This is a genomic window from Saccharopolyspora shandongensis (assembly GCF_900106995.1).
GTDB classification, from domain to species: Bacteria; Actinomycetota; Actinomycetes; order Mycobacteriales; family Pseudonocardiaceae; genus Saccharopolyspora; species Saccharopolyspora shandongensis.
In genome coordinates this window covers 57255-172597 of the sequence record NZ_FNOK01000004.1, presented here as the reverse complement: position 1 = coordinate 172597, position 115343 = coordinate 57255, and the positions used below count along the sequence as shown (strand labels likewise).

The 115343-nt window shown below is 70.7% G+C and carries 102 protein-coding genes and 1 pseudogene (2 of these 103 cut by a window edge); 55 read left to right on the top strand and 48 right to left on the bottom strand.

What is annotated here, in order from left to right; translation table 11 throughout:
* Positions 1-1139, top strand: partial view of a hypothetical protein gene (locus BLW84_RS05710; protein WP_143060862.1) — the 3' portion only. The gene continues 265 nt to the left of window position 1, outside the view; the window shows 1139 of its 1404 coding nt (coding positions 266-1404); its start codon lies off the left edge, out of view; the stop codon is at positions 1137-1139.
* 25 nt (positions 1140-1164) lie between these two features.
* Here BLW84_RS05710 and BLW84_RS05705 read toward each other — a convergent pair whose 3' ends face one another.
* Positions 1165-1671: a DUF72 domain-containing protein gene (locus BLW84_RS05705; protein ID WP_342743104.1), complete on the bottom strand. Its 507-nt coding sequence runs from the start codon at positions 1669-1671 to the stop codon at positions 1165-1167.
* Positions 1672-1784: 113 nt separating this feature from the next.
* Between BLW84_RS05705 and BLW84_RS05695 the strand changes: the two genes are divergently transcribed.
* Positions 1785-2837, top strand: coding sequence for a hypothetical protein (locus tag BLW84_RS05695; protein ID WP_093262112.1), 1053 nt, complete (start codon positions 1785-1787; stop codon positions 2835-2837).
* A gap of 378 nt (positions 2838-3215) precedes the next feature.
* On the opposite strand, the gene BLW84_RS05690 is transcribed toward BLW84_RS05695, so the two are convergent.
* Together BLW84_RS05690 and BLW84_RS05685 are read right to left on the bottom strand one after the other, a co-directional pair.
* A complete protein-coding gene (locus BLW84_RS05690) occupies positions 3216-4103 on the bottom strand; it encodes a DUF72 domain-containing protein (RefSeq protein ID WP_093262110.1) in 888 nt (295 codons plus the stop codon).
* A gap of 256 nt (positions 4104-4359) precedes the next feature.
* The gene (locus BLW84_RS05685) at positions 4360-5523 is read right to left on the bottom strand and encodes a cytochrome P450 family protein (RefSeq protein WP_093262108.1); all 1164 of its coding nucleotides are present in this window, start codon (positions 5521-5523) and stop codon (positions 4360-4362) included.
* A 140-nt stretch (positions 5524-5663) separates the two neighbouring features.
* Here BLW84_RS05685 and BLW84_RS05680 point away from each other — a divergent pair, with 140 nt between their 5' ends.
* From BLW84_RS05680 to BLW84_RS05640, 9 genes are all read left to right on the top strand, one after another.
* A complete protein-coding gene (locus BLW84_RS05680; protein WP_093262106.1) occupies positions 5664-6605 on the top strand; it encodes a phosphate/phosphite/phosphonate ABC transporter substrate-binding protein in 942 nt (313 codons plus the stop codon).
* Between the two features lie 182 nt (positions 6606-6787).
* Positions 6788-7519 carry a GntR family transcriptional regulator gene (locus tag BLW84_RS05675; protein ID WP_245760952.1) on the top strand — a complete coding sequence of 244 codons (732 nt, stop codon included), beginning with the start codon at positions 6788-6790 and terminating at the stop codon, positions 7517-7519.
* Positions 7516-7932, top strand: coding sequence for a phosphonate C-P lyase system protein PhnG (locus BLW84_RS05670; protein WP_093262103.1), 417 nt, complete (start codon positions 7516-7518; stop codon positions 7930-7932). The genes BLW84_RS05675 and BLW84_RS05670 overlap by 4 nt, the downstream gene beginning before the upstream one ends.
* Entirely contained in the window at positions 7932-8480 is a 549-nt protein-coding gene (phnH, locus tag BLW84_RS05665; protein WP_093262101.1) for a phosphonate C-P lyase system protein PhnH, read from the top strand. Before BLW84_RS05670 ends, phnH begins: the two co-directional genes overlap by 1 nt.
* On the top strand, positions 8480-9598 hold the full coding sequence (locus BLW84_RS05660; protein ID WP_093262099.1) for a carbon-phosphorus lyase complex subunit PhnI: 1119 nt from the start codon (positions 8480-8482) through the stop codon (positions 9596-9598). Before phnH ends, BLW84_RS05660 begins: the two co-directional genes overlap by 1 nt.
* Complete coding sequence (locus BLW84_RS05655) at positions 9595-11373, top strand: alpha-D-ribose 1-methylphosphonate 5-phosphate C-P-lyase PhnJ (protein WP_093262097.1); 1779 nt, start codon at positions 9595-9597, stop codon at positions 11371-11373. Before BLW84_RS05660 ends, BLW84_RS05655 begins: the two co-directional genes overlap by 4 nt.
* Before the next feature lie 8 nt (positions 11374-11381).
* Entirely contained in the window at positions 11382-12116 is a 735-nt protein-coding gene (locus tag BLW84_RS05650) for an ATP-binding cassette domain-containing protein (protein ID WP_093262095.1), read from the top strand.
* A 285-nt stretch (positions 12117-12401) separates the two neighbouring features.
* A complete protein-coding gene (locus BLW84_RS05645; RefSeq protein WP_093262092.1) occupies positions 12402-13586 on the top strand; it encodes an alpha-D-ribose 1-methylphosphonate 5-triphosphate diphosphatase in 1185 nt (394 codons plus the stop codon).
* Complete coding sequence (locus tag BLW84_RS05640; protein ID WP_245760951.1) at positions 13583-14392, top strand: inositol monophosphatase family protein; 810 nt, start codon at positions 13583-13585, stop codon at positions 14390-14392. Before BLW84_RS05645 ends, BLW84_RS05640 begins: the two co-directional genes overlap by 4 nt.
* A gap of 276 nt (positions 14393-14668) precedes the next feature.
* Here BLW84_RS05640 and BLW84_RS05635 read toward each other — a convergent pair whose 3' ends face one another.
* From BLW84_RS05635 to BLW84_RS05620, 4 genes are all read right to left on the bottom strand, one after another.
* Entirely contained in the window at positions 14669-15490 is an 822-nt protein-coding gene (locus BLW84_RS05635; protein ID WP_093262088.1) for an FAD binding domain-containing protein, read from the bottom strand.
* Positions 15487-15960 (bottom strand): (2Fe-2S)-binding protein, encoded by a 474-nt coding sequence (locus BLW84_RS05630; RefSeq protein ID WP_093262086.1) that lies wholly within the window; start codon positions 15958-15960, stop codon positions 15487-15489. The genes BLW84_RS05635 and BLW84_RS05630 overlap by 4 nt, the downstream gene beginning before the upstream one ends.
* 247 nt (positions 15961-16207) lie before the next feature.
* On the bottom strand, positions 16208-18469 hold the full coding sequence (locus tag BLW84_RS05625) for a xanthine dehydrogenase family protein molybdopterin-binding subunit (RefSeq protein WP_093262084.1): 2262 nt from the start codon (positions 18467-18469) through the stop codon (positions 16208-16210).
* An 89-nt stretch (positions 18470-18558) separates the two neighbouring features.
* Positions 18559-19338, bottom strand: coding sequence for an HpcH/HpaI aldolase family protein (locus tag BLW84_RS05620; RefSeq protein ID WP_093262082.1), 780 nt, complete (start codon positions 19336-19338; stop codon positions 18559-18561).
* Positions 19339-19948: 610 nt separating this feature from the next.
* Here BLW84_RS05620 and BLW84_RS05615 point away from each other — a divergent pair.
* Entirely contained in the window at positions 19949-20653 is a 705-nt protein-coding gene (locus BLW84_RS05615) for a FadR/GntR family transcriptional regulator (RefSeq protein ID WP_093262081.1), read from the top strand.
* A 93-nt stretch (positions 20654-20746) separates the two neighbouring features.
* On the opposite strand, the gene BLW84_RS05610 is transcribed toward BLW84_RS05615, so the two are convergent.
* Positions 20747-21748: an LLM class flavin-dependent oxidoreductase gene (locus tag BLW84_RS05610; protein ID WP_093262006.1), complete on the bottom strand. Its 1002-nt coding sequence runs from the start codon at positions 21746-21748 to the stop codon at positions 20747-20749.
* Positions 21749-21831: 83 nt separating this feature from the next.
* On the opposite strand from BLW84_RS05610, the gene BLW84_RS05605 reads away from it, so the two are divergent.
* Positions 21832-22476, top strand: a complete 645-nt coding sequence (locus tag BLW84_RS05605; protein ID WP_093262004.1) for a TetR/AcrR family transcriptional regulator — start codon at positions 21832-21834, stop codon at positions 22474-22476.
* A gap of 12 nt (positions 22477-22488) precedes the next feature.
* Here BLW84_RS05605 and BLW84_RS05600 read toward each other — a convergent pair whose 3' ends face one another.
* Positions 22489-23031, bottom strand: a complete 543-nt coding sequence (locus tag BLW84_RS05600) for a hypothetical protein (protein ID WP_177226302.1) — start codon at positions 23029-23031, stop codon at positions 22489-22491.
* Positions 23028-23408: a cupredoxin domain-containing protein gene (locus BLW84_RS05595; RefSeq protein ID WP_093262002.1), complete on the bottom strand. Its 381-nt coding sequence runs from the start codon at positions 23406-23408 to the stop codon at positions 23028-23030. Before BLW84_RS05595 ends, BLW84_RS05600 begins: the two co-directional genes overlap by 4 nt.
* A gap of 22 nt (positions 23409-23430) precedes the next feature.
* Between BLW84_RS05595 and BLW84_RS05590 the strand changes: the two genes are divergently transcribed.
* The 6 genes from BLW84_RS05590 (at position 23431) to BLW84_RS05570 (ending at position 28690) form a co-directional block, all read left to right on the top strand.
* Positions 23431-24309 (top strand): hypothetical protein, encoded by an 879-nt coding sequence (locus BLW84_RS05590; RefSeq protein ID WP_143060861.1) that lies wholly within the window; start codon positions 23431-23433, stop codon positions 24307-24309.
* Positions 24306-24461, top strand: a complete 156-nt coding sequence (locus tag BLW84_RS47250; RefSeq protein WP_177226301.1) for a hypothetical protein — start codon at positions 24306-24308, stop codon at positions 24459-24461. Before BLW84_RS05590 ends, BLW84_RS47250 begins: the two co-directional genes overlap by 4 nt.
* Positions 24462-24648: 187 nt before the next feature.
* Complete coding sequence (locus tag BLW84_RS05585; protein WP_093261998.1) at positions 24649-24939, top strand: hypothetical protein; 291 nt, start codon at positions 24649-24651, stop codon at positions 24937-24939.
* Positions 24940-25158: 219 nt separating this feature from the next.
* Positions 25159-25959 carry a hypothetical protein gene (locus BLW84_RS05580; protein ID WP_093261996.1) on the top strand — a complete coding sequence of 267 codons (801 nt, stop codon included), beginning with the start codon at positions 25159-25161 and terminating at the stop codon, positions 25957-25959.
* Between the two features lie 88 nt (positions 25960-26047).
* The gene (locus BLW84_RS05575) at positions 26048-27946 is read left to right on the top strand and encodes a fumarate reductase/succinate dehydrogenase flavoprotein subunit (RefSeq protein WP_093261994.1); all 1899 of its coding nucleotides are present in this window, start codon (positions 26048-26050) and stop codon (positions 27944-27946) included.
* Positions 27947-28690, top strand: coding sequence for a succinate dehydrogenase/fumarate reductase iron-sulfur subunit (locus BLW84_RS05570; protein ID WP_093261992.1), 744 nt, complete (start codon positions 27947-27949; stop codon positions 28688-28690).
* A gap of 69 nt (positions 28691-28759) precedes the next feature.
* Here the strand turns inward: BLW84_RS05570 and BLW84_RS50125 are convergent, their stop codons facing one another.
* Both BLW84_RS50125 and rsgA read right to left on the bottom strand, forming a co-directional pair.
* On the bottom strand, positions 28760-30040 hold the full coding sequence (locus BLW84_RS50125) for a GNAT family N-acetyltransferase (protein ID WP_342743103.1): 1281 nt from the start codon (positions 30038-30040) through the stop codon (positions 28760-28762).
* Positions 30041-30078: 38 nt separating this feature from the next.
* Positions 30079-31152, bottom strand: coding sequence for a ribosome small subunit-dependent GTPase A (gene rsgA / locus BLW84_RS05560; RefSeq protein WP_093261989.1), 1074 nt, complete (start codon positions 31150-31152; stop codon positions 30079-30081).
* Between the two features lie 951 nt (positions 31153-32103).
* On the opposite strand from rsgA, the gene BLW84_RS05555 reads away from it, so the two are divergent.
* Positions 32104-32748: a VanZ family protein gene (locus tag BLW84_RS05555; RefSeq protein ID WP_093262400.1), complete on the top strand. Its 645-nt coding sequence runs from the start codon at positions 32104-32106 to the stop codon at positions 32746-32748.
* A 112-nt stretch (positions 32749-32860) separates the two neighbouring features.
* Here BLW84_RS05555 and BLW84_RS05550 read toward each other — a convergent pair whose 3' ends face one another.
* Complete coding sequence (locus tag BLW84_RS05550; protein ID WP_093261987.1) at positions 32861-33733, bottom strand: SDR family oxidoreductase; 873 nt, start codon at positions 33731-33733, stop codon at positions 32861-32863.
* 155 nt (positions 33734-33888) lie between these two features.
* Here BLW84_RS05550 and BLW84_RS05545 point away from each other — a divergent pair, with 155 nt between their 5' ends.
* Positions 33889-35208 carry an acyl-CoA thioesterase/bile acid-CoA:amino acid N-acyltransferase family protein gene (locus BLW84_RS05545; protein WP_093262398.1) on the top strand — a complete coding sequence of 440 codons (1320 nt, stop codon included), beginning with the start codon at positions 33889-33891 and terminating at the stop codon, positions 35206-35208.
* Entirely contained in the window at positions 35208-35963 is a 756-nt protein-coding gene (locus BLW84_RS05540) for a hypothetical protein (protein WP_093261985.1), read from the top strand. Before BLW84_RS05545 ends, BLW84_RS05540 begins: the two co-directional genes overlap by 1 nt.
* A 114-nt stretch (positions 35964-36077) precedes the next feature.
* Here BLW84_RS05540 and BLW84_RS05535 read toward each other — a convergent pair whose 3' ends face one another.
* On the bottom strand, positions 36078-36692 hold the full coding sequence (locus tag BLW84_RS05535; protein WP_093261983.1) for a DUF305 domain-containing protein: 615 nt from the start codon (positions 36690-36692) through the stop codon (positions 36078-36080).
* A gap of 382 nt (positions 36693-37074) precedes the next feature.
* Between BLW84_RS05535 and ctaD the strand changes: the two genes are divergently transcribed.
* From ctaD to BLW84_RS05520, 3 genes are all read left to right on the top strand, one after another.
* On the top strand, positions 37075-38823 hold the full coding sequence (gene ctaD / locus BLW84_RS05530; protein WP_093261981.1) for an aa3-type cytochrome oxidase subunit I: 1749 nt from the start codon (positions 37075-37077) through the stop codon (positions 38821-38823).
* Positions 38824-38948: 125 nt separating this feature from the next.
* Entirely contained in the window at positions 38949-40175 is a 1227-nt protein-coding gene (gene serB, locus BLW84_RS05525; protein ID WP_093261980.1) for a phosphoserine phosphatase SerB, read from the top strand.
* A 50-nt stretch (positions 40176-40225) separates the two neighbouring features.
* Positions 40226-41008 (top strand): aminoacyl-tRNA hydrolase, encoded by a 783-nt coding sequence (locus tag BLW84_RS05520; protein ID WP_093261978.1) that lies wholly within the window; start codon positions 40226-40228, stop codon positions 41006-41008.
* Between the two features lie 278 nt (positions 41009-41286).
* On the opposite strand, the gene BLW84_RS05515 is transcribed toward BLW84_RS05520, so the two are convergent.
* Positions 41287-42123 carry a CPBP family intramembrane glutamic endopeptidase gene (locus BLW84_RS05515; RefSeq protein WP_093261976.1) on the bottom strand — a complete coding sequence of 279 codons (837 nt, stop codon included), beginning with the start codon at positions 42121-42123 and terminating at the stop codon, positions 41287-41289.
* Positions 42124-42394: 271 nt separating this feature from the next.
* Here BLW84_RS05515 and BLW84_RS05510 point away from each other — a divergent pair, with 271 nt between their 5' ends.
* Together BLW84_RS05510 and BLW84_RS05505 are read left to right on the top strand one after the other, a co-directional pair.
* Positions 42395-43573: a sensor histidine kinase gene (locus BLW84_RS05510; protein ID WP_245760950.1), complete on the top strand. Its 1179-nt coding sequence runs from the start codon at positions 42395-42397 to the stop codon at positions 43571-43573.
* Positions 43564-44205, top strand: a complete 642-nt coding sequence (locus BLW84_RS05505) for a response regulator transcription factor (protein ID WP_093262396.1) — start codon at positions 43564-43566, stop codon at positions 44203-44205. Before BLW84_RS05510 ends, BLW84_RS05505 begins: the two co-directional genes overlap by 10 nt.
* A 35-nt stretch (positions 44206-44240) precedes the next feature.
* Here BLW84_RS05505 and BLW84_RS05500 read toward each other — a convergent pair whose 3' ends face one another.
* A complete protein-coding gene (locus BLW84_RS05500) occupies positions 44241-45182 on the bottom strand; it encodes an AraC family transcriptional regulator (protein WP_093261974.1) in 942 nt (313 codons plus the stop codon).
* A 73-nt stretch (positions 45183-45255) separates the two neighbouring features.
* Between BLW84_RS05500 and BLW84_RS05495 the strand changes: the two genes are divergently transcribed.
* On the top strand, positions 45256-46080 hold the full coding sequence (locus tag BLW84_RS05495; protein WP_093261972.1) for an NAD(P)H-binding protein: 825 nt from the start codon (positions 45256-45258) through the stop codon (positions 46078-46080).
* Positions 46081-46155: 75 nt separating this feature from the next.
* Here BLW84_RS05495 and BLW84_RS05490 read toward each other — a convergent pair whose 3' ends face one another.
* Genes BLW84_RS05490 through BLW84_RS05470 form a run of 5 tightly spaced genes read right to left on the bottom strand, consistent with a single transcriptional unit; the run spans position 46156 to position 50780 of the window.
* Positions 46156-46761: an energy-coupling factor transporter transmembrane component T family protein gene (locus BLW84_RS05490; RefSeq protein ID WP_093261970.1), complete on the bottom strand. Its 606-nt coding sequence runs from the start codon at positions 46759-46761 to the stop codon at positions 46156-46158.
* Entirely contained in the window at positions 46758-47432 is a 675-nt protein-coding gene (locus tag BLW84_RS05485) for an energy-coupling factor ABC transporter ATP-binding protein (RefSeq protein WP_093261968.1), read from the bottom strand. Before BLW84_RS05485 ends, BLW84_RS05490 begins: the two co-directional genes overlap by 4 nt.
* Complete coding sequence (locus tag BLW84_RS05480) at positions 47429-48550, bottom strand: thiolase family protein (protein ID WP_093261967.1); 1122 nt, start codon at positions 48548-48550, stop codon at positions 47429-47431. Before BLW84_RS05480 ends, BLW84_RS05485 begins: the two co-directional genes overlap by 4 nt.
* Positions 48547-50190, bottom strand: a complete 1644-nt coding sequence (locus BLW84_RS05475; protein ID WP_177226300.1) for a class I adenylate-forming enzyme family protein — start codon at positions 50188-50190, stop codon at positions 48547-48549. Before BLW84_RS05475 ends, BLW84_RS05480 begins: the two co-directional genes overlap by 4 nt.
* Before the next feature lie 2 nt (positions 50191-50192).
* On the bottom strand, positions 50193-50780 hold the full coding sequence (locus BLW84_RS05470) for a biotin transporter BioY (RefSeq protein ID WP_093261965.1): 588 nt from the start codon (positions 50778-50780) through the stop codon (positions 50193-50195).
* Positions 50781-51147: 367 nt separating this feature from the next.
* Between BLW84_RS05470 and BLW84_RS05465 the strand changes: the two genes are divergently transcribed.
* Positions 51148-52017, top strand: coding sequence for an LLM class flavin-dependent oxidoreductase (locus BLW84_RS05465; protein ID WP_093261963.1), 870 nt, complete (start codon positions 51148-51150; stop codon positions 52015-52017).
* Between the two features lie 99 nt (positions 52018-52116).
* On the opposite strand, the gene BLW84_RS05460 is transcribed toward BLW84_RS05465, so the two are convergent.
* From BLW84_RS05460 to BLW84_RS05445, 4 genes are all read right to left on the bottom strand, one after another.
* The gene (locus tag BLW84_RS05460; RefSeq protein ID WP_093261961.1) at positions 52117-54279 is read right to left on the bottom strand and encodes an ATP-dependent DNA helicase; all 2163 of its coding nucleotides are present in this window, start codon (positions 54277-54279) and stop codon (positions 52117-52119) included.
* Between the two features lie 49 nt (positions 54280-54328).
* Positions 54329-55015 (bottom strand): hypothetical protein, encoded by a 687-nt coding sequence (locus BLW84_RS05455; protein ID WP_093261960.1) that lies wholly within the window; start codon positions 55013-55015, stop codon positions 54329-54331.
* A 162-nt stretch (positions 55016-55177) separates the two neighbouring features.
* Entirely contained in the window at positions 55178-55747 is a 570-nt protein-coding gene (locus BLW84_RS05450) for a nicotinamidase (protein ID WP_093261958.1), read from the bottom strand.
* A 57-nt stretch (positions 55748-55804) separates the two neighbouring features.
* Positions 55805-57109, bottom strand: a complete 1305-nt coding sequence (locus tag BLW84_RS05445) for a nicotinate phosphoribosyltransferase (protein WP_093261956.1) — start codon at positions 57107-57109, stop codon at positions 55805-55807.
* 111 nt (positions 57110-57220) lie between these two features.
* Here BLW84_RS05445 and clpS point away from each other — a divergent pair, with 111 nt between their 5' ends.
* From clpS to BLW84_RS05430, 3 genes are all read left to right on the top strand, one after another.
* On the top strand, positions 57221-57514 hold the full coding sequence (gene clpS / locus BLW84_RS05440) for an ATP-dependent Clp protease adapter ClpS (protein ID WP_010693751.1): 294 nt from the start codon (positions 57221-57223) through the stop codon (positions 57512-57514).
* Positions 57515-58078 (top strand): DUF2017 domain-containing protein, encoded by a 564-nt coding sequence (locus tag BLW84_RS05435; protein WP_093261955.1) that lies wholly within the window; start codon positions 57515-57517, stop codon positions 58076-58078.
* Between the two features lie 92 nt (positions 58079-58170).
* Entirely contained in the window at positions 58171-60174 is a 2004-nt protein-coding gene (locus BLW84_RS05430; protein ID WP_093261953.1) for a neutral/alkaline ceramidase, read from the top strand.
* Between the two features lie 169 nt (positions 60175-60343).
* On the opposite strand, the gene BLW84_RS05425 is transcribed toward BLW84_RS05430, so the two are convergent.
* The 4 genes from BLW84_RS05425 to BLW84_RS05410 form a co-directional block, all read right to left on the bottom strand.
* Positions 60344-61252, bottom strand: a complete 909-nt coding sequence (locus BLW84_RS05425) for a TAXI family TRAP transporter solute-binding subunit (protein WP_093262390.1) — start codon at positions 61250-61252, stop codon at positions 60344-60346.
* Positions 61252-62625 (bottom strand): sensor histidine kinase, encoded by a 1374-nt coding sequence (locus BLW84_RS05420; protein ID WP_093261951.1) that lies wholly within the window; start codon positions 62623-62625, stop codon positions 61252-61254. Before BLW84_RS05420 ends, BLW84_RS05425 begins: the two co-directional genes overlap by 1 nt.
* A gap of 176 nt (positions 62626-62801) precedes the next feature.
* Complete coding sequence (locus tag BLW84_RS05415) at positions 62802-63458, bottom strand: response regulator transcription factor (protein WP_093261950.1); 657 nt, start codon at positions 63456-63458, stop codon at positions 62802-62804.
* A 45-nt stretch (positions 63459-63503) separates the two neighbouring features.
* On the bottom strand, positions 63504-64814 hold the full coding sequence (locus BLW84_RS05410; RefSeq protein WP_093261948.1) for an MFS transporter: 1311 nt from the start codon (positions 64812-64814) through the stop codon (positions 63504-63506).
* Between the two features lie 154 nt (positions 64815-64968).
* Here BLW84_RS05410 and BLW84_RS05405 point away from each other — a divergent pair, with 154 nt between their 5' ends.
* From BLW84_RS05405 to BLW84_RS05390, 4 genes are all read left to right on the top strand, one after another.
* On the top strand, positions 64969-66000 hold the full coding sequence (locus BLW84_RS05405) for a P1 family peptidase (RefSeq protein WP_093261946.1): 1032 nt from the start codon (positions 64969-64971) through the stop codon (positions 65998-66000).
* A 98-nt stretch (positions 66001-66098) separates the two neighbouring features.
* Positions 66099-66554, top strand: coding sequence for a M67 family metallopeptidase (locus BLW84_RS05400; protein WP_093261944.1), 456 nt, complete (start codon positions 66099-66101; stop codon positions 66552-66554).
* Between the two features lie 69 nt (positions 66555-66623).
* Complete coding sequence (locus BLW84_RS05395) at positions 66624-66902, top strand: MoaD family protein (protein WP_093261942.1); 279 nt, start codon at positions 66624-66626, stop codon at positions 66900-66902.
* A 198-nt stretch (positions 66903-67100) separates the two neighbouring features.
* Positions 67101-68051: a PLP-dependent cysteine synthase family protein gene (locus tag BLW84_RS05390; RefSeq protein ID WP_093261941.1), complete on the top strand. Its 951-nt coding sequence runs from the start codon at positions 67101-67103 to the stop codon at positions 68049-68051.
* A 63-nt stretch (positions 68052-68114) separates the two neighbouring features.
* On the opposite strand, the gene BLW84_RS05385 is transcribed toward BLW84_RS05390, so the two are convergent.
* The 4 genes from BLW84_RS05385 to BLW84_RS05370 form a co-directional block, all read right to left on the bottom strand.
* Positions 68115-68777 carry a response regulator gene (locus BLW84_RS05385; RefSeq protein ID WP_093261939.1) on the bottom strand — a complete coding sequence of 221 codons (663 nt, stop codon included), beginning with the start codon at positions 68775-68777 and terminating at the stop codon, positions 68115-68117.
* Complete coding sequence (locus BLW84_RS05380; protein ID WP_093261937.1) at positions 68774-69934, bottom strand: sensor histidine kinase; 1161 nt, start codon at positions 69932-69934, stop codon at positions 68774-68776. Before BLW84_RS05380 ends, BLW84_RS05385 begins: the two co-directional genes overlap by 4 nt.
* A 9-nt stretch (positions 69935-69943) precedes the next feature.
* Positions 69944-70801: a hypothetical protein gene (locus BLW84_RS05375; RefSeq protein WP_093261935.1), complete on the bottom strand. Its 858-nt coding sequence runs from the start codon at positions 70799-70801 to the stop codon at positions 69944-69946.
* Between the two features lie 248 nt (positions 70802-71049).
* On the bottom strand, positions 71050-71880 hold the full coding sequence (locus BLW84_RS05370; RefSeq protein ID WP_093261933.1) for an SMP-30/gluconolactonase/LRE family protein: 831 nt from the start codon (positions 71878-71880) through the stop codon (positions 71050-71052).
* A 186-nt stretch (positions 71881-72066) separates the two neighbouring features.
* On the opposite strand from BLW84_RS05370, the gene BLW84_RS05365 reads away from it, so the two are divergent.
* The 5 genes from BLW84_RS05365 to rdgB are packed head-to-tail and all read left to right on the top strand — an operon-like array spanning position 72067 to position 75657.
* The gene (locus BLW84_RS05365; RefSeq protein WP_218157212.1) at positions 72067-72663 is read left to right on the top strand and encodes a rhomboid family intramembrane serine protease; all 597 of its coding nucleotides are present in this window, start codon (positions 72067-72069) and stop codon (positions 72661-72663) included.
* Entirely contained in the window at positions 72660-73475 is an 816-nt protein-coding gene (gene murI / locus BLW84_RS05360; RefSeq protein ID WP_093261931.1) for a glutamate racemase, read from the top strand. The genes BLW84_RS05365 and murI overlap by 4 nt, the downstream gene beginning before the upstream one ends.
* Entirely contained in the window at positions 73472-74242 is a 771-nt protein-coding gene (locus BLW84_RS05355; RefSeq protein ID WP_093261929.1) for an MBL fold metallo-hydrolase, read from the top strand. The genes murI and BLW84_RS05355 overlap by 4 nt, the downstream gene beginning before the upstream one ends.
* A gap of 57 nt (positions 74243-74299) precedes the next feature.
* A complete protein-coding gene (gene rph / locus BLW84_RS05350) occupies positions 74300-75055 on the top strand; it encodes a ribonuclease PH (protein WP_093261927.1) in 756 nt (251 codons plus the stop codon).
* The gene (gene rdgB / locus BLW84_RS05345) at positions 75052-75657 is read left to right on the top strand and encodes an RdgB/HAM1 family non-canonical purine NTP pyrophosphatase (protein ID WP_093261925.1); all 606 of its coding nucleotides are present in this window, start codon (positions 75052-75054) and stop codon (positions 75655-75657) included. The genes rph and rdgB overlap by 4 nt, the downstream gene beginning before the upstream one ends.
* Positions 75658-75856: 199 nt before the next feature.
* On the opposite strand, the gene BLW84_RS05340 is transcribed toward rdgB, so the two are convergent.
* The 7 genes and pseudogenes from BLW84_RS05340 to BLW84_RS05310 form a co-directional block, all read right to left on the bottom strand.
* Positions 75857-76654 (bottom strand): methyltransferase domain-containing protein, encoded by a 798-nt coding sequence (locus tag BLW84_RS05340; protein ID WP_177226298.1) that lies wholly within the window; start codon positions 76652-76654, stop codon positions 75857-75859.
* Complete coding sequence (locus tag BLW84_RS05335) at positions 76651-76890, bottom strand: ferredoxin (RefSeq protein ID WP_093261921.1); 240 nt, start codon at positions 76888-76890, stop codon at positions 76651-76653. Before BLW84_RS05335 ends, BLW84_RS05340 begins: the two co-directional genes overlap by 4 nt.
* Positions 76887-78140, bottom strand: a complete 1254-nt coding sequence (locus BLW84_RS05330; RefSeq protein WP_177226297.1) for a cytochrome P450 — start codon at positions 78138-78140, stop codon at positions 76887-76889. Before BLW84_RS05330 ends, BLW84_RS05335 begins: the two co-directional genes overlap by 4 nt.
* 67 nt (positions 78141-78207) lie before the next feature.
* Positions 78208-79794, bottom strand: a complete 1587-nt coding sequence (locus BLW84_RS05325; RefSeq protein ID WP_093261917.1) for a fatty acid--CoA ligase — start codon at positions 79792-79794, stop codon at positions 78208-78210.
* A complete protein-coding gene (locus BLW84_RS05320) occupies positions 79791-81605 on the bottom strand; it encodes a type I polyketide synthase (protein ID WP_093261915.1) in 1815 nt (604 codons plus the stop codon). Before BLW84_RS05320 ends, BLW84_RS05325 begins: the two co-directional genes overlap by 4 nt.
* A 56-nt stretch (positions 81606-81661) precedes the next feature.
* The gene (locus tag BLW84_RS05315; protein ID WP_093261912.1) at positions 81662-87169 is read right to left on the bottom strand and encodes a type I polyketide synthase; all 5508 of its coding nucleotides are present in this window, start codon (positions 87167-87169) and stop codon (positions 81662-81664) included.
* 25 nt (positions 87170-87194) lie between these two features.
* Positions 87195-92834: pseudogene (locus tag BLW84_RS05310) on the bottom strand (type I polyketide synthase); the annotation flags it as partial.
* Between the two features lie 333 nt (positions 92835-93167).
* Between BLW84_RS05310 and BLW84_RS05305 the strand changes: the two are divergent.
* The 5 genes from BLW84_RS05305 (at position 93168) to BLW84_RS05285 (ending at position 96957) form a co-directional block, all read left to right on the top strand.
* The gene (locus tag BLW84_RS05305; protein ID WP_093261907.1) at positions 93168-94238 is read left to right on the top strand and encodes a beta-ketoacyl-ACP synthase III; all 1071 of its coding nucleotides are present in this window, start codon (positions 93168-93170) and stop codon (positions 94236-94238) included.
* Positions 94235-94492 carry an acyl carrier protein gene (locus tag BLW84_RS05300; RefSeq protein WP_093261905.1) on the top strand — a complete coding sequence of 86 codons (258 nt, stop codon included), beginning with the start codon at positions 94235-94237 and terminating at the stop codon, positions 94490-94492. The genes BLW84_RS05305 and BLW84_RS05300 overlap by 4 nt, the downstream gene beginning before the upstream one ends.
* A 49-nt stretch (positions 94493-94541) precedes the next feature.
* Positions 94542-95426: a (3R)-3-[(carboxymethyl)amino]fatty acid oxygenase/decarboxylase gene (scoE, locus tag BLW84_RS05295; RefSeq protein WP_245760949.1), complete on the top strand. Its 885-nt coding sequence runs from the start codon at positions 94542-94544 to the stop codon at positions 95424-95426.
* 5 nt (positions 95427-95431) lie between these two features.
* Entirely contained in the window at positions 95432-95950 is a 519-nt protein-coding gene (scoD, locus tag BLW84_RS05290) for a (2E)-enoyl-ACP glycyltransferase (RefSeq protein ID WP_093261903.1), read from the top strand.
* 134 nt (positions 95951-96084) lie between these two features.
* On the top strand, positions 96085-96957 hold the full coding sequence (locus BLW84_RS05285) for a thioesterase II family protein (protein ID WP_093261901.1): 873 nt from the start codon (positions 96085-96087) through the stop codon (positions 96955-96957).
* A 53-nt stretch (positions 96958-97010) separates the two neighbouring features.
* Here BLW84_RS05285 and BLW84_RS05280 read toward each other — a convergent pair whose 3' ends face one another.
* On the bottom strand, positions 97011-97787 hold the full coding sequence (locus BLW84_RS05280; RefSeq protein WP_245760948.1) for an AfsR/SARP family transcriptional regulator: 777 nt from the start codon (positions 97785-97787) through the stop codon (positions 97011-97013).
* Positions 97788-98359: 572 nt separating this feature from the next.
* Between BLW84_RS05280 and BLW84_RS05275 the strand changes: the two genes are divergently transcribed.
* Both BLW84_RS05275 and BLW84_RS05270 read left to right on the top strand, forming a co-directional pair.
* Complete coding sequence (locus BLW84_RS05275; protein WP_093261897.1) at positions 98360-99481, top strand: L,D-transpeptidase; 1122 nt, start codon at positions 98360-98362, stop codon at positions 99479-99481.
* Positions 99482-99506: 25 nt separating this feature from the next.
* Positions 99507-100205 carry an MOSC domain-containing protein gene (locus BLW84_RS05270; protein WP_245760947.1) on the top strand — a complete coding sequence of 233 codons (699 nt, stop codon included), beginning with the start codon at positions 99507-99509 and terminating at the stop codon, positions 100203-100205.
* Between the two features lie 90 nt (positions 100206-100295).
* On the opposite strand, the gene BLW84_RS05265 is transcribed toward BLW84_RS05270, so the two are convergent.
* On the bottom strand, positions 100296-101723 hold the full coding sequence (locus BLW84_RS05265; protein WP_093261893.1) for a carotenoid oxygenase family protein: 1428 nt from the start codon (positions 101721-101723) through the stop codon (positions 100296-100298).
* A gap of 153 nt (positions 101724-101876) precedes the next feature.
* Here BLW84_RS05265 and BLW84_RS05260 point away from each other — a divergent pair, with 153 nt between their 5' ends.
* Positions 101877-102635, top strand: a complete 759-nt coding sequence (locus BLW84_RS05260) for a sulfite exporter TauE/SafE family protein (RefSeq protein ID WP_093261891.1) — start codon at positions 101877-101879, stop codon at positions 102633-102635.
* Between the two features lie 133 nt (positions 102636-102768).
* Here BLW84_RS05260 and bcp read toward each other — a convergent pair whose 3' ends face one another.
* On the bottom strand, positions 102769-103242 hold the full coding sequence (bcp, locus tag BLW84_RS05255) for a thioredoxin-dependent thiol peroxidase (protein WP_093261889.1): 474 nt from the start codon (positions 103240-103242) through the stop codon (positions 102769-102771).
* A 53-nt stretch (positions 103243-103295) separates the two neighbouring features.
* Positions 103296-103463, bottom strand: coding sequence for a hypothetical protein (locus BLW84_RS47245; protein ID WP_177226289.1), 168 nt, complete (start codon positions 103461-103463; stop codon positions 103296-103298).
* A 182-nt stretch (positions 103464-103645) separates the two neighbouring features.
* Here BLW84_RS47245 and BLW84_RS05250 point away from each other — a divergent pair, with 182 nt between their 5' ends.
* From BLW84_RS05250 to BLW84_RS05240, 3 genes are all read left to right on the top strand, one after another.
* Positions 103646-105379: a pyruvate dehydrogenase gene (locus BLW84_RS05250; RefSeq protein ID WP_093262384.1), complete on the top strand. Its 1734-nt coding sequence runs from the start codon at positions 103646-103648 to the stop codon at positions 105377-105379.
* 227 nt (positions 105380-105606) lie between these two features.
* A complete protein-coding gene (locus BLW84_RS05245) occupies positions 105607-106455 on the top strand; it encodes a helix-turn-helix domain-containing protein (RefSeq protein WP_245760946.1) in 849 nt (282 codons plus the stop codon).
* A complete protein-coding gene (locus BLW84_RS05240) occupies positions 106456-106647 on the top strand; it encodes a DUF397 domain-containing protein (RefSeq protein WP_093261885.1) in 192 nt (63 codons plus the stop codon).
* A 63-nt stretch (positions 106648-106710) separates the two neighbouring features.
* Here BLW84_RS05240 and BLW84_RS05235 read toward each other — a convergent pair whose 3' ends face one another.
* The 3 genes from BLW84_RS05235 to BLW84_RS05225 form a co-directional block, all read right to left on the bottom strand.
* Positions 106711-108273 (bottom strand): PH domain-containing protein, encoded by a 1563-nt coding sequence (locus BLW84_RS05235; RefSeq protein WP_093261883.1) that lies wholly within the window; start codon positions 108271-108273, stop codon positions 106711-106713.
* The gene (locus BLW84_RS05230; protein WP_093261881.1) at positions 108270-108821 is read right to left on the bottom strand and encodes a PH domain-containing protein; all 552 of its coding nucleotides are present in this window, start codon (positions 108819-108821) and stop codon (positions 108270-108272) included. The genes BLW84_RS05235 and BLW84_RS05230 overlap by 4 nt, the downstream gene beginning before the upstream one ends.
* An 89-nt stretch (positions 108822-108910) precedes the next feature.
* Positions 108911-110383 carry a glycosyltransferase family 39 protein gene (locus tag BLW84_RS05225; RefSeq protein ID WP_093261879.1) on the bottom strand — a complete coding sequence of 491 codons (1473 nt, stop codon included), beginning with the start codon at positions 110381-110383 and terminating at the stop codon, positions 108911-108913.
* A 196-nt stretch (positions 110384-110579) separates the two neighbouring features.
* Here BLW84_RS05225 and BLW84_RS05220 point away from each other — a divergent pair, with 196 nt between their 5' ends.
* From BLW84_RS05220 to BLW84_RS05210, 3 genes are all read left to right on the top strand, one after another.
* Entirely contained in the window at positions 110580-111842 is a 1263-nt protein-coding gene (locus tag BLW84_RS05220) for a sensor histidine kinase (RefSeq protein ID WP_093262382.1), read from the top strand.
* A complete protein-coding gene (locus tag BLW84_RS05215; protein ID WP_093261877.1) occupies positions 111835-112494 on the top strand; it encodes a response regulator in 660 nt (219 codons plus the stop codon). Before BLW84_RS05220 ends, BLW84_RS05215 begins: the two co-directional genes overlap by 8 nt.
* A gap of 844 nt (positions 112495-113338) precedes the next feature.
* Positions 113339-114127, top strand: coding sequence for a S1 family peptidase (locus tag BLW84_RS05210; RefSeq protein ID WP_093261875.1), 789 nt, complete (start codon positions 113339-113341; stop codon positions 114125-114127).
* Between the two features lie 96 nt (positions 114128-114223).
* Here the strand turns inward: BLW84_RS05210 and ileS are convergent, their stop codons facing one another.
* On the bottom strand, positions 114224-115343 hold the final stretch of the coding sequence (gene ileS / locus BLW84_RS05205) for an isoleucine--tRNA ligase (RefSeq protein WP_093261873.1). The gene runs 2018 nt beyond the window's last position; the window shows 1120 of its 3138 coding nt (coding positions 2019-3138); its start codon lies off the right edge, out of view; the stop codon is at positions 114224-114226.

Genomic DNA, 115343 nt, shown 5'->3' with positions numbered 1-115343 from the left:
ACGAGGTGCGGGATGTGTTGTTGCGCAGTGCCTACCAAGACTACCGATTTGCCTTTGCTTGCACAGTGTTCTGGCGTTTGTTGCCCCATGCGCCGGGCTTGCCGCATCCGAACCCCGCCGCGCTTGCAGCCGACCTGATCGTGGCCGAAGCAGCGAGCTTGGCGGCCTCGATTCCACCCGACGAAGATAGCCGTGCTCGTTATCGGATGATGAACGTGCTCGGTTCGGCAAGGGTGGATCAGACTGGCCGCGTCGAGGTATGGGCGGACGATATCGCCTTGTCGCTCTCGGAGAAGGATGCGGAGCGACTCATGCGTCTCGCTGAGGTGCGTAAGGACGAGGAAGTCTGGGAGCACGAGCGCAGCTACGAACGGAACGTGCGCGCATACCTCGGTGAAGACGTGCTGACCACTCCTGGTAGCGCCGTTGTGTGGTGGTTGGCTGGGCCGCGCACCGATGAGAAGCGGCGTGTGGACGAGGTCGTGGAGAAGATCTCGAGCCTGCAGAAGCTTACGGCCGCTGCTGCCATGACCGAGTTGCCCACCAGCACCGCAGGTCCCTTTGACTTCGGGACGTCGCTGAGCGCGAAATTGAGCCTGCTCGACGAGTGCTCCCCTCCACCTGCTGGCCTGTCGCAGCTTCCCTTCGTGCTTTCCGAGCGACCGGCCGTGAGCGATGGTGAACACCCCGACGAGTCACGGCTGGGTCTTGACGATTACGCGGTTGGGCTTGTGGAAGAGCTTCCCGAAGGACCGGAGCGAGCAATGTTCGCCCGTCGTCTGGCAGACCTTCTCGAAGTCCAGGGACATAGCGAGGCGGCTGAACAGGTGCGGCGACGCTTTGACGCACCACCTGTCATGGATGTGGAGCAGGGCGCTGATCAGTGGAATGAGGAGAAGTTCCCCTTCAGTTCTGCGGCAACAGGTTTCCCGGACGAAGGAGGCGTCGAACAGTCGAGTGTGAGTCGAGAGGCGATGGATTCGCAGGAGCCTGACGACATCGAGCCGAGAGAGGTAGACCGGAGGGAGGAGGCGAACGATTTGGCCCAGGAAGCTGATGAGAGCCCGAAGGCTTCGCCGCCGGCTGGTCAGTTACCGCCGCGTGACGAGAATCGGACCGACGGGGAGCGACCACTCTAGATGACCTTCTAGCGGATGGGACGCTTCAGGCCGTTCGGCTTGAAGCGTCCCGAATGCAGCCGGCGCAGCGCTTGGCGAGGGACATCGCGTCGTGGGGTGCGTGGGCCTTGACGTCGTTGTCGAAGTACGCGTAGACGTCTCGGCCCTTGGTCGTTCGCGCCGGAGTCGCCACCGTGTGCTCCGTCCTCGGGCACTTGCCCTCGTGCCACGACCTGATCAACTTCGCCCATCGGTCCAGGTCCTCGGCGCTGTAGCCGCTGACGTACAGCTCGTCGGCGGCGACGGCTTGGAGTACCTGGTGCTCGCCGACAGTCCGGTCGTGCTCGACGTGGCGGGCGAAGCCCGGCCGATCATCGACGACCGGATCGACCACCCGCCTGGCTACACTCTCGAAGTGGTCCGCGATCTGCGGAACCAACCGGGCGGATTCGGGGTCGCCAGCACGAAACCCGAAGCGGCGGAAACCCGCAGGCGAAGGGGAAAGCTCCACGACGACGCCACCGCCGTGCTCCTCCGGTTCTGAGCCTGCCACGATCCGGGAGCGGGTCTGCTCTGTTCGAGCGGAAAACCGCTTGAACGGGTCCGCCGCGCCGGACGCCCGGTACTGAATTGTGGGGTGCAGCCCAGTGGGTGGAGGACCGCCGGATGAATCGTGAGCAGCGTGGTGTCGTCAAGGCAGTGTCGGTGATCGCGGCGGCGCTCTGGATCGTGCTCGGATTGCGTTTCAGCTGGCCGGTGTGGCTGTGGCTGGCGCTGGTCGCCGCGACGTGCGTCGCTCCGTGGGTGATCTTCTGGCAATACCGGCGCCGGCAGGACCAGAAGCTTGCGGCGGAGCAGCCGGTGGCCGAAGCCGCCGAACCGCGGGAGCGGCCGCAATCGGCCGAACGGTCGTTATCGGGCCTGCCGATGCGCAGCGCACACCCGGACTACAAGTTCTTGTTCTCCGGCAAGGTTTTCTGGTACTCGAATCCGGACGCTCCAGGGCTGCCGCACGCCGATCCAGGCGGGCTGGCCATCGACCTGATCCTGGAGCAGGCCACCCACTTCGTGGCGGAGATCCCGCCGGACGAGGGCGAGCTCGCGCAGTACCGGCTGAACGCCGCGCTCGGCGTGAAACGCTCTGATTCGTCCGGGCACGTGGTGGCCTGGGCCGGCGACGTGCGGCTCGAACTGCCCGACTCCGACGCGGGCCGGCTGCACCGCCTCGCCGAGGCGCGCAAGCAGGAAGAGCTCTGGGAACGCGCGCGGAACCACGAGCGCGACAAGCGCGCCTACCTGGCCGACGACGTGCTGAAGAATCCCGGCAGCGCGCTGGTCTGGTGGTTGGCGCGGGAAGACGGCAACGTCGACGAAGCGGTCCGCCAGATCGGCAACCTGCGGAGGCTCACCGCGGCCGCGCACGACACCCGGATCCCGGACCCGGACCTCCACCCTCCACAGTGGATAACGGCGATGCCGGGCGACCAGCACACGATGCGCTCGTTCCGGCTGGAGGAATTCGAGGTGCAGGGCACCAGGCTGGGCGCGTCGCAGCACGTGCTGGCCGCGATCGAAAGCCTGGCGACGGGGGAGGAGCGCGCGGCGCTCGGCCGCCGGGTGGCGGAGGTGCTGGCGGCGCACGGCCACGACGAACTGGCGGAACTGGTCCGGAGCACCTTCGACGACCGCCCGGAACTCCCGGGCCCGGAAACAACCTGACGGGCGCGTCGTGAGTGCTTTGGATCGTGATAGCGATCCAAAGCACTCACGACCCCGAGGCTGCGAGCGCGACCTCGCCAGGCCAGGGGCCGTGCGAACTTCTGGCTGCCACAGAGGCTGTCCGAGATCTTGCGGCGTGCGGGTGCGGCAGGGCGGGAGGGACGGCGTTTTCACGCGAAAACGGCACCTGGCAGGCGTGGGGAACGCCGTTTTCGCGCGAAAACGGCGCGCAGAACAAGTTGCCGGACAGCCTTTATCGCGACACGAGGCACGCACGCCCCCCCGGAATTCCGGAAGCGTCGCTTCACCGGGGATCGGGTGCCATGCCGTGGGCAGGGCTGCTGCGCTCCACCGCCGAACGATGCCCAAGCCGACCGTTCAACAGCCGGCGCAGCGCTTGGCGAGGGACATCGCGTCGTGGGGCGCGTGGGCCTTCACGTCGTTGTCGAAGTACGCGTAGATGTCTCGGCCCTTGGTCGTTCGCGCCGGAGTCGCCACCGTGTGCTCCGTCCTCGGGCACTTGCCCTCGTGCCACGACCTGATCAACTTCGCCCAGCGGTCCAGGTCCTCGGCGCTGTAGCCGCTGGCGTACAGCTCCTCAGCGCCGTGGAAGCGGAGGTAGACGAAGTCGCTCGTGACGTCCTCCAGATGCGGCCAGGCCCCCGCCGCGTCCGCCACCACCAGGCCGATGTCGTGGCTGCGGAGCAGCTCGACCGCCTCGGCGGAGGCGAAGCCGGGATGGCGGACCTCCAGCGCGTGGCGCAGCGGCCGATCCGCGTCGGTCTCGGTGAGCGAGCGGCCCGCGAGCCGATCGTCGTGCCGAGCGGCCAGCGCAGCGGCCGCGGCGGTGCTCCGGGGGAGGAGGCGGAAGAACGCCGTCAGGCGTTCGACGTCGACGCCCAGCGACGGCGGGAGCTGCCAGAGCAGCGGGCCGAGCTTCGAGCCGAGGGCGAGAACGCCGGAGGCGAAGAAGTTCGCCAGCGGCGTTTCGGCGTCGTGGAGCCTTTTCATGTGGGTGATGTAGCGGCTTCCCTTGACCGCGAACAGGAAGTCGTCCGGGGTCTGCTCCACCCAGCGGCGGTAGGTGTCCGGGCGCTGCAGGGAGTAGAACGACGCGTTGATCTCCGCCGAGCCGAGGCGGCTCGAGAGGTACTCCAGCTCGGCGCCGCGGCGCAGATCGCGCGGGTAGAACGGACCGTGCCACGGGCCGTACACCCAGCCGGACGTGCCGATCCGGATCCTGCGCGATGCCGAACGAGCTCGCATGACCCTTCCCACGTGTCCGCCGGTTCGCCGACCGGCGGGTCTCCGAGCATCGGACTACCCACCCGGACGCGTCGTGGAACAGGAGTCTCCGGCTCCGCCCAAGACGTCGTTCCAAAACGGTTCCGCCCGGCCCATCCGATGCCTGGCACCGATGGCGTTTTCGCGCGAAATCGACGCCCTGCGCCCCAGGTGGCCACGGCTGGCACGGGTCTGAGCGTCGGGTGGATTCCCCGCGCCCCGATGCCTTCGTCCGGGGTCAGCGGAGCGTCACCGGGAGGGTGCGGAGGCCGCGGTTGCGGAAGGAGTTCCGCCACTGCAGCTCCTCCTCCGGCACCGCAGGCGCGAGGTCCGGGAACCGGCTCAGCAGTGCGCCGAAACCGATCTCCCCCTCCATCCGCGCCAGTGCCGCCCCGAGGCAGAAGTGCGGCCCGTGGCCGAACGCCAGGTGCGGGTTGTCGGCGCGGTCGAGGTCCAGGCGCTCCGGGTCGGCGTAGCGGTCCGGGTCGTGGTGCGCCGACACCAGCGAGAGCAGCACCGTCTCCCCGGCCGGGATGGTCACGCCGCCGATCTCGACGTCGGTGACCGGGAACCGGCGGATCGCCAGCTGCGGCGGCGGATCGAACCGCAGCAGTTCGTCCACAGTGGCCGGTGAGACTCCGCTGCGGGCGGCGGCGAGCGCCGACGGTCGCGTCAGCAGCGCGGCGAGCCCGTTGCCCAGCAGGTTCACGGTGTTCTCGTATCCGGCGAACAGCACGAGGAACGCCGCCGACGTCAGCTCCTCCTCGCTGAGCCGGTCCTCCTCGTCGCGGAGCTCGATCAGGCCGCTGAGGAAGTCCGCACCGGGATTCGCCCGCTTCGCCGCGATCAGTTCGAGCAGGTAGCCGTACAGCGCTCGGAGCGAGTCGCGGGCCTGGTCGGGCGTCTCGGGCGCGAGCATGCCGTCCGTCCACGACCGGAAGTCCGGCCGGTCGGCGGCGTCCACGCCGAGCAGCTCGCAGATCACCGTGATCGGCAGCGGCGCGCAGTAGGCCGGCATCAGGTCCGCTTCGCGCTGCCCGTCCAGGGCGTCCAGCAGCTCGTCGGCGATCTGCCGGACCCGCGGTCGCAGCGGCTCGATCCGGCGCGGGGCGAAGGCCTTGCCGATGATGCGGCGGAGCCTCGTGTGCTCCGGCGCATCCATGTTGAGCAGGTTCGCGTCCAGCGCGGGCGGCAGCGAGAAGCCGCGGTAGCCGCCGCCGGAGTGCTTCTTGTCCAGCGACAGCCGCGCATCGGCCAGCGCCGCGCGCACGTCCGCGTAGCGGGTGACCAGCCAGATCGATGTGCCGTCCGGGGCGGTCGCGCGGTGCACGGGCCCCTGCTCGCGGAGGCGGGCGTAGGTGGCGCGGGGAGCGGTGACGAAGGCGGAGTCGATCTCGATCACGGTCTCGAAGCTACGCGAGTTGTCAGGTCAGATGCGCCGGACCGTCCGCAGCCGTTCGGCTCGGCGTAACCGGGAACCGGTCGCCGCTCCACCTGGTGTCCGCACGCTGACCGCGCACCTCGGCAATGGAAGGACCTGCCATGTTCAAGATCTCCCGGCGGTTGCTCGCCGTCCTCGCCTGCGCGGCGCTGCCGCTGGGCCTGACCGCTTGCGGCCCGAGCGCGGCCACCGAGCAGGGCGGCGCGCGCAACCCCGATGAGCTGGTGTTCGCCTCGATCCCGTCGGAGGACTCCACCAGCCTGGAGCAGGAGTTCCGACCGCTGATCGACATGCTCGCGAAGGAGACCGGCAAGAAGATCCGCGTGGAGAAGGCCACCGACTACGCGGCGGTCATCGAGGGCCAGCGCACCGGCAAGATCGACATCGCGATGTACGGGCCGCTGTCGTACGTGGTCGCGAAGAACAGCGGGGTGCGGATCAGCCCGCTCGGCGCGCAGGTGGAGACCAAGGGCGGGGCGCCCGGCTACCGGTCCTACGGCGTGGTCAAGGCCGATTCGCCGATCCAGCGCATCGAGGACTTCCGGGGCAAGCAGGTCTGCTTCGTCGACCCCAACTCGACCTCCGGCTACCTCTACCCGAAGGCGGCGCTGCAGAAGGCCGGGATCGACGTCGAGCACGACGTCAAGCCGGTGCTGGCAGGCGGGCACGACGCGTCCGCGCTGGGCGTGGCCAGCGGCCAGTGCGACGCCGGGTTCGCCTACGACACCATGGTCGACAAGCTGCTGCCGGAGAAGGGCGGCATCAAGCCCGGTGACCTGCGGGTGGTGTGGCGCTCGGAGCTGATCCCGGGCTCGCCGGCCGCGATCTCCGACGACCTCGACCCGGCCCTGAAGGACAAGGTCGTGGAAGCGTTCAAGACCAAGGCCAACGCCGACTACTTCAAGGCGAACGGCTTCTGCACGGCGGACGACTGCGAGGTCGGCGGCTACTGGGGCTTCGTCCCGGCCGACGACGCGACGTTCAACAGCGTCCGCGACGTCTGCGGCATCACCCGTGACAAGCAGTGCACCGAAGGCAGCTGACACCCGACCGTCCGATGGGGACCGCAGTTTCAATTGAAACTGCGGTCCCCACTGCTTTCGGCGCCCGGCCGTCGGTCTTACCAGCGGGTACGCGACAAGTGTCCGGGCTGTTCACCTTCGCGGTTCTGCGCGTTGGGTTCGGCGAAGTTGTCCGGACAAGCTCTGCGCGCAGGCTTCCGGTCGTGGTCAGAAGCCGGTACGTGGAGATAGCCGACACACTCGCCGCCGAGCTCGTGCAGCTGCCGGCCGGCAGCCGGATCGCCGGCGAGCACGAGATCGCCGCCCGGTTCGCGGTGGGGCGGGCGGCGGCCCGCGCCGCGATGCAGGAGCTGGAACAGCGGCTGCTGGTTCGCCGGGTGCGGGGCGCCGGCACCTTCGTGAACCGGCGCATCGACTACGTGATTTCCCAGCGGCGGGCCCCGTCGTGGCACCAGACGGTGCGCGAGGCGGGTGCCGAGCCGCGCTCGGTCGTGCGCGACGTGCGGCGCGCTCCGCTGCCCGCGGCCGAGGCGGAGCTGCTGGAGCGGCCCACCGGCAGCCCGGCCAGCCTGCTGATCCGCCAGTACTACGTGGACGACCTGCTGCACGGCTGGTCGAACGAGTGGATCCCGGCCGACGTGCTGCCCGACGTCGAGATCGCGGTGCACAGCGTCGAATCGGTCGACTCGATCCTGCGCCAGATGGCCAGGGTCCGGCCGGTGCGCTCCTGGTGCCGGGTCAGCAACACGCTGCCGGAGCCGGAGGTCGTCGCGGGCCTGGAGATCGAGTCCGGCCGCCCCGTGTGGCTGGTGGAGAGCGTCAGCCGGGACTCGGGCACCGGACTTCCGGTGCTGTTCAGCCGCTCCTGGTCGCGCCCAGATTCCGCCCGGATCGTCGTCGAGATGGACGGGCCGTACCAACCGGAGGACGAGTGAACAGGGAACAGCGTGCCGCGCTGCTCGCCGTGGCCGAACCGGCCGAGGTGATCGAGCTGGCCGATGCCTGCCTGGAGGCGGCGCCGCCGCCGAAGGTACTGGTGGCGCCGGAGGTCGGGTGCGTGTCGGTGCAGGTGCGGGAACCGATCGTGCGGGACCGGTTCCTGCTCGGCGACGTGCTCGCCTGCCGCGCCGAGGTGGAGCTGGACGGGGCCCGCGGCTGGGCGATGCGGCTCGGCGACGACCGGGCCGCCGCGCTGGCCGCGGCGATCCTCGACGCCGCCGTGGAGTCCGGCCGGGCGCGGACCGAGGTCGACGAGCTCTGCGCGCGGGTCGCGGAGCGGCAGCGGCTGGCCGAGGACACCGAGTGGGCCGAGCTGGCCCCGACGATCGTCGAGTTCGAGGAATTGTGATGACTGCGACCGCTTCCTTGTCGCCCAAGCAGGCGCAACTGGTCTTCCGCGCCGTGCTGGACGCCCTGGCCAGGCCGGGCGAGGTGCTCGGCCTGCCCTCGATCGCGGCCCCAGGGGTTCCGGCGGCGTTGTTGCCGGTGCTGGCGCTGGCCGACCTGGACACCCCGGTGCACGTCGATGACTGCGCCGACGTCGTCCGCACCCAGACCTCAGCGCCGATCGTCGACCGCCCCGCCGCGCGCCTGGCGGCGCTGCTCAAGCCGCTCGACGGCCTGGCCGGGTTCAGCGTCGGAAGCGCCACCGCGCCCGAAGACGCCGCGCTGATTTCCCTTGCCGTGGAAGGTTTCGGCGGCGGTCGGCCGCTGCGGCTCGCCGGGCCCGGTGTGCCGGGCCGTCGTGAGCTGCGCGTCGCCGGTCTGCCCGCCGACTTCGTCGCGCGGCGGCGGGACCTGATCTCCTTCCCGGCCGGTTTCGACCTGCTGCTGGTCGGCCCCGGCGGGGAGCTGGTCGGGCTGCCGCGCTCCACCCGAGTCGAGGAAGGTGCCTGATGGGATATTCCGGAGTCCGCGGCGGGATGAACGCCATCCTCGCCGCCGAGGAACTGGTGCGCCGGTCGCGGGACCACGCGCCGGCGGAGTGGGCGAGCACCGAGCAGATCGTGCTGCGGTTCCGCCTGGCCGTCGACCGGATCATGGGCGAGGCGGGCCTGTACGACCCGCCGACCGCCGCCGACGCGTTCCGGCAGGCCGAGGGCGACGCGCTGGAGGCCGCGCACCTCGTGCGGGCGCACCGGTCGACGCTGCCGCGGCTGGCGGTCACCGAGCCCGTCGACCCGGACGAGATGGTGGTGCTGCGCCGCATCGTCCCGGCGAACCGCACCCCGGACGGCCCGCAGCTGCTGGGCCGCACCACCGACTACACCGGCCGCCTCCTGGAGCGCCCAGCCGAGAAGCCGGACGGCGATTTCGCGCGAAATCGCCATGACGCCGAGCCGGCCGAGCGGACCGCGGAGCAGCGGCGGCCGCGCCGGTTCTACCAGCTGCTCCGCGACCTGGACCTGGTCGTCGAGCACGGCGAGCCGGCCGAGGACCCCGAGCCCTTCGACATCACCCGGCGGGCCGCCCGCCCGCCGGCGCCGCGCTCGGCGGTGCTCTCCAGCATGGCCCGCGCGGAGACCGGCGCGCTGGTCGGGCTCTGGTACCGGTCGATCCTCGGGCCCGACGGCGACGTCCACGAGATCACCCTCGGCGACACCCGGCACGGCCGCGTGCCGCTGCGGGTCGTGCACCCGCACACCGGGAATCCGGTGGAGGTCGGGCAGATCCGGGTGACCGAGGTGGAGGGCATCGAGGACCTCGACGGCGCCGACGAGGACCGCACCCGCTTCGACGTCGGCTACGGGCTCTGCTTCGGGCACAACGAGCGCAAGGCGATCGCGATGGCCAACCTGGACATCGCCTGGCGCCGCGCCGCGCCGGACAGCCCGCTGGAGCAGCTGCTGCTGCTCACCACCGACGGGCTGGATTCGGGCGGCTTCCTGGAGCACCTCAAGCTGCCGCACTACGTGACGTTCCGGTCCATGGTGGACCGCAAGATCGCCCGGCGGACGGCGCGGAACTCGACCGAGCCGCGCGTGCCGGAGCCGTTCGGGGAGGAATGCCGATGACCACGGCCGTGCGGGATCTGCTGTCGGAGACCGACGACAGCGCGGGGATCCTCGACGAGGGAGCGAAGCGGGAGATCCGGCGGGCCGCGCTGGTCGCGGTGTGCGTGCCCGGCTACCAGGTGCCGTTCGGCTCCCGGGAGATGCCGGTGGCCCGCGGCTGGGGCTCCGGCGGGCTGCAGGTGACGCTGGCCGTGATCGGCGAGCAGGACGTCGTGAAGGTGATCGACCAGGGCGACGACGGCGGCGTCAACGCCGTCAACCTGCGGCGCATGATCGCGGGCACCACCGGCTGCGACGCCAGCACCGACACCCGCCGGGCGACGGTCATCCAGTCGCGGCACCGGATTCCGGAGGAGCGGCTGGGCCGGCAGCACGTCCTGGTGTACCAGGTGCCGGTGCCGGAGCCGCTGCGCGGCGTGCAGAAGTCGGTCGTCGAATGCGCCCGGATGCACGCCGAGAACGACTACTCGGCGATGTGGGTCAGCCTGTACGAGGACATGGTCCGCAACGGGGTGATCACCAAGTCGACCGGCTACCCGGTGCTGGTGGACGGCCGCTACGTGCTGGCGACCAGCCCGGTGCCGCGCTGGGACGTGCCGAAGCTGCACCAGTGCGAGCACCTGAACCTCTACGGCGCGGGCCGGGAGAAGCGGATCTACGCGATCCCGCCGCACACCGACGTGGTGCCGCTGACCTTCGACGACATCCCGTTCGAGGTCGAGCAGGTGCCGGGCGCCAGCTGCAAGTACTGCGGCTCGACGACCAGCTTCCTGGTCGAGGGCGGCGAGGGCACCTACGCGTGCAGCGACTCGGACTGGTGCTCGCGGGTGGAGTCCGGGGACGCCGACGTGGCGGGGCACCGGCTGCCGGTGGACATGCTGCCGGAGGTGGCGCCGCGGCCGGTCGAGGTCGTCGAGGCGCCGCGCCCGGTGGACGGTCCGGAGTGGACGCTGCGCGTCGACGGCATCGGCAAGGTGTACGGGCCGGGCGGCGCGGGCGCCGTCGCGGGCACCGGCCCCGAGCACGGGACCGCGGTCAGCCCGGCGACCGGGGCCGTGGTCGCGGCCTGGGACGTGTCGTTCGACGTCGCGCCCGGCGAGGCGCTCGGGATCATCGGCGAGTCTGGTTCCGGCAAGTCGACGGCCTTGCGCTGCGTGATCGGCGACGAGCCCGCCACCGGCGGCGGCGTCTTCCTGTCCAGTGTGGACGGTGGGCGGACGGATCTGCTGGGGCTGGATTCCGCGCAGCGCCGGCGGCTCCGGGTGGACACCATGGCCGTCGTCTACCAGGACCCGGCCGCCGGGCTGGACCTGCGGGTGACGGCCGGCGGCAACGTCGCGGAGCGGCTGACCGCCGCCGGGTGGCGCGGCTACCACGCGATCCGCAAGCGCGCGGCCGAACTGCTCGACCGCGTCGAGGTGCCGCTGTCGCGCATGGACGACCCGGTGAGCACCTTCTCCGGCGGTATGCGCCAGCGCGTACAGATCGCGAAGGCGCTGGCCACCGAGCCGCCGGTGCTGCTGCTCGACGAGCCGACCACCGGGCTCGACGCATCGGTCGCGGCGGGCGTGCTCGACCTGCTGCGCGGGCTGCTCAGCGAGCGCGACATCGCGGCCGTGTTGGTCAGCCACGACTTCGCGGTGATCGAGGCGCTGACCGATCGCAGCCTGGTCATGCAGCTCGGCCGCGTCGTCGAGCGCGGCCTGACCGACCAGCTGTTCGCCGACCCGCACCACCCCTACACCCAGCGGCTCGTCGCCGCCGCCCGGAGGTGAGGTCCACAATGGACGCCAAGCCCGTGCTGACCGTTCGCGGCCTGCACAAGACGTTCACCCTGCACACCGTGGACGGCCGGACGGTCGTCTCGCTGCGCGGCGTCGACCTCGACGTCTCCGCCGGCGAGCACGTCGCGATCGCCGGGCCCAGCGGCGCAGGCAAGTCCAGCCTGCTGCGCTGCACGCAGCGCAGCTACCTGCCGGATTCCGGCTCGGTCGTCCTGCACACCGACGACGGGCCGGTGGAGCTGACCGCGCTCCCGGATCGCGCCCTCGCCAGGCTGCGCGGCCGACAGCTCGGCTACGTCTCGCAGTTCCTCGCCACGCCACCGCGCACCGGGCCGCTGGAGGTCGTCGCGGCCGCGGCGCGGCGCCGTGGGCTGGACCGTGCGGAGGCGCGCGACGCTGCGGCGGAGTCGCTGCGGCGGTTGGCGCTGGACGAGGTGCTGTGGGACGTCGACTGCGGGGTCCTCTCCGGCGGTGAGCGGCAGCGGGTCAACCTCGCGGCCGGAACCGTGCGGCCGCCGCGACTGCTGCTGCTGGACGAGCCGGTGTCGGCGCTCGACCCGGCGAACCGGGAGCGCGCGCTGGAGCTGATCGCGTCGCTGACCGGCCAGGGCGTGGCGGTGCTGGCGGTGTTCCACGACCTCGACGCGATCCGGCGGCTGGCGACGCGGGTGGTGGAGATGGCCGACGGCCGGATCGTCCGCTCCGGCACGGCCGAGGAGGTGCTCGCCGCATGAGCAGCCCTTTGCCGACCTCAGTCCTCCTCAACCGCACCCCAGGCCAGCCACGAGAAACCGCGCAACGGGAGATTGGGCTGAACGCAACCACCACTGTGAATCGCGGAGAGGCGGAACGGGCATGAGTAGCCCTGTGTCAACCCCAGTCCTCCTCAACCGCACCCCAGGGGAACGTGACGCAAACCAGCCATAGGAAACCGCGAAACGCGAGTTTGACCTGGGACGTAACCACAACTGTGAAGCGCGGAGAGGCGGAACTGTGAAGCGCGGAGAGGCGGACCAGTCATGAGCAGCGCGGTCGAGGAGGTCAGCTGGCCGCTGGCGGCGGCGCCGAAGGACTACGTGCTGGGGCACGTGCGGGCCGTGCTGCCGGACCGGGTCACCGACGACAGCCGGATCGTGGTGCGCGCCGGGCGCATCGAGGCGATCGAGGACCACCCGGCGGGCTCGTCCTGCGATGTCGACGGCGGCGGCCTGCTGTGCATCCCGGGCCTGATCGACGTGCACAGCGACGCGCTGGAGCGGGAGCGCATGCCGCGCCCGTCGGCGGTGCTGCCGTGGGATTTCGCCTTGCTGTCCATGGAGGGCAAGCTCACTGCCGCCGCCGTCACGACGGTGTTCCACGGCGCGGCGTTCCAGCACAAGACCTCGCGCGGGACGCAGCGCTCCATCGTCGGCGCGAGCGAGTTGTGCGAGACGGTGCGCGCCAGGGGAGCGGGGCCGGTGGACCACCGGGTGCTGTACCGGCTCGACGTGCGCTCCGCCGAAGGCGCCGCCGCCCTGCGGGCGCAACTGGACACTGTGGACGATGGCGCGCTGGTCTCGCACGAGGACCACACGCCGGGCATCGGGCAGTACGCCGACCGGCGGCAGATGGAGCGCTACCTCATCGGCGCGGACGGGCTGACGCCGGAGGAGGCCGAGGAGCACGTCACGGAGATGATCACCGAGCGCGGCGAGCTGCTCGACGTGCGGGACGAGAACCTGGCCTGGCTGGGCGATCTCGCGCGGTCCGGGCGGATTCGGCTGCTCGGCCACGATCCCGAATCGGCCGAGGAGATCTCCGCGCTGTGCACCAGGGGCGGCGCGGTGGCGGAATTCCCGACCACGATGGCGGCGGCCGTCGCGGCCCGCGAGCACGGCCTGCCGGTCGTGGCGGGCGCGCCGAACGTCCTCCGCGGGCACTCGCACAACGGGAACGTGTCGGCCCGGGAGCTCGCCTCGCGCGGGCTGGTCACGGCGCTGGCCTCGGACTACCTGCCGTCCGGGCTGCTGGCCGCGGTGTTCGGGCTGGCCGGCGAGCTCGGGCTGCCCGCGGCGATCGCGCTGGTGACCTCCGGGCCCGCGGCGGTCGCCGGGATCGCCGACCGGGGGCGGCTGGAACCAGGACTGCGTGCGGACCTGGCGCTGGTGGAGCCGGGTCCGAAGTGGCCGCTGGTGCGGTCCGTGCTGCCGGGAGGTGCGGCGTGATCGGATGGCCGGTGCCGGACCCGCAGATCCCGTCCGCCGCGCACGCGGTGCTGGCCGAGGCCGCCAAGGCCGCGTCGGCGGCGTTCCGCGACGCCCGGGCCCGCTACGACCGGGCGCAGCTCGCCGAGACGTCCTCGATCGGCGCCGACGGCACCGCGTCGATGCGGCTGGACCTGCTGGTGGAGGGCGCGATCGCGGAGGTCGTCGAGGCGCACCGGATCAACCTGCTCAGCGAGGAGGTCGGGTTCGTCGACAACGGCTCGGCGGTGACGCTGGTGGCCGACCCGGTGGACGGCACGGCGAACGCCGCCGCCGGGGTGCCGCTGTCGGCGTTCTCCGGCGCGATCGTGCTGGACGAGACGCCGGTGGAGGCGCTGACCTGCTGGCTGGACACCGGGCGGTGCTGGCATGCGGTCGCCGGGCGGTCGCCGGAGTTCCGCACCAGCGGCCGGCGTTCGCTCGACGGCGCGGCGGTCAGCCTGCTGCGCCCGCACGAGCGCAGCGCGGACGCGTGGTGGCGGGTGGCGAAGCGGGCGGCGCGCGTGCGGATCCTGTCCACGACGTGCCTGGAGACGATGCTGGTGGCGGAGGGCTCGACGGATGCGTTCGCCGACGCGAACTCCGACACCCACCGCATCGTGGACCTCGTCGCGGCGATGGTGGCGCTGCCCGGGGCGGGCGGCGCGGTCCTGGACGTCCACGGCAGGCCCCTGGAGATCGACCCGGACCTCCGGCGCCGCTGGTCCGGAGTCGCGGCGGCAACGCCGGAGCTGGCGGACGAACTCGCCGCCACCATCCGCGGCTAGGACCTCCAGGTGACTCGACCTCGCAACAGCCGGATCCGCCCAGGTGAGCGCGTTTCACCACGCGTCGGAGCGGAGAAAGGGGCCCGATTTTGCCTAAAATCGGGGATCCCCGATCCGGGCGAGCCGGCTTCCAATTTTGCCTAAAATCGGGCCACCTCGGCGTGTTGGGAGCCGACGCGCCGAGGTGTGTCATGGCAGCAGTGAGTCCACAGTGGACTCCGCCGGAAGGCGAGGGCGCCCTTGACCGAGCGGTCAAGGGCGCCCTCGGCGTCTCCGCTACGCGCCGCGTGCCGCGGCGGCTTCCAGCGCCCGGCGCACCAGCACCTTCGCCAGGTGCCTCCGGTAGTCGGCGCTCGCGCTGGCCTGGTCCGGCGGCGACGTGTCCTCCGCCGCCCGCTCCGCGGCCTCGGCGGCGCTCGCTCCACTCGCCAGGGCCGCCTCCACGCCGTGCGCCCGCATCGGCGTCGGGCCCATGTTCACCAGCGCTACGCGCTGGCCGGCGACGGCCACGCCGACCACCGCCCAGTCGATCGCCCGCTTGGTGAACTTCTGGAAGTCCCAGCCCTGCGCGGGGTTCTTCGCCACCCGGATCTCCACCAGCAGCTCGTCCTCGCCGAGCGCGGTCTCGAAGAAGTCGGTGAAGAACTCCGTCGCCGGGATCTCCCGGGTGCCCGACGGGCCCTGCGCGACCAGCACCGCGTCCAGCGCGAGCGCCACGGCGGGCAGGTCGGAGGCCGGGTCGCCGTGCACCAGCGAGCCGCCGATGGTGCCGCGGTGGCGGACCTGCGGGTCGCCGATGGTGCCCGCGGCGTGCGCCAGCAGCGGCACCTCGCGGGCCAGCAGCTCGGAGTGCTCCAGGTCGTGGTGCCGGGTCAGCGCCCCGATCCGGATCTCCGAACCCTCCTCGCGGATGTAGGACAGGTCGCGCAGGCCGCCGACGTCGATCAGCACCTCCGGCACCGACAGCCGCAGCTTCATCAGCGGCAGCAGCGAGTGCCCGCCGGCGAGCAGCTTCGCGTCGTCGCCGTGCTCGGCGAGCAGGCTCAGCGCCTCCTCGACGGAGTTGGCCTTCTTGTAGGTGAACGTGGCAGGGATCATTCCGCGGCCCCCGACTTCTCCTTGGCCGCGGTCAGCACGGCTTCGACGATGTTGTGGTAGCCGGTGCACCGGCAGAGGTTGCCCTCCAGGCCGGACCGCACGTCGGCCTCGGTCGGGTTCGGGTTCTCCTCGACCAGGGACACCGAGGCCATCACCATGCCCGGCGTGCAGAAACCGCACTGCAGCCCGTGCTTCTGCTGGAAGGCGCGCTGCATCGGGTGCAGCTCCTCGCCGTCGGCGAGGCCCTCGATGGTGGTGACGTCGTGGCCGTCGGCCTGGGCCGCGAGCACGGTGCAGGACTTCACCGACTCGCCGTCGAGCAGCACCGTGCAGGCCCCGCACGACGTGGTGTCGCAGCCGATGTTGGTGCCCGTCAGGCCGCAGTCTTCCCGCAGGTACTGAACGAGCAGCGTGCGGTCCTCGACCTCGTGGCTGCGCTGCTCGCCGTTGACGTTGATCGAAACTTGCACGAAACGAACTCCTAAGCACTTGTCGGGTCAGCGTGATCCACTCACCCGAACCAACTCCGCGGCCTGTCTATGCCTCGTTATGTTGCCGTCTTTCAAGCGGCGCAGCCGCTTAGCCCACGCTCGCAGGTTGACCACCCGCGGGTTCTCAGATGTCGTCTCGGGAGGACAGCTGGACATACGTGATGTCGGGATCCCGGACCGAGGCGGCGTCTGAGGTTCCGCTACGGGGCCACCTCCGCACATTGCGTCATGAATGGGCTTGGATGGCCTTCCACACCCGTTCTGGGGTGGTGGGCATGTCGATGTGCCTGACCCCGAGGTGGGCCACTGCGTCGACCACTGCGTTCTGGACCGCCGGGGTGGCGCCGATGGTGCCCGCCTCGCCGATCCCCTTGACGCCCAACGGGTTGAGCGTGGTCGGGGTTTCCATCGTCAGCAGCTCGAAGCTGGGCAGCTCGGCCGCCGTGATGAAGGCGTAGTCGGCGAGGGTGGCGTTCTGCGGGTTTCCGTCGGCGTCGTAGGAGACCTCCTCCAGCAGGGCTTGGGCGGCGCCCTGCGCGATGCCGCCGTGCCGCTGGCCCTCGGTGAGGACCGGGTTGATGATCACGCCCGCGTCGTCAACGGTCACGTGCCGAAGATAGTTCACCTTGCCGGTTTCGGTGTCGACTTCGACGACCGCCAGGTGCGACCCGAACGGGAAGGTCGGCCGGTCCTCGGTGAAGTGCACGTCGGCGGCCAGCCCCTCGTCGGCGCGCTGGGCCAGCTCCGCCCAGGACAGCGCGACGCTCGGCGTGCCGCGCACCTGCCAGGTGCCGTCGGTGAGTTCGAGGTCGGCCTCGTCGATCTCGATCAGCTCCGCGGCCAGCTTGCGGGCCTTCTCCTTGACATCCACCGCGGCCCGGTGCACCGCGGACCCGCCCAGCTGCAGGGAGCGGGATCCCATGGTGCCCACGCCCTTCGGGATCAGGTCGGTGTCGCCGTGCACGACCTCGATCTTGTCCAGGTCGATGCCCAACTGGTCGGACACCAGCATCGCGTAGGAGGTCCAGTGGCCCTGCCCGTGCGGGGAGCTGCCGGTGAGCACCAGGACGCTGCCGTCCGGGCGGATCTCGACGTGCCCGGTCTCGCCCTCGGTGTTGTTCGGCGCGGTGATCTCCACGTAGCTGGCCAGCCCGATGCCCAGCTGGAGCGCGGCGCCCTCGGCGCGCCGCTTGGCCTGCTCCTCGCGCAAGGCCTGGTAGTCGGCGGCTTCCAGCACCGCGTCCAGGCCCTTGATGTACTCGCCGGTGTCGTAGGTCATGCCGCCCGGCGTGTCGAACGGGAACTGCTCGGGGCGCACCAGGTTGCGGCGGCGCACCTCGGCCGGGTCGACGCCGGTCTCGGCCGCGAAGAGGTCCATCGCGCGTTCCACGGCGGCGGTCGCCTCCGGCCGCCCCGCGCCCCGGTAGGCGCCGATCGGCGTGGTGTTGGTGACGACGCAGCGGGCGACGGAGTCGACCTTCGGGATGTCGTAGACGCCGCTGACCATGAACCGGGTGAACAGCGGCAGGAACGCGCCCATCCGCGGGTAGGCGCCGACGTCCTGGACGATCTCCAGCCGGTAGGCGAGCACGGTGCCGTCGCGGCGGCCGCCGATGGTCACCACCTGCCGCTGCGCGCGGCCGTGGGTCATCGCGACCAGGTTCTCGCTGCGGCTCTCCACCCACTTCACCGGGCGGCCGACGCGCTTGGCCAGGAACGCCAGCAGCGCGGCCTCCTGCTCGACGCCGATCTTGGCGCCGAAGCCGCCGCCGACGTCGGGCGTGATCACCCGGATCCGCTCCTGCGGCAGCCCCAGGTTCGCCATCAGCTCGTCGCGGCAGCTCTGCGCGTTCTGGTTGGACAGCCACAGGGTGACCTTGTCGCCGTCCCAGGCGCAGGCGGCGGTGCGGACCTCCAGCGGCGCGGCGGCGAGGCGCTGGTTCTCGATCTGCTTGGTGACGACGACCTCGCAGCCGTCGAACAGCGAGTCGTCCAGTTCGCCGCTGGTGCCGGTGACGTTGGTGCCCGCCGCCGGGAACAGCAGGATCTCGTCGCGCAACGCGTCTGCGACGTCGACCACCGGGTCCAGCGGGTCGTAGTCGACGGAGACGAGTTCGGCGGCGTCCTCGCCCTGCGCGCGGGTCTCGGTGAGCACCACGGCCACCGGTTCGCCGACGTAGCGGACGGTGTCGCGGGCCAGGTGCGGCCGTTCCATCGCGGCAGGTGGGGGGCCGCTGACGCCCATCTGCGAAACGAACGGCGGGAGGTCGACGTCCGCGCCGGTGAACACGCCGGCCACGCCGGGCAGCTCGCGGGCCGCCGAGGTGTCGATCTCGGTGATCTTGGCGTGCGCCAGCGGGCTGCGCACGAAGGTGACGTGCAGTGCCCCGGCGAGTGCGGGATCTCGCAGGTCGTCCACGTAGGTGCCGCCGGCGGTGAGTAGGCGCGGGTCCTCGCGGCGCTCGACCCGGGTGCCGAGAATGCTCAATGGTGCCTCGCAGTCAACAGGATCAGAATCGGGAACCGACCAGTGAGTCTGGTGCGACGCCCCGCGCCGCACAAGACTCGCGGCCGTTTTCAGGCGTAGTCGCCGACGCCTGCGGCTCGTCCGGTCACCTGGCGGACCGCCGCGGTGGCCGCCTCGCGGAGCAGGACCGCGTCGGAGCTCAGCGACGCCAGGTCGAAGCCCAGGTCATGCCAGCGTTGCACGGTTTGTGCGCTGTCACAATGGATGCCCGCCAGCACTCCGTTGCGGCGACAACTGTCCAAAATGGAGCGGACGAGCTGCTCGTGCTCGGCCTCACGGACCGCCAGGACGGGCGCCATTCCGTGGCCGAGGGCCAGATCGGACGGGCCGATGTAGGCCGCGTCGATGCCCGGCGTGGACAGGATCTCGTCCGCGTTCCGCACGCCTTCGGGGGTCTCGATCATCGCGGCGAGCACGGTGCGCCGGTTGCCGGCCTCCGGCGTGTAGTCGTCGAGCTCGAACGCCGCCCGGATCGGGCCCCAGCTGCGCGAACCCTCCGGCGGGTACTTCGCCGCCTCGACCGCGCGGCGGGCCTCCTCTGCGTTGTTGACCATCGGCACGATGATGCCGTGCGCGCCGGCGTCGAGGGCCTTCATGATCTGGTCCGGCCGGTTCCACGGCACCCGCACGAAGGTCGGCGTCCCGGTGATCGCCAGCGCCTGCAGCATGGGGACCATCTGGTCGTAGCCGACGAGCCCGTGCTGGGTGTCGATGCACACCCAGTCGTACCCGCAACGGCCCATCAGCTCGGCGGCGAACGGGCTGGGGATCGAGGCCCAGCCGCCGACCGTCGGGCGACCGGCCTCCAGGGTTTCACGCAGCGTTGCCATCATGCTCCTTCGAACTCGATCGCCGACCGCGGCGGCGTTCGGCGGGGTCGTGCCGGGCCGGCGACGCCCCGGCGTTGCGGGCGAAAACGGTTCTGGTCGAAGGGATTCGACGGTGCTCGGGACGCCCGCGACTCTAGGACACATCTGATGTTTCGAGCAATACGCCGAACATGCTTCCGCGTCCGCTGACCGGCCAATACCTTGTCGAACAACCGATTTCACCGTAGTTCCCCGATCGAACGATCAATGTTGACGGCTTGGAACATCTGATGTATCGGCTGCGGTGGCTCGTGAGTACTTTGGATCGCTATAGAAGCTGTTTGAGATGTCGTGGTGTGAGGTGTGGTAACGCGGGGTTGTTGTCTTTGAAGCGGCGCAGCCGCTTAGCCCACCCCCGCAGCTTGCACCGCCGCGGGTTCTCAGAGGTCTTCTCGCGAGGACAGCCCCGACGTGGTGAATTGGTCATTCATGAGTCGGGGATCCCACAGCGAGAAGGCCTCTGAGGTTCCGCCACCCGCACCGCCACGCAAGATGAGTTTGGAAACAGGCTCTATAGCGGACCAAAGTGCTCACGAGCAGCACGCGGGCCGACTGATGTGGAGGGCGCGGGATGGGGCGGAGCAACGACGCGATCGAGAAGATCCGCCAGCTCATCGCCGGCGGCGAGCTGAGCCCCGGCGCCCGGTTGCCGCGCGAACCGGACCTCGCCGCGCAGCTCGGGCTCTCCCGCAGCTCGATGCGGGAGGCCGTGACGGCATTGGTGCACGCGCAGGTGCTCGACGTCCGGCGCGGCGACGGCACGTACGTGACGAGCCTGGAGCCGCACCGGCTGCTGGAGGGCATCGCCCACGCGGTCGAGCTCATGCAGGACGACACGCTGCCGGAGATCTTCGAGCTCCGCCGCCTGCTGGAGCCGCAGGCGACGGCGCTCGCCGCGGAGCGGATCACGCCGGAGCAGCTGGCGCGGCTGCGCGGACACCTCGAAGCGATGCGCCGATCGGAGACGATCGAGGAGCTCATCACGCACGACGCCGAGTTCCACGCCTGCATCATGGCGGCCACCGGCAACCGGACGCTGACCTCGGTGGTCAACGGCCTGGCGGCACGAGCCTTGCGGGCCCGGACCTGGAACGCCCTGAACATCGCCGACGCTCGCGAGCGGATCATGTCCCAGCACCAGGCGATCTACGAGGCGCTCGAAGCCGGTGACGCTGCGCTGGCCCTGTCCTGGGCGACGATCCACGTCACGGCGTCGGAGAAGGACCTCCTCCGCACCATCCCGCCCGCCGACCGGCGAGGCCCCGGCTCCGCCTGAAAGCCGCGTCGTAGCGGTCGTTTCAGAATGCTCTCTTGCGCCGTGACGGCCTAGGCGCATACGCCCTCGGCCGAGCGTTCCCGGAGCAACTCCCTAGTCCGCGAAGACCTTCTCCGCTTCGCGGATCGTGCGCAGCGCGGCTTCGCGCGACCCGGCGCCTTCGGGCATCAGGAGGACGCGCCCGACGCCGAGGGTCGCGACGCGGTCGGCCAGCTGCCTGCGGCATTCCGCCACGTCGCCCGCGATGTGGCAGTCGGCCAGCGCGGCGGCCTCGTCGAACGCCTGCGCGGCCGTCGGCGCCGGACGTGAGACCAGCGGCACGGCCTCGCGGGAGATCTGCAGGTTCAGCTCGGCGATCCCGTTCGTCAGCAGCCGCCTCGCGGTCGGGGTTTCGTCGGCGATGGCGAAGTACGCCGAGTCGATGTTGTCCAGCGGGTCCAGCCGGTGACCGGATTCGGCCGCCGCCGCGGCGTGCGCGTCCAGCACCGCGCGCTTCGCGGCCACGTCGACGAATGGGCTGAGCAGCACCGGAAGCCCGTGGCGCGCGGCCAGTCGCGCGGATTCCGGCGATGACGAAGCCAGCACGAACGGCGCGCGGGACGTCTCCGGTGCGGGCACGATCTGCACCTCGTCGAAGTGGTACCGCTCGCCGCTGCCCTTTGCGTGCCCCTGCCGCAACGCCTCGTCGAGCAGGGCCACGGATTCGTCGATGTCGCGGAAGCCCGCCAGCCCGGTGCCGAATATCTCCAGGTCCACCAGCGGTTGTCCGCGCCCGACGCCGAGCGTGAACCGGTCGCCGGAGAGGTGCTGGAGCACCGCGGCCTGCTCCGCGAGGGCGAGCGGGTGGTGGTTGGGCAGCACGCAGACCGCGGTGCCGACGCCGAGGTTCGTGCGGCCCAGCAGGAACGCCGCCATCGCCAGGGCCGACGGGTTCTGGGCCCGGGAGTTGAAGTGGTGTTCGGTCGTCCAGGCCTCGTGCCAGCCGTGCCGCTCGGCCTCGCGGACGTACTCCAGTGACCACTCGAAGACCTCGCGGCCGCTCGCCCCGCTCCCGAACGAATCGGTGAACAGGACCAGTCCGTACTTGGTGCGCATGCGATCTCCTATTTTTCGTCGGCTAGACGAAAAAACTAGCAGCTGGTGTCGGACCGGTCGAGGAAGTGCGTTAGGTTGGGCTCGTGACCACGCCGGATGCCCCGAGGCGGCGCGGGCGGCCGCCGAAGCTGACCCGCGAAGCGGTCGTGGCGGGCGCGCTGGAAGTGCTCGACGAATCGGGCCACGACGGGCTGTCCATGCGAGCGGTCGCCGAGCGCCTCGGCGTCGGCAAGATGAGCCTGTACCACCACGTGGCGGACCGTTCGGAGCTCGAACGCCTGGTCATCGAGCGCCTGCTCGCCGCGGTCGAACTGCCGGACGCGGCGCTGCCCTGGCAGGAGCGGATCGCGGCGCTGGCGCACGGCATCCGCGCGCTGGTCTTCCGGCATCCGAACGCAACGCCGTTGCTTGCGCTGCGGGAGTACAGCGACCCGGTGGCGCTGCGCCTGCCGGACGCCGTCATGACCGCGTTGCGCGACGCGGGCCTGCGCGGGGCGGCGATGGTCGGAGGCTCGCGCCTGGTCTTCAGCTATGCCATCGGATTCGCCCAGCTCGACCTGGTCGGCAAGGTGGACTCGGCAGGGGACTCGCCGATGGCGGCCCTGCCGGAGGCCGAGTTCCCGCACGTGGTGGCGGCGGCGCGGGAAACCCGGAACCACGGCCTGGACGAGCAGTTCGACCTAGGCCTGAAACCCCTGCTCGCAGGCCTCGCCGCGATCGCGTCCTGAGCCGCGGTCCGCTCACCACCATTCCACGTCGCGGACCCCATCTTCCGGTTGCCGCAATTTCAATGGAAATCGGACCCGCAGTTTCAATTGAAATTGCGGCAGAACGCGGCGATCGGACACAGTGGACCGTTCGGTCGCCCGACGTGGAAATCCACAGTGGAACGTGCACGAATGCAGCGTGCGCAGCGGGTTCACGATCCGCCACACCGGGCCGAACAGCGCGCTGATCGGCGCCAGGCCGACCCAGTACGTCACGTACAGCGCCCAGGGCGCGAGGTTCCGCTCCGTCCCCGGCGGCCCGAGGAACGCCACCGCCACCACGAGAGCGGCCGGCGCGAGCGTGAGAATCCTTGCCACCCAACGAATTCCGGGCGAATCGACGAAGTGCAGGAACGGCAGCGGCCGCCCGGCGTCGGGATTCAGCCACGGCCGCGACCAGAGCTTCGCCAGCGCCGCGAACGAGATCGCCACCGCGATGCCGCCGTCGATGATCGCCGCGACGCCGTTGAGCGGCAGGTCGGTGCGGCCGCCGAGCCCGTGGGCCAGGAAGTTCACCGCACCACCAGGCTGGGCAGCGCCGGGCCGGAGTGGTGCAGCTCGATCTCGAACGCGCCGGGGATGTCCGCGCGGAACTCGACGGTCGCCGGCTCGCCGGGGCGGAGCGGCGCGGATTTGTCGTATCCGTGCACGTGCAGCCCGTCCGCTCCATCGCTTCGGACGGTGAACCGGACCAGGCTGCCGAGCGGTGCCTGGATCCGTTCCGGCCGGCCGTCCACCTGGCCGCCGACGACCTCGAAGTCCGCCGAGACCACGCCCGCCGCCGAGGAGTCGGCCTGCGGCGCGGGCGGTTCGGCGGCGGGAGGCGCCGTGCAGGCCGACAGCAGTGCGGCGCCGGCGAGCAGGGCGAATCCGAAGCCTCGCGCGGTCGTCATTAATCCTCCGTAGGCCACTCAGGTGAAGTCCGTGTGCGTGGAGGTCGCGGCGGTCGCCCTGCTGCGCAGGCCGCTGGTGCTGGGCACGGTGTCCGGCCTGCTCATCGGCACGATCGGGTTCGCCGGCGAGTACGTGTGGACGCAGTTCGCCTTCGTGATGCCGTGGACGCCCGACATGCTGCTGGAAGGCGTCCTCATGGCCGTCGTCGGCGGCGTCAGCGGCGGCCTGCTCGGGGCGTTGCTCGTGTGTGCCCTGCGCGGCGAGCTGCCGAGCCTGCCGGTTCGGCGAGCGGTGTTCGGCGGCGCTCTGCTGGCGATCGCGCTGGGCGTCACCAACGGACTGATCGGCACCGCGCCCGCAGGTGTGCGCGCGACGATGGCGCTGGACCAGCGGACCGGCCAGGCGGACGTGCGGCTCGACCTGCCCGCGATCGCCCAAGACCCGACGTGGCTCGCGGTGACCAGCTGGCAGGGCGGCACGCTGAAGGTCGACCACCTGCGCCGGATCGGCGACGGCCACTACCGGACCAATGCGTCGGTGCCGGTCGGTGGCGCGGGCAAGACCCTGCTGCGGCTGCACGACGGCCGCGCGATGCTCGCGTTCCCGATCCACATGCCGGCCGACGCGGCGCTGGGGCTGCCCGAACTGGCCGCGGAGCCGCTGTTCGCCCGCGACGGCCAACCGGAATGGCAGGTCCTGCGGCGCGAAACGAAGCTGGGCATCCCGCCGTGGTTGTGGGTCAGCGCATCGCTGGTGGTGCTGGCGTGCTCGGTGGCGCTGGTGGTGTCGCTGGGCTGGGGAGCGCAGCGGGTCTCGCGCGCGATCTCGGGCCCGCCGACGGCCCGCCGGGCCAAGCACCGCGCGGTCCGGGTCGCCCGGCTCGCGGACGGCACGACATGACGGCCACGGCGGATCTGGTCCTGGCGAGCCACCCGATCATCACGGCGGTCCCGTTCTTCGTCCCGACGTTCGCGGTGGTGGCGGTGGTAGCGGTGATCGTCTACCGAGACCGCCGCCGAAACCCCGGAGAAGACGACGACCAGGACCCCTGATCTCGGCGGGGGTCCCGTGAGTGCTTTGGGGTGCCATTGCGCCCCAAAGCGCTCACGGGTTCTGAGGTCGCCTGACCCCGGTGGGGGAATTCGGGCAAGATCTACAGTGTGGCACTTGTCACATTACGTCGTTAGGGGCAGAGTCGGTGCGGTACTGGCCCCCGCTAGGCGGAAGAGGTGTTCGCCCATGGCCTCGACGACGACCGAACTGGCCGATCTCCAGCGCGCCCTGGCGCAGCTCCGCAGCAGCGTCGGCGCGCTGCGATCGCGCTACGGCGACGCCCCGGCCGTGCGCCGGATCCACAACGACGTGGAGCGACTGGACATAGACATCGCCGAACTCTCCGGCACCATGCCCACGCAGCGGCGCAGCACCGAGTCCGCCGAGGACGTGGTGATCGTGCCCGACACCCCCTACGACCCGTCGCTGTGGCGTGACGCCGACGACGAGGGGCTGGGCGGCCGGGCGCCGCACTAGGCCGCCGCAGGTACTGCACGCCGCCAGTCGGCAGCCGCCCGCCTGTCCGCAGTGGACCGGCCCGGATGCGGGGGAGGAGCTCCCCCGCATCTCGCTTGATCGGGGGAGGCCACGACCGGGTTGCGCCGGTTGGGGGACTACCTGGGTCGAGGCCGTTGATCCACAATGAGCGACCTCAGGTGAGCACCCCCGGACGAACATAGACAACGAGGTCTGCGAATGTCCGCACCACCTTCCGCCTCAGGCCGGGCACGGATCTCCGTGCGAACCCTGCGCACCGACCGGTGGTGGCTGCCGCCGCTGGTCACCTTCCTCGGGCTGCTTGCCTTCGTGGTCTACGGCCTGATCCGCACCTTCATGAACCAGTGGTACTGGGTTCCCGAGTACCACTACCTGGCGCCGTTCTACTCGCCCTGCCTGTCCACGGCCTGCGTGCCCGGCGCCAGCCATTGGGGCCAGCCGGCACCGGACCTGGGGCCGTTCGTGCCGCCGCCGATCTTCGTGCTGCCGTTCGTCCTCGGCTTCCGGCTGACCTGCTACTACTACCGGAAGGCCTACTACCGGTCGTTCTGGGCGTCGCCGCCGGCCTGCGCGGTCACCGAACCGCACCGCCGCTACACCGGCGAGACGCGGTTCCCGCTGATCATGCAGAACGTGCACCGCTACTTCTTCTACGCGGCGCTGGTCGTGGCCGCGGTGCTCACCTACGACACGGTGATCGCCTTCCGGGGCGCCGACGGCGGCTTCGGCATCGGGCTGGGCACGCTGCTGATGGGGGCCAACGTGGTGCTGCTGTGGTCGTACACGCTGTCCTGCCACTCCTGCCGGCACCTGATCGGCGGCCGCATCAACCACTTCTCCAAGCACCCGGTGCGCTACTGGTTCTGGACCAAGGTGACCTGGCTCAACGGCAAGCACATGCTGCTGGCCTGGTCGTCCCTGGTGTCGGTGGCCCTGGTCGACCTGTACGTGCTGCTGATCGCCAGCGGCGCGTTCCCGGATCCCAGATTGTTCAACTAGCGGGCACCGCCCCTGAGAACCCGCGGTGGTGCCAGCTGAGTCCCACACCGCAAGCGGCTGCCGCCGCTTGTGACATAGAAGGAAGTCGATGGTGGAGATCGAACGGCACGAGTACGACGTCGTCGTGATCGGCGCCGGTGGCGCGGGTCTGCGCGCGGCGATCGAGGCCCGCTCCCAGGGCCTGCGCACGGCCGTGGTGTGCAAGTCGTTGTTCGGCAAGGCGCACACCGTGATGGCCGAGGGCGGCATCGCCGCCTCGATGGGCAACGTCAACTCCCGCGACGACTGGCAGGTGCACTTCCGCGACACCATGCGCGGCGGGAAGTTCCTGAACAACTGGCGGATGGCGGAGCTGCACGCGAAGGAGGCGCCGCAGCGGGTCTGGGAGCTGGAGACCTACGGCGCGCTGTTCGACCGCACCCCGGATGGCCGGATCAGCCAGCGCAACTTCGGCGGCCACGAGTACCCGAGGCTGGCGCACGTCGGTGACCGCACCGGCCTGGAGCTGATCCGCACGCTGCAGCAGAAGATCGTGTCGCTGCAGCAGGAGGACCACGCCGAGCACGGCGACTACGAGGCCCGCATCAAGGTCTTCCAGGAGTGCACGGTCACCGAGCTGCTGAAGGAATCCTCCCGGATCTCCGGCGCCTTCGGGTACTGGCGGGAGTCCGGTCGGTTCGTGCTGTTCCAGGCGCCGGTGGTCATCCTCGCCACCGGCGGCATCGGCAAGTCGTTCAAGGTGACCTCGAACTCCTGGGAGTACACCGGCGACGGGCACGCGCTGGCGCTGCGGGCCGGGGCGTCGTTGATCAACATGGAGTTCGTGCAGTTCCACCCGACGGGCATGGTCTGGCCGCCGAGCGTGAAGGGCATCCTGGTCACCGAGTCGGTGCGCGGTGACGGCGGCGTGCTGCGCAACTCCGAGGGCCGCCGGTTCATGTTCGACTACATCCCCGAGGTCTTCAAGGACAACTACGCGGACAACGAGGCCGAGGCCGACCGCTGGTACGACGACCCGGACAACAACCGCCGCCCGCCGGAGCTGCTGCCGCGCGACGAGGTGGCGCGCGCGATCAACAACGAGGTGAAGGAGGGCCGCGGCTCGCAGCACGGCGGGGTGTTCCTCGACGTGGCGACCCGGCTGCCCGCGGAGCAGATCACCCGGCGGCTGCCGTCGATGTACCACCAGTTCAAGGAACTCGCCGACGTGGACATCACGGCGGAGTCCATGGAGGTGGGGCCGACCTGCCACTACGTGATGGGCGGCGTGGAGGTGGAGCCGGACACGGCGGCGTCCCGGGTGCCGGGCCTGTTCGCGGCCGGCGAGGTGGCCGGCGGGATGCACGGCTCCAACCGGCTGGGCGGGAACTCGCTGTCCGACCTGCTGGTCTTCGGCCGTCGCGCGGGCGCGGGCGCCGCAGAGTACATCGCGGGTCTCGACGCCCGTCCGGCGATCGCGGAGTCCGATGTGGACGCAGCGGCGCGGCGCGCGCAGGACCCGTTCGCCTCCGCGGCCTCGCCGAACGCGGAGAATCCCTATGCGCTGCACGCCGAACTGCAGCAGACGATGAACGATCTGGTCGGGATCATCCGCAAGGGCACGGAGATGCGGCAGGCCCTGGAGCGGCTGCGGGACCTCCGGGCGCGCGCCGAGCACCTCGCGGTGGAGGGCAACCGGCAGTTCAACCCGGGCTGGCACCTGGCGCTGGACCTGCGGAACATGCTGCTGGTCAGCGAGTGCGTGGCGCGCGCCGCGCTGCTGCGCACCGAGAGCCGCGGCGGCCACACCCGCGACGACCACCCGGGGATGGACGCGAACTGGCGGCGAAAGCTGCTGGTCTGCGGCGTCGCCCACGAGCGGATCGAGGTCGTCGAGGAGCCGCAGGCGCCGATGCGCGAGGACCTGCTGACGCTGTTCAAGGTCGAGGAGCTGCGCAAGTACTACACCGAGGAAGAACTGGCTGACGTCCAGGTGAAGGGGCTGTAGATGGGTTACCAGGCGCACTTCCGGGTGTGGCGCGGTCCGGACGACGGGGCGCTTCGCGACTACACCGTCGAGGTCAACGAGGGTGAGGTCGTGCTCGACATCATCCACCGGCTGCAGGCCACCCAGTGCCCGGACATGGCGGTGCGGTGGAACTGCAAGGCGGGCAAGTGCGGCTCGTGCTCGGCGGAGATCAACGGCCGGCCCCGGCTGATGTGCATGACCCGGATGTCGACCTTCGAGCGGTCCGAGACGATCACGGTCACCCCGATGCGGACGTTCCCGCTGATCAAGGACCTGGTCTGCGACGTGTCCTACAACTACACCAAGGCCCGCGAGGTGCCGGCGTTCGCGCCGCCGGAGGGGCTGGAGCCGGGCGAGTACCGGATGCAGCAGGTGGACGTGCAGCGCTCCCAGGAGTTCCGCAAGTGCATCGAATGCTTCCTGTGCCAGAACACCTGCCACGTCATCCGCGACCACGACGACAACAAGCAGGCGTTCTCCGGGCCCCGCTTCCTGATGCGGGTGGCGGAGCTGGAGATGCACCCGCTGGACGAGGCCGAGAACCGCCCGGAAGAAGCGCGCGGCGAGCACGGCCTCGGCCTGTGCAACATCACGAAGTGCTGCACGGACGTCTGCCCGGAGAACATCCAGATCACGGACAACGCGCTGATCCCGCTGAAGGAGCGGGTGGCGGACCGCCAGTACGACCCGATCCTCCGCCTCTTCCGCCGCAAGAAGGACTGAGCGCGACGAGGGCCCCACCCGCCTCTGCCCCAGGTGGGCAGGGCCCTCGTCGTGTTCAGCTGTCCGCGGTCAGATGCCGAACGGGGTCGGGTACTGGACCTTGCCGCTGGGGATCTCCGCTGCGGGGTCGAGCGGGAGGGCCATCATCGCCTCGTCCGGGACCTCGACCGTCAGGCCGATCCCGAACTCCGATGCCCGCCTGAACCCGAAGCGCGGGTAGTACTCGGGGTGGCCGAGCACCAGGACCAGCTTCTCGCCCATCGCGCGCGCCGCTTCCAGCCCGGCCCGGATCGTCGCCGAGCCTGCGCCGGTTCGCTGGTAGCGCTTCAGCACCGCGCACGGGCCGAGCGTCAGGGCCGGGAACCCGTCGACGTGGTTGCGGGTGAGCAGCGAGTGGCCGACCACCTCACCGTTCGCGTCCTCGGCCACGATGGACAGTCCGTCGATCCACGCCGGGTCCGCGCGCAGCGCCTCGATCAGGTCCGCCTCCAGGGCCGTGGGGAAGGCGTCGAGGTTGACCGCGCGGATCGCGGGGATATCGGCTTCGGTCTCCGGTCGGGTGGTCCACATCTCGGTGCTCTCCTCGCGATTCGGGCGTAGTACGTAGCCGGTGTAGCGGTAGTCGTGACCGTGCGCCCGGCGGAATCCGATCTCGGTCCGGGTGGCCTCGACCGCCTCCCGCATTCCGGGCGCGGTCAGGTCGGCCGCCGCGATGCGCTCGGCCAGCGGCGTGTAGTACTCGTCGAACCAGTCCGTCCCCGGCAGGTGGTAGATCGCGGACACCTCGTATCCGGCCCGGACCGCTGCGGCCACGTTGGCCTCGGTCGTGCGCAACGCGTAGTGGGAGTCCCAGAACGCCCGGATTTCGGGAGCCGGATCGTCGGTCGCCCACTCGCACTCGGTGACGACCAGCACGCCGCCCGGGGCGAGCAGCCGTCGCCAGGACGTCAGCGCGGTGTCGAAACCGATGTTGTAGGCCGAACCTTCGGCCCAGACCAGGTCGAAACTCCGGTCCGGGTAAGGCAATTCCGCCATCGTCTGCACGTCGGTGTTGATCGCATCGCCCACCCCGCTCGCCTCCGCGGCGGCGCGCAACTCCGCCAGGAACGGCCGGTGCAGGTCGACGGCGGTGACCCGGGCACCGGCCTCGGCGGCCAGCAGCAGGGACGCCCGTCCCGGCCCGCAGCCGATGTCGAGCGCCCGGGGCGCCTCGGGCGGTGCGGCGAGTTCGAGCAGGTGCCGGGTGGTCGCGTCGGATCCGGGGCCCTGCCGGGGCAGACCGTGGTGCAACGCGAAGAACGCGTCGCGCACGGCATCGCGGTCTCCGGCGTGCGAACTGTTGTCGTTCACAGCGGTTCTCTCCGTTGTCGTGGAAGTTCGGTCGGCGGTCATTTCCTGCCGCGGAACCGGTAGGTGGCGCGCAGATGCCGGGTGATGGCCTTCTTGTGGTCGTCGCGTTCGGCGCGCAGCCGGGCATCCGTGCGGGACGCCGCCCAGGCGTTCTCCCGCTGGAGCTTGCGGTAGCTGTCGAGCCGGCGGGCGCTGAGCCCGCCCGCGTCGATCCCGGCCTGGACCGCGCAGCCGGGTTCGGTCTCGTGGCCGCAGTCCGCGAACCGGCAGCCGCGGGCGAGCTCCTCGATCTCGGCGAAGGCCCGTTTCAGCCCCTCGTCCGCGTCGAACAGTCCGACGCCGCGCAGGCCGGGGGTGTCGATGAGCACCCCGCCGCCCGGCAGCGGGATCAGCTCGCGGCGCACCGTGGTGTGCCGGCCCTTGCCGTCCTGCTCCCGCACGGCACCGGTGGTCAGCCGGTCGGCGCCGAGCAGGGCGTTGGCCAACGTGGACTTGCCCGCCCCGGACCGGCCGAGCAGCACGATCGTCCCGGTCAGCAGGCCGCTGAGCCGGTCGATGCCTTCGCCGGTGACGACGCTGGTGGCGACGGTCTCGGCGCCGGGAGCCAGCAGCGCGAGCTCCGCGATCAGCCGCTCGGGGTCTTCGGCCTGGTCCACCTTGGTCGCGACGACGATCGGTACCGCGCCGCTTTCCCAAGCCAGCGCGAGCAGGCGCTCGACCTGGCCTGGGTTCGGCCGCTCCACCGCCGGAACGACCACCGCCGCGGTGTCGACGTTGGCCGCCAGCACCTGCCCGTGCGACGAACGCGACACGCTCGACCGCACGATGGCGCTGCGCCGGGGGAGCAGCACGGCCAGCTGTGGATCGGCGCCCGGGCGCACGGCGGCCCAGTCGCCGGTGCACGGCGCCTCGAGCGGATCGGCCGGAGTCGCGGACGTGCCGACGCGCATCGGCCCGTCGGCGGTGATGACGTCGCAGCTGCCGCGGTCGACGCCGATGACGCGCGCCGGGATCAGACCGGCGGATCGGTGTTCGGAGAAGGACTGGTCGAGCGTCTCGTCCCAGCCGAAGGAAGCGAGATCGCCTGGATGTGCGGAAGTGTTGTGTGACAACGGAGGGAACTCCTGGTGATGGGAGTCCCGGTGGAGGCGCGCAGACAGGGCCGCAACGCGGCGGAAATCAACGAAGTCGGCGCATCAGACCGGGACTCGGGACGTGAGAACGGTCCGGGCGCTGCGTGCAGCAGCGATCACCAGGGCAACCATTAATCTCACCTCCCGTTCCACCTGCGTCGTCGAACACGAACGGACTCAAGGCTAGCAGGACAGGATTCCTGGGAGCACGTGATTTTTCGCATCGCCGCCGCGGCAGTCGGGCGCGGGCGAGTTCGGCGAGTCGGCCCGGCTCCGTACCGGATGGGCGATTCTCCGTTATTCCATCAGTTCACCGCGCGTTACCCGGAATTCACGAGGATTCGCGGCCTTTCCCGTTTGGGAATTGTGGGAATAATCTTCCGCCGCGTTGTGTAACGCCGGTCTGATTCGCGAAACACCTGTTCGGGGCGCTCTTCCGGCGACTCTTCCGTCCTCAGTGGACATCGGTGCTCGGGGTGGCGGGTTTTTGCCATGTTCCTGGCGGGTTCTGGGGCGGCGGTTACGTTCGACCGCAACCAAGTTGATTTCGGATCTTTACCCGAGCAGTGCGGGGGAGTGGCGGAGGTAGGTCATGCGGCAGGCGTCCGTCGGACCCCGACAGCGGCGGCGTCACCGCACCGGCCGGATCGTCCCGCCACTGGAACACCCCCGGCCTGCCGCGACTTCGCGGCAGGGCTCATCGGCGGCCGGGCGTCGGTGGACCCCGAGGCGACGTCCGGCCGCCGCCAGCTTCTGATCCCTTGCAGGTACCGGTCAACGCAGACCGCTGGAAATGAGAGTTCCCAACGGTTCCAGGTCATCCGGCGATCCACTGTGGATTCCGGTGGCCGCGTCGTCCTGGCGCTGGCGGCCAGAGGAAGTGCGGCGAACGTGCAGCAGATTCTCGTGGCATTCGACGGATTCGTACCAATGGTCACCGTTTTGCTACCGGTCGCCGTGGCGGCGGCGCTCGGATCGGCATTGGTGCGCAACTACCTGACGGAAAGATCTGTGCGGTGGGGCCCACTGATCGACGGAGTGCTGGTCCTCTCGGTGCTCTGCGTGGCATACCTCGTCTTCACGCCCCAGCGGCCGGCGGTCGAACCGGTCCGGCCGGACCCGGGGAAGGACGTGTCGATGGCGCTGACCGCCGATCCCGGCGATTCGCTGCCCTGGGTGCAGCTGGCCGGGAACCTCGTCCTGCTGCTGCCGCTCGGCGTGCTGGTGCCGCAGCGGGTCCGGTGGTTCGACAGCATCGTCAAGATCGCGTTCGGCGGACTGGTGCTGGCCTGCTCGATCGAGCTTGTCCAGTTCCTGGTCGTCACCGGCCGGGTGGCGTCCACCGACGACGTCATCTGCAACACGATCGGCGCGACGGTCGGCGGCATCCTGGTCCGCGCCCCGAGCTGGATCGCCGCGGCGACGCCCGGTCGCCCGCAGCACAGCGCGACGGGCCGCAACGACCAGACCGTCTGGCTGCTGATCGCCAAGGTCGAGCGGGAGCGGCAGCGCGAACTCGCGGCGCCGCTCCGGCGACGGGTGCGCCCGCTGGTCGGCGAGCAGCGCTCGCATTGAGACTCCGGTGGCCGGGGCCGCCTTCCGCGTCAGACAACCCGGCCACCGGTCCCAACCGTTCAGGACCGCGTGCGCTTCGCGCTGCTGCGGCAACGAGAAGCGCACGCGGGCATCAGCCCTGGAGCTTCTGGTGGCGCTCGCTCAGCGAGCGGCCCAGCCTGGTGGCTTCCTTCTCCAGCTGCGGGATGAGGCGGCGCAGGATGGGGAGCATGAGCCGCTCCGCGAGCCGCGAGGACGGCACGTTGCGGAGCCAGTGCATCACCATGATCGCCCGCGGCACGTAGACGCGGCGGGCGCGGCGCTCTACGCCGTCGGCGAAGGCCCTGCCGCAGTCCTCGACGCTGGTGGTCGCCCGCATCGGCCACGGCAGCCGCTTGCGCATCGTCTCGAAGGTGTGCAGGTCCGTCGCGATGTCGCGCACCATGTCGGTGTTGATCCACGACGGGTGCGCGCTGCCCACCGCGACGCCGAGGTGCGCCACCTCCGAATGGATCGCGCTGGCCAGCGCCTCCGAGCCCGCCTTGCTCGCGGTGTAGGCGGCCATGCCGCCGGTCGGGCTGAACGCCGACAGCGACGAGACGACCAGCAGGTAGCCGCGGCGGTCGATCAGGTGCGGCAGGGTGGCGCGGGCGGTGTGGAAGACGCCGTTGAGGTTGACGTCGACGGTCTTGACGAACGCGCGCGGATCGGAGTGGCGGACCGTGCCGATCGGCGCGATCCCGGCGTTGGCGATGACCACGTCGAGGCGGCCGAGCTTCTCGACGGCCCCGGCCACGGCGGCCTCGATCGAGTCGGGGTCGGTCACGTCGGCCTCGGCCCAGAAGTGGCCGTCGCCCAGTTCCGCGGCCACGGCGGCGAGCTCGTCGGGCTCCAGGCCGACCAGGGCGAGCCGGGCCCCGCGCCGGGCCAGCTCCCGCGCGGTCTGCGCGCCGATCCCGCGCGCGGCACCGGTGATCAGGACGACTTTCCCGGACACGGTCGGCATGAGCACTCCCTCGGTCGACGTTATCTACTCGACAGTAGGCTACTCATAGTAGGTTCCGGCGGAGAGCTGCGGAAGAGGCGGATTCCGCGGGCTTGACCCTCCAGTCGCTGGAGGCCGCACCGTTGACCCCACTCGATCTTGAAGTGGAGGTTTCGATGCGACGTGCGATCGGCCTGCTGGCCGCAGCGCTGCTGCTCACCGGGTGCGCGGGCACCGCGCGGGCCGCTCCCGCGCTGGACGTCGGCGGCGGTGCGATCGACGAGCCGCTGGCGGTCGTCGTGAGCGGTTTGGCACCGGGGGAGCGGGCTTCGGTGTGGGCGCGGATGACCGACGACCGCGGTCGGCTGTGGACTTCGTGGGCGACGTTCGCGGCGGATCGCGGCGGGCGCGTGGACATCGCCGAGCACGCCCCGGTCGGCGGTTCCTACGCCGGAGCGGACCCCGCCGGCCTGCTGTGGTCGATGCGGCTGCCGTCCGGAGAGCCGGTGTCCGAACCGCGAGCGGCGTTGAGCGGATCGGAGATCCAGCTGACCATCGGCGTCGACATCGGCGGGCGCACGGTGGCGCAGGAGCCGGTGGTGGTGCCGCTGCACGCGCCGGGAGTGCGGTCGATGCCGATCGCCGAGGGCGGGCTGGTCGGTGATCTCCACCTGCCGCCCGGCCCCGGGCCGCACCCGGGCGTGATCCTGCTGGGCGGGTCCGAAGGCGGGCGGCCGAATCCCAAGCTGGGGCGGTTCCTGGCCGGGAAGGGCTTCGCCGTGCTGGGACTGGCCTACTTCGGGCTGCCGGGGCTGCCGCCCGCGCTGGACCGGATCCCGGTCGAGTACGGCACCCACGCGGTGGACTGGCTGCGGGCCCGGCCGGAGGTCTCCGACGGGCGGGTCGGCGTGGTCGGCCTGTCCAGGGGCGGCGAGTTCGCACTGGTGCTCGGCGCGTTCTCGCCTGGTGTGGGCGCAGTGGCGTCGATCGTGGGATCCGGGGCGGTGTTTCCGGGCATGGCGCCGCAGGCATCGTCCTGGACGCACGCCGGTGCCGACCTCCCGCCGCTGGTGATCGCGTCACCCGGCTCGCCGGTCGGCTTCCTGGCGGAGGCGGCGCGCGGCCGCCCGGGGCAGTTCGTCGACACCCAGGGCACGACGGCCACGCGGGAGGAGCTGGATCGCGCCGCGATCCCGGTCGAGCGCAGCGATGCCGCGTTCCTGCTGGTGTCCGCCGAGCGGGACGCGATGTGGCCGTCGCAGCGGCTGCTGGACGTCGCCGCGCGGCGGCTCGGCGACCGGGCCGAGCACGTGGTCCAGCCGGGAGCCGGGCACTTCATCCTCGACGTGCCGAACCTCCCGACCTCCTACACCAGCGCGGTTCCGCTGGTCCCGGAGGTGTTCTGGGCCGCTGGCGGTGGCGCTCCGCAGGCCAACGCGGCAGCCACCGCGGACACGGTGCGCCGCGTCGTCGAGCTGTTCCGGGAGGAGCTGTGATGAGCAGCATCGTCTTCGGAGTGGCTTACGCGGCGCTGATCGCGCTGCTGGGGGTTCTGTTCGGATACCCCCTCGACCCCGTGCTGATCGCCTTGGCGGTGCCCGCCGCTGTGGCATTCCTCGCACGCGGGATCGCAGTTTCAGTTGAAACTGCGATCCCCACGAGCCGCCGCCGCACCTGGTTGCCGATGTGGTGCCTGGGCGGCGTCACGGCACTCGTGGTGCTCGGCGAGGCCCTCTCCAACGGCGAGCGGTTGGTGGTGGGCGGTGTGCTGGTCGGATTCGGTCCGCAGTGGATCGAGGCGCTGGTGCTGGGGTGGCCGCGGCTGCTCTTGCTCATCGGCGTTGCCGCGCTCTGCGGGCTCCGGCACGGCCAGGAGAGGTCGAGCCGTCGGAGGGCGTTCGGGCTGGCGGCGGTGCTGTCCGTACTCGCGACCGGATGCATCACGTTCGGGACGACGTTGCCCGCTGGGCTGCTGGCCTGGGCGCTGCCGGGGCAATTGCTCGCGTTCCTGCTGGCAGGCGTCCTGCTGTTCCGGTCCGGACTGTTGCTACCAGTGCTACTCCTCGCCGTCGGCGCGTTGTTGGGCGGATTCGACGAGCAACTCCTGGACGTTGGTGTTCCGGCGGCTGTCCACCTGGTGCTCTGGCCCGCTTACCTGGGCGTGGCTCTGCTGGTGGGAGCGCTGGAAGCCCTCGGCCGCCGCCTGCTGCGGGTGGTCGGTCGAGCTCGGAGGCCCCCCGAACTTGCCTGAAATCGGGAGATTCCAAGGTCCGCGCACTGGAAGTCCGCCGGGGCGGTCCCGCTGGATTGGAAACGCGAACGGGGCCGCGGGCGGATCGCCTGCGGCCCCGTTCGGTGCCTCGGATCAGAGGGCGTTGAGCTTCGTGGCGGTCTGCTGCTCCTCGGCGACGAGCTCCTCGGCCAGCTTGCGCATCTGCTGCGCGGAGCCTTCCTCCTGCTCGGTGCGGGCCAGCTTCCCGGCGCCCTGCTGCAGCGACAGCATCGCCTGCTTCCACTGCTGGTCGAACTGCGCACCGGACAGCTTCGAGATCTGCTGCAGCTGCTGGTCCGTCTGCAGACCGGCGTCGGCAGAGTCGCCGGCCTCGTCCTCCGGGGAGCTGCCGGACTGCTGGCCGGCGGCGGAGTTCAGGAACGCGGTCAGCTGGTCGACCTGCGGCTGCACCGCCTGCTTGAACTCCGCGGCGAGGGTCTTGACCTCGGCGCTCTGCGCGCTGGTACCGGCCAGCTCGGCGAGCTTCACGACCTGCTGCCGGTTGGCGAGCAGCTGCTGCGCGAACTCGCGGTCCGTCGCGGTGTGCTCGCCGGTCGTGGCGTGCCCCTGCCCGGTGTGCTGCTGCGCGGTCGCGGGCGGCGGTGTGCCCGGGGCCGGGGGCTGGTCGCTGGGTTCCTCGCTCGGCGTGCAGCCCGCGAGTGCGAGACCGCCGGCCAGCACGGCGCCGATGATCGTGCTCCTCCGCACGTGCTTCCCCTCCAGGATCTGGTGGACGTCGTCCCAGGGCGGCCCGTTGATCGGTCGCTGCTGATCGCAGCTGGGCTGCCGGACCTATTGCCTCGTAGGCTAACCGGCGCCCCGCGGGCACGTGCGGGCGACGTCGCCGGGGACAGTCCGCCGTGCGCGTGTTGTCGAATGGATCTCACTACGCGTGACTGGGCACGTCGCAATGAATAGGGTGGCTACGGCCCGGCCGAACTACGGCCGGACGCCCGGACTAGTATCCGCAGTCGGCAGGCATCGCGACTGACTTGTGCTGCAGGGCGTCGCATGCTGTCAACCGACCCAACCGGGTCGGGCGAGCCCTAGCCGGGTTCGAAGAGGCTTCAAAGGGAGTGCAGGAGGCACCGTGACGGCCGTCGCGCCACAGCCGATCGCCACGCGCCCCTATCCGGTGCGCAAAACGGTCAAGGGGTCATTCCTGGCGCGGATGTTCCGCACCACGGACCACAAGCAAATCGGCATCCTCTACCTGGTCACGTCGATGGCGTTCTTCCTGGTCGGCGGCCTGATGGCGATGCTGATCCGCGGTGAGCTCGCCGTCCCGGGGATGCAGTTCCTCTCGCAGGAGCAGTACAACCAGCTGTTCACCATGCACGGCACGATCATGCTGCTGCTGTACGCGACGCCGATCCTGTTCGGCTTCGCGAACTACGTGCTGCCGCTGCAGATCGGTTCGCCTGACGTGGCGTTCCCGCGGTTGAACGCCCTGGGCTACTGGTTGTACCTGTTCGGCGGCCTGATGGTCGTCAGCGGCTTCCTGCTGCCGGGTGGCGCCGCCGACTTCGGCTGGTTCGCCTACACCCCGCTGTCGGACGCCCTGCACTCGCCGGGTCACGGCGCGGACATGTGGATCGCCGGCCTGGCGGTCTCCGGTCTGGGCACCATCCTCGGTGCGGTCAACATGCTGACCACCGTGGTCTGCCTGCGCGCGCCCGGCATGACGATGTTCCGGATGCCGATCTTCACCTGGAACATCCTGGTCACCAGCCTGCTGATCCTGATGGCGTTCCCGATCCTGACCGCCGCGCTGCTGGGCCTGATGGCCGACCGCCACCTCGGTGCGCACGTGTTCGACCCGGCCAACGGCGGCGTGATCCTCTGGCAGCACCTGTTCTGGTTCTTCGGCCACCCCGAGGTCTACATCGTCGCGCTGCCGTTCTTCGGCATCGTCTCGGAGATCTTCCCGGTGTTCAGCCGCAAGCCGCTGTTCGGCTACACCGGTCTGGTGCTGGCCACGCTGGGCATCGCGGCCCTGTCGGTCGTCGTGTGGGCGCACCACATGTACGCCACCGGCGCGGTGCTGCTGCCGTTCTTCGCGTTCACCACGTTCCTGATCGCGGTCCCGACCGGTGTGAAGTTCTTCAACTGGATCGGCACCATGTGGAAGGGGCAGCTGACCTTCGAGACGCCGATGATCTTCAGCGTCGGCTTCCTGGTCACCTTCCTCTTCGGTGGTCTCACCGGTGTCCTGCTGGCCATGCCGCCGGTCGACTTCCACGTCTCGGACACCTACTTCGTGGTTGCGCACTTCCACTACGTGCTCTACGGCACGATCGTGTTCGCCACCTTCGCCGGCATCTACTTCTGGTTCCCCAAGATGACCGGCCGGATGATGGACGAGCGGCTGGGCAAGCTGCACTTCTGGCTGACCTTCATCGGTTTCCACGGCACGTTCCTGGTGCAGCACTGGCTGGGCAACGAGGGCATGCCGCGCCGGTACGCCGACTACCTGGAATCTGATGGGTTCACCGCGCTGAACACGGTCTCGACGATCGGCGCGTTCATCCTGGGCGCCTCGATGCTGCCGTTCCTCTACAACGTGTTCAAGAGCTACCGCTACGGCGAGGTCGTCACGGTCGACGACCCGTGGGGCTACGGCAACTCCCTGGAGTGGGCGACGTCCTGCCCGCCGCCGCGGCACAACTTCACCGAGCTGCCCCGGATCCGTTCCGAGCGGCCGGCGTTCGAGCTGCACTACCCGCACATCTCCGAGCGGATGCGGCTGGAGGCGCACCTCAGCCTCACCGGCAAGACCCTCGCCCACAAGCACGAGGAGAAGCCGGCGGTCGGCACGTCGGACGACACGGAGAAGTGACCTGCGCGCTAGCCCCGCACGGCGAAGTTGTGCCAGGGTTGGGCTAGCTCGACGATGAGCCCCGGCGGGCGTGCCCGCCGGGGCTCATCGTTTGATCTGGGGCAGAGAGAGGAAGTACCACAGCTGTGAACGCGACCACCGTGCTGATCACCGTGACCGGGAAGGACAAGCCGGGGGTCACCTCCGTGCTGTTCGCCGCGCTGACGCGGCACGGCGTGGACATCGTCGACGTCGAACAGGTGGTGATCCGCGGCCGGCTGGTGCTCGGCGTGCTCGTGTCCACCGAGCGCGACCCGGAGCAGCTGCAGGAAGCCGTCGAGCAGGCGATGGCCACCGTCGGCATGACCGTCGACGTGGCGATCGGAACCGAGGACGGCGGCGCCGCGAAGCTCGGCTCGACGCACGTCGTGGTGGTGCTCGGGCAGCCGGTGACCGCCCGGAACTTCAGCGACGTCGCGCGCGGCCTCGCCGAGCTCGACGTGAACATCGACTCCATCCGCCGCGTCGCCGACTACCCGGTGACCGGGCTGGAGCTGCAGGTCAGCGCCCCGGACAACGGCGAGGGCTCGGACGACGCGCTGACCTCGGCGGTGGCCGACCTGGCCGCGCGCACCGGGGTGGACCTGGCCGTCGAGCGCACCGGGCTGGCCCGCCGGGCCAAGCGGCTGGTGGTGTTCGACGTGGACTCGACGCTGATCCAGGGCGAGGTCATCGAGATGCTGGCCGCGCGGGCCGGCTGCGAGCAGGAGGTCCGCGAGGTCACCGAGCGGGCCATGCGCGGCGAGCTGGACTTCGCCGAGTCGCTGCGGCAGCGGGTCGCGGTGCTGGAGGGCCTGCCCGCGTCGGTGCTCGACGACGTCGCCTCGGAGCTCGAACTCACCCGCGGCGCCCGCACCACCATCCGCACGCTGCGCCGCCTGGGCTTCCACACCGGCGTCGTGTCCGGCGGGTTCACCCAGATCATCGACCAGCTGGTGGACGAGCTGGGGCTGGACTTCAGCGCCGCGAACGAGCTGGAGATCGTGGACGGCAAGCTCACCGGCCGGGTGCTCGGGGAGATCGTGGACCGGGCGGGCAAGGCCAAGGCGCTGCGCCGGTTCGCCGAGTCGTTCGGGGTGCCCGTGGCGCAGTGCGTGGCGGTCGGCGACGGCGCCAACGACATCGACATGCTCTCCGCCGCCGGGCTCGGCGTGGCGTTCAACGCCAAGCCCGCGCTGCGGGAGGTCGCCGATACGGCGCTGTCGTACCCGTTCCTGGACACCGTGCTGTTCGTGCTCGGCGTCACCCGCGCCGAGATCGAGGCCGCGGACACCGAGGACGGCGTGCTGCGGCGGGTGCCGCTGGACGTGTGACGTCGGCGGCCGAGCGGAATACCGGGGGCTCGGGATCGGATAATCCAGGTGTGTCTGATTCCCACTCCGTGCTGGATCCGCTGATCGCCCGGTACGCCTCCTGGCTGGCATTGCCGGAGGCGGCGACCGTGGACACCTCGGACGAGGACCCGGAGAACGTGGTCCTGATGCCGATGGTGCTGCGGATCGAGCGCCGCGAGCCGCCGGACCGCACGGCGCTGCTGGAGACGGCCGCCGCGGCGGCGATCGAGGTGTGCCTCGACGAGCGGTGCAAGCCGGGCGGCGAGTGGCACGAGGCCATGCACACCTGGATCTCCGGGCGCATCCGCAAAGTGGCGCGGCGGGCGCGCGGCGTGCACTGGGAAGCGGTGCAGTCGCTGCCCGGGTGCACGGTGCGCGTCGGTAACGCCGAGGTGCGGGCGTTCCTGCCGATGCGGGTGGCGGACATGCCCAAGGAGCTCAGCCGCCTGCAGATCTCCGGCAGCGAGCTGGAGGCGGACGACCCGGGCGCGCCGCTGCCGGGGGTGCCGACGCTGTGGCTGAACCCGGACGTGCCGATGAGCGCTGGGAAGTCCGCGGCGCAGGTGGGGCACGCGACGATGATCCTGGCGTCGCTGCTGCACGGGGCGGGGCTGGACGCCGAGCTGGAGGGCTGGGCGGCGGACGGGTTCCGCTGCTCGGTCCGGCGGGCCGATGCGGAGACCTGGGCGCGCCTGCACCCGCGCGACGATCCGGAGACGGCCTGGCGGCAGGCGCGGGTGGCGATGGTGCGCGACGCGGGCTTCACCGAGGTGGATCCGGGCACCGTCACGGTCCTCGCCCAGTGGAACTGATCCGCGAAATGTGCTGTTTCCGCTGGTAGTGGCCCGTGAGTACTTTGTGTCGCCATAGCAGCACAAAACATGCACGGACCTTGTGAACAGCTGAAACGGGCCCGGACATAGGCCAGGCCCGAGAATGTTTTGCAATCTTTCGATTGCTAGGTCTTTGGCGGCCTGATGGTCGTCAAGGCCACTGCATCCTCGGGCCGGTCGCCGGGTTTCCCCGGTAACGACTAATATGCCCAGCTCCGGCGCCGCGGCGACAGAGGCTAAAGTCCCATTCCGCCTGGTCAGGGCCGCGCCGACCGGAGCCTTCCGCTGGCGAGCACCCAGAGCGCCGCTGCCGCGATGGGGCAGGCCACCAGCACGGTGACGGTGTTCACGCCGAGACCCGCCCCCTCGGTCAGCACCATGCCGGTCAGCAGCGCAAGGACCATGTTGTTGCCGGCGTGCGCCAGGCTGACCGGCCAGATGCTCCCGCTGCGGACCCAGAGCCAGCTGAGCACGATCTCCTGACACGCGAAGGACGTGGTCCACACCAGCAGCCCGAGCGCGACGTTGTCGAACTCGATGTAGCCGAGGAAGGCCAGCGGGTAGTGCCAGACGGCCCAGATCACCGCCGTGGCGAGCGTGGCGGCCAGCGGGCGGCCGGGGAACATCCGCAGCCGGAGGTAGCCGATCCAGCCGAACTCCTCGCCCCAGTAAATCGGGGTAAGCACCGGGACGAGGAACATCAGCGCCAGGATCAGCGACCACTCGGGCAGCGCCGCCGCGCTCGGCTGCCACAGCCCTGCCAGCGCCGCGATGCCGAGGGCGGCCGCGACCATGGCGAACGGCCCCAGCCAGGCGACGAGGTAGAGGTGCCAGTTGGCGCGCAGCCGCAGCTCGAGCCCCGAGTCGCCGAATCCCTCCCGGGTCACCCAGCGCCGCACGATGATTGCGGCGATGGCCGGGGCGAAACCGAACGGCAGCTGCGCCAGGGGATCGACCAGGGAGAAGCCCAGCAGCGCGGCGCCGAACATGCTGGCCCAGGCTATGCCGTAGGCGAGGAGGACGAACGCCACCACGCCCTTGAGCCGGGACGATGCCGGCTGCGTGGTGGGCCTGTCTAGTTGCGAGGTCGTCATGCGTCCAGCAGACCAACGCAGCGGTGGCCGCGTCACTATGAGCAGCCGGCCGGCTCGGGTATGGCTGGGCCTACCTCGATCACTACGGCTGAACCCGCTGAACCGATCGCGGTCGTCTGGTTAGGTCGTGTTCGTGCTTACTGGGACCGTGTTGGATTCGTTGCGGCGGCGCCGTTTTTTGCTCAGCAGTTGGCCGTGGCGCTCGCTCGCCTACCTCCTCGGCACGCCTCCGGTGGTTGCCGTCACGGCTCTTCCGTGTCTGCTGTGGACAGTGGTGGTGGTCGCCGCGGTCCATCCGGAATCGGCGTCGTTCGGCAGGTGGCTGGTCGCGGTGTTGGTCGGCTGCGCGGTGCTCGCTGCGGGCGCACCCCTGGTCGCCCTGCCGTTGTCCAAGGTGGAACGGTGGCGCCTGGGGCTCGTCGACATGCGGCCCATCGCGGGCGGCCACCAGGCGTCGTCGAAGACCGCCGGATCGTGGCACCGCCTGCGCGCGCTCTACCTGGACGCAGCGACCTGGCGTGCGATCGCCTACGCACTCCTACTGATCACGGTCGTTCCGGTTGCCTACGCGACATTGTTCGGGATCGCATTCGGCCTCTTGGCGTACTTGGTGAGTCCGCTGCTCGTGCTCGGCGAAAACGGGCCGGTCGCAGTGGGTTTCGGCACCGTCACCAGCGTAGGCGAAGCGCTCTGGTACGCGTTGGCCGCCTTGGTCCTGCTCCCTGCGGTGCCGTACTTCTCGGCCCTGCTCGCCGGTGCGCACGCCGCCGTCGCCCGGACTCTGCTGCAGGACGGCAGCGCGAGCCTGCGGACCGAGCTGGTCGAGGTGTCGCAGTCACGGGCGCGGCTGGTGGACGCCTTCGAGGTGGAGCGGCGGCGGATCGAGCGGGACCTGCACGACGGCGCGCAGCAGCGGTTGGTCGGCCTCACCCTGAAACTCGGCCTCGCCCGGCTGGACGTGCCGGCGGATTCCTCGGTGCACCAGAACGTTTCGGCCGCGCACGACGAGGCCAAGCAGCTCATGGCCGAGCTGCGCGAGCTGGTGCGCGGCATCCACCCGCGGGTGCTCACCGACCGGGGACTGCCCGCCGCGCTCGGCGAACTCGCCGACCGCTGCCCGATTCCGGTGGCGCTGCACGCCGGGCTGCCGGACAGGTTCCCCGCGCACGTCGAGGCGACGGCGTACTTCGTGGTCGCCGAGGCGTTGACGAACATCGCCAAGCACAGCGCCGCCACGGCCGCGTCGGTGACGGCGCGGCACGATGCCGGTGTGCTGGCGGTCGAGGTCGCCGACGACGGCCGCGGCGGCGCCGACCCCGCGCGCGGCACGGGGCTCACCGGGCTCGCGGACCGCGTCGCGGTGATCGACGGCAAGATGTTGTTGTCCAGCCCGGTCGGCGGCCCGACCCTGTTGCGCGTGGAGCTGCCGTGCCCCGTCCCATCCGAGTAGTGCTCGCCGAGGACGGCGTGCTGCTGCGGGAAGGCCTCGCCGGGCTGCTCGACAGGTTCGGCTTCGAGGTCGCCGCGGCTGTGGGCGACGCCGACGCGCTGACCACGGCCGTCGCCGAGCACGATCCCGACCTGGTGATCACCGACATCCGCATGCCGCCGGGCTTCACCGACGAGGGCCTGCGGGCGGCGGTGGAGCTGCGCCGCGCGAACCCGGGGCTCGCGGTGGTCGCGCTCAGCCAGTACGTCGAGCGCAGCTACGCGGCCGAACTGCTCGACTCGCACGGCGGCGAACGGGTCGGCTACCTGCTCAAGGACCGGGTGGTCGACGTCGAGGAGTTCGCGGACGTGCTGCGGCACGTGGTCGCCGGCGGCACGGTGGTCGACCCGCAGGTGGTGCGCCAATTGCTGAACCGGCAGCGCGATCCGCTGGCGGCGCTGTCGGCGCGGGAGCGCGAAGTCCTCGGCCTGGTGGCCGAAGGCCATTCCAACGCCGAGATCGCCAGGCGGCTGGTCGTCAGCGAGGCGGCCGTCGGAAAGCACGTGGGCAACATCCTCTCGAAGCTGAACCTGCCACCGGCCGACGACACCAACCGCCGCGTTCTCGCAGTGCTCGCCTACCTCCGGTCCTGAAGGGGCGTCCAGCGCTCGACGGAGGCGGGGTCGTCCTACCCGTCGGCGCGGACCAGGTTGCTGGGCGGCACGTCGCGAACCCGCTTGAAGGCGGTGCTGAAGGCGAAGCCATCGGCGTACCCGACCTTCCGGGCCACTGAGGCGACGGTGGCCCCGGGCGCGCGGAGCATGTCGGCGGCGAGCGCCATCCGCCACTCGGTGAGGTAGCGAAGGGGCGGCTGGCCGACCAGCTCGGCGAAGCGCCGCGCGAACACAGCCCGCGACATCCCCGCTTCCGCGCCCAGCGTGGCGACGGTCCACGGATGGCCGGGCCGTTGGTGCATCAGGCGCAGAGCACGCCCGATCCGCGGGTCGGCGAGGGCGCGGTAGCCGGGCGGCGGCTCGGCCTCGGGTTGTGCGAACCACGACCGCAGCGCCCGGACCAGCAGCAGGTCCAGCAGCCGGTCGAGGATGACCTGCTGCCCAGGCTCCTCGCTGTCGATCTCGACGGCCAGCAGGTCGAGCAGCGGCGCGAACTCCGGCTCCCGCGGGATGACGGCCACCTCGGGCAGCGCTTCGAGCAGGCGCTCCGAAACGTCGCCGTGCAGCGGATATTCGGCGGTGACGAAGAGGTCGGACCCGTCGGCGCTGAACCCGTACGTGCGCGGTCCCAGCACGAGGTCGGGTCCGGCCGCGGCGGGGCCGTCCGAGGTCGCCCAGCAGAGATCCGGGCCCTCGATCACCACCTGGGGCTCGGTGGTCGGCCGGTCGGCCACGGTGAACGGCCGCAGGCCGCGGACCAGGACGACGTCGCGCTCCTGAACGCGGACGGGCGCCGTCCCGGCGCCGACGATCCAGGACTCGCCGCGCAGCATGGCGCCCAGCGCCAGCGGAGCGGGATCGCTGAACCGCACCGCCCACGGCGGCTCGGCAACCGATTGGCAGAAGACCGCGCCGCTCGCCCGCACACCGGCGAGGTAGTCCGCTAGCAGATCCACGCCAAGACGATCTCACATGGGAACGAGATCGATGGCCATGGATCGTCTCGTGCGGCCCTGATGTGCTTGCCCCATGACGCTTTCCCCCATTCTCGTGCTCGGCGCCCGCGGCAAGACCGGCCGCCGAGTCACCGCCAGGCTCGACCAACCCTTCCGCGCGGCCTCCCGTTCCGGCCAGCCCAGGTTCGACCTCGCCGACCGCGACACCTGGGCTCCGGCGCTGGCCGGCGTGGGAGCGATCTACCTCATCCCGATGGCCGAAACCGTGCCGGGTGCCGTCGTGGGGGAGTTCCTGTCGGCCGCCGAAGAGGCAGGTGCCCGCCGGGTGGTGCTGCTGTCGGCTCGCGGGCCGGTTCCCGGCGAGGCGGATCCGTACCAGGAACCGGTCGAGGCGGCCCTGCGCGCGACCGATCTGGAGTGGACGATCCTGCGGCCGGCCTGGTTCGCGCAGAACTTCAGCGAGGACCTGTTCCTGGAGCCGTTGCGATCCGGCGAGGTGGCGTTGCCGACCGGCGAGGGCCGGGAGGCGTTCGTCGATGCCGGCGACATCGCGGACGTCGCGGTCGCCGCGCTCACCCAGGAAGGCCACGCGGGTGAGATCTACGAGCTGTCGGGCCCTGAGCCCCTGTCCTTCCGCACCGTGATCGAGATGATCGCCGAGGCGTCCGGGCAGAACATCCGCTACACGCCGGTGGAAACGCCCCGGTTCACCGCCATGCTCACGGCTCAGGGAGTGCCGGTCGAGGCGGCCGAGGTGGTGGCCGAGCTCCTGGGGCGGATCCGCGATGGTGCCGGTGAGCGCGTCAGCGACGGCGTGCAGCGAGCGCTGGGACGCGAGCCGCGCCCGTTCGCGGAGTACGTCAAGGCGGCCGCCGCCGCAGGAGCCTGGACCGGCTGAGCCGCGATCGGTGGCTCGCGGGACGAGGACAGGTGCCCCCCGCTGGTGGGGATCGCGGCCTGCCTCGCCCGCGAGTCAGTCGTCGCCGATGCCGCGGGCCGCGAGGGCTTCGCCGAGCTCGTCGGCGTGGCGGAGCGTGCGGACCAGGAACGGCACCGCGAACGCGGGGAACGAGCGCTCCGCGTTCCGGGCTCGTTGCGCTTCGCGCACCTGCGTCGCGATCGTCGACAGGGCCGCGACCGCCTGGAGCGTCAGGCCCACCAGCAGGCCGATCCGCTCCGGCCGGACGCCGACGCGCCGCAGCGGGCCGAGGCCGCGCTCCACTGCGGTGACCAGGTCGTCGACCCTGGTCGTCAGGGTGAAGAGGTTGGCGGCGGTGAGCGCGGCGAGCAGCCGCAGGCACACCACGGCGGCGGTGTCGAGGCCGAGCATCCACCACTGCAGCAGGAAGACCGCCAGCAGCAACGGGATCAGCAGCCGCACGGCCTGCCAGCAGCGGCGCGGCGGGATCCGGCCCACCAGGTACGCGACCGCGACCGCGAGCACGCATCCGCCCAGCGCCGGCGGCGACCCGAGCACGAAGGTGAGCACCGCGAAGGCCAGCAGCGCCAGGAACTTCCACCCCGCGCCGAGCCGGTGCAGCGGGCTGTTCCCCGGCTCGTACAGGCCGAGCGGGCTCACTTGATCAACTCCCGGTAGCACGGGATGGCCGCGGCCGGTTCGCCGTCGGCGACCACCTTGCCCGCGTCGAGCACCACCACCCGGTCGAAGCCGTCCAGCAGGTCCAGGTCGTGGGTGACCAGCACGACCTGCTGCGGCAGGCCGTTCAGGACGTCGATGAAGTGCCGCTTGTTGCGGAGGTCGAGCAGCGTCGTCGGCTCGTCGCAGACCAGCACGTCCGGCTCCAGGACGAGCATCGAGCACAGCGCCAGCAGTTGCTTCTGCCCGCCGGAGAGCTGGTGCGCCGGGTGCTCGGCGTAGCCCTCCAACCCGTGCTGGGCCAGCACCTCCGCCGCGCGGCGCTGCCGCTCCGCCTTGGAAAGTCCCTGCTTGCGCAGCGAGAACGCGACGTCCTCGCCCGCGGTGGGCATCACGATCTGGCTGTCCGGGTGGGTGAAGATGAACCCCACCCGCCGCCGCACCGCGCGGCCGTTGCGCGCCGGATCCACCCCGTCGACCAACACCCGGCCGCGGCTGGGGTGCACCAGGCCGTTGATCATCCGGGCCAGGGTGGACTTGCCGGAGCCGTTCGCCCCGACGAAGGCGACCCGCCGCTCGGCCAGCCGCAGGTCCACGCCGTCCAGCACGGTGCGCTCGTCGTAGCTGTGCCCGACGCCCTCGAACTCGATCAACCCACTCGCTCCCACATCGTGGCCACGCCCAAACCCCCGCCGGAGGACAGCGCCGCCAAGCCCACGCGCGGCCCGTCCGCCCGCACCATCCGGCCGAACAACCGCACCACGAGCACCGCGCCGGAAGCACCCCAGGGGTGGCCGAGCGCGATCGCGCCGCCGTCCGGCCCGGCCAGCCGCTCGTCGATGCCCGCGGCGTCCAGGCAGGCCAGCGTCTGCCCGGCGAAGGCCTCGTTGAACTCGACGACCTCCGGCTCGTGCCGCTCGACCAGCTCCCGCATGGCGGGCACCGCGCCCAGGCCGAGCCGGTTCGGGTCGACTCCGGTCGTGCGCCAGCCCAGCAGCCGCAGGCCCGGCACGCCGAGCCGGCGGCGCTGCTCCTCGGTGGTGATCAGCACGGCGGCGGCCCCGTCGTTGATGCCGCAGGAATTCGCCGCCGTCGCGGTCCCGTCCGGGGTGAACGCGGGCCGGAACCGGGCCAGCCGCTCGGCGGTGAAGCCCTCGCGCGGCCGCTCGTCGGCATTGATGCCGCCGACCGGCACCAGCTCGGCGTCGAAACGACCCGCTCGCCGCGCGGCCACGGCGCGTTCGTGGCTGCGGGCAGCGAAAGCGTCTTGGCGCTGCCGGGAAATCCCGGCCTCGGCGGCCACCAGGTCCGCCGCCGGACCCATGTCCGGGTCGCCGATGTCGGCCGGGGCGAACGGTGCCCTGTCGTAGAAGCGGGGCGGTTCGGTCGCCGAGCGCGGCCGCCACGCCCGCCAAGGAGCGGTCGACGGGCTCTCGGCGCCGCCGGCGAGGAACCAGTCGCCCGCGCCACCGCGGATCATCGCCGCTGCCGTGGTGATCGCGGTGAGCCCGCTCGCGCACTGCCGGTCGACGGTCATGCCGGGCGTGGCCTCGCCCAACCCGGCGCGCAACGCCGCCACCCGCGCCGGATTCCCGCCGGGGCCCAGCACGTTGCCGAGCAGCACATCGTCCACTGTGGTCACACCGGTGTCGTCCAGGACGGCGCGCAGCACCGGCGCGGCGAGCCGGTCGACGGCCAGGTGGCGCAGCACGCCGCCCGCTTCGCCGATGGGAGTGCGACGCGCGGCGATCACGACGGGTGTCCGGTTCACAGCGCCTCCGCATCGAGGGTTCCGGTCCGCAGCCGCTCCGCGATCAGGGCGCGGGCGGGCTTGCCGGACGCGGTCCGGGGCAGCTCCCGCACCGCCAGCCAGCGCCGGGGGCGCTTCGCCGGGCCCAGCGCGTTGCGGGCCCGCGCGCGGAGCTCGCGCAGCGACGGTGGCGTTGCCTGGTCGATCTCGACGACGGCGGTGACGAGCTCGCCGAACCTCGGATGCGGGCTGGCGCAAACGAGCACGTCAAGCACGCCCTCGGCGCCGCGAAGCACCGATTCGACCTCCTCCGCGCCGACGATCCGGGCGCCGGTGTTGATCGCCGAACCGAGGCGGCCGAGAACCTCCAGCGACCCGTCGGCGTGCCGCACGGCGCGATCGCCGACGGTCGACCAGCCGTCCTCGGTCGTCGCGGGCACGATCGCCCCGTCGCGGAGGTAGCCGTCGAAGACCAGCTCGGAGCGCACCCACAACTCGCCGACGCCGTCCACGGGATCGCGCACGTCCACGTCGACGACGGGCCGCAGCGAACCGCCGCGCCGAACGGCGATCAGCGAATGCTCGGCCGACCCGTAGTACTCGACGAGCTCGCATCCGGGAAGCACCTTGGCGAGCCGCTCCGCCAACGCCTCGTCCACCCGGGCCCCGCCGCAAACCACCACGCGCAAACCGCATTCGGATCGCAACACCGGATCGCGCTCCAAAGTGGATACGAGGGCGGAGAGCATCGCGGGCACCAGGTGGACGACGGTCGCCTGCCGCGACGCGACGGCGGCACCGGCGGCGGACCACTTGTCCAGCAGCTCGACATCGGCGCCCTCGCGGAGCGCGTGCAACGCGCCGAAGAGGAACAGCGACGAACTCAGCGGGCCGGGGATCAGCACGCGATCCGAAGAGCCCAAGGGCAGGCCGAGCGCGGCGAAGCTGCGCAGCCACGACCGCCGAGACCGGATCAGCACCTTCGGAGCACCGCTGCTGCCGGAGGTCGTGGGCAGGTAGAAGTGCGTGAGCTCCCCGCCGTCGGTCGGCGTCGATCCGCCGCGGCGAACGGACCGTTCGTCCCGGAAGGCGGCGTGAGCGGTCCGTTGGCTTGGTTCGGGTGTGGAGTGAAGGGCCTGTTCGTCTCGGTTGGCGGGGTGAGCGGTCTGTTGGCTTGGTTCGGTCGAGCGAGTGGCCTGTTCGCCTCGGTAGGCGGGGTGAGCGGTCCGTTGGCTTGGTTCGGGTGTGGAGTGAAGGGCCTGTTCGTCTCGGTTGGCGGGGTGAGCGGTCTGTTGGCTTGGTTCGGTCGAGCGAGTGGCCTGTTCGTCCCGGTACGCGGCGTGAACGGTCCGTTCGCTCTCGTCTGCGGTTGGCGGCTCGTCCAGGTTCAGCACGACGTCCGGGCGGGCGTCGGCGAGGACCGCTGCGCGATCGGCTTCCGTCCAGGTGGGTTCCGCGAGCAGGGTCGCGCAGCCCGCCAGATCCGCCCCGAGGAAGTGGGTCAAGCGCGTCAGCGCGTCCCCTCCGTCGAAGGCGACCCTGGAGCCGGACGGCAGGAGCCGCGCAGCGCGGTAGGCCCGCGCGAGCAGCTCCTGAGCGTCCAGCGTCGTTCCGGCGTGCGCGACCCGCGAAGCGGGGGAGCGGCCGAGGATCGGCAGCACGCTCAGCCCTCGGCGGTGGCGCGGCGCGCCGAGCCGGTCAGCGTCGCCGGGAGGGCGCGGTGCACCGCGACGGCGACGAGCGAGACGGCGACGAGCTTCAGGGCGTCGCCGGGGAGGAACACTAGCGACTGCACCGCCGCCGCGCGCAGGTCGCCGATGACCAGGCCCCAGTACGGGATGCCGATCAGGTAGTCCACGGCCACACCCGCGACGTTGGCCGCGAGCAGCACGAACAGGCCCGGCTTCGGCAGGCCGCGCTGCACGATCAGGCCGACGACGACCGCCGCCACCACCCAGCCGATCACGAAGCCGCCGCTGGGCCCGATGAACGGCGCGAGGCCGCCGCGACCGCCGGAGAGCAGCGGGAGCCCGATCGCCACCAGGGCGACGAACAGCAGCGTGGCCGCGCCGCCCCGGCGGGCGCCGAGGATGCTGCCGGCCAGCAGCGGACCCGCGTTCTGCAGGACGATCGGCACCGCCGCGCCGCCGAGGTAGAAGCCGGGGAAGATCCCGAGGACGGCGATGAATGCGGCGAAGACCACAGTCCTGGCCAGGTTCGCGGCGGGCGCGGCTTGGCGGGGTGCGGACACGACGTCTCCCTAGCGGTTGATCGACAACAGGGCCGACCGGCGGCGCTGCCGGGCCGGGCTTCGCGCCGCGCCTCCTCCTCGACTGCCTCCTGCCCGGCAGGGCCCTCCCCACCAGCGGTTCTCGTCGAATCGGGCAGCGTCGGCGGCCCGATGAGCGCGGCGAGCTCAACCTACCCGCCAACCCCGCCGGAACGGAAAGCCCAACACCGAATTGTCGATCTCCTACAAAACTGCCGGCGCGGCTGGCCTTTTGTCTGGTGAGAGCCCGCGAGCGTTTTGTGCTGCTATAGCGACACAAAGCACGCACGGTGCCTGGGCTGCGGAAATTCGGTTGCTCTGCGTGTTGAGTCGTGCGCACCATGTATCGGTGCGCTTTTCGGTCAACATCCCGAACTTCGGCGATTTCGCCGATCCCGCAACGGTCGCGAAGGTCGCTGCCGCGGCGGAGCAGGCGGGCTGGGACGCGTTGTTCGTCTGGGATCACGTGGTGCATGACAAGGACGAGCGTCGAGGTCAGCCGTTCGGCGACCCGTGGATGCTGCTGACCGCTGCGGCGCTGGCGACCTCCCGGCTCAGGCTGGGGACCTTGGTCGCCGCGGTCGCGCGGCGGCGGCCGGAGCAGCTGGCCCGTCAGGTGGCCACCCTGGACTCGCTGAGCGGCGGCAGGGTGATCTTCAGCGCGGGCCTCGGCGGGCCGATCGACGGCGACTTCGCGAGCTTCGGCGAACCCACCGACCCGGTGGTGCTGGCCGAGCGCCTCGACGAGGGTCTGGACCTGCTGCAGCGCTACTGGTCCGGGGAGCCGGTGAACCACCGCGGTCGGCACTACTACGTCGATGACGTGACCCTGCTGCCGGCCTCGGTGCAACGTCCTCGCCCGCCGGTCTGGATCGGCGGGGTGTGGCCGCACCGCCGGCCGATGCGCCGCGCCGCGCGCTGGGACGGCGTGGTCCCCCTGTTCAAGACGGCGGGCCACGGACATCCCCCGCGCGTTGATGAGGTGCGGGAACTGGTCGGCTACGTCGAACGGCATCGCGTGGATCGGCGGTCCGATCCCTTCGAAGTCGTCGTGGGCGGCGTCAGCCCGGGCGACCCCGCGGCGGCGCGCGACCTGATCGGGCCGCTGGCCGAGGCCGGTGCCACCTGGTGGGACGAGCGGCTGCTGCAGACCACCGACGACCTGCACCGCCTCGGGCCGGTGCTCGACCGCGTCGAACAGGGCCCACCGGCCTGGTAGCCGCCCGCGGGCCGCACGGCGATCACGACACCCCGAACCCCGGCCCTGCGCCGTCTCCGGCCCGGGATCACCGCAATTTCAATGGAAATTGCGGCGCCGCTATGCCTCCGCTGCGGCTGCGGACAGCCTTCGCAGGGCTCCGCGCACGACCTCCGGGTCGTGGGTGGTCCAGAACGGCGGCAGCGACGCGCGCAGGAAACCGCCGTAGCGCGCGGTGGCCAGGCGCGGGTCCAGCACCGCGATCACGCCGCGGTCCTTCGGCGAGCGCAGCAGCCGCCCGGCGCCCTGCGCCAGCAGCAGCGCCGCGTGCGTGCCCGCCACGGTGATGAACCCGTTGCCGCCGTGCTCGGAAACCGCCTTCTGGCGGGCCGATGCGAGCGGATCGTCCGGCCGCGGGAACGGGATCCGGTCCATGATGACCAGCTGCAGCGAATCGCCCGGCACGTCCACGCCCTGCCACAGCGACAGGGTGCCGAACAGCGAGGTCTCCGGGTCTTCGGCGAACCTGCGGACCAGTAGCGCGGTCGAGTCGTCGCCCTGGCACAGCACCGGCGTGCTCAGCCGCTCGCGCAGTTCTTCCGAAGCCTGCTTGGCGGCGCGCATCGATGAGAACAGCCCGAGCGTGCGCCCGCCCGCGGCCTGCACCAGCTCGGTCAGCTCGTCCAGGTACTGCGGCGGCAGCCCGTCGCGGCCCGGGGGCGGCAGGTGGCGGGCGATGTAGAGGATGCCGCTGCGCTGGTGCTCGAACGGCGAGCCCACGTCCAGCCCGGTCCACTTCGGACCGCCGGCGTCGGCGGGGACCTCCTTCGCGGTGGCCATTCCGGCGGCCGGCTGGGCCTTCTGCTGCGGTGGCAGGCCCCACTGCCGGGCGAGCGTGTCGAACGAGCCGCCGAGCGCCAGCGTCGCCGAGGTCAGGACCGTGGTGCGCTGCCCGAAGAGCCGGTCTCGCAGCAGCGCGCCGACGCCCAGCGGCGCGACCCGCACGGTCGGCGGGCGGTTGGGCTCCGCGGACACCCACACGACGTCGTACTGCTTCTCGTCGTCGAACGCTTCCAGGAGCCGCACCGCGGTGTCGTGGATCTCTTCGGTGACGGCGTGCGCGAGCTTGCGCGCCGTGCTGCCTTCGGCGTCTTCCTTGCGTTCCGGGCCGAGCGCGTTGATGCACGCCCAGGCCGCGTCGCGGGTCACCGTTAGCGCGCCGCCGAGGTCCTGCGGAAGTTCTTCCAGCCGACCGGGATTCGCCGCCTGCAGCACCAGGTCCAGGCCTTCCGCGGCCTCGGCGAGGCGGTCGGCGATCTCCTCGTCGATGGCCCGCCCGCAGCGGCGCGCCGCGAGCCGCACCGCGCCCGCGGCCAGCTCGCCGGTGGCCGCCGAGGTCACCCGGTCCACCAGGTCGTGCGCCTCGTCGACGAGGACGACGTCGTGATCGGGCAGCACCGGACGGTCGTCCAGCGCGTCGATGGCCAGCAGCGCGTGGTTCGTCACGACGATGTCCGCGCGCCCGGCCTCGGCCCTGGCGCGCTCGGCGAAGCAATCGACGCCGACCGGGCAGCGGTGCACGCCGAGGCATTCCTTGGCGGTGACCGACATCTGCCGCCAGGCCTGGTCGGTGACGCCGGGCACCAGCTCGTCGCGGTCGCCGGTCTCGGTCTCGGTGGCCCACTCCTGGATCCGCTTGACCTGCCGCTCCAGCGCGGACGCGGCGAAGGCGTCGAACAGCGCGCCTTCGTCGGGCTCCTCGGGCGCATTGCCGTGCACGCGGTTGAGGCACAGGTAGTTGCGGCGGCCCTTGAGGATCGCGAAGGTCGGGCGGCGGCCGATCGCCTCGGCGAGCGCGGTCGCCAGCCGGGGCAGGTCGCGGTCGACGAGCTGGCGCTGCAGCGCGATGGTCGCGGTCGAGACGACCACCGTGGTGCCCTCGGCGATGGCGTGCCGGATCGCGGGGACCAGGTACGCCAGCGACTTCCCGGTGCCGGTGCCGGCCTGCACGGCCAAGTGCTCGCCGGAGCCGATGGAGTGCTCGACGGCGGCGGCCATCCTGGCCTGGCCCTCGCGGGGCACGCCGCCTACCGCGGTGATCGCGATCTCCAGCAGCGTCGCCAGGTCCGGGATGTCCTGCTTGGGCTTGGCCGTCAGCGGCAGTTCCGGCGCGTCCCGCTTGCCCACCTTGACGAGGTCGGCGGCGATCTCCGGTGGCAGCTCGTCGTCTTCGTCGGGCTCGAACGCAACCGGGTCGGACCATCGCGGGACAGAGGTGGGCACGAGAAGAAACTACCGCGCACCCCTGTCCACGAGCCCCGATGCCCCCGCGCTACCGCAGCCGCTGCGCGAGCCGGGCCCGGAGGGGCTCGTAGTCGTGGCCCGGGAAGATCTCGGGGAGGACCTGCAGCATCGTGGTGAGGCGCTTCCGCGCGTGGATGTACTCATCCGCGTGCAGCCGGACGTCGGCGAAGAGGTGCTGCCAGCCGTGGACGCCCTTCGTGATCAGCAGGTTGTCGAAGTACTCGCGGTAGCCGATGTCGAGGAGCTGGAAGCCGTGGGCGATCGTGAAGTACCAGAGCTCCGGGAACCGGACGTGGGGCTGGATTCGCATCGCGGCGAATCCACCGCCGCCTTCCGGGTGGTCGTCGATCACGCGCAACTCGCGCGCCAGGCTGCGATCGCTCTCTTCGGGGAAGTGCTCCGCGATCTCGAGCGGGCCGCCGCTCACCTGCGAGTACAGGTGTGAAAGCAGGAACTCGCCGGTCAGCTGGGGGAGTTCGTCGGTGGTCTGCCACAGGCACGACAAACTCCGGAAGCGCGGGAAACGGCTCTGCAGGGACGGGTCGAGGGTGAGTTCGTAGCGTCGTGCGAGCTTCTCGAAGACCGTCGGGATGTCGCCGTAGGCCTGCACTACCCGATCCACCTTGCCTTCGAGCACCTCGATGGCCGGTGAATTCCGCAGCTCGCCCAGCATGTCGACGTAGCGCTGCTCGTACTCGGTCAGTTCCGCAGCCACACCCTCGCTCGATCCTCTCCGGTGCTGCTTCGCGAGAGCCGACGATGGGCATTTCGCGCCGGTGCCGTTGCTCTTTCCGGAACTACCGCCTCTGCAGCGGCGTGAGTCCGGCGGGGCACCGCGCCCCACCGGACTCACGAGCCGCTACCAGCGAAAACGCCGCTACCGGACCACCGGTTCGCCGATCAGGTTCACGCCCGCGGCGTCGAGGTCCGAGAGGGCCGCGTCGACCGTCTCGCGGGAGACGCCCGCCGTGAGCCCCAGGAGCACCGTGGTGTCCAGGCCCGCCCGGACCGCGTCGAGCGCCGTCGCCCGTACGCAGTGGTCCATCGCGATGCCCACGACGTCGACCCGGCGGACGCCGTGGTCGGCCAGCCAGTCGCGCAGCGGCCGGTCCCGCAGGTCGATGCCCTCGAAGCCCGAGTAGCCGGCGCTGTACTGGCCCTTCGAGAACACCGCTTCCACCGGGCCCACGTCCAGCTCCGGGTGGAACGCCGCGCCGGGAGTGCCCGCCACGCAGTGCCGCGGCCAGGAGCTGACGAAGTCCGGCTCGTCGCTGAAGTGCGCGCCCGGGTCGATGTGGTAGTCGCGGGTGGCCACCACGTGGTCGTGGTCGAATCCCGCGAGGTACCGCGAGATCTCCGTCGCCACGCCGACGCCGCCGGCCACCGCCAGCGAGCCGCCCTCGCAGAAGTCGTTCTGCACGTCCACGATGATCAACGCTTTGGTCATCACGTCCCCCCTTGCCGTTACCGCAATTCTGGAATGCCGCCGGGCCTGGCGGGAAGCTCAGGCCTCGTGGAAGACCGTCGGGATCGCCGGTTCGCCGTGCGAGAGCTTGAGGCCCTCCCACGGCAGCGTCACCAGCGCATGCCGCAGCCGCTGCCGGTCCTCCTCCAGCGTCGGCACGCCCTCGGCCCGTTTCCCATCCCGGATCAGCGGGATCTGCAGGAACCGGTCGTGCGGCCCGAGCACCGGCTCGGCGGCGCCCGGCGCGACCTGGTAGACGACCTCTTCCACGGCGGTACCGGTCTCCTTGTACCGCCGCACCGCGGCCTTGCGGCCGCCGCGGGACGTCTTGTGCGAGCTGCGCTTCGCGACCGGACGGCCCTCGACCTCCACCAGTTTGTAGACCATCTCGGCGGTCGGCGCGCCGGAGCCGGTGACCAGCGCCGTGCCCACCCCGTAGCCGTCGACCGGCTCGGCGCGCAGCGCGGCGATGGCGTACTCGTCGAGGTCGCCGGAGACGACGATCCGGGTGCCCGTCGCGCCGAGCCCGTCGAGCTGGTCGCGGGCCTGCTGGGCGAGCACGCCGACGTCGCCGGAGTCGATCCGGATCGCGCCCAGCCCGGTCCCGGCGATCTCCACCGCGAGCTCGATGCCGCGGGTGATGTCGTAGGTGTCGACCAGCAGCGTGGTGCCGGTGCCCAGCGAGGCGATCTGGGATTCGAAGGCGGCGCGCTCGGAGTCGTTCAGCAGCGTGAAGGCGTGCGCCGCCGTGCCCGCGGTCGGGATGCCGTAGCGGCGGCCCGCCTCCAGGTTCGAGGTGGCGGTGAAGCCGGCCAGGTAGGCGATCCGCGCCGCGGCCACGGCCGCTTCCTCGTGCGTGCGCCGCGAGCCCATCTCGATCATGCGTCGGCCGTTGGCCGCCGACACCATCCGGGCCGCGGCGGCGGCGATCGCGCTGTCGTGGTTGAGGATCGACAGCACCAGCGTCTCGAGCACCACTGCCTCGGCGAACGTGCCGCGCACGGTCAGCAGCGGGGAGCCGGGGAAGAAGAGCTCGCCCTCGGGATAGCCGTCGACCTGCCCCTGGAACCGGTAGTCGCGCAGCCACTCCAGGGTCGCGTCGTCCACGACTCGGGTGGCGGCGAGCTGTTCGAGTTCGGCCTCGCCGAACCGGAAGTTCTCGATCGCGTCGAGCACCCGGCCGGTGCCGCCGGTGACCCCGTAGCGGCGGCCGTCCGGCAGCCGCCGGGTGAACACCTCGAAGGTGCACGGGCGGTGTGCGGTGCCGTCCCGCAGCGCACTCGCGAGCATCGTCAGCTCGTACTGGTCCGTCAGCAGCGCGGTGCTACCCGTCGGAGAGCTCATGCCGCAGAGATTACGTGGTGGTCGGCGTGCGTTCGCGGCGCGAACCCCGTGCGTGCCGGGTTTGCCCGTGCGGTCGACACTGCTGTGACGGCCGCGTGCGACGATGGGGCCATGACCTCGCCCGCTGAAATCGAGCGCGCGCAACTCGAACCGGATGCACTCGGTACCGAGGACAAGCCGTGGGTGACCGTGGTGTGGAATGACCCGGTCAACCTGATGTCCTACGTGACCTACGTGCTCCAGAAGATCTTCGGTTACACCCGGGATCATGCGACGAAGTTGATGCTGGACGTGCACCACAAGGGCAAGGCGGTGGTTTCCTCGGGCTCCAAGGAGAAGGTCGAGGGAGACGTGGCGAAGCTGCATGCCGCCGGCCTGTGGGCGACGATGCAGAAGGATTCCTGAGTGGAAGGCTGGACCCGCAAGAACGGTCACGTGCTGGCCGAGCTGTCGCAACAGGAGGCCGCGGTCATCCGGGGTCTGGTGGGGCAGCTCAAGGACATGCTCACCGCCCGCGCCGACGAGGCGCCGCAGGACGAGCTGGCCGAGCTGACCGGCATCCGCACCGGGCCGACGACGCCGCCGGAGGACCGCGTGCTGGCGCGGCTGCTGCCGGACTTCTACCGGCGCGACCCGATCACCGGCGAGACCGACGAGGAGGAGTCGGACGCGGCCGGCGCGATGCGCTCGCTGCACGAGCCGGGGTTGCTGGAGGCCAAGACCGGGGCGGCCGCGCTGGTGCTGGAGACGTGCCCGCCGATGGGCGGCCGGGTCAAGCTGACCGGTGAGCAGGCCGACGGCTGGCTGGCGGCGATCAACGACGTCCGGCTGGCGCTGGGCACGGCGCTGGACGTGGACGAGGACATGCCGGACGACGTGCCCGACGACGACATGCGCCGCGAGCACCTGGGCGTCTACCAGTGGCTCACCTGGGTCCAGGACAGCCTGGTCGGCGCCCTGATGGCCTGACATCGGCCCCTTGGCAGCGTGAACGGGATCACGTAGCCTCCCCTCGATCAAGAACGTGAATTTGATTCGCATTCATCGAGGAGTGCAGGCACATGCCCGTTGCCAGGAGACGTGTGCTGGCCGCCGCCGCGGCGGCACCGCTGGTCGCTTCGGCGCTCGGCGGCACCAGCGCCGCCGCTGAACCCGCCCGCCCGACCGGCGCCTACCTGGTCGGCCGGGGCATCGCCGACGTGACCGGCCCGGCCGCCGAGAACGGCATGATGGGCTACTCGATGCCCCAGCAGCAGACCGCGGGCATCCACCTGCGCACCCTCGCGCGCGCATTCATCGTGGCCGACGGCGACAAGCGCATCGCGTTCGTCACCGCCGAGCTCGGCGCGCTGTTCCAGTCGGTGCACCAAGGGGTTCTGCGCAAGCTCGCCGAAACCCACGGCGGGCTCTACACCGAGCAGAACGTGCTGCTCAACGCCACGCACACGCACGCAGCGTGCGGCGGCGACTCGCACTACGCCGCCTACGACCTGTCGATCCTCGGCTTCCAGGAGCAGACCTACAACGCCGTCGTGGACGGGATCGTCGAAGCGATCTCCCGGGCGCACGACGACCTCAAGCCCGGCACCCTGAACCTCGGCCGGGCCCTGCTGACCGATGCCAGCGTGAACCGGTCGCGCAGCGCGTTCGACCTCAACCCCAGCGCGGACAAGGACCACTTCCCGCTGGCCATCGACCCGGCGGTCACCGTGCTGCGGTTCGCGCAGGGCGGCCGGGACGTCGGCGCGATCACCTGGTTCGCCACCCACGGCACCTCGATGACCAACGAGAACCGGCTGATCAGCTCGGACAACAAGGGCTACGCGGCGTTCGCCTGGGAACAGCGCGGCGACGACTTCGTCGCCTGCTTCGCGCAGACCAACTCCGGCGACATGTCGCCGAACCTGAACCTGGCGCCCGGTTCGGGCCCGACCGACGACGAGTTCGAGAACACCCGGATCATCGGCGATCGCCAGTTCCGCGCCGCCAAGCGCGCTTTCGACGCAGCGCGGGAGCAGCTCGGCGGCGCGGTGGACCACCGGATGTGCTTCGTGGACATGTCGAAGGTCACAGTGGACGGTCGGTTCACGCCGGACGGCGAGCAGCACTCCACCTGCACCGCCGCGATCGGCGTGTCCATGCTCGCCGGAAGCCGCGAAGACGGCCCTGGACTCCCGATTCCCGAGGGCATCCGCAACCCGTTCCTGGACTGGCTCGGCGGCGCCGACGCGCCCGTCCCGGCGGGGCTGGCCGACGCGCAGGCGCCCAAGCCGATCGCGGTGCCCTTCGGCGCGATGAAGCCCTACCCGTGGTGCCCGGAAGTGCTGCCGCTGCAACTGATCCGGATCGGCCAGCTGCACCTGGTGGCCGGGCCCGCCGAGTACACCATCGTGGCCGGGCTGCGGATCTGCCGCGCCGTCGCCGACGAGCTGGGCGTGCCGCTGGAGAACGTGCTGATGCAGGGCTACGCCAACGCGTACAGCCAGTACGTGACCACGCCGGAGGAGTACGACGCCCAGCAGTACGAGGGCGCCTCCACCCTGTTCGGCAGGTACACGCTGCCCGCCTACCAGCAGGAGTTCACCCGGCTGGCCGCCGCGATGAGGTCCGGGAAGCCGGTCCCGCCCGGGCCGACGCCGCGCGACCTGCGCGGCAAGCTGATCAACTTCCAGCCCGGCGTGGTCTTCGACGACAAGCCACCGGGGCGCGAATTCGGCGACGTGCTCACCGAACCCGCCAACCGCTACCGGCGCGGCGAACAGGTCTCGGCGGTGTTCGTGACCGGCCACCCGAAGAACGACCTGCGCCGCGGCGGCACCTTCGCCGAGGTCCAACGCCAGGTGGACGGCGGGTGGCGGCGCGTGGCCGACGACCGGCACTGGTCGACGAAGTACAGCTGGGCGCGCAGCGGCGTCGCGACCTCGACGGCGACGATCACCTGGGACGTCCCGGACAACGCGCCGGCCGGCCGCTACCGGATCGTCCACCACGGCGACTGGAAGAACGGCTGGAACGGCTCGATCAACGCGTTCACCGGCACCACGCAGACCTTCGTGATCACTTGACGCCACCGGGGATCCGCCGAGCGTCGACAACGCGGCCCCGACGCGGCCGCGGAGGTCACGGAGGTTCCCAGTTTTAGGCAAAATTGGGAGTTTTCCGCCTGGCTGGATCGGTTGTAGGGGCGTTGGGGTTCCCAGTTTTAGGCAAAAATGGGAGCTCTCCGCGGCCGGGTCAGCCGTGGAGGTCGCGGTAGGCGCGCTCGGCGCCCGGGTGCAGCGGCACCGCGCCGGTGCTGATCAGGTTCCGGACGTCCAGGAACTGGGCGCCCACCGTCTGCTGCGGGACCAGGAACGGCGCTCGGAGCACCAAGACCCGGACCACCGCTTCGGCCAGGTCGGCGGGGAGTTCCGGCGTGCAGGCCAGGATGTTGGGCACTCCGACCGTCGGGGTCCGGCTGGTCCGCCGGTAGGCGCCGGGCGGCACCAGCACCGAGTCGCACAGCGGGCCGCAGCCGGCCTCCGCCGCATCGAGCGGGAGCAGGCGGATGCCGACCCGGTCGTCGAGCGTCTTGAGCACCGGCGTCGGCAGGCCGCCGGACCACAGCAGCGCATCGATCCGGCCGCGTTCCAGCGCGTCGATCGCTTCTTCCAGCGGCAGCGATTCGCGGCGCACCCCGGGATGCGCCGCCAGCAGGTGCGCCCCCAACAACGCCGTCCCGGACTTCGGCGCGCCGATCGACACCGTGCGGCCGACCAGTTCGGCGAGGTTGTGCACGGGACTGCCGGCCAGCACGACGAGCTGCGTGTAGTTCTCGTACACCTGGCCGAGGGCGCGCAGCTGAACCCGCGGGCCGAGATCGCCGTTCTGCGCCGCCGCGGCGGTGTGCGTGAGCACCATGCCCAGGTCGGCCAGCCCGTCGCGCAGCAGCTCGACGTTGGCGACGCTGCCCTGGCTGCTCAGCACCGGCATCCGCAGGCCGGGCACCGCCGCGGAAACCTCGGCAGCCAGCTGGCCGGCGAAGGCCGTGTAGAAGCCGCCCGGTTCGCCGGCGGCGATGCGCAGCGTGCGCTCGGGCGTCCGCCCGGTGCAGGCGCTGACCAGCCCGGCTCCGGCCAGGGCGAGCAGGGCTCGGCGGCGAATCACGTCTCCTCCCTTACCGGCAGATCGAGCCGCACCGACAACCCGTGCGGCCGGACGGGCTCGATTCGCAGCGCGCCGCCGCGCCCGGTCACCAGCCGGTCGGCGATGGCCAGCCCGAGCCCGGTGCCGCGGCTGCCGCGATGCCGCCCGGCTCGCCAGAAGCGTTGCGCGGCAAGGGATATCTCCGCATCGGACAGGCCGGGGCCGGTGTCGCTGACGGTCAGCGCGCAGCTGTCCGGCCCGGCCTCGCAGCGCACCGACACGGTCGCCGCCGATCCGGCGTACTTGATGGCGTTGTCCAGCAGGATGTCGAGGATCTGGGCGAGGTCGTCGGCCGGGAGGTCCGCCTCGGCGTGGTCGAGCCGGGCCGCGGCGAACCGGACCCCGGCCGCCTCGGCCGCCGGCCGCCACGCCTCGATCCGGTCGGCCGCCACCGCCGCCACGTCGCTGGGCTCCACCGCGGACCCGCCGGCTTCGCGATCCGCCGTGGCCAGGGCCAGCAGCCGGTCCAGCAGCGACTCCAGCCGGTCCACCTCGTCCAAAGTGGACCGATAGGTCCGCGCGCCCTCCGGCGTGATCCGCCGTTCCAGCGCGTCGACCCGCAGGCGCAGCGCGGCCATCGGGTTCCGCAGCTGGTGCGACGCGTCGGCGACGAGGCGCCGCTGCTGCTCCTCGGCGTCCGCGACCGCCTCCGACATGCGGTTGAAGGACACCGCCAGCTCCCGCAGCTCCGGCGGCCCGGCGTCCTCCGGAACCCGCGAGCGGCGCGATCCGGCGCCGACCGCCCGCACCCCGGCCCGCAACTCCGCCAGCGGCCGCAGGATCCACCGGGCCAGCACCAATGCCAGCAGCCCGCACACCACCAAGGCGCTCAGCGCGCCCGCCACGATCAGCGCCCACCGCGCGGCGATGTCCTGCGTCGCGTGCTGCACCGAGGCGCGCAGGACGACCGCGCCGGTCACCCGCGTGCCGTCACCGACCGGCCGGTAGCGGATCAGCTCGCCCTCGGACCACGGCCGCAGCCACGGCACCGGCCCGGCCAGCTCGTTGCGCAGCGCCTTGTCGATCGACTCGGCGACGTCGGAGGCGCGCATGCCGCCGGTCTCCACGACCGGCACCCGGTTGGTGTCGACCACCACCAGCGGCTCGCCGTAGAGCTCCGCGTAGCGGCTCGCCTCGGCGCGCAGCTGGTCGGTGTCGCCGGTGCCGAACGCGTGGTCGGCGAGCGCGGCGAACCGGTCGAGGTCGGCGGTGCGGGCGAGCACCAGCTGCTGCGTCCGCTCCGCGGCGGTGGCGCGAAGCAGCGGAGCGGCGAACCCCGCCACCGCGAGGACCGAGAAGGTGAGCAGCACCAGCAACAAGCGCCGGCGCATCAGCGGTCACCGAAGTCAGTAGGCCGCGAGCACGGCGGCGAATCCGCTGGGCGGCCGTGCGGGGAGGAGCGGCGATTTCGCGCGAAACCGCCATTCCGCGTGCCTGGCGGTGCCGGTTTCGCGCGAAACCGCCGCCTGGCGTCGCCGCACCGGTGCGCCGGACGCGTGCTCACCGCTCACTCCCCGAACCGGTAGCCGAAGCCGCGGATCGTCACCAGCAGCTCCGGGCGGCCCAGCTTGGCGCGCAGCTGCGCGATGTGCACGTCCAGGGACCGCGAGACCGCCAGGTAGGCGTCGCCCCAGACCTCGTCCATCAGGCGCTGCCGGTTCACCGCGCTGCCCGCCTCGCCGGCCAGCACCGCGAGCACGTCGAACTCCTTCGGCGTCAGCTCCACGTCGCGGTCGCCGACCCGCACCCGGCGGGTCCGCAGGTCCACCAGCACGTCGCCGACCCGGACCTCGTCGGCGGCCGCGGCCGCCGGGCGACCGCGCCGGGCCACCGCCTCGATCCGGGCCAGCAGCTCCGCCATCCGCACCGGCTTGACCAGGTAGTCGTCCGCGCCGGAACGCAGGCCGCGGACCACCATCCGCTCCTCGCCGCGGGCGGTCAGCACCACCACCGGGATCGGCCCGACCCGGCGCAGCTTCCGCAGCACGTCGAGGCCGTCGGCGTCCGGCAGGCCCAGGTCGAGCAGCACCAGGTCGTGATCCCGGTGCCGGGTCAGCGCGTCCGCGCCGCGCGAGACCCGGGTGGGCTGGTGGCCGTGCGCGGCGAGGACGTCGACGAGCGCATCCGCCACGCCGTCGTCGTCCTCGACGAGAAGCACGCGCACCAGCCACCTCCGAAAGCTCCGCCCCGAGTATGGCGGCGCGCCGGATCAGCCCTCCATACGGGAGTCCTTCGACGTCTCGCGCATCCGCAGGTACACGATCAGCGAGATCAGCACGCAGCCCGAGACGTACCAGAAGAACACCTGCTCCATGCCCGCCTGCTTCAGCCACAGCGCCACGTATTCCGAGGTGCCGCCGAAGATCGCCACCGTCAGCGCGTAGGGCAGGCCGACGCCGAGCGCGCGGATGTTGGTCGGGAACAGCTCCGCCTTCACGATCGCGTTGATCGAGGTGTAGCCGGTGACGATCACCAGGCCGCCCAGCATCAGCGCGAACGCCATGACCGGGTCCTGCGTCGAGCCGAGCAGCGTCATGATCGGCACGGTCAGCACGGTGCCCAGGACGCCGAAGGTGAGCAGCAGCCAGCGGCGGCCGATGCGGTCCGACAGCGCGCCCGCCAGCGGCTGGAGGAACAGGAACACCAGCAGCGCCAGGAAGTTGATCCAGGCGACGGTGCCCTTGTCGATGCCCGAGGTCGCCACCATGTACTTCTGCAGGTAGGTCGTGTACGTGTAGAACGCCACGGTGCCGCCGAGGGTCAGGCCGACGACGAGCAGGCACTCCTTGGGGTGCTGCAGCAGCGCCTTGACGGTGCCGCGCGACTGGTTGCCCTCCGAGGCCTTCTTGTAGCTCTCGGTCTCGTCCATGCCGCGGCGCAGCCACATCACGATCACCGCGCCGACCGCGCCGATCGCGAACGGGATCCGCCAGCCCCACGAATCCATCTGCTCGTTGGTGAGCACCATGAGCAGCAGGATCTGCACGCCCAGCGCGGTGAGCTGCCCGGCGACGAGCGTCACGTACTGGAAGCTGGAGTAGAAGCCGCGCTTGCTCGCGGTGGCGACCTCCGACAGGTACGTCGCCGACGTCGCGTACTCGCCGCCGACCGAGAGGCCCTGCACCAGCCGCGCGAAGACGAGCAGCAGCGGCGCGGCGAGGCCGATCGTGTTGTAGCCCGGCGTCAGCGCGATCACCAGCGAGCCGCAGGCCATCAGCGTCACCGAGAGCGTCAGCGCGGCGCGGCGGCCGAAGCGGTCCGCGTAGCGGCCGAGTAGCCAGCCGCCGAGCGGGCGCATCAGGAAGCCGATGGCGAACACGCCCGCAGTGTTGAGCAGCTGGGCGGTCAGGTCGCCCTTCGGGAAGAACGCCGCCGCGAAGTACACGCTGAACGCGGTGTAGGCGTACCAGTCGTACCACTCGATCAGGTTGCCGATCGAGCCGCGAATGACGTTGGCGACCACCCGGCGCTCGCCACCGGAGCGCGCCGCAACGTCGCGGCCGTGCACCTCAGTTGACATCCGTCCTCCTCCTAGTGAACGGACTCACAGTGCGGAGGCGGGGGGTCGACAACAAGAACGGCGGCGTTTCCTTTACGTCCGGTTAACGTGATGCCAACGTGGTCGATCACGCTGTGCGGTCGGCGAGTAACCCGGACGAGAGGAACCTGTCGGAATGCTGCGATCGGGAGGGCTCGACGCGATCGTCGACGTCGACGGGGTGCGGGTCGGGCACGAACAGCGGCTCGACGAGCACTGGGCCACCGGCACCAGCGTGGTCTTGGTGCCGGAGGGCGCGACAGCGGCGGTGGACGTGCGCGGCGGCGGCCCCGGAACCCGCGAGACGGACGTGCTCGAACCCAGCCACCTGGTGCAGCAGGTGCACGGCGTGGTCCTCACCGGCGGCAGCGCCTACGGCCTGGCGGCGGCCGACGGGGTGATGCGCTGGCTCGGCGAGCGCGGGCACGGCGTGCGGGTCGGCGCCGATCCGTCGCACGTGGTTCCGGTGGTGCCGGGCGCGGTCATCTTCGACGTGCCGATGAGCGACTGGGGCAACCGGCCCGACGCCGGGTTCGGCCACCGGGCCTGCGAGAACGCGACCCGCACCGAGGCCAGGGAGGGCAACGTCGGCGCGGGCACCGGCGCGGTCGTGGGCACCGTGAAGGGCGGCATCGGCACGGCCAGCGCCGTGCTGGACGACGGCACCACCGTCGGCGCCCTGGTGGCGGTCAACGCGGCCGGCTCGGCGATCGACCCCGACACCGGGCTGCCGTGGATCCCGACGCCCGGCCTGCGCCCGCCCGATCCCGCCGAGGTCGAAGCGGGCCGGCGGCTGTTCGGCAAGCGCCCCGGGCGGCACGGCCCGATCGAGCGGCCGCTGAACACCACGATCGGCGTGGTCGCCACCGATCTGAAGCTGTCGAAGGCCGAGTGCCGGCGGCTGGCGGTCGCCGCGCAGGACGGGCTGGCCCGCACCGTCCGGCCCGCGCACCTCCTGGTCGACGGCGACACGATGTTCGCGCTGGCCACCGGCACCGGAGCCGCCCTGCCCGCGCCGGGCGAGCCGGATTGGGCGGCGCGGCTGGACGCGGTGTGCGCGGTCGCGGCCGACGTCGTCGCGCGCGCGATCGTGCGCGGCGTGCTGGCCGCCGAACCGGTCGATGAGGTGACTTCCTACACGGAGCTCTACCCCTCGGCGCGGGAATGAATCATCGTGTACCTGCGTTTTCGCCCGACGAAGCCGCACCGGTAGCGGGATCTTCCACATCGTGGGAGGCCGGTGCCCCACCTACTAGGATGGTTGCTGTGCTGGTGATCCGACGCGACCTGGTCGATGCGATGGTCGCGCATGCCCGACGGGACCACCCGGACGAGGCGTGCGGCGTGATTACCGGCCCGGAAGGGTCGGACCGCCCGACACGCCTGATCGAGATGATCAACGCCGAGCGTTCGCCCACCTTCTACCGGTTCGACTCCGCCGAACAGCTGAAGGTGTGGCGCGAGATGGACGAGCGGGACGAGGAGCCGGTGGTCATCTACCACTCGCACACCTCGACCGAGGCGTACCCATCGCGCACGGACGTCTCCTACGCCTCGGAGCCCAACGCGCACTACGTGCTCGTGTCCACCCGGGACCCGAAGACCCATGAGCTGCGTTCCTACCGGATCCTCGACGGCTCTGTGACCGAGGAGCCGGTGGAGGTCGTGGAGTCGTACATGTTCGCCCACACCGGTGCCGACGAGGTCCCCGACCTCGACTGAGCCGCGGCTCGCCCACCAGTGTTCGCGTCCCGATCCCAACGAAGTCCTTCGTGGACAGGAGGTTCCCCAATGGCAATCAAGGTTTCGATCCCCACCATCCTGCGCACCCACACCGGCGGCGAGAAGTCCGTCGAGGCCAAGGGCAACACCGTGGCCGAGGTGATCAACGACCTCGACACCAACTTCAACGGCCTGAAGGACCGCCTGGTCAAGGAAGGCAATCTGCACCGCTTCGTCAACGTCTACGTCAACGACGAGGACGTGCGCTTCGCGGGTGGCCTGGAGGCCAAGGTCGCCGACGGCGACAGCGTCACCATCCTCCCGGCCGTCGCCGGCGGCGCGCGCTAAGCCTGTCCCGCGCAGCGGCAGCGGAACCTCAGGCGTCTTCTCGCCGTGGGATCCCGACGTCATGAATGCCAACACGTCGAGGCTGTTCTCGCGAGAAGACCCCTGAGCACCCGCGGCGGTGCCGCTTGCGAGGGTGGGCCGAGCGCTTCGAAGCACAAGACATTTCTCTGCGCGCAGAGGGCGAGTAGGAGGCGCACCGTGGCTCGTTACGACTCGTTGCTGGACGCGCTCGGTGACACCCCGCTGGTGGGGCTGCCCCACCTGTCACCGGCACCGGACGTCCGGCTGTGGGCCAAGCTGGAAGACCGCAACCCGACCGGTTCGATCAAGGACCGGGCGGCGCTGGCCATGATCGAGGCGGCCGAGAAGGAAGGCCGGCTCACCCACGGCTGCACGATCCTGGAGCCGACCTCCGGCAACACCGGGATCTCGCTGGCGATGGCGGCCAAGCTCAAGGGCTACGGCCTGGTCTGCGTGATGCCGGAGAACACCTCGGAGGAACGCCGCCAGCTGCTGCAGGCCTACGGGGCGCGGATCGTCTCCTCGCCCGCGGCGGGCGGCTCGAACCAGGCGGTGGCGGTGGCCAAGGAACTGGCCGAGCAGAACCCGGACTGGGTGATGCTCTACCAGTACGGCAACCCGGCCAACGCCGAAGCGCACTTCCGCACCACCGGACCGGAGATCCTGCGCGACCTGCCGACGGTGACGCACTTCGTGGCCGGGCTGGGCACCACCGGCACCCTGGTCGGGGTCGGCCGGTACCTGCGCAAGCAGAAGCCGGACGTGCAGATCGTCGCGGCGGAACCGCGATACGGCGAGCTGGTCTACGGCCTGCGCAACCTCGACGAGGGCTTCGTGCCGGAGCTGTACGACCCGGACGTGCTGACGCGCCGGTTCTCGGTCGGCTCCTACGACGCGCTGCGCCGCACCCGCCAGCTGCTGGAGAGCGAAGGAATCTTCGCCGGCATCTCCACCGGCGGAGTGCTGCACGCGGCGCTGACGATCGCGGAAAAGGCTGCGGCAGAAGGAGAATCGGCGGACATCGCGTTCGTCGTGGCGGACGCGGGCTGGAAGTACCTCTCGACGGGTGCCTACAGCGGCACCCTCGACGAAGCGGCCCAGCGCCTCGAAGGCCAACTCTGGGCCTGACTCCCGTGTCGTCGGGCGATACCGATCCGACCGGCATCGCCCGACGTTTCGGGTTTCGACGGGTCAGCCGTCCTGCCCGGGCCGCAGCACGCCGTTCTCGTAGGCCCAGACGACGGCGTGGATCCGGTCCCGCAGGCCGAGTTTGTGCAGAATCCGGCCCACGTGGGTCTTCACCGTCCCTTCGGACAGGAAGAGCTCCGCGCCGATTTCAGCATTGGAAGCACCGCGCGCGACCAGCAGCAGCACCTCGCGCTCGCGACAGGTGAGCGCGGCCAGCACGTCGCCGCCGGGCTTGGGCAGGCCCGGGGCGACGTGCGAGATGAGCCGCCGAGTGGTGGACGGCGCGATCACGGCATCGCCGCGGTGCACGGTGCGGATGGCCTGCAGCATCTCCTCGGCGGGCCCGTCCTTGAGCAGGAATCCGCTGGCACCCGCGCGCAACGCCGCGAAGGCGTACTCGTCGAGGTCGAAGGTGGTCAGGATGATGACCTTGGGCACCGGGCCGTCCCGACGGTGCAGGCGTTCGGTGAACTCGACGCCGTCCATTCGAGGCATCCGCACGTCGACCAGCAGCACGTCGGCGGTTTCGGCGGACAGCCGGGACAGCGCCGCGCTGCCGTCGGCCGCCTCGCCCGCCACCGCCATGTCCGCTTGGGCGTCGATCACCATCGCGCACCCGGTCCGCACCAGTTCCTGGTCGTCGACGAGGAAAACCCGGATCGTCACGACCGCTCACCAACCGGGTAAGGCAGTCTCGCCTCGACCACGAATCCCCCTTCCCGGTGCGCGCCCGCGGTGATCGACCCATCGACCACGGCGAGCCGTTCGCGCATCCCGATCAGGCCCTTGCCGCCCGGCCCGCAAACCCCGACCCGGCCATCATCGCGCACCACGAGCACGAGTTCGGTGTCCGACCACCGGAACTCGATCCGCACCCGCGTGCCGCCGCCCGCGTGTTTGAGCGTGTTGGTCAACGCTTCCTGCACGACCCGGTAGGCGGCGAGCTCCGCGGCGGGGCTGAGCGGGCGCGCCGAGCCGCGTTCGGTGCACGTGACATCCGGCAATGTCCGGCGCATCTGCGCGACGAGTTCCGGCACGTCGCGCAGGGTCGGCTGCGGCACCGACTCGGCCGGGCCGGTGCGCAGCACCCCGACCAGCCCGCGCAGATCGGTCAGCGCCTGCCGGCCGGTCTCCTCGATCACTCCCAAGGCCTGCGGCGCACGATCGGTGGCGTACTGCCCGCCCTTGGCCTGGCTGACGATCACCGCCATGGAGTGCGCCAGCACGTCGTGGACGTCCCGCGCGATCCGGGCCCGTTCGTCGAGCGTCGCCCGCTGGGCCGCGTCGACGGCTCGTTCCTTCAGCACTGCGATGTAGGCGAGCTGGGTGCGGCGGAACAACCCCAAGCTCCAGGCAGCGACGACGATCGTCATCAACAGCGCGGCCAGCAACCACGCGCTCGGCCGCATGATCGCCGTCACGCTCGGGTCGTGCACGAAGCGGAAGGTCACGAGCGCGGCTCCGGCGGCTCCCGCGATCGGGCCGAGCGCCGGGTGCCGGCCGTGCGCGGTGTGCGAATAGAGCGACAGCGGGAACACCAGCACCGACGGGAAGATCAGGAAGAAGCCGGTGACCAGAGCCTGCGCCGCGACCGCGAGGCAGACCACGACGAACGAGCCCAGCGGTGCGGCCCGCCGTGCGGCCAACGCGGCGTGCGCGACCGTGATCGCCGCGGTCAGCACCCCGGATCCCGGCCACGGCACGCTGCTGATGGCCATCAGCAGCGACGGGCCTCCCAGCACGATGCCGAGGCCGCCGGCGAACATCGTTTCCGTCCACCGCGGATGCGAACGGCACCAGGTGCCGAAACGTTCCAGCCACATGCGAGCAAGCTATCGCCGGGTCTGCTGCTGGTAGGCGAGAGTCGCACCGGCCAACGCCAGGCCGAACAGCGCCCAACCCAGGTAGACCACGCCCACCGCCCACACCGAGGCTCCGGCGTCGACGAACACCGGCCGAGTTCGCAGCAGCGCCGAGTTGAGCAGCCCGAAGACCGGCAGCAGCCCCTGGTTGAGCAGCACCGCGCTGACCAGCCAGCCCGTCGTGATCGGCAACAAACGGGGCACCGAGTGCTCGCCGACCAGCGGCAGCCAGCTCGGCAGCACCCGGCCCCAGCGCTGCACCAGCAGCAACGACAGCACACCACCGCCGACCAGCATGATCATCTCGGCGACCGGCAGCGTCTCGTCGTATCCGGCCGGCCGGAGGAAAGCGCCGCCGGCGGCCCAGTAGATCTTCAGCAACGGGTAGACGAAAGCCAGCGCGCATGCGGTGTAGCCCAGCCAAGCCCCGCCTGCCACGCGATTCTTCCGGTCGGCCAGCAGGACCGCGACGAGTACCGCGGCTGCGCCGAGGGCAGCAGCCCGGACGGCCGCGCCACGCCAGTCCACCACGGAGAACGTGCCCGCCGGGATCCCGGTCAGGTTGAAGAACGCGCGGAAGCCGTCGAGCACGAGACCACCGGAGGTCCAGAGCAGCAGGAACGCAGCCACCGACGCCAGGACGAGCCCGACGCGCCGCCGCCAGGTGGTCAACACGGTCATCGCGGCGATGCCCGCGCCGGCACCGGCCAGGGTGATCCAGATCGGCGTCGTGTAGCCGTAATGCCGCGCGTAGTCGAGATCTTCGGGAAGTTCCGGGATCCACGGCCGCACCGCTGCGGCCACGACCACGGCGACGCACGCGGCCATCCCGGTTCGGAGTAGTGGTTTTTCGGCAGTCAACTCGAATCCCATCGAAGCGCCGCGGCCCACTGACGCGACTGGTGACCACCACGATTCCGCCGCGAGCGGCCGGCGGAGTCTCCCCGCGGTCGCGCGACATCAAGACCAGCGAGGTATTGACACCAGCGCGCGCCGGCGATCTCGGTGTGCTGCGAGCGCGACGGGCTGCCGCTCGACCTGGGCCCGGTCGCCTCGAAAATGGAAAGTCGGGCAGGTCAGCCGGTGAAGGCGAAGGGGCGGTTGCCGGTGCCGGTGTTCGGGAGGATCAGCAGGGCGCCGTCCGCCTCGGTCGGGTCCGGGACGGCGTCGCGGGCCGTTGTGACGTACAGGTCCGTGAGGTCCGGGCCGCCGAAGCAGCAGTCCGTCGGGCGGCGCGCCGGTAGCGGGATCGTTCGCGCCAGCTCGCCTTCCGCGGTGTAGCAGCGGACTTCGCCCCGGTCGCGAACCGCGACCCAGATCCGGCCCGCGTCGTCGACGCACAGACCGCCCGGCTCGCCGTCGACGTCGCAGAGCGCCCGGCGGTTGCCGGCCGTACCGGCGGCGAGGTCGAAGTCCAGCACGTCGATGCGTCGCGCCGCGCCGTCCGACAGGTACATCCGGGTGTCGTCCGGGCTCCAGCCGATGCCGTGCCCGGCGACCAGGTCGGGCACCGCGATGTTCGCCGCGCCGTCCGACGTCACGCGGGCCAGCCAGCCCCCGGCGCCCAGCGTCGTCGCCCACAGCCGGCCCTTGCGGTCGATCGTCGTCGCCCCTGCCCGGACGCCGTCGCGGGCCCAGTAGACCAGCCAGGTGCGCTGTTCACCGCCGGCGTCGTACAGGGCGATGCCTTCGGCCAGGTGCAGCACCAGCCCGCCGCGGCTGCGCGGTTTCGCGGCGCCGACCTGCTGGGGCAGCCCCATCACGTGATCGGCCTGCCCGGGGACGTAGCGGTGCGCGGTGTGGGCGGGTGCGTCGGTCCAGAGCAGCGTGTCGGTGCCGACGTCCCAGGTCGGTGCCTGTCCGGATCGCGCCTCCGCGGGCACCGCGATGTCGACCTGGGATCCCACGAGTCACCTTTCGGGGGGACGATCACAACGATCCGGGACTTTACCGGGGCGGCTCCTGTTGATCTTGGCTCGGCCCCGGTGACGTGCGGACCACGGCAAATCTCGGGGTCATCCCCGAGACCTGGGAGGACTCCGCCGCGTAGCCTCGTTGGTGTGAACCGACTGCCTGAACGCCGCCGGGCGCGAGTGCTACCCCAGAACCCGCTGCGCGCCGCCGTCGGGATGCTGATCGCCGTCGCGGCGCTCTACGGCATCGAGTTCTACGACGTCGCGACCCCTGCCGCGAGCCTCGACTCCTACGGCATCGAGCCGCGGGACGTCGACGGCCTGGGCGGCATCCTGTGGGCGCCGCTGCTGCACGCCGGGTGGGCCCACCTGTGGGCGAACACGCTGCCGTTCCTGGTGCTCGGCTGGCTGGTGCTGGCCGGTGGGCTGCGGCAGTTCATCGCGGTGACCGCGACGGTCTGGATCGTCGGCGGCATCGGCACCTGGCTGGTCGGCGCACCCGGTGTGCACGTCGGCGCGTCCGGCGTGATCTTCGGCTGGATGGTGTTCCTGCTGCTGCGTGGCTTCTTCCAGCGCAGCTTCGCGCAGATCCTGGTCGCGTTGGTGCTGTTCTTCTACTGGGGCGGCATGTTGTGGGGCGTGCTGCCCGGCCAGCCCGGGATCTCCTGGGAGGGCCACCTGTTCGGCGCGCTGGGCGGGGTGCTCGCGGCCTGGTTGGTGGCGCGCAGCACTCGTCGGCAGGTCGCCGAACCCGCGCCTGGCAAACTGGCCGAGTGACTGACGCCCCGATCGGGATCTTCGACTCCGGCCTCGGTGGGCTGACCGTGACCCGCGCGGTCATGGACCAGTTGCCGGCCGAAACGGTGCACTACGTCGGCGACACGGCCAACGCCCCGTACGGCCCGATGCCGCTGGCCGAGATCCGCGCCCGCACCCTCGCGATCACCGACTCGTTGGTCGACGAGGGCGTGAAGATGCTGGTGATCGCCTGCAACACCGCGTCGGCGGCCTGCCTGCGCGACGCCCGGGAGCGGTACGACATCCCGGTGGTGGAGGTGGTCCTGCCCGCGGTGCGGCGTGCGGTGGCGACGACCCGCAACGGCCGCGTCGGCGTGATCGGCACCAAGGCCACCATCCATTCCCGCGCCTACGACGACGCGTTCACCGCCGCCCGGGACATCACGCTCACGACGGTCGCGTGCCCGCGCTTCGTGGAGTTCGTGGAGCGCGGCATCACCAGCGGCCGGCAGATCCTCGGCCTGGCGCAGAGCTACCTGGACCCGCTGCAGCAGGCCGACGTCGACACCCTGGTGCTCGGCTGCACGCACTACCCGATGCTCACCGGTGTGCTGCAGCTCGCGATGGGCGACCACGTGACGCTGGTCTCCAGCGCGGAGGAGACGGCCAAGGACGTGCTGCGCGCGCTCACCGAGAACGACCTGCTCGCGGACCCGGAGACGGTGCCCGAGCACGAGTTCCGCGCCACCGGCGCGCCGGACCGGTTCGCCCGGTTGGCGGCTCGTTTCCTGGGTCCGGCCGTGGTGGCCGATGCCGTTCGGCCGCTCACCGTGTCAAGCTCCATCGCATGAAGCTGACGATCCTCGGTTGTTCCGGCAGCTTTCCCGGCCCGGACTCGCCGTCGTCCGGATACCTGCTGGAGTCCGGCGGCACGCGCATCGCGCTCGACCTCGGCAACGGCACGCTGGGCGCGATGCAGCGGTTCATCGACCCGTTCCAGCTCGACGCGGTGTTCTTCAGCCACCTGCACCCGGACCACTGCGCGGACTTCGGCGCGCTGGCGGTGCTGCGCCGCTACCACCCGAACCCGCCGCACGACCCGACCGCGCGCCGGTTGCCGGTGATCGCGCCCGAGAACGCCCCGGAGCGGTTCGCGGCCCTCTACGCGCCGGACGCGACCGAGCGGGCCGAGGCCGATCTGTCCGATGTGTTCGAGTTCATCCCGATCGCGGCGGAGCCGGTTCGCGTCGGCCCGTTCGAGGTGCAGGCGGTGCCGGTGGCGCACCTGTGCGCGTCGTGGGGATTCCGCGTGGCGGCCGAGGGCAAAGTGCTGGCCTACACCGGTGATACCGGGCCGTGCTCGCAGCTGACCGAGCTCGCCGCGGACGTCGACGTGCTGCTGTCGGAGGCGTCCTGGGCGGACTTCCCGGACGCGCCCGAGGGCGTGCACCTGTCCGGCCGCCAGGCGGCCGAGGTGGCGAAGGCGGCCAGGGCCCGCCGCCTGCTGCTCACGCACATCGTGCCGTGGGCGGACCGCGAGGAGATCCTCGCCGAGGCCAAGGCGGCGTTCGACGGGCCGACCGAGCTCGTCGCCGCCGACCGCACCTACGACGTCTAGCCCGCACATGCGGTGCCCCTGACGGGGTCGGTGCCGGTCGGGCTTAGGGTTGGGGGCGTGGCACGAGCGGATGGGCGGAGCGACGACCAGCTCCGAGAGGTGCGGATCACGCGCGGATACCAGGACTGGCCGGCCGGCTCGGTGCTGGTGGAGTTCGGCAAGACCCGGGTGTTGTGCGCGGCCAGCGTCCAGGAGGGCGTCCCGCGCTGGCGGACCGGCTCGGGGCTCGGCTGGGTGACCGCCGAGTACGCGATGCTGCCGTCGTCGACGAACACCCGCAGCGCCCGCGAGTCGGTGAAGGGCCGCATCGGCGGCCGCACGCACGAGATCAGCCGGCTGATCGGCCGCTCGCTGCGGGCCTGCATCGACCTGGCGGCGCTCGGCGAGAACACCATCACGCTGGACTGCGACGTGATCCAGGCCGACGGCGGCACCCGCACCGCCGCGATCACCGGCGCCTACGTGGCGCTGGCCGACGCGGTGACGTGGCTGGGCGCGGCCGGTCGCCTGTCCGACCCGAAGCCGCTGTCCTGCTCGGTCGCGGCGGTGAGCGTCGGCGTGGTGGACGGCCGGGTGCGGCTGGACCTGCCCTACGAGGAGGACTCCCGCGCCGAGGTGGACATGAACGTGGTGGCCACCGACCACGCCACCCTGGTGGAGGTGCAGGGCACCGGCGAGGGCGCCACCTACACGCGGTCCACGATGGACAAGATGATCGACTTCGCGCTGGACGGCTGCGCCAAGCTGGCCCAGCTGCAGGCCGCGGCGCTGGCCGAGCCCTACCCGGGCGAACTCCCGGGGAGCGCGGCATGACGCGAGTGCTGCTGGCCACCCGGAACCAGAAGAAGCTGGTGGAACTGCGCCGAATCCTCGTCGCCGAGGGCGTGACGGGCGTCGAGGTCATCGGCCTGGCCGACGTCCCGGAGTTCCCGGAGGCGCCGGAGACGGGCGCGACGTTCGAGGAGAACGCGGTGGCCAAGGCTGCGGACGCGGCGAAGGCCACCGGCCTGCCGGCGATCGCGGACGATTCGGGCATCGCGGTCGACGCGCTCAACGGAATGCCGGGAGTCCTGTCGGCCCGCTGGTCGGGCAAGCACGGCGACGACCAGGCGAACCTGGACCTCCTGCTGGGCCAGCTCGAGGACGTCCCGGACGAGCGCCGCGGGGCGGCGTTCGTGTCGGCGTCGGCGCTGGTGCTGCCGGACGGCGCGGAAACCGTGGTGCGCGGCGAGTGGCGGGGCACGGTGATCCGGGAAGAGCGCGGAGCGAACGGCTTCGGCTACGACCCGATCTTCGTCCCGGAAGGCGAAACCCGGACCAGCGCGGAACTCTCCCCGGAGGAGAAGGACGCCGACTCCCACCGCGGTCGAGCACTCAGGCTGCTGCTCCCCGCGCTGCGTGAACTGGCGGAGTGAGAGCCCCTTCCAGCGATCAGTGGCTTCGGTGAAGAGGGCCGCCGCGGGGGCGGTGCGGGATTGCCCCGATCCGCCCCCGCGGCGGCCCGTTGATCCGGGCGCGTTTCAACGCACCCGGATCCCCCGCCTTTCCCCGGCAGCCGGCCGCATCGCCGTCGGTCCGGAGCTCACCGGGTTCGACGGCGGTGCGCGAACGGACTCACTCCCCGCGCCTGTCGTCGGGCGGGCGGCGGCCCCAGGCGCTGACCATCAGCGGCCCGAAGCAGATCGAGTCGCCGTCGTGCCACAGCCGGTGGAAGGCATCGAGATCCGCTTGGCCCACCAGCCCGAGCCCGAGCAGCCGGGGAGCGAGCTGGTCGACGAGCATCTCCCATCCCGGCAGCCCTCGGGCGGGATCGGACGACAGGTACAGCGCGGTGGTTCGCGCGCTGATGTCGGTCAACCCGGCGCGGCGCAGGCGGCGAGGTAGCTTCCGCCCGCAGGACGGGTCGTACGGCGTGCCGGTGAACAGCTCGTGGCACGCCCGGATGACCCGTTCGTGGGCCTCGGACGGCGGATCCACGGCCAACGCCGTGGTCCAGTCGAGGTCTTCCACGAAGACCCATCCGCCCGGCCGCACGGCCCTCGCCATCGACTCGATCACGGCCTCGGCCGCTGGGAGGTGTTCGAGCAGCAGCCGGGCGTGCGCGAGATCGAAGCGGTCCGCCGGCAGTGGTTCCGAGGTGACGTCCGCCGCGAGGACGGAGATCGGTCCGCCCGCCAGCGGTTCCAGGAAGCGGGTGTCGGCGTCGATGGCCAGCACCTCGCCTTCTGGACCGACGCGGTCGGCGAGGATCTTCACGACGGTGCCGGTCCCGGCTCCGAGGTCCGCGCAACGCCAGCCGGCAGTGACGCCCAGCTGGTCGCAGATCGCCGCGGTGCCGGGATCGTAGAGGCCGGCGAGGTTCTCCAATCTGGCGTGTTCGGCGTGCCACGCCGGGTCGAGGATGTAGGTCACCGCTCGCCCTCCCGCTCGAAGGTGATGGCGAACCACGGGCAGGACGCCTCAGCCCGGGCGAGCCGGTCCGAGGCGGCTTCGGCCAGGTCGGCGTCGTCGCGCAACTTCGCCCGCCGCTCGACCTTGTCGAGCCGGAAGACCTCCGGAACGATGTCCTGGCAGTGACCGGTTCCGCCGCACAGCGAATGGTCGACCGCGACGCGTCGGCCGCCGCCGGTCAGCTCCGGGCCGCTCACGAGACGTCGGTCCGCGGCCGGGCCGGTCCGTCGTGGACCATCTCCAACGAGGTCCACGCCCGGAACAGCGGTCCCGGGATCTGGCGGGGCTGAAAGCCCGGTCGCAGCCGCAGGTTCGGGAGTCGCTTGTACAGCGTGGAGATCCCCACCTCGACCTGTAGCCGACCGAGGTTCATGCCGATGCAGTGGTGCGGACCGTGGCCGAAGGCCATGACGGGCGGCAGCTCCGACCAGTTGCGGTCGAGGATGAACTCGTCCGGCCGGTCGAAGGCTTCGGGGTCGTGGTTGGCGGCCGCGAGGGAGAACCAGATCCGGTCTCCCGGGCTGGCGCGGAACCCGTCCTGGATGGTCCCCTCCTGCAGCGTCATGCGGTACAGGCCCAGGATCGGTCCGTCGTAGCGGAACCCCTCGTCCACCGCCGCGTCTGTCAGGCCGTCGATGTCGGCGAGGTACTTGGCCTTCTGCTCCGGGTGCTGCTCCAGCGCGTAGGCGAGGTTGCCGATGGCGGGACCGGTCGAGCCGCCTCCCGCGATGAGTCCCATGAGGACGAGACCGATCTCGTTCTCGTCGAACTGGTAGCCGTCCTCCTCGGCGAAGCACAATGTGGTGAGCAGGTCGTCGCTGCCCGGCCCCGCCGCACGGCGGGACTGCACCGCCTCCTTGAGGAACTGCCGCCAGTTCTCCACCTCGGGGCTCGCGGTTCCCGCGCTGTTGGCTTGCGCGGTGGTGTCCGTCAGCATCGACATGTGCAGGAATTGCTGCCGGACGTCGTCCGGGATGCCGAGCAGTTCGCAGATGTGCGCCTCGCTCATCGGCTCGGCGAAGTCGGCCATCAGGTCGAACTCGTCGCCCTTGGCGACGACCGCGTCGATGAGGTCGTTCGCCGTGCGTTCCGCGAACGGCCGCATGCTCTCGATTCGCGACGCCGACAGGGCCTTGACGACCAGCCGGCGCTGGCGGGTGTGGCGCGGCGGGTCGGCGAAGGCGAACACCTGGTTTTCCACCGGCACCGGCTTCTCCATCGGCCACGATGCGCTGTGCGTGCTGGAGAACGCCGCGTTGTTGCGCGTTACCGTCTTCATCCCCTCGTAGGTGGTGACCTGGATCGAGTTCAGCTCGGGGTGGTGGACGACCGGGCAGCGCGCGCGGTCGTGGGCGAGTTCTTCCCACGGGTGGTCGGCTTTGCCGTCGTAGGGCTTGAAGGCGGGCTTGACCTTCTCGCCGGTCGGTTCGGCGGTCACATCGGACATGGTCGCTTTCCTCTCATCTTCGGCCCGCGGCGGCATTCGCCGCCTGGGTGTTGGCGGGTCTGGGGGATCAGTTCACGGCTCTTTCGCGTTCCCCCCAGAACCGTTCCCGCAGGACGCGGCGCAGGATCTTGCCGCTCGGGTTGCGCGGCACAGCGTCGATGAACTCGTATTTCGTGGGGATCTTGAAGTCGGCGATCCGTCCGCGGAGGAACGCCCGGATCTCGTGGGGGGCGACCGAAGCCCCCGGGCGTCGGGCGATGAACGCCTGAACGGCCTCGCCCCAGCGTTCGTCCGGGACCCCGACCACCGCCACGTCCAGGACCGCCGGGTGTGCGCTGATCGCGTTCTCCACTTCGGCGGGGTAGATGTTCTCGCCGGAGCGGATGATCATCTCCTTGATGCGGTCCTGGATGAACAGGTAGCCGTCTTCGTCCAGGTAGCCCGCGTCGCCGGTGTGGACCCAGCCGTCGATCAGCGTGCCCGCCGTCGCGTCGGGCAGCCGCCAGTACTCGAGCATGTGAGCGGGCGTCTTGATGCACACCTCGCCGATCACGCCCGGCCCGACCGGGTTTCCGCCCTCGTCGATGATCCTCAGTTCGACGCCCGGGTACGGCCGCCCGGCCGCGCGCAGCCGCGGGCTTCCCGGCACGTGGTCCTGCGGCGGCAGGCACACGGCGGTGTTCCCGGTTTCGGTCAGGCCGTAGATCTGCGCGAGATCGCACTTCAAGGTGTCGATGCAGCGCTGGAGCAACGACTCCGAAATCGGCGATCCGCCGTAGACGGTCTTGCGCAGGGTGGCGAAATCCTCGCTCGACGCACCGGGTTCCGCGAGCAGCATCAGCAGCATGGCCGGGACCATGCAGGCCGTGGTGATGCCGCTCGACCGGAACAGGTCCAGGGCTTCCCCGCTGGTGAAGGACCGGATGACCACGTTCGTGATGCCCGCGTTGAAACCCTGCGTCGCCCACCAGATCCCGCCGATGTGGGAGCCGGAAATGCCGATCAGGCTCCTGTCCCCGGGCTTGAAGTCGATCCAGTCGAGGCCGTGTTCGTCCAGCAGGCCGCGCACCGCGAAGAAGGTGCGGTGGGCCAGGACCACCCCTTTCGGATAGCCCATCGTGCCGCTGGTGTACATCTGGGCGATCGGGTCGTCGGTGTGCGAGCCGCTCGGTTCCTCCGCCGCCGCACCGGATTCCTTCCACTCCGCGACGGTGGGGCCCGCCGGATCCGCGCAGTCGAGCAGCACCAGCTTTCGCAGTTCGGGCAGCTCTGGGAGGAGTTGCTGCGCCACCGGGAGGAATTCCTGCTCCACGAAGAGGAGTTCGGCGCTGGAGTCGCGCAGGATGTACTCGGCCTCGTCGGCCGCAAGCCGCCAGTTGATGGGGACGAGTACCACCCCGCTCTTGGCGCAGGCGAAGAGGAGTTCGTAGTAGCTCTCCGATTCCTTCCCCAGGTAGGCGACTCGGGCGCCCTTGCCGAGGCCGTCCGCCCGCAGTGCGCAGGCCCCCCTGCTGCTCTCCCGGTGCAGCTGCGCGTAGCTCGTCCGGTTGCCGTCGTGCAGGATGGCCGTCTGCTCCGGCCGGCTCGCGGCGTGGAAAGCGAGCCTCGCGTCGAGCGTCCGCCGTTGCGTCGGAAGCGAGGTCTTTTCGGTCATGGTGCACCAAACCCTTCGGGATCGTCGGACTGCAGCCAGTAGTGCCGGTGCTGGAAGGGATACGTGGGCAGGTCGACCAGCCGGCCCCCCGGGAAGGCGGCGTCGAAGTCCACGGACCCGCCGCGGCAGTGGGCGGCGACGAGCCGGTCGACCTCCGCGGAGCCCGGTTCCGAAGGCGCGTCACCGCCGTGGATCAGCTCGGTCGCCGTTCGGCCCTCCGCGAGAGCGGCCAACGCCCGCCTGCGCTCCTCCCGGCCGTTGCCGATCACTGCGGCGCGGTGCGGCAACCCGGCCCGGCTCCTCGCCAGCGAATGGCCGACGTCCAGGTCGGTCGGCTCCGGGCGCGCGGCCAGGTGAGCGGAGAGCCTGGCCGCCTGAGCCCGCAGCGCCTCGGGCGATGCCGCAGACAGCAACCACGGCGCGCCCTCGGGGGACTGCCCCGGATCCGGTCGGTTCTCGGGGTCGTCCGGCATTTGCTCGACGATGACGTGGACGTTGGTTCCGCTGATGCCGAACGACGAGATCGCTGCGCGGCGCGGGTGGTCCGATTCCGGCCAGGGTGCGGCGTCCACCAGCAGCCGGACCGCGTCGCCCGCCCAATCCACGAGCGGGGACGGTTCCCGGCTGTGCAACGTCCTGGGCAGCACGCCGTGCCGTTGCGCCATCACCATCTTGATGACGCCGGCCACGCCACCAGCCGCCTGGGTGTGGCCGAGGTTCGACTTGATCGACCCCAGCCAAAGCGGCCTCGTCCGGTCGGCACCGTACGTGTCCAGCAGTGCCTGGGCCTCGATCGAGTCGCCCAGCGGCGTGCCCGTGCCGTGCGCCTCCACGGCGTCGACGTCCGAGGCCGACAGCCGCGCGGCGGCGAGTGCCTGCCGGATCATCCGCCGGTGGGCCTGGCCGTTGGGCGCAGTGAGCCCGTGCGACGCACCGTCCTGCACGATCGCGGAACCGCGCACCACGGCGAGCACCGGGCGGCCCGCACGGCGGGCGTCGGACAGCCGCTCCAGCGCCAGGACACCCACTCCCTCGGACAGGCCCCAGCCGTCCGCTGCCGCGGCGAAGGACTTGCACCGGCCGTCCGGCGCCAGCACTCCCTGCCGGCCGAAGGCGAGGATGGCCGTCGGGGTGGCCATCACCGCCACGCCGCCCACCAGCGCGAGCGAGCACTCCCGGTGGCGCAGCGAGTGGAGCGCCGTGTGCAGGGCCACCAGCCCGGAGGAGCACGCGGTGTCCACGGTCATCGCCGGGCCCTGCAGTCCGAGGGAGTACGCGATCCGGCCGGACGCAACGCTGGGCGCGCTGCCGACCAGCAGGTCGCTGTCGAACCCCTTGGCGGCGAGGTGTCCGCCGTAGTCGTTGTACATGACACCGGCGAACACGCCGGTGGAGCTGCCGCGCAACGAGGTCGGGTCGATCCCGGCCCTTTCCAGCGCTTCCCAACTGGTTTCGAGCAACAGCCGCTGCTGCGGATCGACGACGCGCGCCTCCTCCGCGGAGAGCCGGAACGGTGCCGGGTCGAATTCGGCGGCGTCGTGCAGGAACCCGCCCGCGCGGGGAAATCCGGTGGGCGCCGCAGCATCCCAGCCGCGATCGGTCGGCAGCCCCCCGATCGCCTCCTCGCCGTTCGCGACCAGCCGCCACAGGTCCTCCGGCGAACCGATCCCGCCGGGGTAGCGGCAGGCCATGCCGACGATCGCGATCGGCTCGTGCTGCCGATCGTCCGCCTCCTGCAGCCGACGCCGGGCGCGGCGGAGCTCGAGCGTGACGCGTTTGAGGTAGTCGCGGAGCTCGTCGTCCTCTGCCATGCGGCACCTTTCGGGAAAATCCGGGTCCGGCCGGTGGCCGGGCGGTGGTCGGCGGGTCAGTCCGATCCGAGTTCTTCGTCGATCAGGCCGAAGAGCTGCTCGTCGGTGGCCAGTTCCAGGTCGATGTCGTCCGGTGCGCTGTCCAGGCGAGTGGCCAGGAGCGCCTGGAGGCGCGCGATGACCTCCCGGCTTTCATCCGGCGGGACCGCGGCCAGCGACTCCTCCAACCGGTCGAGGTGTGCGAGCGCGTCGGACACCGACGGACCCGAGGCGGATCCCGGACCCGTGCCTTCGCCGAAGAGCCGGGCACCGAGGTCGCCGGCCAACGCGGTCGGCGTCGGCTGGTCGAAGACGAGCGTCGCCGGAAGCCGCAACCCGGTTTCCGCGGCGAGCGCGTTGCGGAGTTGCACCGCGGTGAGCGAGTCGAACCCGAGATCCGACAGCTGCCGCTCGGCCGGCACGCCGTCCTGCGAGACGATTCCCAGCACCCCGGCGATCGTGGCGCGCACCAGATCCAGCAGAGCCACCGAGCGCGCCGGTTCCGGCAGCGGCTCCAGACGCGCCCGCAGCTCCTCGGGAGCGGCGTGCCCGGGGCGGTCGGTGTCCCGCTTCGCGGACGACCGGATCAGTCCACTGAGGACGGATGGGACGTGGTGTCCCGGGGAGCGCAGCGCCGCGGTGTTCAGCCGCGCCGCCATGAGCACGGGCTCGTCGGTGGTCACGGCGGCGTCGAAGAGGGCGAGCCCCTCGTCGACACCGATGGGTTGCATCGCGGTGCGGCGCAACTGGGCCGTCAGCCGGTCTTCGTCCAGGTGCTGCGTCATGCCGCTGGCCTGGTCCCAGTACCCCCACGCCACCGCAGTGGCGGGCAATCCGGCGGCGTGGCGGTGTCGAGCCAGAGCTTCCAGCAGCGTGTTCGCGGCCGCGTAGTTCCCCTGTCCGGGAGCGCCGAGCGTTCCGGCTGCGGAGGAGAACAGCACGAACTGCCGCAGCGGCAGCTGCTTGGTCAGCTCGTGGAGGTGCAGTGCGGCGTCGGCCTTCGGCCGGAAGACCCGCACAACGCCGTCGGGGCCGAGCGAGCTGATCACCCCGTCGTCCAGCACACCCGCCGCGTGCACCACGCCGGTCAGCGGGTGCTGCGCGGGGATGGTGCCCAGCAGCCGGGCCACCGCGTCGCGGTCACCGACGTCGCACGCGGTGATGGTGACCGTCGCCGCGCCCATCTCGCGGAGTTCGCGTTCGAGCTCGGCGGCTCCCGCGGCCTTCGGTCCCTGGCGGCTGGCCAGCAGGAGGTGCCGCACCCCACCGTCGGCCACCAGGTGTCGAGCGAGCCTGCCGGCGATCACCCCCGTCCCACCGGTGACGAGCACGGTGCCGTCCGGATCGACCGAGGGCGTGGGCGGTGCGGTCGGCGCGGCGGCGCGGACCAGGCGGGGAACGTGGACTGCGCCCGCGCGGACGGCGAGCTGCGGTTCGCCGGTCGCCACTGCCGCACCGAGCACCGCGTGGGACGCATCGGTCGCATCGGTGTCGAGGAGGACGAACCGGTCCGCGTGCTCGCTCTGGGCGGAGCGGACGAGTCCCCAGGCCGCGGCGTGGACCAGGTCCGCCACGCCCTCGTCGGGGCCTGCGGCCACGGCGCCGCTGGTGACCAGCACGAGTTGGCACTCCGCCAGCCGTTCATCGGCCAGCCAGGACTGGAGCAGCGCCAGGACGCGGCAGGTCGTGGCGCGAGCCCGGTCGGCGGTGTCGCCGGGCACCGCCTCGGGGAGGTGCGGCACGAACAGCACGTCCGGCACCGGTCGTCCCGCGTCGATCGAGGCCAGCAGGGCGGACAGGCTCTCGTGGTGCTCGGCGCCCGGCACCGCGAGACCACCGCCGAGCACGGCCGACGATCCGGTTGCATCAGCCGGGCGCACCTGCTGCCACTGCGTGCGGAACAGCGAATCCTGAGGAGAGCCCCGCAGGGCGGCGAGCTGCTCCGAGGTCACCTCGCGCAACGTCAGTTCGTCCACCGACGCCACCGGTCGACCTTTGGTGTCGGCCATCGTCAGCGACACCGTGCCAGGCCCCGTTGAGGTCAGCCGCACCCGCAGCGCCGACACGCCCGTGGAGTGCAGTGCCACGCCTCGCCACGCGAACGGCAGCCGAACCTCGGAGCTGTCCAGCCCGAGCGGGTGGAGTGCGGTGTCGAGGAGTGCGGGGTGGAGCTGGAAGTCGTCGGTGGCGGTGGGCAGGTGCACTTCGGCGAAGAGTTCGTGGTCTCGCCGCCATGCTTTGTCCAGTCCCTGGAAGGTCGGCCCGTAGTCGTACCCGTTGGCGGTGGTGCGGGCGTAGAACTCGTCGGTGGAGAGGGGTTGCGCGTTGGGAGGCGGCCAGGTGGTGAGGTCGCCGGGCGGTGCTTCGGTCGTCGTGGCGAGTTGACCGATGGCATGCCGGGTCCAGGTTCGAGAATCATCCGGCCGGGAGTGGACCGACACCTCGTGGTGCCCAGCGTCATCAGCCGAGCCCACCCGCACCCGGAGGTGGGCACCGCCCTGTTCGGACAACACCAAGGGCGTTTCGAGGACGAGCTCGGCCAGCCGATCGCAACCGACCTCTTGACCGGCGCGCAGTGCCATTTCCACGAATGCCGTTCCCGGCAGGAGCACCGCACCGGAGACGGCATGATCAGCCAGCCAAGGATGGGTCGTCAGCGACAGGCGCCCGGTCAGCAGTACTTCGCCCGATTCCGCAGCGGCCACCGCCGCCCCCAGCAGCGGATGCCCCGTGCTCTCCAAGCCCAGCGCCTCCGGATCGTTCGACGGACCAGGCGGGGTGTCGGGCCAGAAGCGCTCGCGCTGGAATGCGTACGTCGGCAGGGCGACCTGCCCGGGCGCGGCTCCCAGGACCGCCGCCCAGTCCAGCCGCGCTCCCGACACGTGCGCGCGCGCCAGAGCACCAGCGAAATCCACCAGCCCGCCCTGATCGCGGTGAAGACTGGCCACCGCGGCCCCACCCCGCGGGGAGTGGTCGAGGATCTGTTCCAGAGCAGTGGTCAGAACCGGATGCGCACTGGCTTCGATGAAGATCCGCAGCCCGCGTTCCAGCAACGCCTCCACCGCCGACTGGAACTCCACCGGCTGCCGCACGTTGCGGAACCAGTAGTCGGCGTCGAGTTCGGTGGTGTCGAGGACCTCGCCGGTCACCGACGAGCAGAACATCAGGTCACCCGCGCGCGGCCGCAACCCCGGCAGCAATTCGCGCAGCCTGCCTTCGACCACGTCCACCTGAGGTGAGTGGCTGGCCCAGTCGACCGGCACGAGGCGAGCGCGGACACCGTCGGATTCCAGCTGCGCGAACAGTTCCTGCATCGCGGCGGGCTCGCCGGAGACCACGGTCGATGCGGGTGAGTTGACGGCGGCCAGGGACAGCCGGCCGTTCCACTCGGCGAGTCGTTTTTCGACGTCGTCGCGGCTGAGCATGACGGAGCCCATCGCGCCTGGTCGGACGAGTTCTTTGATGAGCCGGCTGCGGAGTGCGACGATGCGTGCCGCGTCGGGGAGCGTTAGCGCCCCGGCCGCGCAGGCGGCAGCGATTTCTCCCTGGGAGTGCCCGATGACGGCGGCGGGTACCAGGCCGGCGTGACGCCACAGCGCGGCGATGCCGGTCATCATGACGAACAACGCCGGCTGCACGACATCGATTCGTTCGAGCGGAGCAGCGTCCTCCTCGCCCCGGAGCACCGCGGCGAGGTCGTAGTCGAGGTGCGGAGCGAAAGCCCGCTCGCACTCGGCGACCCAGTCGGAGAACACGGACGACGACTCCAGCAATTGCCGTCCCATGCCAACCCACTGCGAACCCTGGCCCGGGAACACCAGCGCCACACCATCACTGTCCACAGCGGACCCGGTGATCGTGGCGGGGGTTTGCCGGCCCGTCGCCAGCATGCGGAGATCCGCGGCTGCTCGGATTCGGTCGCGGGCCACGACGACGGCCCGGTGGCTGAAAGCGGTACGGCGATGCGCTAGCGCGGAGGCGAAAGCGGCGTCCGGTGCCTCGGTGTCGGTGGTGAGGTGATCGGCCAGGCGCGCGGCCTGGGCGCGCAGCGCCTTCTCCGAGCGGGCCGAAATCGGCCACATCACCACCCCGCCCGTCCCATCGGACACCTGTTCCGCGGGTGCGGCGGACTGGCCCCTTTCCGGTGGTGCCTGCTCGATGATGACGTGCGCGTTGGTGCCGCTCATGCCGAAGGACGAGATCGCGGCACGACGCGGCCGACCGGTGTCGGGCCAGGCAGTGGTTCGGGTGACCAGCTGCAGGGCACCGGATTCCCAGTCGACATGCGGTGTTGGCTGATCGATGTGGAGGGTTGCGGGGATGGTGCCGTGCTGAATGGCGAGGACGGACTTGATGAGCCCGGCCACCCCCGCGGCCGCTTGAGCGTGACCGATGTTCGATTTGAGCGACCCGAGGAGCGCGGGATGCTCGCGGTCCTGGCCGTAAGTGGCCAGCAGCGCTTGCGCTTCAATCGGATCACCAAGGGTCGTGCCGGTTCCGTGGGCTTCGATGAAATCGACTGCGGCAGGGTCGAGTTGCGCGTTGGCGAGTGCCTGGCGGATGACTCGCTGCTGGGCGGGCCCGTTGGGCGCGGTGAGTCCGTTGGACGCGCCATCTTGGTTGACGGCCGACCCGCGAAGCACCGCGAGGATCCGGTGCCCGAGCCGCTGAGCATCGGAAAGCCGCTCCAGCACCACCACCCCCACGCCCTCGCTGAAGGCGGTGCCGTCGGCGGCGGCGGCGAACGGCTTGCACCGTCCGTCGGGTGCGAGCGCGCGCTGGCGGCTGAACTCGATGAAGACGGTCGGGGTCGATATCGTCGTCACCCCGCCGGCGAGCGCCATCGAGCATTCGCCCTGGCGGAGGGCTTGCGCGGCGAGGTGCAGCGCCACCAGCGACGACGAACACGCCGTGTCCACCGTCATCGCGGGGCCCTCCAGTCCGAGCGCGTAGGCCACCCGGCCGGCCATCACGCTGGACGTGGTGCCGATGTCGAAATATCCCTCCACTCGGGGAAAAGCGGGTTGCAGCATCGTCGAGTAGTTGGACGGGAAGGCGCCGGTGTAGACGCCGGTGGGGGTGCTGTGGAGTGTGGTGGGGTCGATGCCGGTTTGTTCGAGTGCTTCCCAGGTGGTTTCGAGGAGGAGGCGTTGTTGGGGGTCCATGGCGAGTGCTTCGCGTGGGGTGATGTTGAAGAAGGTGGCGTCGAAGTGGAGGGCGGTGTTGAGGAAGCCGCCTTCGCGGACGTAGCTGGTTCCGGGGTGGTCGGGGTCGGGGTGGTAGAGGGTGTCGAGGTTCCAGCCGCGGTCGGTGGGGAAGGGTGTGTGTGCTTCGGTGCCGGTGGAGACGAGGTGCCAGAGGTCTTCGGGTGTGTTGATGTCGCCGGGGAATCGGCAGGCCATTCCCACGATCGCAATCGGCTCCTGCACGGCCTCGCGCAGTTGCCGGTTCTCGTTGCGCAATTGGCGGACCTCGGTCACTGACGCGCGCAGCGCCTCAACGAGCTTGTCCTCGGACGCATCCATCACGAACCTCGTTCTTCGAGTGCGATCACAGGGGGTGGTCGTCGAGGGCCAACCGGACCAGCTCATCCACGCTCATGGCGGCGATGTCCGAGTCGTCCTGCGGAGCCGGTGCATCGCCTGGAGCAACGGCGGTGCTGTCCGGAACCAGCAGCTCCCGCAGGTAGCCGGCCAGCGCACGCGGGGTCGGGTAGTCGAAGACCAGCGTCGTCGGCAGCCGGACCTCGGTGGCCTGGGAAAGGCGATTGCGCAGCTCGACCGCGGTGAGCGAGCTGAAGCCGAGCTCGCTGAAGCTGCGATCGAGCCCGACTTCACCGGCGCTGACACCGCCCAGGACCTCGGCGATCTCGGTCTGCACGAGGGTGCGCAACCTGAGGTCCCGATCCTCGGCCGAGCACGCCCGCAGGCGCTCGACGAATCCGGAGGCGTCGACCGCTGAGCTGCTCGCCGCCGCGCGGCGCAGCGGCGCACGCACCAGGCCCCGCAGCACCGCGGGTATCGGCTCCGCGCCGGCGGATCGCAGCGCGGAGGTGCTCATCCTCGCCGCGACCAGCACCGCCTCTCTGGTGGCCATGGCGCCGTCGAAGAGGGCGAGGCCCTGTTCGGTTTCGAGCGAACGCAGGCCGTACCGGCGCAAAAGCGCGGCCGTGCTGTCTTGATCGAGGTGCTGTGTCATCTCGGTGGCTCGCTCCCACAAGCCCCAGGCCACCGAGACGGCGGCTAGGCCCTGGGCCCGGCGGTGCACCGCCAGGGCGTCCAAGAAGGCGTTGGCGGCCGCGTAGTTGGCCTGGCCGCCGGTACCGAGAGTCGCTGCGGCCGAGGAGAACGACATGAACATCGCCAGGTCACCGGTGAGTTCGTGGAGGTTCCAGGCGGCTTGGACCTTCGGGACCATCACGTGTTCGAGCTGCCGGGGTGTGAGCGACCCAACGACGCCGTCGTCCAGGACGCCCGCCGCGTGCACCACGCCGGTCAGCGGGTGCTCGGCGGGGATGGTGTCGAGCAGCCGGGCCAATGCGTCCCGGTCGGCGGCATCGCAAGCGACGATCCGCACGCCGGCACCAAGCCCGGACAGGTCGGCTTCGAGTTCGGCCGCACCAGGGGCTTGCGGGCCGCGGCGGCTGGTCAGCACCAGGTGCCGGATGCCGTGCGCCCGGATCAGGTGCCGTGCCACCAAACCGCCCAGCGTGCCCGTGCCGCCGGTGATCAGGACGGTGCCCTGCGGGTTCAGGGCAGGCGAGTCGTCGCTACCGTCCACGCCCTGGTGCGTCAGCCGAGGCATCAGGGCGACGCCTTGGCGCACGGCCAGCTGGTACTCGTCCGCTTCCACAGCAGCCGCCAGCGCGTCGGGCAGGAGCTGGCGAGACGCCGGCGCGTCGTCGGTGTCGACGAGCAGGAACCGGCCGGGATGCTCGGTCTGCGCCGAGCGCACCAGACCCCAGACGGGGGCACACGCCAAGTCCGTGACGTCCTCATCCGCAGCCGCCGTTATCGCCCCGTTGGTGAGCACGACCATGCGGGAAGCCCCTAGGCGGTCCTCGTCCAGCCACTCGCGCAGGACCGCCAGCAAGTCCGCGGTGACGGCCATCGCCGAGTCGGCCGCGTCCGTCACGGCGGCCGGACCGGAGCACGGCACCACGACCACGCCTGGAGCGGGCCGCCCGCGATCGAGATCGGCGCGCAGCGATGCCAGGTCCGGGTGGTTGCGCACGGTTCGCCCGCAGCGAGCCGAGAAATCGCCGGTGCCCAGGCCCACCCAGTCCTCGGCTTCGGGGGCCTCGCGCAGCGGAAGCGCCCGCCAGTCCACGCGGAACGTCTGGCCAGGGGTGCCGCGGAGGTTGCGCAGCCGTTCGTTCGGAACGGGCCGTGTTACCAAGGACTGCGCGGACGCCACGGGTTGGCCGGTGTGGTCGGCGAGCTCGACCGAAACCTCTCCCGGGCCCTGACGCACCAGCCGCACCCGGAGCGCGGTGGCTCCGGTGGCGTGAAGTGACACGCCTCGCCAGGCGAACGGCAGCGAGGGCCCGTCGCCCGTGGAATCGAGGCCGGTGTCCAGCAGCATCGGGTGAAGTGCTGCGTCGAGGAGAGCGGGGTGGAGCCGGTAGCCGTCGGTGGTGGGGAGGTGGACTTCGGCGAAGAGCTCGTCGTCCCGTCGCCATGCTTCGCGGAGTCCTTGGAACGCGGGCCCGTAGTCGTATCCGTTGGTGGTGGCGTTCGCGTAGAAGTTCTCGGTCGGGACGGGTTGTGCGTCAGGGGGTGGCCAGGGGCTGAAGGTGGTGGCCGGTGTGGTGGTGGTCGTGGTGAGCAGGCCGATGGCGTGACGGCTCCACGTCGGGGCGTCTTCGGGCCTGGAATGGATCGACACCGCGTGGTGCCCGGTCTCGTCGGCCGGGGCTACCCGCACCTGGAGGTGGACACCGCCCCGTTCGGGGAGCACGAGCGGGGTTTCCAGGACGAGTTCGGCGAGTTCGTTGCAGTCGGCTTCTTCGCCGGCGCGCAATGCCATTTCGACGAAGCCGGTCCCGGGCAGGAGCACCGCTCCGGAGACGGCGTGGTCGGCGAGCCAGGGGTGGGTGGTCAAGGACAGGCGTCCGGTCAGCAGTATTTCGCCGGATTCCGCTGAGGTGACGGCCGCACCCAGCAGGGGGTGCTCCGTGCTCTCCAGCCCCAGAGCCTCCGGGGCACTCGACGTCGTGGGTGGTGTGTCCGGCCAGAAGCGCTCGCGCTGGAACGCGTATGTCGGCAGATCGACGTGCACGGGGCGCGCACCGAGCACAGCCGCCCAGTCCAGTTCCGCTCCCGCCACGTGCGCGCGCGCCACTGCCGTCGCGAACGCGTCCGGTCCACTGTGGTCGCGGTGGAAGGTGGGTAGTGCGGCTCCGCTCTGTGGGGCGTGGTCGAGGGTTTGTTCCAGGGCGGTGGTGAGGACGGGGTGCGGGCTGGCTTCGATGAAGATCCTGTGTCCGCGTTCGAGCAGCGTTTCGACCGCTGCGAAGAATTCGACGGGCTGTCGCAGGTTGTGGAACCAGTAGTCGGCGTCGAGTTCCTTGGTGTCGATGACGTCGCCGGTCACCGACGAGCAGAACACCGCCTCCGTCGATCGCGGCTGGACGTCCGAGATCAGTTCCTGGAGCCTGCCCCGCACCGCATCGACATGAGCCGAATGCGACGCGTAGTCAACGGGGATCCGCCGAGCCCACACGCCTTCGGCCTGCAACCGCTCCAGCAACTCCGCCACGGCCGACGCATCGCCGGAGACCACCGTGGAGGTCGGCGAGTTGATGGCGGCTGTGGAGAGTTCGCCGTGGCAATCGGCGAACCGCTCTTCCAGCCGGTCGCGGTCGAGCATGGTGGCGGCCATCGCGCCCTCACCGGTCAGGCTGGTCAGGAGCCGGCTGCGGAGGGCGATGATGCGTGCCGCATCGGGGAGCGTGAGCGCTCCGATGGCGCAGGCGGCGGCGATTTCGCCTTGGGAGTGCCCGATGACGGCGGCGGGGGTGAGGCCCGCATGCTGCCAGAGGGCGGCGATGCCGGTCATCATGACGAACAGTGCGGGTTGGACGACGTCGATGCGCTCAAGCGGGGGAGCATCGGCGTCGCCGCGGAGCACTGCGGTGAGGTCGTAGTCGAGGTAGGGGGCGAAGGCTCGTTCGCATTCGGTGACCCAGTCGGCGAAGACGGGCGAGGTTTCGAGCAGTTCCCGTCCCATGCCGACCCATTGCGAGCCCTGGCCGGGGAACACCAGCACCACACCGTCGCTGTCGACGGCCGTGTCGGTGACGACCTCCGGTACGCCTTCACCCGGGGGTCGTTCTCCGGCGGCGAGGGCCTGCAAACCGGCCACTGCTTCGGTGCGGGTTCGGGCGAGGGTGACGGCGCGGTGGGTGAAGGTGGTGCGGTGGTGTGCGAGGGCGGAGGCGAGGGCGGCGTCGGGTGTCGCGGGTGCGGTGGTGAGGTGGTCGGCGAGGCGCGCGGCTTGGGCGCGGAGCGCCTTCTCCGATCGCGCCGAGATCGGCCAGAGCACCACCTCGCCCGTCGCACGGGATGCCGGTTCCTCAGGCACAGCGGGCTGATCCTGTTCCGGTGGTGCTTGTTCGATGATGACGTGGGCGTTGGTGCCGCTCATGCCGAAGGAGGAGATGGCGGCGCGGCGGGGGTGGCCGGTGCGGGGCCAGGGTTGGGTTTCCGTGGCGAGCTGGAGGCCTCCGGTCGTCCAGTCGACGTGGGGCGTGGGCTGGTCGATGTGGAGGGTGGGGGGGATGGTGGCGTGTTGGAGGGCGAGGGTCGTCTTGATGAGTGCGGCGATGCCTGCGGCGGCTTGGGTGTGGCCGATGTTGGATTTGAGCGATCCGAGTAGCGCTGGGTGTTGTCGGTCCTGGCCGTAGGTGGCGAGGAGCGCTTGGGCTTCGATGGGGTCGCCGAGGGGGGTGCCGGTTCCGTGGGCTTCGATGAGGTCGATGTCGGCGGGGTCGAGTTGTGCGTTGGCGAGTGCCTGGCGGATGACTCGCTGCTGGGCGGGTCCGTTGGGTGCGGTGAGTCCGTTGGAGGCGCCGTCTTGGTTGACGGCTGATCCGCGGAGGACGGCGAGGATGCGGTGTCCGTGTCGTTGGGCGTCGGAGAGCCGCTCCAGCACCACCACCCCCACGCCCTCGGCGGGCCCGAACCCGTCGGCGCTCGCCGCGAAGGCGCGGCAACGGCCGTCTCGTGACAGCGCGCGTTGACGGCAGAACCCCAGGAAAACGCTCGGACCGGAGAGCACGGTCGCGCCGCCGGCCAGGGCCATCGAGCATTCGCCCTGGCGGAGGGCTTGCGCGGCGAGGTGCAGCGCCACCAGCGACGACGAACACGCCGTGTCCACCGTCATCGCGGGGCCCTCCAGCCCGAGTGCGTAGGCCACCCGGCCGGCCGCCACGCTGCCCTGCGTGCCGGTCGTGTAGTACATGTCGCCGTCTGGCACGGCTTTGGCGATGAGCGGGAAGTCGAAACTCGCGGCGCCGGTGTAGACGCCGGTGGGGGTGCTGTGGAGTGTGGTGGGGTCGATGCCGGTTCGTTCGAGTGCTTCCCAGGTGGTTTCGAGGAGGAGGCGTTGTTGGGGGTCCATGGCGAGTGCTTCGCGTGGGGTGATGTTGAAGAAGGTGGCGTCGAAGTGGAGGGCGGTGTTGAGGAAGCCGCCTTCGCGGACGTAGCTGGTTCCGGGGTGGTCGGGGTCGGGGTGGTAGAGGGTGTCGAGGTTCCAGCCGCGGTCGGTGGGGAAGGGGGTGTGTGCTTCGGTGCCGGTGGAGACGAGGTGCCAGAGGTCTTCGGGTGTGTTGATGCCGCCGGGGAATCGGCAGGCCATTCCCACGATCGCAATCGGCTCGTCCGAAGCCGGATTTACCGGGAAATTCGGCGCAGGTTCAGCGGCGGTTTCCGAATGGCCGGCCAGTCGGGTTTCCAAGAATTCGACCAGTTGCGTGGGCGTGGGGTGGTCGAAGACCATCGTGGCGGGCAATTCCAGCTCGCAGGCGGCGGCCAGTCGATCACGAAGGTCGACCGAGGTGAGCGAGTCCAGGCCGAGGTCGAGGAAGGTCGCATCGATCGCCACGTCCGCCACATCGGCGTAGCCCAGGATCTCGGCCACCTGACCACGGACGAGGCCGAGCAGGAAGCCGGTCCGTTCCCGGCCGGACATGCGGATCGGCCGCTGGGCGTGCGCTGAAGCAAGGTCCATGGAAATCGCGCCTCCACAACCGCGCGGTGCCCGCACGGCAAGACGGCCCGCTTTCGGCGACTCCTGGCGGAATCGTCGGAGGGGCGGCTGATCAACCGTCGAAGTGGTCCTAGGAATACTGCAGTTCGACCGGGCGGACAAGAAACCCGCATCCGGATTCTTGGTGCTGCTTTAGAGGCGCTTTAGAAACCGCCGTTTCCGTTGACAATGCGAGTCCCCGTGCATTGTGGTGGAAGTCGTCTCCCCGCCTCGTGGATGACAACACTCCACCTGTTCAGCAGAGGTATCGCGATGAGCATCAGCGGAAGATCCCCCGGTTCGTCCGAAAAACCATCCGGCAGGGCAGCGGTCGTGTGCGGACTCGGCGGTTGGGTGCCGCAGCGGGTCATCACGAACGAAGAACTCTCACAGCGGTTCGACGTCACCGACGAGTGGATCACCACTCGCACCGGGATCCGGGCTCGACGGGCGGTCGACCCGGGCCAGGCCACCTCCGACCTCGCGGTGGAAGCCGGGAGGCGTGCGCTGCACTCCGCCGGCGGGGAGGCGCCGGACACCGTCATCGTCGCCACGGCCACGCCGGATCGCCCCTGCCCGGGCACCGCTCCCCTGGTCGCGTCGCGGCTCGGCCTCCAGGAGGCCGCGGCCTTCGACGTCTCGGCCGTGTGCAGCGGGGTCGTCTACGGCTTGGCCGTGGCCTCCGGGCTGATCGCGGCCGGTGTCTCGCGGCGGGTTCTGCTGATCGGGGCCGACGTCTACTCGACGGTCGTCGACCAGAGCGATCGCACGAACGCCGTCATCCTGGGCGACGGCGCCGGTGCCCTCGTCCTCCGGGCCGGCGACCCCGACGAACTCGGCGCGGTGGGCCACTTCGAACTCGGCAGCGATGGCACCGGGGAAGAGCTGATCATCATCGCGGCAGGCGGGTCCCGCCAGCGCGCATCCGACCGGCCGCCGACCAGAGCCGAACAGCACTTCTCCATGCGGGGCAAGGAAGTCTTCCGGCACGCGGCCACGCGCATGGCGAACTCGTCGCGGGCCGCACTCTCCGCCGCGGGGTGGAAGCCGGACGATGTGGACCTCCTGGTGCCGCACCAGGCCAACCTGCGCATCCTGCGGACCGTGGCCGACGACCTCGGAATCGACCCGGACCGCTGCGCCCAGAACCTCGTCGAGGTGGGCAACACCGGTGCGGCCACCATCCCGCTGGCGCTGAACGACGCGGCGGCCAGCGGTGCGCTGCGGCCCGGGCACCGGGTGCTCCTCACCGCGTTCGGCGGCGGGCTGACCTGGGGGTCCTGCGTCCTGCGCTGGCCCGACATCGACCCACCACTGGCAGCAACCGTGAGGAGCGAACCGTGAGCAGCACCACGTACGAGCAGTTGGTCGCCATCCTTGGGCAGATCCACGACACACCGGTGGACGAACTCGCCCCGGACCTCAGCTACGCCGACCTCGGCATCGACTCGCTCACCTTCGTGGAGCTCTCGCTCCGGGTGAAGCGCGATCTCGGCGTCACGGTGGAAGACGACGAGCTGTCCGAGGACCTCACCCTCGCGGACACGGCGTCGCTGATCGATGCCAAGCACGTTCCGGGAGTGGACAAGGCCTCCTGACGAGCCGCAAGACCCCGGGTTTCGAGCAGATCAAGAGGAGCAGGGACAAGTGATCATCAAGCCGCAGCACGGCAAGGAACTGGGCGTCACGGTCGAGGACTTCGACCACACGACCGCGTCCGAGGCGGACATCGACGCGCTGAAGCAGGCGGTCTACCAGAGCAAGATCGCGGTCCTGAAGGGCCAGGACCTCACGCCGAAGGCGTTCCACGAGCTCGGGAAGCGGCTCGGGCGCCCGGAGGCGTACTACGAGCCGATGTACCACCACCCGGAGAACCCGGAAATCTTCGTGTCCTCCAACGTGCCTGAGGCGGGCAAGCAGATCGGCGTTCCCAAGACGGGGAAGTTCTGGCACGCCGACTACCAGTTCATGCCCGACCCGTTCGCCATCACCCTCATCTACCCGCAGGTGATCCCGGAGAAGAACCGGGGGACCTACTTCATCGACATGGGCGAGGCGTACCGCAAGCTGCCCGACTCGCTGAAGGCGGAGATCGAGGGCGCCCACTGCTGGCACAGCGTCCGCAAGTACTTCAAGATCCGCCCGCAGGACGTGTACCGGCCGATCACCGAGCTCCTCGAAGAGGTCGAGCAGAAGACCCCGGCGGTCCGGCAGCCGACGACCTTCACGCACCCGATGACGGGTGAGACGGTGCTGTACATCAGCGAAGGTTTCACCGTCGGCATCGAGGACTCCGAAGGCAACGAGCTCGACGGCGACCTGCTGAAGCGCCTTTTCGAGGCCACCGGTCAGTTCGACGAGGACCTGGCGCACGAGAACATCCACCTCCAGGAGTTCGAGAAGGGCGATCTGCTCGTCTGGGACAACCGCAGCCTGATCCACCGGGCACGCCACACCACGACTCCGGAGCCGACGGTCTCCCACCGGGTCACCGTGCACGACACCGGCACGTTGTACGAGCGCGGGAATTAGCCCCCATGGCAACGACCTCCCACGCCTCGGACGCGACGCTGCTGAGGCAGGTCCTGCGTCCGTACAAGCCGCACTGCAAGTACCTGAAGTCGGCCACCGTCACATCAGGGGAGGCGCTGCCTTCCGCTCGATGCGAGTTCGCCATCCCGGAGTCCTGCTACATCGACGACACCGGTCATCTCAACGCGGTCGAGGTCAACATCTGCTACAACCAGATGCTGTACTACACGATCGCCGCGTCCGTCCAATGGGGACTCCTGGAGGAGTTCCGGGGGTGGACGATGAGCGACTACTGGAAGCACCAGCTGCCGGACATCCTCATCGCCCGGTTCGCCAGCAAGTTCCGGAGTCCGATCGATCCCCGCCGATTCGAGGGCGAGATCGATTTCCTGTCGGTCCTGCGCCGGTCTCCTGGCGGTAGTCCGCCGATGTTGGTCGCCAACACGGCATACCGGTACTGGGATGCCGAGGGCGGGCGCTGCAACGGCGAAGTGACGATCACAGTGCTCAACCTGCCGGACTGACGCCGACGTCGCCGGAGGAGGAGCGCAGGGGGCGCGGTTCGTCTGCGAACCGTGCCCCCGCTACGACGTTCTGGTGCAGATCCACAGCTCGGAGGCGGAAGAACCGTGATGACAGAAAACCGCGAGCGTTCGCTATGACCCGAACACCGACCAGCAACCCGTGGGTCCGGAGGTTCAAGCCGCTCTCGGACAGCAGGGCGCGACTCGTCTGCTTCCCGCATGCCGGCGGCTCGGCGAGCTACTTCCTCCGGCTGGCCCGGCGGCTCGTTCCCGCGGTGGAGACCCTGTCCGTGCAGTACCCGGGACGTCAGGAGCGCCGCCGGGAACCGTTCTGCACCTCGATTTCCGAGCTCGCGGACGGCATCTTCGAGGCCCTGCTCCCGCAGCTCGTGGAGCCCTACGCGTTCTTCGGGCACAGCATGGGGTCCATCCTGGCGTTCGAGGTGGCCCGCAGATTCGAGCGGTCCGCCGGTTCGGCGCCGGTCCGCATCTTCGCCTCCGCGCGTCCCGCGCCGTCCACTCGCGGGCGCGGGGATGTGCACCTGCTCGACGATGCCACGCTGTTGGGGGAGATGAAGCGGCTCGGCGGCACCGATCCCCGCGTCTTGGAGGACGGCGACCTGCTGTCCGTGATCCTGCCGGTGGTTCGTGCGGACTACCAGGCGATCGGAACCTACGCCTGCCCCGCGGGCGCGTCCGTTCGATGCCCGGTAACGGCGATGATCGGCGACAGCGATCCGGTGGCCACCGCCGACGAGGCCTTGGTGTGGCGGGAGCACACGACGGGTGGGTTCGACCTCGCTGCGTACCCCGGCGGCCACTTCTACATCGACGAGAACATCGACCGGGTGGCCGGCGACATCACCGCCGTCCTGGCAGGTGCGGGCGAGGACGGGTCAGGAGCAGGGGACGCGTCTGCGTCCCCGGTGACCGGCGGGCACCGCCCCGTCGAAGCGGGTGCCGGCGGTGTCCGCCCCGCGTCGAGCGAATGCCGCCACCTGGGTTGACCCGCTCGCACCTCGACGGGCGAGCGGCCACGCCAACCAGAAATCCGGCTTCTTCACCTCGCCGCGGCGTGGACGGCCGCCCGCCCGTCCTCCGCCAGCAGAATCGCGCGCTGGAGGTCGCGCAGAGCTCGGCACGGCTCAAGCCCCACCTGCTCCTTGATCGTCTCTTGAGCCCGGCGGTAGACGGACAGCGCCTCGGCGCGGCGTCCGGACTTGGACATGGCGAGCATGAGGTGCTGGTAGAAGCCTTCGTGGAGGGGGTATTCGCTGAGCAGCGAGCTCAGCAGCCCGGTCGTTTCCTGGTACCGGCCCAGCGCCATGCTCGACCGCACCAGCGTTTCGGCGCACTCGGTGCGGACCTCGTCGAACCACCGCACGAACTCTCGGATGATGGGCCCGCCGGTCAACCCCCGCAACGCCGGACCACGGCACATTCCGAGGGCGGCCTCCAGCGACAGGACCGCGTTCTCGTGCTGCTGGGCCCTGGCATCGGCCCGCCCCCGGTGGACGAGGTGCCGGAAGCGGTGCAGATCCAGCTCTCCGGCTTCGGGGTGCAGCACGTACCCCGGCGACTGGGTTCTGATCGGATCGCGCACCGTCCCCAGGCGGCCCAGGAACTTGCGCAGCTCGGACACGTGGACGTGCAGGGTCGCGGTCGCTCGGCAAGGCGGATTGCCGTCCCAAATCTCGTCGATCAGCGCCTCGCGGGAGACGACCTCGTCCGCTCGGATGAGCAGGGTTGCCAGCAGAACGCCCATCCTCGGCCTGGTGACCGCGGAGATGTCGCTTCCGTCTAATACCTGTAAGGGGCCCAGGATTCCGTACCTCACAGCCTGCTCCTCACCTTCAGCTTTGCTCCGCACCCGGCTCCGCTACCGCGTTGCCTGGCACTGAGCGCCGATGACCTGGTGCGTACGGCGATAACCGTCGTTTCAGTTCCTCAGGCCGGGATCAATGAAATCTCAACATTTCATTGTCGTGCCTGCTGAAGCCACGTACAGCGACGGTGTCACCGAGGACGGTGACTCCGTGTAGTCGTGCGACACCGGCCGTGTAGCGGATATCACGATTCCGTCGGGCAGCGGTTCGGTGATGGACCGTTCGGTCTGGGCGGCCGGCAGGCGGTCGGGGACGACCGTCCGCCGCGCTGTCGCGGCGGACGCGGGCTGTGACGAATGGTCGCGACTGCGGAACGCTGCGTGATTGAATACAGGGCAATTCTGTTTAATTCGGATTTATTGCTTCGATTTGGTGGCTCGTTGTTCTTGGTTTGTTGCACCCCGTAGTTCGCCTCCGGTGGCGAGGGAAACTATCCTTTGCGTGGGGTGAAAAAATGAGCCGAGGTATTCGTCGGGAATTCGTCCGTTTTCGGGTTTGTGTTGCTGGTGTTGTTCTCGCGGCATTGGTCGGGATTGCCGGCTGCTCTCCGGGTGGCGGTGGGCAGGGTGCCGCGCCGCCTCCGAAGCCCGCGCCGGTCGTCGACATCACGGCCGCCGGGGGCGACCAGGTGAACCCGACCACGCCCATCGAGGTGCGGGTCGGCAACGGCAGGCTCACCGCCGTCACCGTCACCAATCCCGACGGCAAGCAGGTCGCCGGTCAGATGGCCGACGGTCAGACGGGCTGGCGCACCACCGAGGTGCTCGCCTACGACAAGGTCTACGACGTGGCCGCCACGGTCGTCGACGGCGACGGGAAGACGACCACGGAGCACAAGACGATCCACACGCTCGCTCCGCAGGCGCAGGCCTATCCGAGCGTGGTCCCGGCGCCGTCCACCCACGACTTCGGCGTCGGGCAGCCCATCGTCGTCCGGTTCGACCACGCCATCAAGGACCACGCCGCAGCGGAGAAGGGGCTGCAGATCAGCAGCGCTCCCGACCAGCCCGGCGGCTGGTACTGGATCTCCGACAAGGAAGTGCACTACCGGCCGCAGAACTACTGGAAGCCGGGCACCAAGGTCACGTTGAAGATCAACCTCTACGGCGTCGACCTGGGCGGCGGCGTTTACGGGGAGACCGACCGCAGCATCGACTTCTCCGTGCACGATTCCTGGATCGCGAAGGCCGACGGCAACACCGAGCAGATGCAGATCTTCCACAACGGTCAGCTCGTCAACACGATGCCCATCAGCATGGGCAAGGACATCACCCCGACCCACGTCGGCGCGCACGTCATTTCGGACAAGCACGAGAAGTACACGATGGACTCGTGCACCTACGGCGTGTGCCCGCCCGACCCGAACGCGTACCGGTCCGACGAGTTCTTCGCCGAACGCATCTCCAACGACGGCGAGTTCGTGCACGAGAACCCGGCCAGCGTCGCCCAGCAGGGCAGCTCCAACGTCTCGCACGGCTGCATCAACCTCGACCAGGCCAACGCGCAGTGGTTCTTCGAGCACTTCGGGCTCGGCGACGTCGTCGAGGTCACCAACTCCGGCGGCCCGGCGCTACCGGTGTGGGACACCTACGGCGACTGGGCGTTGTCCTGGGACAAGTGGCAGGCCGGCAGTGCCCTCCACTAGCGGCGGCGCCGGTAGCCTCCTCCGGGTGATTGGCGTGGTCGAGCGGATCTGGCGGTACCCGGTCAAGTCGACCGGCGGCGAACCGCTGCACCAGGTCGACGTCGATGCGCGCGGGCTTCGCGGGGACCGGCTCTTCGCGGTGCGCGACGCCGAGGGCAAGTTCGGTTCGGGGAAGAACACCCGCCGTTTCCGGCGGATGCCCGGCCTGCTGGAGCTGCGTTCCCGCTACCTGGACGACGCCGACGAGCCGGAGCTGCTGGATCCGCGCGGCGCGGTCGTCGCGGACCCGACGGCCTACCTCCGCGGCTACCTCGGCCGCGACGACGTCGAGGTGGCGCGCGAGGCGGCCGTGTCCCACTTCGACCAGCTCCCGCTGAGCGTCCTGACCACCGCCACCCTCGACTGGGTGCGCTCGGTAGTCCCGGAGGTGCCGGTCGACGAGCGGCGCTTTCGGCCGAACCTCCTGGTGCGCACGCCGCCGGGCACCCCGCCCTTCGCGGAGGACGAGTGGTTCGGGAGCAAGGCGCGGATCGGCGGCCTGTGCGTCGAGTTCGTGCGATCCAGCGAGCGGTGCGCGATGGTCAACGACGCCCAGCGGGACCTGCCGCGCTCGGCGCAGGTGCTGCGGGCCATCGCCAAGGCGCACGACACCCGCCTGGACGCGCTGGCGACGGTCGCGACCCCGGGGTCGGTGCAGGTCGGGGACGGCGTCGTGCTTCTCTAGCGCCTGCCGCGAAAGCAACGGCTGCCGTTTCCGCTGTTCAGGTGCCGTGCGTACTTCGTGTTGCTATAGCGGCACAAAGTGCACACGGGGTCACGAGTCCGCCGGAACCCAGTTGCCGTGGAAGCCGTTGGGGACCCGGTCCGGGAGCTGGACCTCCGCCACCGTTTCCAGAGTTTCCGCGTCCAGCAGGAGCAGGTCGCTGCGCTCCTCCGCCGCCGAGTAGCGCAGGCCCATCAGGACTCCGTCGTCCTCCGCCGCGTCCGGGGTCCTCGGCTCGAAGACGAACTCGCCGACCTGGTTGCCCTCGCCGAAGCTGCGGGTCTCCGTCTTCCCGGTCGTCATGTCGTGCTTGAACAGGGTGTCGTCGCCGACCGCGTAGCCGTAGCGGTGGCGCTTGCCGACCAGCCGCTCGTCCACCCGCGGGAACTCCTGCTGGCGGTCGTCGAGGCGCTCCTCCCGGACCCGTCCCGACTTGAAGTCCACCGTCCAGCGGTCCAGCGTCGGCGCTCCCTCGGACGGGCCGCTCAGGTCCGCGTCGAAGACCTTCGCGTGCCGCACGATCTCCAGCACGAGGCCGGTTTCGGTCTCGTAGGCGTTCAGCGGGTGGAAGACGTAGCACGGCTCGACGTCGAACCAGCGGACGTCGCGCGCACCGCCGGATCGCGGCATCACGCCGATCCGCGCCGGGTAGCGCGGGTTCCAGCGGTACGGGAACGACCGGTTCGCCGGGGTGAAGCTCGCCATCCGGGCGGTGATCGGGTCCGGCACCCGGACCCGGCCGATCAGCGCGGAGACCACCAGCTGGGCCGGGCGGCGCAGCCACGCCGGCACGGCGCCCTCGACGGCTTGGCGCGCGTCGAAGCTCACCGGCAGGTCGTAGAACACCACGTGGTTCTCGGTCAGCGAGAAGTCGTGCATCATCGGGCTGCCGGACACGGTCACGTCGACCGTGCGCCGGGCGCGCCCGTCCGCCCCGATCACCGAGTACTGCACCGTGTTGCCGCGGCCGAAGAAGTACGACACCGCGTGCAGCTCGCCGGTTTCCGGGTCGCGCTTGGGGTGCGCGGTGTAGCCGCCCGGCAGCGTGCCGTCGAAGTCGCACGGGCCGACGGTGTCCAGCTCGTCGGTCAGCTCGTAGTTCGTCGCCCCGCCCTCGACCAGGGCGAGCGTGCGCCCGGCGTGACCGATGATGTTGGTGTTCGCGCCGAGGACGTCGAGGCCGGCGCGGGGGTTGCGCGGGCGCGGTGGTTCGCCGAGGGCTCGGGTGGTGACGGGGGATCGGACCCAGCGGTTGCGGTACCACTCGGCCTTCCCGTCGCGGAGCCGGATGCCGTGCACCATCCCGTCGCCCATGAACCAGTTGTAGGTGTCCGGGTCGATCTCGGAGATCGGGTTGGGGCCGTTGCGCAGGTAGCGGCCGTCGAGGTGGTCGGGGATCTCGCCGATGACGGGCAGGTCGGTGCAGGTGTGCTCCTGCCGGACCGGTGCGTAGTTGCCCTGCGTGAACGGGTTGCTCATGGGGAACACCCTCCTGCGAGGTTTCGTAACGACGTTATGGGACGATAACGGCGTTACTAAACGAGGGCAACGGCTGATCGGGGCCGGATCGCGGTGTGATGCCGCTCGCCTCGATGTGAACTTGAGTCGTTCCAGAAGCTAACTTCAGCAGTCGTGTTCACGGATTGGCTCGAACTGGCGCTGCTCGTCGTCGTCGGCTTCCTGTCCGGCGCGATCAACGCCGTGGCCGGCGGCGGTTCCCTGCTGGTCTTCCCGGCGCTGCTGGCGACCGGGATGTCGCCGCTCGTGGCCAACGTGACCAACTCGGTGGCGCAGGGGCCCGGATTCGTCGGGGCCGCGATCAGCCAGCGCAAGGACCTCGCCGGCACGCCGCGGCGGATGTGGCTGACCACGGTGGCCGCGGCCGTCGGATCGGCGCTGGGCTGCGTGCTGCTGATGGTCCTGCCGGGCAAGGTGTTCGACGCCGTGGTGCCCGCGCTGGTGGGGCTGTCCGCCGTGCTGATGGCGTTCCAGAACACCATCCGCAAGTGGCTGGGCACGCCCGGCGAAGACGCCCCGGACCGCACCGTGCTGCTCACGGTGGGAATCTTCCTGGCCTCGATCTACGGCGGCTACTTCGGCGGCGCGCGCAGCGTCATCCTGATCGCGATCCTGGTGCTGGCCGCCACCGACTCCATGCGGCGGCTCAACGCGCTCAAGAGCTGGCTGGGGATGATCGGCAGCGCCGTGACGCTGGTCGTCTACGCGCTGATCGCGCCGGTGGACTGGATCGCGGTGCTGATGCTGGTGCCCACCACGGTGCTCGGCGGCTTCGTCGGCGGGAAGCTGGCCCAGAAGCTGCCGTCGAACCTGCTGCGCTACCTGGTGGTGGTGATCGCCGCCGGAGTGGCGATCTACATGGCCCTCGACTGACGGGACCCAATTTTAGGCAAAATTGGGACCTCCCGAGCCGCAGCGAGGCTCGCGTGGCCGCCGGGAAGCTTCCAATTTTAGGCAAAATTGGAGGAGGCTTGAGAGGGCACCGGCCGGGTCGGTGCCCAACGGATCAGACCCCGAGGTCCTTGCGGAGCCGGTCCACGTGGCCCGTCGCCTTCACGTTGTACAGCGCCTTGGCGATCTTGCCCTCCGGGTCCACCACGAAGGTCGACCGGATCACGCCCTGCACCGTCTTGCCGTAGTTCTGCTTCTCGCCGAACGCGCCCCACGCCGTCATCACGGACTTGTCCGCGTCCGACAGCAGCGGGAAGGTCAGGCCCTCCTCGTCGCGGAACTTCGCCAGCTTCGCCGGCTGGTCCGGGGAGACCCCGAGGACGTCGAAGCCCGCGTCGTTGAGCACCGCCAGGCTGTCCCGGAAGTCGCAGGCCTCCTTGGTGCAGCCGGGCGTGCTCGCTGCCGGGTAGAAGTAGACCACCACGGACCGGCCGCGGTAGTCGCCCAGCGACACGGTGTTGCCATCGGCGTCCTGCAGCGCGAATTCGGGTGCCTTGTCGCCGGTCGAGAGTCGATTCTGTTCGCTCATGCTCCCGACGCTATCCGATGCGCCCGACCGGCTCGTGGCCGGTGAAGCGACCGTCACTCGCGGGCGAGCTCGCCGGTCGCCGGGGTCAGCTGCGAGACCTGGGTGATCTGCGGCCCGGCGGGCGCCGTATCCGCTGTCGCGATGAATCCGCCGACGAGCAGTCCGGCGACCGCGGAGGCGGTCAGGGCCAGCGCGCAGGTGGTGTACAGGCGGATGGACACCGCGATTTCCTTCCGGTGGCAGGGGATTCCGACGATGAAACGTCGACGTGATGCTGATCGACTTCGCCGCCCGGTTCGTTACCGATATCCCCGTACGGGTTATCGACGGTTTCGAGTTGCAGGTCGTGGGCACCCCGCGTAGACGGGTGGGTGGCCCGCTCCACCGACCGCCGGAGGATCACATGCCCACCGTCGCCGACCAGTTCATCGAAGTGCTCGTGCAAGCCGGCGTCCGCCGGATCTACGGCATAGTCGGGGACAGCCTCAACCCGGTGGTCGACGCGGTCCGCCGCACCGACGGCATCGAGTGGGTGCACGTGCGTCACGAGGAGGCCGCGGCGTTCGCCGCCGGCGCCGAGGCGCAGCTGACCGGGCGGCTGGCGGTGTGCGCGGGCAGCTGCGGGCCGGGCAACCTGCACCTGATCAACGGCCTGTTCGACGCGCACCGCAGCGGGGCTCCGGTGCTGGCGCTCGCCTCGCACATCCCGTCCGAGCAGATCGGGACCGGGTTCTTCCAGGAAACCCATCCCGAGGAACTGTTCAACGAGTGCAGCCACTTCTGCGAGCTGCTCTCGCAGCCCGAGCAGATGCCGCGCCTGCTGCGCACCGCGATCCAGACCGCGGCCGGCCGGCGCGGCGTCTCGGTGCTGGTGCTGCCGGGCGATGTCGCGCAGAAGCCGGCCGCGCGGCCCACCGGCCAGGGCATCGTCGAGTGCGAGCCGCCGGTGGTGGTGCCGTCCGACGACCAGGTGTCCGCGCTCGCGGAGAAGCTGAACGCCGCCCAGCGGCCGATGTTGTTCTGCGGTTCGGGAACCCGCAGCGCGCACCGGGAGGTCATGGAGCTCGCCGGGCGGCTGAACGCGCCGGTCGGGCATGCGCTGCGGGGCAAGGAATGGATCCAGTACGACAACCCCTTCGACGTCGGGATGAGCGGGTTGCTCGGCTACGGCGCCTGCTACGACGCGATGCACCGCGCGGACCTGGTCGTGCTGCTGGGCACCGACTTCCCGTACGACAACTTCCTGCCGCAGGCCAACACCGTGCAGGTCGACATCGAACCCGCGCACCTGGGGCGGCGCACGGTCCTGGACCTGGCCGTGCACGGCGATGTCAGGGAGACCGTTCGCGCCGTGCTGCCGCGCGTTTCGCAGAAGGCGGACCGGGCCTTCCTGGACCGGATGCTGCGAGAGCACGCCGGCCAGCTGGAGCGCGTCGTCGACGCCTACACGCGGAACGTCGAGACGCAGGTGCCGATCCACCCGGAGTACGTCGCCGACGTCCTCGACGACCTCGCCGCCGACGACGCCGTGTTCACAGTGGACACCGGGATGTGCAATGTGTGGGCGGCCCGCTACATCACGCCGAACGGCCGGCGGCGGGTGCTCGGCTCCTTCGTGCACGGCTCGATGGCCAACGCGCTGCCGCAGGCCATCGGGGCGCAGATCGCCGAGCCGGGGCGCCAGGTGATCTCGATGTCCGGCGACGGCGGGCTTTCCATGCTGCTCGGCGACCTGCTGACGCTGCGCACCCACCGACTGCCGGTGAAGGTGGTGGTGTTCAACAACTCCTCGCTGGGCATGGTGAAGCTGGAGATGCTGGTCGACGGGCTGCCCGACTTCGGCACCGACCACGAACACGTCGACTTCGCCGCGCTGGCCGCGGCCGCCGGGATGCACTCGGTGCGGGTGGAGAAGCCCGGCGAGGTGCGCGACGCGCTGGCCGACGCGTTGGGCCGACCGGGTCCGGCGCTGGTGGACGTGGTGACCGATCCCAACGCGCTGTCGATCCCGCCGCGCATCACCGGCGACCAGGTGAAGGGGTTCGCGCTCGCAGTCAGCCGCACGGTTCTCTCCGGTGGCGTGGGCAAGATGGTGCAGCTCGCGCGCAGCAACCTGCGCAACGTGCCGCGGCCGTAGGCCACCGCTCCGCGACCGAGCGGCGCCCCTGCCTGCGAGTCGGGCGGGGGCGCTGATCGTTTTCGCGCCCCGCGGATTCGGTTGCCCGCAACGGCAAACGGAAGCCCGAGTAACCACATTCCGGGTGACGCCCATTTGGCGCAATCCCGGGAATATGCCCGTGACCCTACTGTCGTAAGGGTGATGGGGTGGTGACGCAAAGTGGGGTTGCGTGGAGTATGGGGATCATGACAGTCAGTCCCACGGTGCGGCGTCGTCGTCTCGCCGCCGAGTTGCGGTGGCTGCGGGCGCAGGCCGAGGTCACCCAGCAGCAGGCTGCTACCCACCTCGGCTGCACGCAGGCGAAGATCGGGCGCTTCGAAACCGCCAAGCGATCGCCTTCGGTCGGTGATGTCTCGGCATTGCTGGATTTCTACGGGGTGGACGGGGCCGAGCGGGACCAGTTGATCAACCTGGCGCGCGATGCCAGGAAACGCGGATGGTGGCATTCGTACAGCGATGTCCTGCCGGAGTGGTATGAGACCTATGTGGGGCTCGAAGCCGAAGCGTCGTCAATTCACACCTACGAGTCCGAGGCCATTCCGGGACTGCTCCAAACGCGTGAGTACGCCTATGCGTTGACCAAGGCGACTCTCATTCGAGCGGATGATTCGGAAATTACGAGAAGGGTGGATCTCCGCATACAGCGCCAGCAGCGGGTCGTCGGGGCAAATCCGCTGGACCTGTGGGCGGTTGTCGGGGAAGCGGCGTTGCGCCGCCGCGTCGGTGGCAACGACGTGTTGCGCCACCAGCTGGAACACGTGCTCAAGCTGGTGGAAATGCCGCACGTGACGCTGCAGGTCATGCCGTTGGACGCGGGTGCGCATCCGGCCCAGGCCGGTCCGTTCGTCATCCTGCGCTACTCGAATAACGTTGACCCGGACGTGGTTTATCTGGAAACACATGTGGGCGGGCTCTACCTTGAAAGGGAGATCGAGATATCGAATTACGTGATGATGATGGACCATTTACGCGCGCATGCGGTAGACCCTGAGGGTTCCGTAAAACTCCTCCAACAACGTATAGGAGAGCTGTAGATGTCAAGCATCACCGACTGGCGCACCAGCACCCGAACCCAGGGGCAGGGCCAGTGCGTCGAAGTCGGCTTCGGTTCCGACCACGTCGGAGTTCGCGACACCAAGAACCGCGCCGCCGGTCAGATCACCGTCGAGGTGCAGCGCTGGCACGAGTTCGTGCGCGGCCTGAAGCACGGTTGCTTCGACTCCTGACCAGCAGTGGCTCCGCTCCCGGGGAAGAGCGGAGCCACCACCACCGAACAGGTTCCCGGCAGGTCAGCCCCGTTGCAGGAACGGCGCGAGCAGCCCCGGGACCGCCTCTTCCGCCAGCCGCAGCCCCGTCTCGGTGCTCACGTCCCGCACCTCGTAGACGCTGTTCCCGGCCGCCGTCGTCGCACCGATGGTCAACAGGTCCGAGCGCCGCTGGAACACGGTCCTCCTGATGCGCCAGCCGATGATCCCCTCGCGCTGCAGCGCGACCGTGCGGCGAATCCCGGTGCCGGAGCGGGAGATCAGGTAGCGATCGGTGATCGCGTGACCGAGGTTGCGGTAGGCGTCCAGCGCGAAACCGATCGCCACCGCGACCGCGACCACCCCCACGGCCGCGGTCGCGGCCACCGACAACCACCCGATCACCGCCGCCGTCACGGCCGCCGCGATGAACGGGACGGCCGAGACGAGCGCCCAGGTGATGCGTCGCCGCAGCGCGGCGCGCGGGTGCCGGTGCAGTTCGCCGCCGAACGGCGATTCCCGCTCCCGCAGGACCTCGGCCGCCACCCGGTGCGTCTCCGCGCGGGGAGCCGGCGGCAGCAGCGTCTTGTTGTCCGGCTGGTGCTCTTCCGTCTTCTGGTTCAGCCCGGTGGCCACGGCGTGCAGCCGCGCACCGCGGGCCCAGCGCAGTAGCAGCGGCTCCGCCAGCTCGACGCCGCGCAGGCGTCGTTCCTCCAGCGAAACCGACCGCGTGGTGAGCAACCCGCGCTTCACCCGCAGCGTGTCGCCCCGTTCCCGGGTCAGCCGGAAGCCCCACCACATCTCCACGGACAGCGCGATGGCGCCGAGCACGCCGACGACCAGGGCGATGGCGGCCCCGACCGCGATGACCAGCCACAGCGACGTCGCCAGCACGGCCTGCCCGAGGCTTTCGAAGACGCCGAATGCCTCCAGCAGTTCCTTGAACGACCCGATGCCCGAGGCGATCGCGCCCCAGACGATCAGCATGAACGACAGGGTCAGCGCGGAGAAGCGGAACCACGTGGGGTTGAGGCGGGCGAGCGTGGCCTCGCCGACCTCGGTACTCGCCGCGGTGCTGACGGCTCCGGCGCTCGCCGCGATGCTCGGCATGGTGACCGGCTCGCGGTACGCCGCGGTGTCCGAAGTGGATGAACCGCCGAACAGCAGCTCCTGGCGCAGGGATTCGGCGTGGTGGCGCGCGATCGCGTCGAGCTTGAGCTCGCTGGAGTCGCCGGCCTGGCCGCCGGTGCCGACCTTCACCGTGGTGATGCGGAACAGCCGGTGGCCCGGATCGGCCGTCAGGTCGACGCTGCGGATCCGCTCGCGCGGGATCCAGCGGTGGTTGCGGGTCAGGACGCCGTGGCGCAGCTCGAAGCGCTCGTCGGTGATCCGGTACCAGGTGAGCCACCACTCCGCGGCGCTGAACCCGGCGATCAGCACCGCGACGCCGACCCAGATCAACGCGGTGACCAGCAGGGTCGTGGGTTCGGCGTCCGACAGGAACATGACCCCCGCGGTCGGCACCAGCGGCGCCATCACCAGGACCGCGGCCGCCGCGACGGTCTTCGGGTCCAGGCGGCGCCACTGCCCGTCGATGACGCTGCTCATGTGGCATCTCCCGGGGTGGCCTGCGTGGTGGCCGTCAGTTGCTCGACGAGCGATGCCGCGACGTCCTTGTCGAGGCCGGCGATCGTCAGAGGGCCGGCGGCGGACGCCGTGGTGACCGTGACGCTGGACAGCTTGAACAGCTGCTGCAGCGGGCCTCGCACGGTGTCCACCGTCTGGATCCGGGACATCGGCGCGATGCGCCATTCCTGGCTCAGCCAGCCCTCGGCCGTGTAGACGGCGTCCTCGGTGGTTTCCCAGCGGTGCACGCGGTACCGCCATTGCGGCATCACCAGCACGTAGGGCACGCCGAGGACGGCGACCACTGCGAGCGAGAGCAGCAGCCAGAACCGCGCGGGCGGGATGAACACCGCCGTGACCGCCAGCGCGATCAGCAGCGGGGCGACGAGAACCAGGGCCTGCGTCGTCCACCAGCCGATGGCGCGGCGTTCGACCCGGTTGCGCGGTGGCCGGAGCCGGAGCCCGGCGGAGTTCGTGTTCGTTCGGGCGTCCACTGTCGGCCCCTCTCCGTTTCGCCTTGCTGGGGCCATTCTCGCAGCGTGCATCCCCGCGGCCGGACGGTTCCCGGTTTCCCGGCGCGCCGGGGCCGGGCCGGGAAACCGGTTCGGTGTCGGCCCGTTCACAGCGATTTGACCTCCGGCCAGATCTCCGTCCACGGGGCGAGTTTCCCGGTGCAGAGCCAGATCGGGACTTCGCCGCCGCTCACCTGGCGGACCTCGGAGAACTGCGTCCGCAGCGAGGTCGGGTCGCCGACGACGAGCACGGAGTCGATCTGCTCGGTCGGCGGCGGGAAGTAGCCGTAGCCGCGGTGCGGGCTGTAGACCTGCGGCAAATCGTGTTGCGCGCCACCGACTTCGACCATCGCGGCGGTGACGTAGCTGTCGGCGAGGATCGCGGTGTGCTGCTGCTGTTCCGGCGGTAGCGCGGCATACGCGGCCGCCGAGTCGCGGGCGAGCGAATCCACGGTCGACATCCCGAACATCGAGGTCATGGTCGTGGACGCGTACATCATGTAGCCCGCCGCGACGGCCGACAGCGCGAAGGCCGGCCAAGCCGTCCAGCCGAACCGGGTCCGCCGGGATTCCCGGCGCCGCTGGAACCCCACGACACCGGCGGCGATCGACACGCCGTAAAGCCCGATCAGGTAGTACGGCCGCCCGGCGGTTGCGATGAAGAACCCGTACAGCAGCACGGTCGTGACGGCGAAGAACCGGTACGACCGAAGCTCGGGAGAGCGCATGAGTCGCCACAGTCCGAACAGGAACAGCGTGGTACCGGCGACACCGGCGAAGAGCACGAGGTTCATGGCGGTGCCGCCGCGGCCACCGGAGAGCATCGGCGACTCGGCCGCGACGATCGAGCCCATCTGAAGCTGCGGCCAGCCGTTGAACGCCTGCCAGAGCACCGTCGGCAGGGCTATCAGCGCCGCGATGCCGACGCCGCCCCAGAACATCGGGCGGCGCAGGATGTCCCGCGGGCCGACCAGGAGCACGCTGACCAGCAACGCCACGCACAGGATCGCGACCTGGAACTTCATCTGCATGTTGATGCCGAGCAGCACGCCGAACAGCAGCAGCAGTCGATCGTCCGGACGACCCAGGTCGCGCAGCCGGACCCAGCGCACCAAGCACCACGTGAGCGCGAGCCACAACAGCGGTTCGAAGGTGTAGGGCGTGACCCAGTGCCCGACCAGCGCGGTCCACAGGCCGGTGGCACCGGCCGCGCCGGCCAACGCCTGGGCCCGCCGGTCGCCGCCGAATTCGCGAGCGAGCAGTGCGGTCAGCACGACGATCGCGGCGGTCGCGAGTACCGCGGGCAGCCGCAGCACCGGCATCATCCCCGGGGCGATCCAGTCCATCGCCGCCGCGATCAGCGGCGCCAGCGGCGGTTGGTCGACGTAGCCCCAGTCCGGGTGGTACTTCCCGGCCGCGAGCATGTAGGCCTCGTCGATCCAGAACCCGCCGAACGGGCTGAAGGCCAGGTGGGCGGCCGCGACGAGGCCCGCGATGGTGAACACCGGACCCTTCGCCAGCGGTGGCAGCTCGGTGCGGGTCGGCGGTGGTTGTTGCGGGCTGAGCAGCTGGGCGCTCATTTCTTTCCCCCAGGTCTCGACTGGACTGTGCATCCATTGAAACGGGGTTGATCAACTCGCCGACACCGCGCTTCGTAGCGTCTCGGTGGACCGAAAGTTGCGGCTCCGGGAGGCCGGTGCAACTTTCGTCTACTCGTGACCGTCGCGAGTGGGCTCTTCGCCGATTCCGGACATCCGGTTAACTACCGTGTTCCACGTGAAGCGCCCGTTGTGGCGGCTGTTGTGGAACTCCAAGCGGGAGGCCGCGTTCGACGTGTGCCTCGTGATCGGGTTGCACCTGCTCGGCCGCGCCCTCGAAGCCCTCTACCCGTCGGAGACGCCGCCCGAGGTGTACGACTGGATCGGCGGGCTGTGGGCGAACGACCTGCTGATGACCGTGCTGGACATCGCGTTGCTGGCCCGGCGGCGTTTCCCGGTGACGATCATGGCAGTGACCACGGTGCTCTCGATCGCGCAGGTGCTGCTGATCGAGTTCGGCCCCGGCCCGCTGCTGGCGATCAACCAGCACGACGACCCGTGGGTCCCGGGTCTGACACCGTGGATCATCTACGCCGTCGCGGCCTACACGGAGGGGCGCACCAGGCGGTTCCTCGGCTGGGACATGGTCGCCATCGTCACCGTGCTCGCGGTCCGGCCGTGGGCTCCGGACTTCCGGCAGCTGTTGGTCGTCTCGGTGCTGTGGACGATCTTCCCGGCCGTCCTGGGGCTCTACATCGGCGCGCGTCGCCGACTGGTGCAGGCGTTGCGGGAACGCGTCGAGCGGGCCGAGTACGAGCAGGAGCTGCTCGCCGAGCAGGCCCGGGCGGACGAGCGCACGCGGCTGGCAACCGAGATGCACGATGTGGTCACGCACCGGGTCAGCCTCATGGTTCTGCAGGCCGGTGCGATGGGGGTGGCGGCCAAGGACCCGGAGACCAGGCAGGCCGCCGAAGAACTGCGCACCAGCGGCTGCGAAGCACTGGAGGAGCTGCGGGATCTCGTCGGCGTGCTGCGGCGCGGCGCCGTCGAGGACGAGGGCCTGCCCGCCTCGGCCCCGCCGACAGAGGTGCCGGACCTGTCGGAGCTGATCGGGCGGTCCGAGGCGGTCGGAGTGCCCGTCGAGTTCACTGTGGACGGTGATCCGGCGGTGGTCTCGTCGGCGGTCGGGCGGACCGCCTACCGCGTGGTGCAGGAGGCGCTGACGAACGTCCACAAGCACGCGTTCGGCTCGAGGGTGAGCGTGCACGTGATCTACAGCGACGACCGGCTGCGGCTGGTCATCCGCAACACGGAGCCGCCGTCCCGCGCCGCGGCGGACCTGGCGGGCAGCGGCTCGGGTTCCGGCCTGCTCGGGCTGCAGCAGCGGGTCGAGCTGGTCGGCGGGACGTTCCACGCCCGGGCCGGCGGCGACGGCGGCTTCGAGGTGGATGTGATACTCCCTGCGTACGTGCCCACGGGGGAGGCGGTCGGCGATGAGTGATCCCATCCGGGTCGTCGTGGTGGACGACGAGCCGATGGTCTGCGCGCACCTGCGCACCATCCTCGGTTCGGCTGAGGACATCGAGGTCGTCGACGACGCGCAGGACGGCGCGGCGGCCGTCGAGTGCGTGGTGCGGCACCGGCCGCACGTGGTGCTGATGGACCTGCGGATGCCGGGCGTGGACGGGCTGACCGGGATCGAGCGGATCTGCAAGCTGCCCGATCCGCCCGCCGTGGTGGCGCTGACGACCTTCGACGCCGACAAGTACGTGTTGCGCGCGTTGCGAGCCGGGGCAGCGGGATTCCTGGTCAAGTCGACGCCGCCGGAGGACCTGATCGGGCTGGTGCGGGTCGCCGCCGACGGGCACACCGTGCTCTCCAAGGAGGCGAAGAAGCGGCTGCTCGCGGCGTCGGGGGAGGAGCAGAGCAGCCGGCAGCGGGCGGTGGAGCTGGTGCGCGACCTGACCGACCGCGAGATCGAGGTGCTCACCTGCCTGGGGCAGGGGCTGTCCAACGCGCAGATCGCCGAGCGGCTGTTCCTGTCGGAGGCGACGGTGAAGAGCTACGTGTCGCGGATGCTGGTGAAGCTGTCCTGCGCGAACCGGCTCCAGGCCGGGCTGCTCGCCTACGACGCGGGCCTGGTGCCGCGGTAGAGGTTGTTTCCAAACTCGTTTTGCGTGGCGGTGCGGGTAGCGGCCCCCTGCGGGAGTTACGGCCGCCGCCTGGACTCCGGGATCCCCGACTTACGCATGACCAATACGCGGCATCGGGGACTGGCCTCGCCCAGTAGCCCCGAAGACGGGCACAGTCTGAGAACCCGCGGCGGGTGCCGGCTGCGAGGGTGGGCTAAGCGGCTGCGCCGCTTGCGAAGCCGGCGCTAGGCCGTCCTCGCAGCGTGTGCGGGCGTTACGCCGACAGGTTTAACGGTCAACCGATCGCGCTACCCCGATTGGCTCTGGAATATTCCATCGGAAATTAGGTAAACCAGACGTGGCACGTTCCGATCGAGGCGGTCGGGGCCTCGGAGCGCGCCAGCCGTCGGTTCGGGGATCGATGGCGACACCGGTCGGAGGGGTCCGGCCGAGGTTGGGGTGTCCCCGGTGCAGATCGGGGTGCACCGGGGACATTTCCATGCGGGCCCGGTCGATTCGCGCTCCCGGTGCCGGAAATGCCGAGTCTTGCGAGGAATTCGCGAGCCGTTCGCCTGCGGGTCGGTGGGCGTTCGGGCTCGCCCGCTCCGGCGCGCGCCGAATCCGCCCCGATGGCAACGAAAAGTAGCCAAGCCGGTTGACGCGCGCCGCTCCGTGCGGTAGATCGGGCGGTTTCCGCTTGTGGAAAGTGGTTGTGTGGACTGTTAAAACGGCAAATTCGGAGGGTTTCCCGTTACGTGGGGCGAGGATATCGTTTCGATCAAGTTCGTCGCTGTGCGTAACGGTTCGGCGGAAGGCAGGCCGCCGGGGCGGATTCGCCAGCGACCTTCGGACAAGGAGTGCAACCATGGTCGATGCCCCACGTCGCCTGGCCCGGCTCGCCGGAGTCGCCGCGATCGCCGTCGCCGGTCTGACAACGGCTTCCGTCGCGCAGGCCCAGCCGACGGACGTCAGCCCGTTCATCGTCGGCGGCGAAGACGCCAACATCGCCGACCACCCGTTCACCGTCGCGCTGGTGACCCCGGACGGTCAGCAGTTCTGCGGCGGCTCGCTGGTCGCCCCGGACAAGGTCCTCACCGCCGCGCACTGCACCGTCGGCTCGCAGCCGACGGACATCAACGTGGTCAGCGGCCGCACCGTGATCAGCTCGGACGAGGGCACCGTCTCGAAGGTGACCAACATCTGGGTGCACCCCAAGTACGAGGACGCCTCGCAGGGCTTCGACGTCTCGGTCCTCACCCTCGAGGCCCCGGTGCAGGAGGCGCCGATCGAGCTGGCCACGGCCGACGACCCGGGCTACGCGCCGGACAGCCAGGCGACGATCCTGGGCTGGGGCAACACCACCGAGGGCGGTCAGCAGGCCGACAACCTGCAGAAGGCCACCGTGCCGGTGGTCTCGGACGAGACCTGCAGCGGCGCGTACGGCGAGTACAACAAGGACGCCATGGTGTGCGCCGGCGTGCCGGAAGGCGGCGTGGACACCTGTCAGGGCGACTCGGGCGGCCCGATGGTCGTGGACAACAAGCTGATCGGCGTCACGTCGTGGGGCGAGGGCTGCGCCCGCCCGGGCAAGCCGGGCGTGTACGCCCGCGTCGGTGCCTACCACGACGACATCGCGGCGCAGATCGGTTCCTGACCCCGATCCCGTGAGCGGTGGCGGCCGCCGTGGAGGCCCGTCACCCCTCACGACCAGCAGTGGACGAGCCGTGGGCGGTGCGCCGCCCACGGCTCGTTACTTCGAACCGGCCTTGCGCAGCCAGACCGACAGGCCGAGCTCGGCGTCGGAATGCTCGGCGAAATCCCCGGCGGGAGTGGGGGTTTCGCCGATTTCCACGGCCAGGACGGCGGCGGCGATCTCCCCGGCGTGGGCCTGCAGCGCCGTGCGCAGCTCACCGGTCGCCCGCCAGCGCAACGCGATCCGGTCGGTGATGTCGAGCCCGTCCCGCTTGCGGCAGTCCTGCACGAAGCGGATCGCCTCGCGGGCCAGCCCCGCGCGCCGGAGCTCCGGCGTGATCGCGGTGTCCAGCGCGATGGTCACCTCGCGCTGCGATTCCACGACCCAGCCGGTGCGCGGCACCTCGCTGATGATCACGTCCTCGCCGGTGAGCGGCTCGGCCTTGCCGTCGACCTCGATCGTGGCCCGGCCCGTCGCGCGCAGCTCCCGGGCCAGCTCGCCCGGATCGGCGGCGCCGACGGCCGCCGCGGCCTGCTGCGTGCGGTTGCCGAACCGCTTGCCCAGGGCGCGGAAGTTCGGCTTCACCGACACGTCCAGCACCTCGCCGGCGGCGCCGAGCGGCTCGATGCGCCGCACGTTGAGCTCGTCGGCGAGGTCGGCGAGCAGCTCCGCGGGTAGCGCGGCGCTGACCAGCGCGCGGCCCAGCGGCTGACGGACCTTGATGCCGCTGCTCTTGCGCGCCGCGCGGCCCGCCTCGGCGAGCCGGCGCTCGACGTCCACTTCGGACAGCAAGGCGTCGTCGGCCAGCACGGGATCCGGTTCCGGCCAGGTGGCGAGGTGCACCGATTCCGGCGCCCCCGGCCGGCCCGGGCGGACGACGTCCTGCCACACCTGCTCGGTGATGAACGGCACGAACGGCGCGAGCAGCCTGGTCAGCACGTCCAGGCAGTCGTGCAGGGTGCGCAGGGCGTTGCGGTCGCCGTCCCAGAAACGCTGCCGCGAGCGGCGGACGTACCAGTTCGACAGGTCGTCGATGAACTCCGCCAACGCCCGCCCGGCGCCCGCGGTGTCGTAGTCCTCCAACCGCGCGTCGACCTGCTCGGCGAGCCGGTTGACCCGCGCGAGCACCCAGCGGTCCAGGACCGGGCGCGCGGCCGGCGGGTCGGCGTCCGCCGGG

What these genes read in the sequence shown, in the direction of transcription:
- BLW84_RS05695 (WP_093262112.1), top strand. Translation starts at nt 1,785, where the DNA reads ATGAATCGTGAGCAGCGTGGTGTCGTCAAGGCAGTGTCGGTGATCGCG.
- BLW84_RS05690 (WP_093262110.1), bottom strand. Translation starts at nt 4,103, where the DNA reads ATGCGAGCTCGTTCGGCATCGCGCAGGATCCGGATCGGCACGTCCGGC.
- BLW84_RS05680 (WP_093262106.1), top strand. Translation starts at nt 5,664, where the DNA reads ATGTTCAAGATCTCCCGGCGGTTGCTCGCCGTCCTCGCCTGCGCGGCG.
- phnH (WP_093262101.1), top strand. Translation starts at nt 7,932, where the DNA reads ATGACTGCGACCGCTTCCTTGTCGCCCAAGCAGGCGCAACTGGTCTTC.
- BLW84_RS05660 (WP_093262099.1), top strand. Translation starts at nt 8,480, where the DNA reads ATGGGATATTCCGGAGTCCGCGGCGGGATGAACGCCATCCTCGCCGCC.
- BLW84_RS05655 (WP_093262097.1), top strand. Translation starts at nt 9,595, where the DNA reads ATGACCACGGCCGTGCGGGATCTGCTGTCGGAGACCGACGACAGCGCG.
- BLW84_RS05650 (WP_093262095.1), top strand. Translation starts at nt 11,382, where the DNA reads ATGGACGCCAAGCCCGTGCTGACCGTTCGCGGCCTGCACAAGACGTTC.
- BLW84_RS05645 (WP_093262092.1), top strand. Translation starts at nt 12,402, where the DNA reads ATGAGCAGCGCGGTCGAGGAGGTCAGCTGGCCGCTGGCGGCGGCGCCG.
- BLW84_RS05635 (WP_093262088.1), bottom strand. Translation starts at nt 15,490, where the DNA reads ATGATCCCTGCCACGTTCACCTACAAGAAGGCCAACTCCGTCGAGGAG.
- BLW84_RS05620 (WP_093262082.1), bottom strand. Translation starts at nt 19,338, where the DNA reads ATGGCAACGCTGCGTGAAACCCTGGAGGCCGGTCGCCCGACGGTCGGC.
- BLW84_RS05615 (WP_093262081.1), top strand. Translation starts at nt 19,949, where the DNA reads ATGGGGCGGAGCAACGACGCGATCGAGAAGATCCGCCAGCTCATCGCC.
- BLW84_RS05610 (WP_093262006.1), bottom strand. Translation starts at nt 21,748, where the DNA reads ATGCGCACCAAGTACGGACTGGTCCTGTTCACCGATTCGTTCGGGAGC.
- BLW84_RS05595 (WP_093262002.1), bottom strand. Translation starts at nt 23,408, where the DNA reads ATGACGACCGCGCGAGGCTTCGGATTCGCCCTGCTCGCCGGCGCCGCA.
- BLW84_RS47250 (WP_177226301.1), top strand. Translation starts at nt 24,306, where the DNA reads ATGACGGCCACGGCGGATCTGGTCCTGGCGAGCCACCCGATCATCACG.
- BLW84_RS05585 (WP_093261998.1), top strand. Translation starts at nt 24,649, where the DNA reads ATGGCCTCGACGACGACCGAACTGGCCGATCTCCAGCGCGCCCTGGCG.
- BLW84_RS05580 (WP_093261996.1), top strand. Translation starts at nt 25,159, where the DNA reads ATGTCCGCACCACCTTCCGCCTCAGGCCGGGCACGGATCTCCGTGCGA.
- BLW84_RS05575 (WP_093261994.1), top strand. Translation starts at nt 26,048, where the DNA reads ATGGTGGAGATCGAACGGCACGAGTACGACGTCGTCGTGATCGGCGCC.
- BLW84_RS05570 (WP_093261992.1), top strand. Translation starts at nt 27,947, where the DNA reads ATGGGTTACCAGGCGCACTTCCGGGTGTGGCGCGGTCCGGACGACGGG.
- BLW84_RS05555 (WP_093262400.1), top strand. Translation starts at nt 32,104, where the DNA reads ATGGTCACCGTTTTGCTACCGGTCGCCGTGGCGGCGGCGCTCGGATCG.
- BLW84_RS05550 (WP_093261987.1), bottom strand. Translation starts at nt 33,733, where the DNA reads ATGCCGACCGTGTCCGGGAAAGTCGTCCTGATCACCGGTGCCGCGCGC.
- BLW84_RS05545 (WP_093262398.1), top strand. Translation starts at nt 33,889, where the DNA reads ATGCGACGTGCGATCGGCCTGCTGGCCGCAGCGCTGCTGCTCACCGGG.
- BLW84_RS05540 (WP_093261985.1), top strand. Translation starts at nt 35,208, where the DNA reads ATGAGCAGCATCGTCTTCGGAGTGGCTTACGCGGCGCTGATCGCGCTG.
- BLW84_RS05515 (WP_093261976.1), bottom strand. Translation starts at nt 42,123, where the DNA reads ATGACGACCTCGCAACTAGACAGGCCCACCACGCAGCCGGCATCGTCC.
- BLW84_RS05495 (WP_093261972.1), top strand. Translation starts at nt 45,256, where the DNA reads ATGACGCTTTCCCCCATTCTCGTGCTCGGCGCCCGCGGCAAGACCGGC.
- BLW84_RS05450 (WP_093261958.1), bottom strand. Translation starts at nt 55,747, where the DNA reads ATGACCAAAGCGTTGATCATCGTGGACGTGCAGAACGACTTCTGCGAG.
- BLW84_RS05445 (WP_093261956.1), bottom strand. Translation starts at nt 57,109, where the DNA reads ATGAGCTCTCCGACGGGTAGCACCGCGCTGCTGACGGACCAGTACGAG.
- clpS (WP_010693751.1), top strand. Translation starts at nt 57,221, where the DNA reads ATGACCTCGCCCGCTGAAATCGAGCGCGCGCAACTCGAACCGGATGCA.
- BLW84_RS05430 (WP_093261953.1), top strand. Translation starts at nt 58,171, where the DNA reads ATGCCCGTTGCCAGGAGACGTGTGCTGGCCGCCGCCGCGGCGGCACCG.
- BLW84_RS05420 (WP_093261951.1), bottom strand. Translation starts at nt 62,625, where the DNA reads ATGCGCCGGCGCTTGTTGCTGGTGCTGCTCACCTTCTCGGTCCTCGCG.
- BLW84_RS05410 (WP_093261948.1), bottom strand. Translation starts at nt 64,814, where the DNA reads ATGTCAACTGAGGTGCACGGCCGCGACGTTGCGGCGCGCTCCGGTGGC.
- BLW84_RS05405 (WP_093261946.1), top strand. Translation starts at nt 64,969, where the DNA reads ATGCTGCGATCGGGAGGGCTCGACGCGATCGTCGACGTCGACGGGGTG.
- BLW84_RS05395 (WP_093261942.1), top strand. Translation starts at nt 66,624, where the DNA reads ATGGCAATCAAGGTTTCGATCCCCACCATCCTGCGCACCCACACCGGC.
- BLW84_RS05380 (WP_093261937.1), bottom strand. Translation starts at nt 69,934, where the DNA reads ATGTGGCTGGAACGTTTCGGCACCTGGTGCCGTTCGCATCCGCGGTGG.
- BLW84_RS05375 (WP_093261935.1), bottom strand. Translation starts at nt 70,801, where the DNA reads ATGGCCGCGTGCGTCGCCGTGGTCGTGGCCGCAGCGGTGCGGCCGTGG.
- BLW84_RS05355 (WP_093261929.1), top strand. Translation starts at nt 73,472, where the DNA reads ATGAAGCTGACGATCCTCGGTTGTTCCGGCAGCTTTCCCGGCCCGGAC.
- rdgB (WP_093261925.1), top strand. Translation starts at nt 75,052, where the DNA reads ATGACGCGAGTGCTGCTGGCCACCCGGAACCAGAAGAAGCTGGTGGAA.
- BLW84_RS05330 (WP_177226297.1), bottom strand. Translation starts at nt 78,140, where the DNA reads ATGTCCGATGTGACCGCCGAACCGACCGGCGAGAAGGTCAAGCCCGCC.
- BLW84_RS05325 (WP_093261917.1), bottom strand. Translation starts at nt 79,794, where the DNA reads ATGACCGAAAAGACCTCGCTTCCGACGCAACGGCGGACGCTCGACGCG.
- BLW84_RS05320 (WP_093261915.1), bottom strand. Translation starts at nt 81,605, where the DNA reads ATGGCAGAGGACGACGAGCTCCGCGACTACCTCAAACGCGTCACGCTC.
- BLW84_RS05315 (WP_093261912.1), bottom strand. Translation starts at nt 87,169, where the DNA reads ATGGATGCGTCCGAGGACAAGCTCGTTGAGGCGCTGCGCGCGTCAGTG.
- BLW84_RS05305 (WP_093261907.1), top strand. Translation starts at nt 93,168, where the DNA reads ATGAGCATCAGCGGAAGATCCCCCGGTTCGTCCGAAAAACCATCCGGC.
- scoD (WP_093261903.1), top strand. Translation starts at nt 95,432, where the DNA reads ATGGCAACGACCTCCCACGCCTCGGACGCGACGCTGCTGAGGCAGGTC.
- BLW84_RS05285 (WP_093261901.1), top strand. Translation starts at nt 96,085, where the DNA reads ATGACCCGAACACCGACCAGCAACCCGTGGGTCCGGAGGTTCAAGCCG.
- BLW84_RS05265 (WP_093261893.1), bottom strand. Translation starts at nt 101,723, where the DNA reads ATGAGCAACCCGTTCACGCAGGGCAACTACGCACCGGTCCGGCAGGAG.
- bcp (WP_093261889.1), bottom strand. Translation starts at nt 103,242, where the DNA reads ATGAGCGAACAGAATCGACTCTCGACCGGCGACAAGGCACCCGAATTC.
- BLW84_RS05250 (WP_093262384.1), top strand. Translation starts at nt 103,646, where the DNA reads ATGCCCACCGTCGCCGACCAGTTCATCGAAGTGCTCGTGCAAGCCGGC.
- BLW84_RS05245 (WP_245760946.1), top strand. Translation starts at nt 105,607, where the DNA reads ATGACAGTCAGTCCCACGGTGCGGCGTCGTCGTCTCGCCGCCGAGTTG.
- BLW84_RS05240 (WP_093261885.1), top strand. Translation starts at nt 106,456, where the DNA reads ATGTCAAGCATCACCGACTGGCGCACCAGCACCCGAACCCAGGGGCAG.
- BLW84_RS05235 (WP_093261883.1), bottom strand. Translation starts at nt 108,273, where the DNA reads ATGAGCAGCGTCATCGACGGGCAGTGGCGCCGCCTGGACCCGAAGACC.
- BLW84_RS05230 (WP_093261881.1), bottom strand. Translation starts at nt 108,821, where the DNA reads ATGGCCCCAGCAAGGCGAAACGGAGAGGGGCCGACAGTGGACGCCCGA.
- BLW84_RS05225 (WP_093261879.1), bottom strand. Translation starts at nt 110,383, where the DNA reads ATGAGCGCCCAGCTGCTCAGCCCGCAACAACCACCGCCGACCCGCACC.
- BLW84_RS05215 (WP_093261877.1), top strand. Translation starts at nt 111,835, where the DNA reads ATGAGTGATCCCATCCGGGTCGTCGTGGTGGACGACGAGCCGATGGTC.
- BLW84_RS05210 (WP_093261875.1), top strand. Translation starts at nt 113,339, where the DNA reads ATGGTCGATGCCCCACGTCGCCTGGCCCGGCTCGCCGGAGTCGCCGCG.